General features: G+C 72.4%; 101 protein-coding genes (1 of these 101 cut by a window edge). 35 read left to right on the top strand and 66 right to left on the bottom strand.

Annotated features, from left to right (window positions below; translation table 11 throughout):
• A protein-coding gene (locus AC07CM_RS28620) for a peptidoglycan-binding protein (RefSeq protein WP_478879322.1) crosses the window boundary here: on the bottom strand, positions 1-919 show its 5' portion. It extends 662 nt beyond the left edge of the window; 919 of the gene's 1,581 nt are visible here — the first part of the coding sequence; it begins with the start codon at positions 917-919; its stop codon lies beyond the left edge, outside the window.
• Positions 920-932: 13 nt separating this feature from the next.
• Complete coding sequence (locus tag AC07CM_RS28615; RefSeq protein ID WP_478879321.1) at positions 933-1,343, bottom strand: hypothetical protein; 411 nt, start codon at positions 1,341-1,343, stop codon at positions 933-935.
• 129 nt (positions 1,344-1,472) lie between these two features.
• Between AC07CM_RS28615 and AC07CM_RS28610 the strand changes: the two genes are divergently transcribed.
• Positions 1,473-1,868 (top strand): nitroreductase family deazaflavin-dependent oxidoreductase, encoded by a 396-nt coding sequence (locus tag AC07CM_RS28610; protein WP_478879320.1) that lies wholly within the window; start codon positions 1,473-1,475, stop codon positions 1,866-1,868.
• A 9-nt stretch (positions 1,869-1,877) separates the two neighbouring features.
• On the opposite strand, the gene AC07CM_RS28605 is transcribed toward AC07CM_RS28610, so the two are convergent.
• The 6 genes from AC07CM_RS28605 to AC07CM_RS28580 form a co-directional block, all read right to left on the bottom strand.
• Complete coding sequence (locus AC07CM_RS28605) at positions 1,878-3,329, bottom strand: aldehyde dehydrogenase family protein (protein ID WP_478879319.1); 1,452 nt, start codon at positions 3,327-3,329, stop codon at positions 1,878-1,880.
• Complete coding sequence (locus AC07CM_RS28600) at positions 3,326-5,056, bottom strand: N-acyl-D-amino-acid deacylase family protein (RefSeq protein WP_478879318.1); 1,731 nt, start codon at positions 5,054-5,056, stop codon at positions 3,326-3,328. The genes AC07CM_RS28605 and AC07CM_RS28600 overlap by 4 nt, the downstream gene beginning before the upstream one ends.
• A gap of 13 nt (positions 5,057-5,069) precedes the next feature.
• The gene (locus AC07CM_RS28595; protein WP_478879317.1) at positions 5,070-6,188 is read right to left on the bottom strand and encodes an LLM class flavin-dependent oxidoreductase; all 1,119 of its coding nucleotides are present in this window, start codon (positions 6,186-6,188) and stop codon (positions 5,070-5,072) included.
• A gap of 99 nt (positions 6,189-6,287) precedes the next feature.
• Entirely contained in the window at positions 6,288-7,058 is a 771-nt protein-coding gene (locus AC07CM_RS28590; protein WP_478879316.1) for an SDR family NAD(P)-dependent oxidoreductase, read from the bottom strand.
• Positions 7,059-7,067: 9 nt separating this feature from the next.
• Positions 7,068-7,991 (bottom strand): TIGR03619 family F420-dependent LLM class oxidoreductase, encoded by a 924-nt coding sequence (locus AC07CM_RS28585; protein ID WP_478879315.1) that lies wholly within the window; start codon positions 7,989-7,991, stop codon positions 7,068-7,070.
• Positions 7,988-9,220: an amidohydrolase family protein gene (locus tag AC07CM_RS28580; protein ID WP_478879314.1), complete on the bottom strand. Its 1,233-nt coding sequence runs from the start codon at positions 9,218-9,220 to the stop codon at positions 7,988-7,990. Before AC07CM_RS28580 ends, AC07CM_RS28585 begins: the two co-directional genes overlap by 4 nt.
• A gap of 196 nt (positions 9,221-9,416) precedes the next feature.
• On the opposite strand from AC07CM_RS28580, the gene afsR reads away from it, so the two are divergent.
• Together afsR and afsS are read left to right on the top strand one after the other, a co-directional pair.
• Positions 9,417-12,386: an SARP-family global regulator AfsR gene (afsR, locus tag AC07CM_RS28575; RefSeq protein ID WP_478879313.1), complete on the top strand. Its 2,970-nt coding sequence runs from the start codon at positions 9,417-9,419 to the stop codon at positions 12,384-12,386.
• 202 nt (positions 12,387-12,588) lie between these two features.
• Positions 12,589-12,777 carry a regulatory protein AfsS gene (gene afsS / locus AC07CM_RS28570; protein ID WP_478879312.1) on the top strand — a complete coding sequence of 63 codons (189 nt, stop codon included), beginning with the start codon at positions 12,589-12,591 and terminating at the stop codon, positions 12,775-12,777.
• An 85-nt stretch (positions 12,778-12,862) separates the two neighbouring features.
• On the opposite strand, the gene AC07CM_RS28565 is transcribed toward afsS, so the two are convergent.
• A complete protein-coding gene (locus tag AC07CM_RS28565) occupies positions 12,863-14,458 on the bottom strand; it encodes a FadD3 family acyl-CoA ligase (protein ID WP_478879311.1) in 1,596 nt (531 codons plus the stop codon).
• A gap of 84 nt (positions 14,459-14,542) precedes the next feature.
• On the opposite strand from AC07CM_RS28565, the gene AC07CM_RS28560 reads away from it, so the two are divergent.
• From AC07CM_RS28560 to AC07CM_RS28550, 3 genes are read left to right on the top strand one after another with little or no spacing between them, the layout of a single operon-like run.
• On the top strand, positions 14,543-15,697 hold the full coding sequence (locus tag AC07CM_RS28560) for a lipid-transfer protein (protein WP_478879310.1): 1,155 nt from the start codon (positions 14,543-14,545) through the stop codon (positions 15,695-15,697).
• 7 nt (positions 15,698-15,704) lie between these two features.
• On the top strand, positions 15,705-16,112 hold the full coding sequence (locus AC07CM_RS28555; protein ID WP_478879309.1) for a Zn-ribbon domain-containing OB-fold protein: 408 nt from the start codon (positions 15,705-15,707) through the stop codon (positions 16,110-16,112).
• Positions 16,109-16,888, top strand: coding sequence for an enoyl-CoA hydratase/isomerase family protein (locus AC07CM_RS28550; protein ID WP_478879308.1), 780 nt, complete (start codon positions 16,109-16,111; stop codon positions 16,886-16,888). Before AC07CM_RS28555 ends, AC07CM_RS28550 begins: the two co-directional genes overlap by 4 nt.
• Positions 16,889-16,893: 5 nt before the next feature.
• Here the strand turns inward: AC07CM_RS28550 and AC07CM_RS28545 are convergent, their stop codons facing one another.
• The 3 genes from AC07CM_RS28545 to kbpA all read right to left on the bottom strand — a co-directional run bounded on the left by AC07CM_RS28545 (position 16,894) and on the right by kbpA (position 20,820).
• A complete protein-coding gene (locus AC07CM_RS28545) occupies positions 16,894-17,430 on the bottom strand; it encodes a hypothetical protein (RefSeq protein ID WP_478879307.1) in 537 nt (178 codons plus the stop codon).
• 134 nt (positions 17,431-17,564) lie between these two features.
• Complete coding sequence (locus AC07CM_RS28540; RefSeq protein WP_478879306.1) at positions 17,565-19,895, bottom strand: outer membrane protein assembly factor BamB family protein; 2,331 nt, start codon at positions 19,893-19,895, stop codon at positions 17,565-17,567.
• Between the two features lie 202 nt (positions 19,896-20,097).
• On the bottom strand, positions 20,098-20,820 hold the full coding sequence (kbpA, locus tag AC07CM_RS28535) for an AfsK-binding protein KbpA (RefSeq protein ID WP_478879305.1): 723 nt from the start codon (positions 20,818-20,820) through the stop codon (positions 20,098-20,100).
• 122 nt (positions 20,821-20,942) lie between these two features.
• Between kbpA and AC07CM_RS28530 the strand changes: the two genes are divergently transcribed.
• Positions 20,943-21,590: a TetR family transcriptional regulator gene (locus AC07CM_RS28530; protein ID WP_478879304.1), complete on the top strand. Its 648-nt coding sequence runs from the start codon at positions 20,943-20,945 to the stop codon at positions 21,588-21,590.
• Positions 21,591-21,661: 71 nt separating this feature from the next.
• On the opposite strand, the gene AC07CM_RS28525 is transcribed toward AC07CM_RS28530, so the two are convergent.
• On the bottom strand, positions 21,662-22,117 hold the full coding sequence (locus AC07CM_RS28525) for an Lrp/AsnC family transcriptional regulator (protein WP_478879303.1): 456 nt from the start codon (positions 22,115-22,117) through the stop codon (positions 21,662-21,664).
• Between the two features lie 82 nt (positions 22,118-22,199).
• Here AC07CM_RS28525 and AC07CM_RS28520 point away from each other — a divergent pair, with 82 nt between their 5' ends.
• A complete protein-coding gene (locus tag AC07CM_RS28520) occupies positions 22,200-22,820 on the top strand; it encodes a LysE family translocator (protein ID WP_478879302.1) in 621 nt (206 codons plus the stop codon).
• A gap of 141 nt (positions 22,821-22,961) precedes the next feature.
• On the opposite strand, the gene AC07CM_RS28515 is transcribed toward AC07CM_RS28520, so the two are convergent.
• Together AC07CM_RS28515 and AC07CM_RS28510 are read right to left on the bottom strand one after the other, a co-directional pair.
• Positions 22,962-23,438, bottom strand: coding sequence for a nitroreductase family deazaflavin-dependent oxidoreductase (locus AC07CM_RS28515; RefSeq protein ID WP_478879301.1), 477 nt, complete (start codon positions 23,436-23,438; stop codon positions 22,962-22,964).
• On the bottom strand, positions 23,438-24,622 hold the full coding sequence (locus AC07CM_RS28510) for an acyl-CoA dehydrogenase family protein (RefSeq protein ID WP_478879300.1): 1,185 nt from the start codon (positions 24,620-24,622) through the stop codon (positions 23,438-23,440). The genes AC07CM_RS28515 and AC07CM_RS28510 overlap by 1 nt, the downstream gene beginning before the upstream one ends.
• Positions 24,623-24,740: 118 nt before the next feature.
• On the opposite strand from AC07CM_RS28510, the gene AC07CM_RS28505 reads away from it, so the two are divergent.
• Together AC07CM_RS28505 and AC07CM_RS28500 are read left to right on the top strand one after the other, a co-directional pair.
• Positions 24,741-25,913: a thiolase C-terminal domain-containing protein gene (locus tag AC07CM_RS28505; protein WP_478879299.1), complete on the top strand. Its 1,173-nt coding sequence runs from the start codon at positions 24,741-24,743 to the stop codon at positions 25,911-25,913.
• A 72-nt stretch (positions 25,914-25,985) separates the two neighbouring features.
• Complete coding sequence (locus AC07CM_RS28500) at positions 25,986-26,654, top strand: pyridoxine/pyridoxamine 5'-phosphate oxidase (protein WP_478879298.1); 669 nt, start codon at positions 25,986-25,988, stop codon at positions 26,652-26,654.
• Positions 26,655-26,664: 10 nt separating this feature from the next.
• On the opposite strand, the gene AC07CM_RS28495 is transcribed toward AC07CM_RS28500, so the two are convergent.
• The 3 genes from AC07CM_RS28495 to AC07CM_RS28485 are packed head-to-tail and all read right to left on the bottom strand — an operon-like array spanning position 26,665 to position 28,389.
• The gene (locus AC07CM_RS28495; RefSeq protein WP_478879297.1) at positions 26,665-27,528 is read right to left on the bottom strand and encodes a GNAT family N-acetyltransferase; all 864 of its coding nucleotides are present in this window, start codon (positions 27,526-27,528) and stop codon (positions 26,665-26,667) included.
• A 16-nt stretch (positions 27,529-27,544) separates the two neighbouring features.
• Positions 27,545-27,940, bottom strand: a complete 396-nt coding sequence (locus tag AC07CM_RS28490) for a Zn-ribbon domain-containing OB-fold protein (RefSeq protein ID WP_478879296.1) — start codon at positions 27,938-27,940, stop codon at positions 27,545-27,547.
• Positions 27,937-28,389 carry a DoxX family membrane protein gene (locus AC07CM_RS28485; protein ID WP_478879295.1) on the bottom strand — a complete coding sequence of 151 codons (453 nt, stop codon included), beginning with the start codon at positions 28,387-28,389 and terminating at the stop codon, positions 27,937-27,939. Before AC07CM_RS28485 ends, AC07CM_RS28490 begins: the two co-directional genes overlap by 4 nt.
• 215 nt (positions 28,390-28,604) lie before the next feature.
• On the opposite strand from AC07CM_RS28485, the gene AC07CM_RS28480 reads away from it, so the two are divergent.
• The 4 genes from AC07CM_RS28480 (at position 28,605) to AC07CM_RS28465 (ending at position 34,697) form a co-directional block, all read left to right on the top strand.
• Complete coding sequence (locus AC07CM_RS28480) at positions 28,605-30,188, top strand: subtype B tannase (RefSeq protein ID WP_478879391.1); 1,584 nt, start codon at positions 28,605-28,607, stop codon at positions 30,186-30,188.
• Between the two features lie 206 nt (positions 30,189-30,394).
• The gene (locus tag AC07CM_RS28475; RefSeq protein ID WP_478879294.1) at positions 30,395-31,579 is read left to right on the top strand and encodes a flavin-containing monooxygenase; all 1,185 of its coding nucleotides are present in this window, start codon (positions 30,395-30,397) and stop codon (positions 31,577-31,579) included.
• 95 nt (positions 31,580-31,674) lie between these two features.
• A complete protein-coding gene (locus tag AC07CM_RS28470; RefSeq protein ID WP_478879293.1) occupies positions 31,675-33,912 on the top strand; it encodes an acetate--CoA ligase family protein in 2,238 nt (745 codons plus the stop codon).
• Complete coding sequence (locus AC07CM_RS28465; protein WP_478879292.1) at positions 33,909-34,697, top strand: enoyl-CoA hydratase/isomerase family protein; 789 nt, start codon at positions 33,909-33,911, stop codon at positions 34,695-34,697. The genes AC07CM_RS28470 and AC07CM_RS28465 overlap by 4 nt, the downstream gene beginning before the upstream one ends.
• 3 nt (positions 34,698-34,700) lie before the next feature.
• Here AC07CM_RS28465 and AC07CM_RS28460 read toward each other — a convergent pair whose 3' ends face one another.
• The gene (locus AC07CM_RS28460) at positions 34,701-35,627 is read right to left on the bottom strand and encodes a hypothetical protein (RefSeq protein WP_478879291.1); all 927 of its coding nucleotides are present in this window, start codon (positions 35,625-35,627) and stop codon (positions 34,701-34,703) included.
• An 80-nt stretch (positions 35,628-35,707) separates the two neighbouring features.
• Between AC07CM_RS28460 and AC07CM_RS28455 the strand changes: the two genes are divergently transcribed.
• Positions 35,708-36,319 (top strand): flavin reductase family protein, encoded by a 612-nt coding sequence (locus AC07CM_RS28455; RefSeq protein ID WP_478879290.1) that lies wholly within the window; start codon positions 35,708-35,710, stop codon positions 36,317-36,319.
• Between the two features lie 18 nt (positions 36,320-36,337).
• Here AC07CM_RS28455 and AC07CM_RS28450 read toward each other — a convergent pair whose 3' ends face one another.
• Positions 36,338-37,642, bottom strand: coding sequence for an MFS transporter (locus tag AC07CM_RS28450; RefSeq protein WP_478879289.1), 1,305 nt, complete (start codon positions 37,640-37,642; stop codon positions 36,338-36,340).
• Positions 37,643-37,713: 71 nt separating this feature from the next.
• Between AC07CM_RS28450 and AC07CM_RS28445 the strand changes: the two genes are divergently transcribed.
• Positions 37,714-38,718, top strand: a complete 1,005-nt coding sequence (locus tag AC07CM_RS28445) for a GlxA family transcriptional regulator (RefSeq protein WP_478879288.1) — start codon at positions 37,714-37,716, stop codon at positions 38,716-38,718.
• Here AC07CM_RS28445 and AC07CM_RS28440 read toward each other — a convergent pair.
• From AC07CM_RS28440 to AC07CM_RS28430, 3 genes are all read right to left on the bottom strand, one after another.
• A complete protein-coding gene (locus AC07CM_RS28440; RefSeq protein ID WP_478879287.1) occupies positions 38,708-39,757 on the bottom strand; it encodes a Zn-dependent alcohol dehydrogenase in 1,050 nt (349 codons plus the stop codon). The two genes, AC07CM_RS28445 and AC07CM_RS28440, sit on opposite strands and share 11 nt — an antisense overlap.
• Entirely contained in the window at positions 39,757-40,905 is a 1,149-nt protein-coding gene (locus tag AC07CM_RS28435) for an acyl-CoA dehydrogenase family protein (RefSeq protein ID WP_478879286.1), read from the bottom strand. Before AC07CM_RS28435 ends, AC07CM_RS28440 begins: the two co-directional genes overlap by 1 nt.
• A 136-nt stretch (positions 40,906-41,041) precedes the next feature.
• Complete coding sequence (locus AC07CM_RS28430; RefSeq protein ID WP_478879285.1) at positions 41,042-41,953, bottom strand: SDR family NAD(P)-dependent oxidoreductase; 912 nt, start codon at positions 41,951-41,953, stop codon at positions 41,042-41,044.
• An 86-nt stretch (positions 41,954-42,039) separates the two neighbouring features.
• Between AC07CM_RS28430 and AC07CM_RS28425 the strand changes: the two genes are divergently transcribed.
• Positions 42,040-42,975: a cyclase family protein gene (locus tag AC07CM_RS28425; RefSeq protein ID WP_478879284.1), complete on the top strand. Its 936-nt coding sequence runs from the start codon at positions 42,040-42,042 to the stop codon at positions 42,973-42,975.
• A 234-nt stretch (positions 42,976-43,209) separates the two neighbouring features.
• Here AC07CM_RS28425 and AC07CM_RS28420 read toward each other — a convergent pair whose 3' ends face one another.
• The 5 genes from AC07CM_RS28420 to AC07CM_RS28400 all read right to left on the bottom strand — a co-directional run bounded on the left by AC07CM_RS28420 (position 43,210) and on the right by AC07CM_RS28400 (position 47,450).
• On the bottom strand, positions 43,210-43,683 hold the full coding sequence (locus AC07CM_RS28420) for an ATP-binding protein (protein ID WP_478879390.1): 474 nt from the start codon (positions 43,681-43,683) through the stop codon (positions 43,210-43,212).
• An 18-nt stretch (positions 43,684-43,701) separates the two neighbouring features.
• Positions 43,702-43,839: a hypothetical protein gene (locus tag AC07CM_RS28415; protein ID WP_478879283.1), complete on the bottom strand. Its 138-nt coding sequence runs from the start codon at positions 43,837-43,839 to the stop codon at positions 43,702-43,704.
• 397 nt (positions 43,840-44,236) lie between these two features.
• Positions 44,237-45,121: an acyl-CoA dehydrogenase family protein gene (locus tag AC07CM_RS28410; RefSeq protein ID WP_478879282.1), complete on the bottom strand. Its 885-nt coding sequence runs from the start codon at positions 45,119-45,121 to the stop codon at positions 44,237-44,239.
• Between the two features lie 2 nt (positions 45,122-45,123).
• A complete protein-coding gene (locus tag AC07CM_RS28405; protein WP_478879281.1) occupies positions 45,124-46,257 on the bottom strand; it encodes an acyl-CoA dehydrogenase family protein in 1,134 nt (377 codons plus the stop codon).
• Positions 46,257-47,450 (bottom strand): amidohydrolase family protein, encoded by a 1,194-nt coding sequence (locus tag AC07CM_RS28400; protein ID WP_478879280.1) that lies wholly within the window; start codon positions 47,448-47,450, stop codon positions 46,257-46,259. Before AC07CM_RS28400 ends, AC07CM_RS28405 begins: the two co-directional genes overlap by 1 nt.
• A gap of 140 nt (positions 47,451-47,590) precedes the next feature.
• Between AC07CM_RS28400 and AC07CM_RS28395 the strand changes: the two genes are divergently transcribed.
• Entirely contained in the window at positions 47,591-49,099 is a 1,509-nt protein-coding gene (locus AC07CM_RS28395; protein WP_478879389.1) for a class I adenylate-forming enzyme family protein, read from the top strand.
• Positions 49,100-49,101: 2 nt separating this feature from the next.
• Here the strand turns inward: AC07CM_RS28395 and AC07CM_RS28390 are convergent, their stop codons facing one another.
• The 3 genes from AC07CM_RS28390 to AC07CM_RS28380 form a co-directional block, all read right to left on the bottom strand.
• A complete protein-coding gene (locus AC07CM_RS28390; protein WP_478879279.1) occupies positions 49,102-49,575 on the bottom strand; it encodes a hypothetical protein in 474 nt (157 codons plus the stop codon).
• Between the two features lie 97 nt (positions 49,576-49,672).
• Entirely contained in the window at positions 49,673-50,185 is a 513-nt protein-coding gene (locus tag AC07CM_RS28385) for an EF-hand domain-containing protein (RefSeq protein WP_478879278.1), read from the bottom strand.
• 146 nt (positions 50,186-50,331) lie between these two features.
• Entirely contained in the window at positions 50,332-50,712 is a 381-nt protein-coding gene (locus AC07CM_RS28380; protein ID WP_478879277.1) for an STAS domain-containing protein, read from the bottom strand.
• A 333-nt stretch (positions 50,713-51,045) separates the two neighbouring features.
• Here AC07CM_RS28380 and AC07CM_RS28375 point away from each other — a divergent pair, with 333 nt between their 5' ends.
• A complete protein-coding gene (locus AC07CM_RS28375; protein WP_478879276.1) occupies positions 51,046-51,627 on the top strand; it encodes an RNA polymerase sigma factor in 582 nt (193 codons plus the stop codon).
• The gene (locus AC07CM_RS28370) at positions 51,624-53,000 is read left to right on the top strand and encodes an MDMPI N domain containing protein (protein WP_478879275.1); all 1,377 of its coding nucleotides are present in this window, start codon (positions 51,624-51,626) and stop codon (positions 52,998-53,000) included. The genes AC07CM_RS28375 and AC07CM_RS28370 overlap by 4 nt, the downstream gene beginning before the upstream one ends.
• A 22-nt stretch (positions 53,001-53,022) precedes the next feature.
• Here AC07CM_RS28370 and AC07CM_RS28365 read toward each other — a convergent pair whose 3' ends face one another.
• The 3 genes from AC07CM_RS28365 to AC07CM_RS28355 form a co-directional block, all read right to left on the bottom strand.
• Positions 53,023-53,802 (bottom strand): SDR family NAD(P)-dependent oxidoreductase, encoded by a 780-nt coding sequence (locus AC07CM_RS28365; RefSeq protein ID WP_478879274.1) that lies wholly within the window; start codon positions 53,800-53,802, stop codon positions 53,023-53,025.
• Positions 53,803-53,873: 71 nt separating this feature from the next.
• Positions 53,874-54,752, bottom strand: a complete 879-nt coding sequence (gene purU, locus AC07CM_RS28360; protein ID WP_478879273.1) for a formyltetrahydrofolate deformylase — start codon at positions 54,750-54,752, stop codon at positions 53,874-53,876.
• A 94-nt stretch (positions 54,753-54,846) separates the two neighbouring features.
• The gene (locus AC07CM_RS28355; RefSeq protein WP_478879272.1) at positions 54,847-55,347 is read right to left on the bottom strand and encodes an SCO4402 family protein; all 501 of its coding nucleotides are present in this window, start codon (positions 55,345-55,347) and stop codon (positions 54,847-54,849) included.
• A gap of 117 nt (positions 55,348-55,464) precedes the next feature.
• On the opposite strand from AC07CM_RS28355, the gene AC07CM_RS28350 reads away from it, so the two are divergent.
• Positions 55,465-56,793, top strand: a complete 1,329-nt coding sequence (locus AC07CM_RS28350; RefSeq protein WP_478879271.1) for an ABC transporter substrate-binding protein — start codon at positions 55,465-55,467, stop codon at positions 56,791-56,793.
• Positions 56,794-56,836: 43 nt separating this feature from the next.
• On the opposite strand, the gene AC07CM_RS28345 is transcribed toward AC07CM_RS28350, so the two are convergent.
• Positions 56,837-58,519, bottom strand: coding sequence for a hypothetical protein (locus tag AC07CM_RS28345; protein ID WP_478879270.1), 1,683 nt, complete (start codon positions 58,517-58,519; stop codon positions 56,837-56,839).
• A 201-nt stretch (positions 58,520-58,720) separates the two neighbouring features.
• Positions 58,721-60,106: a transcriptional regulator gene (locus AC07CM_RS28340; protein WP_478879269.1), complete on the bottom strand. Its 1,386-nt coding sequence runs from the start codon at positions 60,104-60,106 to the stop codon at positions 58,721-58,723.
• A 275-nt stretch (positions 60,107-60,381) separates the two neighbouring features.
• Between AC07CM_RS28340 and AC07CM_RS28335 the strand changes: the two genes are divergently transcribed.
• The 3 genes from AC07CM_RS28335 to AC07CM_RS28325 are packed head-to-tail and all read left to right on the top strand — an operon-like array spanning position 60,382 to position 63,454.
• Complete coding sequence (locus AC07CM_RS28335) at positions 60,382-61,035, top strand: bifunctional DNA primase/polymerase (protein WP_478879268.1); 654 nt, start codon at positions 60,382-60,384, stop codon at positions 61,033-61,035.
• A 56-nt stretch (positions 61,036-61,091) separates the two neighbouring features.
• A complete protein-coding gene (locus tag AC07CM_RS28330; protein ID WP_478879267.1) occupies positions 61,092-61,868 on the top strand; it encodes an ABC transporter ATP-binding protein in 777 nt (258 codons plus the stop codon).
• On the top strand, positions 61,865-63,454 hold the full coding sequence (locus AC07CM_RS28325; protein WP_478879266.1) for a transporter: 1,590 nt from the start codon (positions 61,865-61,867) through the stop codon (positions 63,452-63,454). The genes AC07CM_RS28330 and AC07CM_RS28325 overlap by 4 nt, the downstream gene beginning before the upstream one ends.
• Before the next feature lie 49 nt (positions 63,455-63,503).
• Here AC07CM_RS28325 and AC07CM_RS28320 read toward each other — a convergent pair whose 3' ends face one another.
• Both AC07CM_RS28320 and AC07CM_RS28315 read right to left on the bottom strand, forming a co-directional pair.
• Positions 63,504-64,364, bottom strand: coding sequence for an alpha/beta fold hydrolase (locus AC07CM_RS28320; protein ID WP_478879265.1), 861 nt, complete (start codon positions 64,362-64,364; stop codon positions 63,504-63,506).
• Between the two features lie 308 nt (positions 64,365-64,672).
• A complete protein-coding gene (locus AC07CM_RS28315) occupies positions 64,673-65,365 on the bottom strand; it encodes an iron-dependent transcriptional repressor DtxR (protein WP_067120881.1) in 693 nt (230 codons plus the stop codon).
• Positions 65,366-65,598: 233 nt separating this feature from the next.
• On the opposite strand from AC07CM_RS28315, the gene AC07CM_RS28310 reads away from it, so the two are divergent.
• Positions 65,599-66,354, top strand: coding sequence for an SIS domain-containing protein (locus tag AC07CM_RS28310; protein ID WP_478879264.1), 756 nt, complete (start codon positions 65,599-65,601; stop codon positions 66,352-66,354).
• Positions 66,355-66,388: 34 nt separating this feature from the next.
• Here AC07CM_RS28310 and AC07CM_RS28305 read toward each other — a convergent pair whose 3' ends face one another.
• The 3 genes from AC07CM_RS28305 to pdxH all read right to left on the bottom strand — a co-directional run bounded on the left by AC07CM_RS28305 (position 66,389) and on the right by pdxH (position 69,602).
• Positions 66,389-67,843, bottom strand: a complete 1,455-nt coding sequence (locus AC07CM_RS28305; protein WP_478879263.1) for a PAS domain-containing protein — start codon at positions 67,841-67,843, stop codon at positions 66,389-66,391.
• A 113-nt stretch (positions 67,844-67,956) separates the two neighbouring features.
• On the bottom strand, positions 67,957-68,418 hold the full coding sequence (locus AC07CM_RS28300) for a GNAT family N-acetyltransferase (protein ID WP_478879262.1): 462 nt from the start codon (positions 68,416-68,418) through the stop codon (positions 67,957-67,959).
• A gap of 497 nt (positions 68,419-68,915) precedes the next feature.
• Positions 68,916-69,602, bottom strand: a complete 687-nt coding sequence (gene pdxH, locus AC07CM_RS28295; protein ID WP_478879261.1) for a pyridoxamine 5'-phosphate oxidase — start codon at positions 69,600-69,602, stop codon at positions 68,916-68,918.
• A 167-nt stretch (positions 69,603-69,769) separates the two neighbouring features.
• Here pdxH and AC07CM_RS28290 point away from each other — a divergent pair, with 167 nt between their 5' ends.
• Positions 69,770-70,870 carry a citrate synthase 2 gene (locus AC07CM_RS28290; protein ID WP_478879260.1) on the top strand — a complete coding sequence of 367 codons (1,101 nt, stop codon included), beginning with the start codon at positions 69,770-69,772 and terminating at the stop codon, positions 70,868-70,870.
• A gap of 124 nt (positions 70,871-70,994) precedes the next feature.
• On the opposite strand, the gene AC07CM_RS28285 is transcribed toward AC07CM_RS28290, so the two are convergent.
• From AC07CM_RS28285 to AC07CM_RS28245, 9 genes are all read right to left on the bottom strand, one after another.
• On the bottom strand, positions 70,995-72,026 hold the full coding sequence (locus AC07CM_RS28285) for an isopenicillin N synthase family dioxygenase (RefSeq protein ID WP_478879259.1): 1,032 nt from the start codon (positions 72,024-72,026) through the stop codon (positions 70,995-70,997).
• A 206-nt stretch (positions 72,027-72,232) separates the two neighbouring features.
• Positions 72,233-72,838: a TetR/AcrR family transcriptional regulator gene (locus tag AC07CM_RS28280; RefSeq protein ID WP_478879258.1), complete on the bottom strand. Its 606-nt coding sequence runs from the start codon at positions 72,836-72,838 to the stop codon at positions 72,233-72,235.
• On the bottom strand, positions 72,826-73,563 hold the full coding sequence (locus AC07CM_RS28275) for an enoyl-CoA hydratase family protein (protein WP_478879257.1): 738 nt from the start codon (positions 73,561-73,563) through the stop codon (positions 72,826-72,828). Before AC07CM_RS28275 ends, AC07CM_RS28280 begins: the two co-directional genes overlap by 13 nt.
• Positions 73,560-75,128, bottom strand: a complete 1,569-nt coding sequence (locus tag AC07CM_RS28270; protein WP_478879256.1) for a 4-coumarate--CoA ligase family protein — start codon at positions 75,126-75,128, stop codon at positions 73,560-73,562. Before AC07CM_RS28270 ends, AC07CM_RS28275 begins: the two co-directional genes overlap by 4 nt.
• Before the next feature lie 111 nt (positions 75,129-75,239).
• Positions 75,240-76,400, bottom strand: coding sequence for an acyl-CoA dehydrogenase family protein (locus AC07CM_RS28265; protein ID WP_478879255.1), 1,161 nt, complete (start codon positions 76,398-76,400; stop codon positions 75,240-75,242).
• A gap of 7 nt (positions 76,401-76,407) precedes the next feature.
• The gene (locus AC07CM_RS28260; RefSeq protein ID WP_478879254.1) at positions 76,408-78,258 is read right to left on the bottom strand and encodes an acetyl/propionyl/methylcrotonyl-CoA carboxylase subunit alpha; all 1,851 of its coding nucleotides are present in this window, start codon (positions 78,256-78,258) and stop codon (positions 76,408-76,410) included.
• Between the two features lie 8 nt (positions 78,259-78,266).
• A complete protein-coding gene (locus tag AC07CM_RS28255; protein WP_478879253.1) occupies positions 78,267-79,865 on the bottom strand; it encodes an acyl-CoA carboxylase subunit beta in 1,599 nt (532 codons plus the stop codon).
• Positions 79,862-81,538 (bottom strand): acyclic terpene utilization AtuA family protein, encoded by a 1,677-nt coding sequence (locus AC07CM_RS28250; protein WP_478879252.1) that lies wholly within the window; start codon positions 81,536-81,538, stop codon positions 79,862-79,864. Before AC07CM_RS28250 ends, AC07CM_RS28255 begins: the two co-directional genes overlap by 4 nt.
• A complete protein-coding gene (locus AC07CM_RS28245) occupies positions 81,535-82,329 on the bottom strand; it encodes a TIGR03084 family metal-binding protein (protein ID WP_478879251.1) in 795 nt (264 codons plus the stop codon). The genes AC07CM_RS28250 and AC07CM_RS28245 overlap by 4 nt, the downstream gene beginning before the upstream one ends.
• A 156-nt stretch (positions 82,330-82,485) precedes the next feature.
• Here AC07CM_RS28245 and AC07CM_RS28240 point away from each other — a divergent pair, with 156 nt between their 5' ends.
• A complete protein-coding gene (locus tag AC07CM_RS28240) occupies positions 82,486-83,256 on the top strand; it encodes an SDR family oxidoreductase (RefSeq protein ID WP_478879250.1) in 771 nt (256 codons plus the stop codon).
• Between the two features lie 403 nt (positions 83,257-83,659).
• On the opposite strand, the gene AC07CM_RS28235 is transcribed toward AC07CM_RS28240, so the two are convergent.
• The 6 genes from AC07CM_RS28235 to AC07CM_RS28210 form a co-directional block, all read right to left on the bottom strand.
• Positions 83,660-84,622 (bottom strand): EamA family transporter, encoded by a 963-nt coding sequence (locus AC07CM_RS28235; RefSeq protein ID WP_478879249.1) that lies wholly within the window; start codon positions 84,620-84,622, stop codon positions 83,660-83,662.
• A gap of 79 nt (positions 84,623-84,701) precedes the next feature.
• A complete protein-coding gene (locus tag AC07CM_RS28230; RefSeq protein WP_478879248.1) occupies positions 84,702-86,684 on the bottom strand; it encodes an ABC transporter ATP-binding protein in 1,983 nt (660 codons plus the stop codon).
• 98 nt (positions 86,685-86,782) lie between these two features.
• Entirely contained in the window at positions 86,783-86,914 is a 132-nt protein-coding gene (locus AC07CM_RS28225) for a hypothetical protein (RefSeq protein WP_478879247.1), read from the bottom strand.
• A 199-nt stretch (positions 86,915-87,113) separates the two neighbouring features.
• Positions 87,114-88,235: a lipid II:glycine glycyltransferase FemX gene (locus AC07CM_RS28220; RefSeq protein WP_478879246.1), complete on the bottom strand. Its 1,122-nt coding sequence runs from the start codon at positions 88,233-88,235 to the stop codon at positions 87,114-87,116.
• A 44-nt stretch (positions 88,236-88,279) separates the two neighbouring features.
• A complete protein-coding gene (locus tag AC07CM_RS28215; RefSeq protein WP_478879245.1) occupies positions 88,280-89,041 on the bottom strand; it encodes a metallophosphoesterase family protein in 762 nt (253 codons plus the stop codon).
• A complete protein-coding gene (locus AC07CM_RS28210) occupies positions 89,038-91,857 on the bottom strand; it encodes an FAD-binding and (Fe-S)-binding domain-containing protein (RefSeq protein ID WP_478879244.1) in 2,820 nt (939 codons plus the stop codon). Before AC07CM_RS28210 ends, AC07CM_RS28215 begins: the two co-directional genes overlap by 4 nt.
• A gap of 157 nt (positions 91,858-92,014) precedes the next feature.
• Between AC07CM_RS28210 and serC the strand changes: the two genes are divergently transcribed.
• Positions 92,015-93,133, top strand: coding sequence for a phosphoserine transaminase (gene serC / locus AC07CM_RS28205; protein WP_478879243.1), 1,119 nt, complete (start codon positions 92,015-92,017; stop codon positions 93,131-93,133).
• Between the two features lie 49 nt (positions 93,134-93,182).
• On the opposite strand, the gene AC07CM_RS28200 is transcribed toward serC, so the two are convergent.
• Positions 93,183-94,163, bottom strand: a complete 981-nt coding sequence (locus tag AC07CM_RS28200; RefSeq protein ID WP_478879242.1) for a TolB-like translocation protein — start codon at positions 94,161-94,163, stop codon at positions 93,183-93,185.
• Between the two features lie 113 nt (positions 94,164-94,276).
• On the opposite strand from AC07CM_RS28200, the gene AC07CM_RS28195 reads away from it, so the two are divergent.
• From AC07CM_RS28195 to AC07CM_RS28185, 3 genes are all read left to right on the top strand, one after another.
• Positions 94,277-94,960, top strand: coding sequence for a GDSL-type esterase/lipase family protein (locus AC07CM_RS28195; RefSeq protein ID WP_478879241.1), 684 nt, complete (start codon positions 94,277-94,279; stop codon positions 94,958-94,960).
• Between the two features lie 88 nt (positions 94,961-95,048).
• Positions 95,049-95,642, top strand: a complete 594-nt coding sequence (locus AC07CM_RS28190; RefSeq protein ID WP_478879240.1) for a Uma2 family endonuclease — start codon at positions 95,049-95,051, stop codon at positions 95,640-95,642.
• A 50-nt stretch (positions 95,643-95,692) separates the two neighbouring features.
• Positions 95,693-96,682: an aldo/keto reductase gene (locus AC07CM_RS28185; protein ID WP_478879239.1), complete on the top strand. Its 990-nt coding sequence runs from the start codon at positions 95,693-95,695 to the stop codon at positions 96,680-96,682.
• A 166-nt stretch (positions 96,683-96,848) separates the two neighbouring features.
• Here AC07CM_RS28185 and thpR read toward each other — a convergent pair whose 3' ends face one another.
• Entirely contained in the window at positions 96,849-97,421 is a 573-nt protein-coding gene (thpR, locus tag AC07CM_RS28180; protein ID WP_478879238.1) for an RNA 2',3'-cyclic phosphodiesterase, read from the bottom strand.
• Between the two features lie 121 nt (positions 97,422-97,542).
• Here thpR and AC07CM_RS28175 point away from each other — a divergent pair, with 121 nt between their 5' ends.
• Positions 97,543-98,070 carry a GNAT family N-acetyltransferase gene (locus AC07CM_RS28175; protein WP_478879237.1) on the top strand — a complete coding sequence of 176 codons (528 nt, stop codon included), beginning with the start codon at positions 97,543-97,545 and terminating at the stop codon, positions 98,068-98,070.
• A gap of 19 nt (positions 98,071-98,089) precedes the next feature.
• On the opposite strand, the gene AC07CM_RS28170 is transcribed toward AC07CM_RS28175, so the two are convergent.
• Entirely contained in the window at positions 98,090-99,361 is a 1,272-nt protein-coding gene (locus tag AC07CM_RS28170; protein ID WP_478879236.1) for an MFS transporter, read from the bottom strand.
• A gap of 101 nt (positions 99,362-99,462) precedes the next feature.
• A complete protein-coding gene (locus AC07CM_RS28165) occupies positions 99,463-99,900 on the bottom strand; it encodes a MarR family winged helix-turn-helix transcriptional regulator (RefSeq protein WP_478879235.1) in 438 nt (145 codons plus the stop codon).
• Positions 99,901-100,053: 153 nt separating this feature from the next.
• Between AC07CM_RS28165 and AC07CM_RS28160 the strand changes: the two genes are divergently transcribed.
• Positions 100,054-100,236, top strand: coding sequence for a ribbon-helix-helix protein, CopG family (locus AC07CM_RS28160; RefSeq protein ID WP_153543330.1), 183 nt, complete (start codon positions 100,054-100,056; stop codon positions 100,234-100,236).
• Positions 100,237-100,246: 10 nt separating this feature from the next.
• Here AC07CM_RS28160 and AC07CM_RS28155 read toward each other — a convergent pair whose 3' ends face one another.
• Positions 100,247-101,698, bottom strand: a complete 1,452-nt coding sequence (locus tag AC07CM_RS28155) for an NCS2 family permease (protein ID WP_478879234.1) — start codon at positions 101,696-101,698, stop codon at positions 100,247-100,249.
• A gap of 201 nt (positions 101,699-101,899) precedes the next feature.
• Between AC07CM_RS28155 and AC07CM_RS28150 the strand changes: the two genes are divergently transcribed.
• Entirely contained in the window at positions 101,900-102,169 is a 270-nt protein-coding gene (locus tag AC07CM_RS28150) for a DUF2530 domain-containing protein (RefSeq protein ID WP_478879233.1), read from the top strand.
• Between the two features lie 107 nt (positions 102,170-102,276).
• A complete protein-coding gene (locus tag AC07CM_RS28145; RefSeq protein ID WP_478879232.1) occupies positions 102,277-104,673 on the top strand; it encodes an HAD-IC family P-type ATPase in 2,397 nt (798 codons plus the stop codon).
• 269 nt (positions 104,674-104,942) lie between these two features.
• Here the strand turns inward: AC07CM_RS28145 and AC07CM_RS28140 are convergent, their stop codons facing one another.
• The 5 genes from AC07CM_RS28140 to AC07CM_RS28120 form a co-directional block, all read right to left on the bottom strand.
• Complete coding sequence (locus AC07CM_RS28140; protein ID WP_478879231.1) at positions 104,943-105,725, bottom strand: hypothetical protein; 783 nt, start codon at positions 105,723-105,725, stop codon at positions 104,943-104,945.
• 217 nt (positions 105,726-105,942) lie between these two features.
• Positions 105,943-106,800, bottom strand: coding sequence for a hypothetical protein (locus AC07CM_RS28135; protein WP_478879230.1), 858 nt, complete (start codon positions 106,798-106,800; stop codon positions 105,943-105,945).
• Positions 106,801-107,064: 264 nt separating this feature from the next.
• Positions 107,065-107,997: a hypothetical protein gene (locus AC07CM_RS28130; protein WP_478879229.1), complete on the bottom strand. Its 933-nt coding sequence runs from the start codon at positions 107,995-107,997 to the stop codon at positions 107,065-107,067.
• Positions 107,998-108,222: 225 nt separating this feature from the next.
• A complete protein-coding gene (locus tag AC07CM_RS28125) occupies positions 108,223-111,351 on the bottom strand; it encodes a sacsin N-terminal ATP-binding-like domain-containing protein (RefSeq protein ID WP_478879228.1) in 3,129 nt (1,042 codons plus the stop codon).
• A 135-nt stretch (positions 111,352-111,486) separates the two neighbouring features.
• Entirely contained in the window at positions 111,487-112,413 is a 927-nt protein-coding gene (locus AC07CM_RS28120; protein ID WP_478879227.1) for a DUF3027 domain-containing protein, read from the bottom strand.
• Positions 112,414-112,980 lie beyond the last annotated feature (567 nt).

Below are 112,980 nucleotides of genomic sequence, written 5' to 3'. Positions count from 1 at the left end.
GGTGCTCCCGAAGCCACACCTCGTCCTTGCCGTGGATCTTGCCGTCGAACGTCTCGACCTCGTCGACGGAGTAGCCGGCGGCGAGGGCCTTCATCAGGTACGCCTTCTCCTGCGGCGTCGAGGCGCCGGCCAGGAGCTCGTCCAGCCGGGTCCGGTCGGCGGGCGAGAGCTTCCGCATGGCGCGGCCGGAGCGTTCGAGGTCGTTGGCGGTGAGGATCTCGTTCAGCTCGGGATCGCCACCCACGTTGCTGGTGTCGGCGAGCGCCAGCCGGTCCGCCGCGGTCAGCCCCTTGGTGTCCAGCTTTCCGGCGCGCGCCTCCGAGGCCCACTTGTTGAGGTCCCGGGCCGCGGCGCGGGCGGCGTCGTCCGCCTTGACGGCGGCCTTGTGCCGCAGGTCGACGCCCGCGGAGGCGAGGGAGCGGGCTTTCAGCCGGGCGCTCTCCTCGTCGTCGTCCTCGTACCAGTCGTCGAAGAAGCCGTCCTTGCCGCCGAGCATCGTCCGCGCCTGCTGCAGCTTGGCCCGGCCGCCGCCGTCCTGCGTCTGCGCCTCCTTGACCGAGTCGGCGAGCGTCAGCAGCGCCTTGCCGCCGCCCTCGAACGCGTCGGCCATCGCCTGCGCGTCCCGGCCGGAGGCGGCCACGACGTTGGCGGCGAGGACGCTCGTCTCGCCGACCCACACCTCCGGCAGGCCCTTGCGGGCCACCTTGTCGACGCGCTCACGCAGGCGGGTGGCGTCGTCGGCCTGGCCGCGATAGGTCTTGGCCAGTGATTCCAGCGTCGCGTGGTCGCCCATCGGCGCGGAGACGGCGAGTGCGTCGTCGATCGCGTCGATCAGGTCGTTCTTGCTGTCGGCCGAGGAGATGCGCTTGCTCAGGCCGTCGAGCCGCTTGCGGCGGTCGGTGGTGTCCTCCGTCGTCATCGCGTGCGGCCCCTCAGTAGTCGGCCAGCGCCGACTGGCGGGTGGCGTAGGCGGGCATGGTGCTGACGTCGCCGCCACCGGCGGGCGTGGGCATGGTGGTCACATAGGTGTCACCGGCGGGCACGCTGCGGACGCCGGTGTCGACCAGGCCGTCGCTTCCGTCGTACGCCCCCTTGGAGAGGCGCACCTTGTCCGCCAGCTCGTGCAGCGCCGACTCCAGCGTCGTGGCCTCCGCCTCCCAGGCGGCGGCGTACGCGTTGAACGCTGCGGCCGAGTCCGGGCCGCCCAGCGCGTCTTCCGTGTAGCAGAGACCGGGTTCGACCGCCTTGCGTATCTTCCCGGTGTCGTCGCCCGCGCCGTCCAGTTCCTTCGCCTGACCGGTCATGCCGGACTTGACCCGGTAGCCGTCCGAAGACGTGCCCATCCCGCTCCCCCGTTTGCGATTGATCACGATCGCGGGGGAGGCTAACACGCGCCGATCACAACCCCGTTCACGCAGCACCCGCCCCGCACGGGGTCGTCCCTGCGCGGGGGAGAGCAGGAGGAACCCCCCATGCCACGGAACACCGACCTCAAGCACCGGATCGTGACCCGCTTCCAGCGCCATCTCGCCAATCCGCTGAACCGGCGCCTGCCGTTCCAGACCGTCCTGGAGACCACCGGCCGCAGGTCCGGCCTGCCCCGGCCGACACCGGTGGGCGGGCGCCGGGTCGGCGACTCCTTCTGGATCGTCTCGGAGTTCGGGTTCAGGTCCCAGTACGTCCGCAACATCCAGGCCGACCCGCACGTCCGCATCCGCATCGGCGGCCGCTGGCACCACGGCACCGCCCACCTCCTCCCGGAGGACGACGCCGTGGCCCGGCTGCGCGGCCTGCCCCGCTTCAACAGCGCGGCGGTACGGGCGTTCGGCACCGACCTGCTGACGGTGCGGGTGGACCTCACGGACTGAGCACGCCGCTCACCCGGGCCACACGATCGCCTGCACCTCGCTGTACGCGTGCAGGGCGTAGGAGCCGACGTCCCGGCCCACCCCGCTCTTCTTGAAGCCCCCGAACGGCGCCTCCATGTTGCGGCCGACGGTGTTGATCCCGACCCCGCCGGCCCGCAACCGCCTGGCCACCCGGAAGGCGCGGGCCACATCACCCGACCAGACGTAGTCGATCAGGCCGTAGTCGGAGTCGTTGGCGAGGGCGACCCCTTCGTCCTCCTCATCGAAGGGGATCACCACCACCACCGGCCCGAAGATCTCCTCCCGGGCCACCCGCATGTCATTGGCGCAGTCGGCGAGGAGCGCCGGGGCGACATAGAAACCCCGCTCCAGGGCCGGGCGTTCACCGCCCACGACCACCGTCGCACCTTCCTTGCGGCCGAGTTCGACGTACGACTCCACGCGCGCCCGGTGTTCGGCGGAGATGAGCGGGCCCACGACCGTGTCCGGCTCCCTCGGGTCCCCCACCTTCAACCGGCCTGCATATGAGGCCAGTTGCCCGACCAGCCGGTCGTACACACCCCGCTGGGCCAGCACCCGGGTCGGCGCCGTGCAGATCTGTCCGCTGTAGAAGGAGAACGTCGTACCGATGCCGGCGACGGCCGACCCGAGATCGGCATCGTCGAAGACGACCGCCGCGCCCTTCCCGCCCAGCTCCATCAACTGACGTCTCATGTCCCGCCCGCACACCTCGGCGATGCGCCGGCCGACGGCCGTGGATCCGGTGAAGCTCACCATGTCGACGTCGTCCGACTCCACCGCCGCCTCGCCCACGGCCACGTCGCGCCCCGAAACGACGTTCACCACGCCCGGCGGTACGCCGGCCGCCTCCAGGGCCTCGGCCATCCGGTAGACGGAGAGCGGGTCCTGCGGGGCGGGCTTGACCACCACCGTGTTGCCCATGGCGAGGGCCGGGGCGACCTTGCCGGCGGGGTTGGCCCACGGGTTGTTGTACGAGGTGATGCAGGTGACGACCCCGACGGGCTGCCGTACCGCCAGCGCGCCCATCACTCCCGCCCTGCCCATCGGACCGGCCTCGCTGATCTGCGGGGCGACGGCCCACTCGGCGGGCTCGACCGTCACGTACCGGCGGAACCGGGCGGCGGCCACCCCGACCTGCATCGCGCGGGCCGTCCCGGTGGTCGCCCCGGTCTCGGCGCGGGCGAGGTCGGCGTACGGCTCCAGGGAGCCCCGGATGATCTCGGCCGCCCTCGCGAGCACGGCCGCCCGCTCCTCCGGCTTCGTCCGCGACCACGCCCCGAACGCCTGCCGGGCCGCCGCGCAGGCCGCCCGCACCTGCTCCGGCGAGGCCTCCGGCGCCCAGCCCACGGTCTCCTCGGTGGCCGGGTCGGTCACCGGATAGTGCCCGCCGTCCGGCTCGGCCCACTCACCGCCGACGAACAGCCGCTGCCCCTCGCTCACCTGGTGCTCACCGTCCCGGTGTCCCGCCCGGACCGCAGCACCCTGCCCGGTACGGCCCCGCTCACCACGTCGTCCCGGATCGCCTCGACCCCGTTGACCCACACGGCCCGCACCCCGAGCGCCCTGGAGTCCAGCCTCGGACTGTCACCCGGCAGGTCGTGCACCAGGCTGGCCTGACCCGCGTCGATCCGCTCCGGGTCGAACAGGACCAGATCCGCATGCCAGCCCTCCCGCACCCGGCCCCGCTCGCGCAGCCCGAAAAGCCGCGCCGGGTCGTCGGTCAGCATCCGCACCGCCTGCTCGAGACCGACCAGCTTCCGCCCGCGCAGACAGTCCCCGAGGAACCGGGTGGTGTACGGCGCCCCGCACATGCGGTCCAGGTGGGCGCCCGCGTCCGAGCCGCCGAGCAGCACGTCCTCGTGCTGCCAGGTCTCGGCGCGCAGGGCCCAGGAGGCCGGGTCGTTGTCGGTGGGCATCGGCCACAGGACCGTGCGCAGCTCGTCGTTGGCACAGATCTCGACCAGGCAGCCGAAGGGGTCCTGACCGCGCTCGGCCGCGATGTCCCGCACCACCCGCCCGGTCAGTCCCCGGTTGGCCTCGCTGTAGGTGTCCCCGACGACGTACCGCCCGAAGTCGGCGAGCCGCCGGAAGACGCCCGCCTCCTTGGACTCGGCCCGCCGCAGCATCTCCGCCCGGACCTCGGGGTCCCGCAGCCTGGCGATCCGCTCGGGGACCGGGAGCCCGAGGACGGGCCCCCACCCCGGGATGAGGTTAAGGGCGCAGAAGGTGCCCAGGGACATGTTCATCGGGGTGAGGATCGGCATGGTGAGGGCCACCACCCGGCCGCCCGCCTTCCGGGCCCGCTCGCTCGCGCTCAGCTGCCGGGGCACGCGCTCCGGAACGGCCGCGTCGATGGTGAGGACGTTCCAGTTCAGGGGCCGTCCGGCGACCGCGCTCAGCTCCACGAGCAGATCGATCTCGGCGTCGCTGAACTGGTCGAGGCACCCGGCGACGATCGCCTCGAGCTGAGTGCCCTCGTGCTCGCCGACGGCCCGGGCGAGCGCCAGCAGTTCCTCGGGCCCCGCGTGCCGGGAGGCCACCGGCCGCCCGTCGCCGTCGGAGTGCGTACCGGACTGGGTGGTGGACAGCCCCCAGGCACCGGCGTCCATGGCCTCGTGCAGCAGGCCGACCATCCGGCCCAGCTGCTCCTCGCTCGGCTGCCCGCCGACGGCCTCCGGCCCCATCACGTACCGCCGCAGCGCACAGTGCCCCACCATGAAGCCCGCGTTGACGGCGATCCGCCCTTCCAGCGCGTCCAGGTACTCGCCGAAGGAGTGCCAGCTCCACGGCGCGCCCTCCTCCAGCGCCACCAGGGACATGCCCTCCACCTTGGACATCATCCGCCGGGTGTAGTCGGCGTCCTCGGGGCGGCCGGGATCGAGGGGCGCGAGGGTGAAGCCGCAGTTGCCGGCGGCGACGGTGGTCACCCCGTGGTTGAGGGACGGGGTGGCGTACGGGTCCCAGAAGAGCTGGGCGTCGTAGTGGGTGTGGGGGTCGACGAAGCCCGGGGCGAGGACGAGGCCGTGCGCGTCCTCGCTGGTCCGGGCCCGCTCGGTGATCCGGCCGAGGCCGGCGATACGGCCGTCCCGTATGCCGACGTCGGCGGTGCGGGCGGGAGCACCCGTGCCGTCGACGACGGTGGCCCTCTTGATCAGGTGGTCCAGCATGCCGGGAGCCCCCTCATACCGCCTGGCGGAACCGCGTCGTCCGATGCACCGGATCGGTGTCGATCTTCGGGATCACGTGCTCCCCGATCAGCCGGATCGTCCGCAGTGTCTGCTCCTTCGGCACCCCCACCGGCAGCCCGAAGCTCAGCTGGTCGGCGCCCGCCTGCTCCCACCGTTTGCACTGCCGCAGCACCTCGTCCGGGTCGCCGCAGATCAGCAACTCCTCCTCTATCAGCAGCTCCACGAACTCCGGCGTGTACTGCGGCAGGGTCTCCGGCCACACCGGGAAGCCCTCGGGACGGGGGAACGTGTCGTGGTAGCGGAACACCAGGGACGGCAGGTAGTGCAGCCCCCCGTTGACGGCGGTCTCGATGGCCTCGGCGTGCGTGGGGGCGCAGATCGCGGTGGTCGTCACCATCACGTTGTCGTTCACGAAGTCCCCGACGGGCTCCGCGTTCACGACCGCCGTCTTGTACTGCTCCAGCACCCACTCCATGTCGGAGACCTTCTGGATGCTGAAGCCGAGCACCCCGAGCCCCTTCCTCGCGGCCATGGCGTACGAGGGGGGCGACCCGGCGGCGTACCACATCGCCGGGTGCGACTTCCCGTACGGCTTCGGGAGCACCTTGCGCGGCGGCAGCTGCCAGTGCTTGCCCTGGAAGCCCTCGTACTCGTCCTGGAGCCACATCTTCGGGAACTCGGCGATGGTCTCCTCCCAGATCTCCTTCGTGTGGTTCATGTCGGTGATCCCGGGGAGGAAGCCGAGGATCTCGTGGCTGCCGGCGCCCCGGCCGCTGCCGAACTCGAAGCGGCCCTCGCTGAGGTGGTCCAGCATCGCGACCTTCTCGGCGACCTTCACCGGGTGGTTGACCTGGGCGAGCGGGTTGAAGATCCCGGATCCCAGGTGGATCCGCCCGGTCGCGTGGGCGAGGTAGCCGAGGAAGACGTCGTTGGCGGAGAGGTGCGAGTACTCCTCCAGGAAGTGGTGTTCGGAGGCCCAGGCGTACTTGAAGCCGGACTTGTCCGCCTGGATGACGTACTCGGTCTCCTCCATCAGCGCCTTGTGCTCGGCCAGCGGGTCGGTCTCGGCGCGCTTGCCCACGTATCCCTGTACAAAGAGCCCGAATTCCACGGCGGTTCACCGTCCCCAGTGTTTCTGACACTCCGTCAGATGTCGTTTGTCGGCCGACTGTCGCACCGGCCGCCGTGACCGTCAATAGCTGACGACAAGTCAGATGATGCTGACGCCCGCCAGCCATCCGCCGTCGATCACGAACGGCTGCCCGGTGATGTACGAGGAGTCGTCCGAGGTGAGGAACAGGGCCAGCCGGGCCACCTCCTCCGGCTGCCCGACCCGGCCGAGCGGCACGAGCTTGCGGTACAGCTCGTCCAGGGCCCGGCTCATCTCCTCCGGGTCCGCGTCCGGGTCCAGCCGGGCCGGGTTGGACATCGCCGTGTCGATGGCGCCGGGGCAGATGGCGTTCACCCGGATCCGCCTGCTCGCCAGCTCCAGCGCGGCCACCCGGGTCAGCCCGAGCACGGCGTGTTTGGTCGCCGCGTACGTGCCCACGGCCGCCATCCCGGTGAGCGCGGTGTAGGAGGCGGTGTTGACGATCGTGCCCCCGTCCGTCAGCTCCGGCGCCACGGTCTTCATGCCCAGGAAGCAGCCGACCTGGTTGACCTGCACGACCCGCATGAACTCGTCCAGCGGGGTGTCCACCAGCGCGTTGAAGCGCAGGATGCCCGCGTTGTTGACCAGCCCGTCGATCCGCCCGTACGCCTGCTTGACGGCCCGGACGGTGTCCCGCCAGCCCTCTTCCGTGCCGACGTCCAGGTGGACGTAGAGGGCCCCTATCTCCTTGGCGAGCGCCTCTCCCCGGTCGTCCAGCACGTCGGCGACGACCACCCGCGCCCCCTCCTCCCGGAAGAGCCGCGCCTCCTGCTCACCCTGTCCGCGCGCCGCACCGGTGACGATGACGACCCGCCCGTCCAGCTTGCCCATGTCCACTCCTCAGTCCAGCCGGGGCGCGACCTCCGCCCCGAACGCGGCCACCTGGTCGATCAGTTCGCCGCGGCTCCGGCTGCGGAACCGCACCTGGATCTGGTGCACGCCCATCGCGCGGTACGCCCGCAGCGACTCGGCGATCTCCTCCGGCGCCCCGGTGAGGGTGCGCCGCCCCACGTCCCAGCCGGCCGCCCCGACGTACAGGGGCTCGGTGATGGCGCCGACGGTGAAGGGACCCTCGATCCCCCGCTCCTCCCTGAGGCGCCGCAGGCGGGCGATCTGCCCGGGCAGCCGCTCGCGCGGATCCCCCTGCGGCAGCCATCCGTCACCCTTCAGCGCGGCCCGGCGCACGGCGGCGGGCGAGGAGCCGCCGACCCAGAGGGGGATGTGCGGCTGGGCGGGCCGGGGCCGCTGTCCCAGGCCGGCGAAGTCGTACAGCTTGCCGTGGTGTTCGGGGAACTCCTCGGGTCCGAGGGCGGCCCGCAGCGCGTCCATCACCTCGTCGAGCACGGCACCGCGCCGCTCGAAGTCCACCCCCAGGACCTCGAACTCCTCCCGGACGTGGCCCGCTCCCACCCCGAGGATCAGCCGCCCCCCGCAGAGGTGGTCGAGCGTGGCGTACTGCTTGGCACTGAGCAGGGGGTGCCGGAGGCCCACGACGGCCACGTGGCTGAGCAGCCGGACGCGCTCGGTCACGGCGGCGAGATGGGCGAGGGTGGCGACGGGGTCGTACCAGACCGTGCTCATCGCCGGGGCCAGCCGGCGCGGGACGGCCACGTGGTCGCAGCAGGCGAGGTAGTCGAACCCGGCCCGGTCCACGGCCCGCGCGATCTCGACCAGGTCGGCGGGCCCGGCGGAGGCCTCCCAGCCCTCCGTGTAGAGGGTGCTCTGCGACTGGACGGGCAGCTGGATGCCGTAGGCGAGGCTCACCGGGATCCCTGCCAGAGCCCGTCCTCCGTCAGCCCCAGCAGTTCGACGGCGTTCCCCCGGACGATCCGCTCGACCACGTCCGCCGGCAGGTGCCCCATCTGGGCCTCGCCGACCTCACGGGACTTGGGCCAGGTGGAGTCGGAGTGCGGGTAGTCGGTCTCGTAGAGCACGTTGCCGACCCCGATGGCGTCCAGGTTCCTGAGCCCGAAGGCGTCGTCGAAGAAGCAGCCGTGGACATGCCCGGCGAACAGCTCCGACGGCGGCCGGTGGACCTTGTCGGCGACCCCGCCCCACCCCCTGTTCTCCTCCCACACGACGTCCGCGCGCTCGAGGATGTACGGGATCCACCCGATCTGCCCCTCGGCGTACATGATCCTGAGGTTCGGGAAGCGCTCGAACTTGCCGCTCATCAGCCAGTCGACCATCGAGAAACAGCAGTTGGCGAAGGTGATGGTGGAGCCGACGGCGGGAGGGGCGTCCGCCGAGGTGGAGGGCATCCGGCTGCTGGAGCCGATGTGCATGGCGACGACCGTGCCGGTCTCGTCGCAGGCCGCGAGGAACGGGTCCCAGTAGTCGGTGTGGACGGACGGCAGGCCCAGGTGCGGGGGTATCTCGGAGAAGGCGACGGCCCGGACCCCGCGCTCGGCGTTCCGCCGCACCTCCTGGGCGGCCAGTTCGGCGTCCCAGAGGGGGATGAGGGTGAGCGGGACGAGCCGGCCCCGCGCCTCGGGCCCGCACCACTCCTCCACCATCCAGTCGTTGTAGGCGCGGACGCAGAGCAGGGCCAGCTCCCTGTCCCGGGCCTCGGTGAACGTCTGGCCGCAGAAGCGGGGGAAGGTGGGGAAACAGAGGGCGGACTGGACGTGGTTGACGTCCATGTCGGCAAGCCGCTGCGGGACGTCGTACGAGCCTGCCCGCATCTGCCCGTAGGTGATCACCTCGAGCTTGATCTCGTCCCGGTCGTAGCCGACGGCGGTGTCCAGCCGGGTGAGGGGCCGGTGCAGGTCCTCGTAGACCCACCAGTCGCCGAGCGGCCCGTCGTCGCCCGGGGAGCCCATGACGGGCTTGAACCGCCCGCCCAGGAAGGTCATTTCCTTCAGCGGTGCGCGCACGATCCGTGGCCCGGTGTCCAGGTACTTCTTCGGGAGCCGGTCCTGCCAGACGTGCGCGGGCTCCACCGTGTGGTCGTCGACGGAGATGATCCGGGGGAAGGCGCTCTGCGTGTCCATGGCGCTCACGGTAGCGCCGATCTGACGGGCCGTCAGCTAGTGCTGTCGGCCTACCGCGTGCGAAGACCGTGTGAGCACCTTGTGAACCCGAGTGCCCCGGTCTGTGATCGGCGTCTCCCACGGCTGACGCAACCGCCCCGAACAAGGCAAACTGACGGGGTTGTTCGTGATGGACAGGCCCTAGGGGGACGAACGCATGGACGGTGGGCCGCGAGTACCTGAGCAGCGGCGTTCCGGCTCCGCGGCCAGTGGTGTCGCGGAGCCGGCGGCGTTGCGCTTCAGCGTGCTCGGTCCGGTGCGGGCCTGGCGCGGCGAGGAATCGCTGAACACCGGCTCTCCGCAGCAGCGCGCCCTGCTGGCCGCCCTGCTGCTGCGCGAGGGCCGTACGGCGACGGCGGCGGAGCTGATCGACGCGCTCTGGGGCACCGAGTCGCCGTCCCAGGCGCTGGCGGCGCTGCGGACGTACGCGTCCCGGCTGCGCAAGATCCTGGACCCCGGGGTCCTGGTGAGCGAGTCCGGCGGCTACGCGGTGCGCTCGCCGGCCGAGGGCGCGCTGGACCTCGCGGTGGCGCAGGACCTCGCGGCGGAGGCGGAGAAGGCACGCGGCGCGGGGGACCTGGGACAGGCGCGTGAGGTGCTGAACCGCGCCCTGGCGCTGTGGGACGGCGAGCCCCTGGCGGGCGTGCCCGGCCCCTACGCCGACGCCCAGCGGGTACGCCTGGAGGAGTGGCGCCTGCAGCTGCTGGAGTCCCGCCTGGACATGGACCTGGAACAGGGCTGCCACGCCGAGGCGGTCTCGGAACTGACCGCGCTGACGGCGGCCCATCCGCTGCGCGAGCGGCTGCGCGAGCTGCTGATGCTGGCGCTGTACCGCAGCGGCCGCCAGGCGGAGGCCCTCGCCGTGTACGCGGACACCCGGCGCCTGCTCGCGGAGGAACTGGGGGTGGACCCGCGGCCTGGCCTGCGGGAGCTGCAGCAGCGGATCCTGCAGGCGGACCCGGCGCTCGCGGAGCCGTCCGCTCCGGCGGCCGAGCCCACGGTGGTCCCCGTCCGGCCGGCGCAGTTGCCCGCTTCGGTGCCGGACTTCACGGGGCGTTCCGCCTTCGTCTCCGAGCTGAGCGACGTGCTGGCGTCGGCTTTCGAGGCGGAGGGCCGGGTGATGGCGGTCTCGGCGCTGGCCGGGATCGGCGGCGTCGGCAAGACGACGCTGGCGGTCCATGTCGCCCACCGGGCGCGGCCGGCGTTCCCCGACGGACAGCTGTACGTGGACCTGCAGGGCGCCGGACCGCGCCCGGCGGAACCGGAGACGGTCCTCGGCTCCTTCCTGCGCGCCCTGGGCACGGCGGACTCGGCGATCCCGGACTCCCTCGAGGAGCGCGCGGCCCTGTACCGCTCGGTGCTGGACGGCCGCCGGGTGCTGGTGCTGCTGGACAACGCCAAGGACGCGGCGCAGGTACGGCCCCTGCTGCCCGGGACCGAGGGCTGCGCGGCCCTCGTCACCTCCCGGGTGCGGATGGTGGACCTGGCCGGGGCCCATCTGGTGGACCTGGACGTGATGTCACCGGACGAGGCGCTCGCCCTCTTCACGAAGATCGTGGGCGAGGAGCGGGTGGCGGCGGAGCGGGAGGCGGCGCTGGACGTGGTCGCCGCGTGCGGTTTCCTGCCCCTGGCGATCCGCATCGCGGCATCCCGTCTGGCGGCCCGGCGCACCTGGACGGTCTCCGTACTGGCCGCCAAGCTGGCGGACGAACGCCGGCGGCTGGACGAGCTCCAGGCGGGCGACCTGGCGGTCAAGGCCACCTTCGAGCTGGGCTACGGCCAACTGGAACCGGCCCAGGCCCGCGCCTTCCGCCTCCTCGGCCTGGCCGACGGCCCGGACATGTCCCTGGCAGCCGCCTCAGCCGTCCTCGACCTCCCCCCGGAGGACACGGAGGACCTGCTGGAGTCCCTGGTCGACACGTCCCTGCTGGAGTCGGCGGCGCCGGGCCGGTACCGGTTCCACGACCTGGTCCGGCTCTACGCGCGTGCATGCGCGGAGAGGGACGAACAGCCGCCCAGCGAACGGGCGGCCGCGATGTCGCGGTTGCTGGACTTCTATCTGGCCACCGCGGCGGGGGTCTACGCGATCGAGCGGCCGGGGGACCGGACGGTCGCCCATCTGGAGGAGAGCCGATACAGGGCACAGGAGTTCCCGGACGCCTCCAAGGCCCTGGACTGGCTGCATGCCGAGGCCGAACCGCTCCTGGCCTGCGTCCAGCAGTCGCTCGGATCCGCCACGCTGCGGCGCGCAGTCGACCTCCTCCTGGCCGCCATCGATCTCGCGGAGTCCGGCGCGGGTTCGCGCCGCTACGAGACGACCGCGATCGCGGCCCGAGGCGCCGCCGCCGCACAAGGGGACGCACACGCCGAGATCCGCGCGCGCATCACGCTGGCACAGGTTCTCAGCCAGGCCGGCCGCTTCGACGAGGCAGAACAGGAGGCCAAGTACGCCGATGCGCTCAACGAGACCGCCGGCGACCCCTGGACGGGAAGCACCGCTCCGAACCAGCTGGGCATCATCGCCATTTGCACGGCCCGATATGCCGACGCCGAGGGCTACTTCCTTCGCGCCATCGACGCTTTCCGAGCCGACGAGAACAAGCCGGGCGAGGCCAGTGCGGTCTGCAACCTCTCGCGCACCCTCGCATCGATGGGCCGAAGCGCTCAAGCCGTTGAACTCGTGCAGCGAGGCATCGAGATCTACGACGAGCTGGGCCTGTCCGTACGTCTGGCGAACGCCAGGTACGCCTCGGGGATCGTCCTCACCCAGGCGGGCCGGGTTGAAGGGGCCCTGGCTCAGCTCCACCAGGCCCTGCAGATCTTCACAGAGAGCCGCCAGCGACTCTGGGAAGGGACTACCCGGTTCCGTATCGCACAGGTCCACCTGGTGGCAGGCCGCCCGGCGCAGGCCGCCCAGCACGCCGAGCAGGCCCTCGCGATCGGCTGCATCGGCGGCGAGTGGATGAGGGCCAACGTGCTGACCGTGCTGGGCAAGGCGCTGGAGTCGCTCGGCCAGGCGGACCGAGCCCGTGCGTGCTGGCACGACGCCCTGTCGATCTATGAGGAGGCAGGTTCGTCCGAGGCCGCCGAAGTACGCGGTCTGCTCTCCCCGATCACCACCGTCTGACCCCGCACAGGGGCGTTCATCGAACGTTTATGGGCTGCTGCCACTCTCAATTGCGGATTCGTCGCGTCGGGGGGCAGGCGGATCGCTCGGGCCTCGCGACTAACCTGAGGCCTTCTGGAACGCCCGTTCGGCGACCCTCGGGGGAGTTACCGAACGGGCGCTTCCGACCGAATGCACCATCTACCTCTTGGGGGTACGCACCATGAGCGAGAACAAGAAGGACGCGGAGATCAAGAAGCTGGACCAGCACGCGCCCGTCCCGCCTGCTCTGGACCCGGAGATCACCACCCTGGACCAGCACGCCCCGGTCCCGCCTGCCCTGGACACGGAGATCACCACCCTCGACCAGCACGCCCCCGTCCCGCCCGCCCTGGACCTGAACGGCAAGTGAGCCACCACCCCGGCGGGGGATTTCGGCCGCGGCGGCGCGGAGGGGGAGCCGTCGCGGCCGAGGTGTGTTCGGGGGCGGAGACCGGTCAGGTGCCCCGCAGCTCCCCCTTCACCACCTTGCCGCTCGCGTTGCGGGGCAGGTCGGCCACGAACTCCACTGTTCTCGGGACCTTGTAGTTGGCCATCTCGCGGCGGGACCAGGCGATCAGGTCGTCCGAGGTCAGCACCGAGCCCGGCCGGCGGACGACGTACGCCTTGGCCACCTCGCCCAGGCGGGAGTCCGGTACGCCGATCACCGCCACGTCGGCCACGTCCGGGTGGGCGCCGAGGAGTTGCTCTATCTCCGCCGGGTAGGCGTTGAAGCCGCCGACGATGAACATGTCCTTCAGGCGGTCCGTGATGCGCAGGTTGCCGGAGGTGTCCAGGACGCCGACGTCCCCGGTGCGCAGCCACCCGTCAGCCGACACCACCTCCCCCGTCGCCGCCGGATCCTCGTAGTAGCCCCGCATGACGTTGAAGCCGCGGACCAGTACCTCCCCCGGCGTGCCCGGCGGCACCGGCGCGCCCTTCGCGTCGGCCACCTTCACCTCCGTGCCGGGGATCGCCCGGCCGGACGTGGCGGCGATGACCGCGGGGTCGTCGCCGCGGCGGCACATCGTGACGATGCCGCTCGCCTCGGAGAGGCCGTACGCCGTGAGGACCGTGCCGACGCCGAGTTCTCCCCGCAGCCGTTCCACCAGTTGCAGCGGCACGACCGCCGCGCCCGTCACCACCAGGCGCAGGGCCGACAGGTCGTGGGCGTCGCGGGCCGGATGGTCCAGCAGGGACTGGTGGAGGGTGGGCGGGCCCGGCAGGACCGAGACCCGTTCCGCCGCTATGTTCGCCAGCGCCGTCTCCACGTTGAACACCGGCTGCGGGATCATCGTCGCCCCCCGCATCAGGCAGGCGATCACTCCGGCCTTGTAGCCGAAGGTGTGGAAGAACGGGTTGACGATCAGATACCGGTCCGTGGTGCGCAGGCCCGCCAGGTCCGCCCAGATGTCGTACGCCGTCAGCGTCTGCGCGTGCGTGATCATCGCGCCCTTGGGGCGGCCCGTCGTGCCCGAGGTGAAGATGACGTCGGAGAGGGAGTCGCCCGACAACCCGGCTGCGCGGGCATGGACTTCGGGGGCACCTACGGCCTCGCCCGCGGCCAGGAAGTCCTTCCAGGTCCGGAAGTCCGCGGGCGCGTCGTCCGAGAGGACCACCACCTGCTCCAGCGCCGGCAGGCCGGGCAGGGGCCGGCCGGTGCCGGCGTCGGCGGCGCCCGCCGCACGTCTCAGCGACGCCACGTACGAGGTGCCCAGGAACGTGCCGGTCACGAACAGCAGCCGGGCCCCGCTGCGGCGCAGCACGTCCGCCGCCTCCACGCCCTTGAAGCGCGTGTTCAGCGGCACGAGCACCGCACCCGCCGACACCGCGCCCAGCGCCGCGACGATCCAGTCCAGGGAGTTGGGGGCCCAGACCGCCACCCGGTCGCCCACCCGCACCCCGCTCGCCAGACAGGCGGCGGCCGCCCGCTCCACCCGGGAGCCCAGTTCCGCGTACGTGATCCTGGTGCGCCCCTCGACCACCGCCTCGGTGTCCGCGTACCGCTCGGCCGACCATCGCACCAGACCCGGGATGGTGTCCCAGTCACTCATAGCAGCCCCCTGCACCGTAGCTGACTGTCCGTCAGATTAGCTGTAACCTGACGGGCTGTCAGCACGGGAAGGGGAGGGTGCACCATGGCAGGACCGGGTCTGAAGGACGCCACCGCCATCGTCGGCATCGGGCAGACCGCTTTCGCCAGACATCTCCCGGAGGACGAGAGGACCCTCGCCTGCCGGGCCGTTCTCGCCGCTCTCGACGACGCCGGTATCGCGCCCGGCGAGGTCGACGCGCTCGCCTCCTACACCATGGAGGAGACCGACGAGGTGGAACTGGCGAAGGCCGTCGGGTTCGGCGACCTCAGCTTCTTCAGCAAGGTCGGGTACGGGGGCGGCGGGTCCTGTGCCACCGTCGCGCACCTGGCCGCCGCCATCGCCGCCGGGCAGGCCACCGTCGGGGTGGCGTGGCGGTCGCGCAAGCGGGGCAGCGGGCCCCGGCCGTGGACCAGCACCGCCGTCCAGTTGCCCACCCCGGCCCAGTGGACCCGGCCCTTCGGGCTGCTGCGGCCCGCCGACGAGATCGCGATGCTGGCGCGGCGGTACATGCACGAGTACGGCGCGACCCGGGACCACCTGTTCAACGTCGCCCTCGCCTGCCGCAACCGGGCGAACATGAACCCCGCCGCCGTGATGTACGAACGGCCGCTCACGCGCGAGATGTACATGACCTCCCGCTGGATCAGCGATCCGCTCTGCCTCTTCGACAACTGTCTGGAGACCGACGGGGCCCTCGCCTGCGTGGTGGTCTCGAAGGAACGGGCCCGGGACTGCGCCAGAAAGCCCGTCTACGTCCACTCCGCCGCCCAGGGGCTGCCCGCCCAGCACCACGGCATGGTCAACTACTGGAACGACGACCCCCTCACCGGTCCGGCCTGGACCGCCGCCCGGCATCTGTGGAAGCACGCCGACTTCACGCCCGACGACGTGGACGTGGCGCAGATCTACGACGCGTTCACGGCCCTCATACCCCTCTCCCTGGAGGGGTACGGCTTCTGCGGGCGGGGAGAGGGCGGCGCCTTCACCGAGCAGGGCGCCCTGGAGATCGGGGGGCGGCTGCCCCTCAACACCGGTGGCGGCGGGCTCTCCGAGGCCTATGTGCACGGCTTCAACCTCATCAACGAAGGGGTGAAGCAGCTGCGCGGCACCAGTACCGCGCAGGTTCCCGGGGCCGCCACCTGTCTGGTGACGGCAGGGGAAGGCGTTCCCACCTCCGCCCTACTGCTGAGGAGTTGAGCCACTCGTGCTGACCCCCGTCACCGACACCGACGGCGCCCCCTTCTGGGAGTACGCGGCCCGCGGCGAGCTGCGGGTCCAGGCCTGCGCCGACTGCGGCGAGCCGCGCTTCCCGCCCCGGCCCTGCTGCCCGCACTGCCAGTCCTTCGCGAGCGAGTGGCGGCCGGTCTCGGGGCGCGGGCGCGTGTGGTCGTACGTCGTGCCGCACCCGCCGTTGCTGCCCGACTACGCGGAGCTGGCTCCGTACAACGTGGTCGTCGTGGAGCTGGAAGAAGCGCCCCGGATACGGCTGGTCGGGAATCTGGTCGCCCGCGCCGGGGCGCCGCTCGGCTCCCTCGATCCCGGGCGGATCAGGATCGGCGCCCGGGTCCAGGTGGTCTTCTCCGACGGACTTCCGCAGTGGGTGCTCGCGTGAACACCGTGCGCCTCGACGTGGACAAGGACACCGGCGTCGCCGTCGTCACCCTGGACCGGCAGCACAGGCTCAACGCCGCCGACCTCGACATGGTTCACGAACTGGGCTCGGTCTGGCGTGAGTTGCGGTTCGACGACTCGGTACGGGCCGTCGTGCTCACCGGGGCCGGGGAGCGTGCCTTCTGCACCGGGATCGACCGGGACGTCGTGGTGCCGCAGCCGTCGTCGCCGTACATGCAGGACGATCCGCTGCTGACGATCGGGCCCAAGGCGAACGACCTGTGGAAGCCGGTCGTCGCCGCTGTGCGCGGAATGGCCTGCGGGGGCGCCTTCTACCTGCTCGGGGAGAGCGAGTTCGTCGTCGCCGACGCGACGGCCGAGTTCTTCGATCCGCACACGACGTACGGCATGGTCAGCGCCTACGAGTCCATGCTGATGGCCGCGCGGATGCCGTACGGGGAGGTGGCCCGGATGATGCTCATGGGCACCGCCGAACGGATCTCGGCCCGGCGGGCCCACGAGATCGGACTCGTCACCGAAGTCACCGAGGAGGGCGGGGCGTTGGCGGCCGCCCTGCACTGTGCGGCCGTCATCGCCGGACGTCCGCCGGAGGGCGTCCAGGGGACCGTACGGGCGCTGTGGGCGGCCGGGGAGGCGGCGCGCGCGCAGGCGTTCGCGCAGGCGCCGCATCTCATCGCACTCGGGAATCTGCCGGCCGAACGGCAGGCGGAGCTGTTCGCCGGACGCCGGAGCGGCGGTGGGTTCCGGGTGCGCTGAGGGACTCAGCGCGCGGGGTAGGCGTCCGGCCGGGCCTCGCAGTGGTCGAGGGAGTCGATGTCGTGGCCCTCACCGAACCGCACCTCGACCGATCGCCTGCCCTTGGCGGGCACCAGGACGTCAGCGCTGCCGAAGGAGATCGTGATGTCGTCGGCACCGACGAAGTCGACCCGCGCCGTGAACGTGCCCTTGCGGTCGGTCGGGTTGGTGACCTCGACCGTCGCATAGGGCTTCTTTTCGGTGGCACAGCTCACCAGCTTCACGGTGCCGTACCCCGGCGTCCCGTTGCCGCTCGCGGCGGAGGACGAGGTCGGGGTGGTCCGGTGCGTGGGCCGGCGGTTGTACGAGCCACCGCCGGTGCCGCCGCTCGTTCCGCTGCTGCCGTAGCTGTCGTGATCCTGGTGGGAGCTGCTGCACCCGCCTCCGCCGCCGCTCCCGTGGCGGCTGTGGTGGCGTCCGGTCGAGAAGCCGGTCAGGCCGAGCACCACGAAGGTCAGTACGGCCGTGAACTTGAGCGCGCGCGTCCGTGTTTGCATGTGCATGCCAGCACCTTATCGGCAGGGCGCATCACGTGGCGGCCGTCCGGCACCGGAGGTAGCGTCAGCCCTGGGACGGCCGCCGTCCGAAGCCCTTCCGTGCAACCGGTGCGACGGCCGTCACGCACCGCGCGCCGCGCTCAGGCCGTCCGCGCCGTGCCCGTCCCCTTCTCCGCGTCCAGCGCGTACACGCAGCGGTCCTTGCTGCACGCGTACACCACCCCGTCCCTGACGACCGGCGAGCCGGTGATCTCGCCGCCGGTGGCGAGCTTCCAGCGCAGCCGGCCGTCGTCGGCCTTGAGGGTGTAGAGGAGGTGGTCGGTGGAGCCGAAGTGGATGCGGCCCTCGGCGACCACGGGGGTTCCCACGACGTCGCCGCCGGCCTGGAAGCGCCACTTGGGGGTGCCGGTGACCGCGTCCAGGGTGTACAGCCCCTTGCCGCTGCCGACGTGCACGTGCCCGGCGGCCACCAGGACCGGTTCGACGGAGGAGCGGGCCTCGGTGGCGATGCGCCAGCGGTCGCGGCCGTCGGTGGCGTCCAGGGCGTAGACCGTGCCGAGGTAGTCGGCCAGGTAGATGCCGCCTCCGGTGACGGCGGGGCCGGGCGCGAAGGCGGGCGGGCACAGGAACACCGCCGGGGCCTCGAAGTGCCAGCGCACCATGCCGCTCGCCACGTCGATCGCGAGGACACGGGTGCCGGCGGAGACGTAGACGTAGCCGTCGGGCGCCGGGGTGATGCGGACCGGGACGCCGCCGCAGGAGGCCGCGTCGCCGATGGGGTACGACCAGCGCTCCTCGCCGGTGCGGGCGTCCAGGGCGCGCAGGCGGGCGTCCTGCCAGACGTAGACCGTGCCGTCGTGGACGGCGGGGCCGGACTCGGGGGACTCGAAGTCGGTCTGGCAGCCGCTGATCTCCCACAGCTTCTGGCCGCCCGAGGCCTCCCAGGCCTGGACGCCGCCGCCCCGGGTGCCGGTGACGACCGTGCCGTGGTCGGCCTGCAGGGAGTACACCCAGGCGTCCGTGGACAGCCGCCACAGGTCGCCGCCCTCGCGGGCGTCCAGGGCGAACAGGGTGGGGCCGTCGGAGGCGTGGATGCGGCCGTCGGCGACCGCCATGGACCAGGCCACGTCCCGGGTCTTGAAGCGGCGGCGGCCGGTTGCCACGTCCAGGGCGTGCACCTCGAAGGAGGTGACGTAGACCAGGTCGCCGTCCACGGACGGCGTGCCCCAGACGTCGTTGGACATGCGGAAACGCCACGGGCGCCAGCCGCTCGCCGTCTCCGGGGGCAGCTGCGGCACGGGCGGTACGGCGGGGTCGGCGCCGTTGACGCCGGGCCGGGGGCGGGACCAGCTGGCGACCAGGCCGGCCTCGGGCGGGGGCGCCTTCACGGCGGCGGCGCGGGCGTCGGCGACCCGGGGGCCGGGGCCGATGGGCACCTGGCCGCCGGCCAGGCGGACCGGGCCGGTGTCGGGGGCGCCGACGGGCACCTGCGGGTCGTACGGGGGCGGCGGGGGCACGGCGGCCCGGCCGCCGCTGCGCGGGCCGGTGGGCGCCGGGGAGGGCTTGGCGGCCGGGCGGCCGCCACGGCGGGCCTCGATGAGACCGACCGCCTTCTCCGGCAGCCAGGCGGAGGCGGTGCCGCTGTCGTCGGAGCCGGAGCCGAACAGGTGCGGGGCGAGCTGGGCCTGGAGGTCGGCGGGGTTGGGCCGCCCGGTGGCCTCCATCTGCATGCAGGACTCGATCAGCGGGCGCAGCTCGTCCGGGAGGCCGGTGAGGTCCGGGCCCTCGCGGAGCAGCATGAAGACGGTCTCGACGGGGTTGGCGCCGTGGAAGGGCGGGTGTCCGGTGGCGGCGAAGACCAGCATCGAACCGAGCGAGAAGACGTCGCTGGCGCCGGTGACGCTGCGGGAGTCCTTGGCCTGCTCGGGGGACATGTAGGCGGGGGTGCCGACGGCGACGTTCGTCATCGTCAAACGGGTGTTCGAGACACCGGAGGCGATACCGAAGTCGATCACCCGGGGGCCGTCCTCGACCACCAGGACGTTGGAGGGTTTGAGGTCGCGGTGGACCAGGCCCGCCCCGTGGATGGACTGCAGGGCCTCCGCCACGCCCGCGGCCAGCCAGCGCACCGCCTGGGCCGGCAGCGGCCCGCACTCGTTCACTATCTCCTCGAGGGAGGGCGCGGGGACGTAGGCCGTGGCCAGCCAGGGCACGGCCGCGCGCGGATCGGCGTCGACCACGGCCGCCGTGTAGAAGCCGGAGACCGCGCGGGCCGCCTCCACCTCGCGGGTGAAGCGGACGCGGAAGAGCTGGTCCTCGGCCAGCTCGGTGCGGACCGTCTTGATCGCCACGCGCCGGCCGGACGCCGAGCGTGCCAGATAGACCAGCCCCATGCCGCCGGCCCCCAGCCGGCCCAGCACCTCGAACGGCCCGATCCGCCGCGGATCGTGCTGTGTCAGCTGATCCACCACTTGCCTGCCACCTCCCCGTACGAGCCGCGCCACCCACTTATGTACGCGACCGAAGTGCAGCGTCTCACCACCGCACCGCCATGGCGGCACGCACCCCGATTCTTCCTGGCCGGGCGGCTGGTTGCGAACCCGGTGACGAATCGGGGTGTCTCATGCCCAATACGGTCATTTCATCACCGCGGTGCTGCGCATCACGGCCGCGTCACCGCTGCAGTACCGCGAACGACGCCCCCTGATTGTCGGTGACGACGGCCACTCGCCCGTACGACGTCTCGAAGGCCGGCACCTGGACCCGGCCGCCGAGCCGCTGCACGGCCCCGACGGCGTCGTCCAGGTCCGTGACCCGGAAGTGGGTGACGAAGTGCGGCGGCATCTCGGCCGGGAAGACCTCGGAGACGTCCGCGCGGCCGAAGTCGGGCTCGACGTCGGAGCCGAACAGGGCGTCGTGGAAGAGATCGCCGTAGAAGGCGTTCGCGGCGTCGGTGTCCCGGGTGTACAGCTCGGCCCAGACGAACGTGTTCGGCTCGTGGCGCCGCCCGAAGCCGGGATGGGTGCCGGGCTGCCACAGCCCGAAGACCGCGCCGTCGGGGTCCGTGGCCAGGGCGGCGACGCCTAGCTCGCCCACCGGGAACGGCGCCATGACCACCTGCCCGCCGGCCGCGACGATCCGCCTGCCGAGGGCCCCCGCGTCCGAGGTGGCGAAGGAGACCGTCCAGACCGTGGGCATCCGGCCGTCGGTCTTGGGTGCCAGCGAGGCGACGCGGTCGCCGTTCAGCAGGGCCCACGCCGAGGAGCCGTACGCCTCCTCGAAGGTCCACCCGAAGAGCTCACCGTAGAACCGCTTGCCCGCCTCGACGTCGGGAAGCTCGGCGTCCACCCAGCAGGGGACGCCCTCTGCGTACACCGATGCCCTGTTTTCGGCCATGTCGTCAAAGTAACCGTGCCGCGCGCACCCCGCAGACCAGCCACACCACCCCGAATACACCCGTGCACCCCATTTGCAGTCGGCCGAATCGCGCTCTCATCACCCCTCGGTAAGCTGACGGCATGACAGGACAAGTGCGTACCGTCGACGGCCGCGTGGCCGGCCGACGTGGGCAGGCGACCCGGCAGAAGCTGCTCGACTGCCTCAGCGAGATGCTCAGCTCCTCCCCCTACCGGGATGTCAAGGTCATCGATGTCGCCCGGAAGGCGGGCACTTCGCCCGCGACCTTCTACCAGTACTTCCCGGACGTCGAGGGCGCCGTCCTGGAGATCGCCGAGCAAATGGCCGCCGAGGGCGCCGGTTTGACCGAGCTGCTCGAAGGTCGCGCCTGGACCGGCAAGGCGGGGTGGCAGACCGCGCAGGAACTCGTGGACGGCTTCCTGGAGTTCTGGCGGAAGAACGACGCGATCCTGCGCGTGGTGGACCTCGGTGCCGCCGAGGGGGACAAACGGTTCTACAAGATCCGCATGAAGATCCTGAACTCGGTGAACAACTCGCTCGCGGAGTCCATCACCGAACTGCAGTCCAAGGGCAGGGTCGACAAGGACGTGAACCCGGCGGCGGTCGCCGGCTCGCTCGTCGCGATGCTCGCGGCGGTGGCCTCGCACCAGAAGGGCTTCTCGTCCTGGGGCGTCAAGCAGGCCGAACTCAAGCCGAACCTGGCGCTGTTGGTCCACCTGGGCGTGACGGGCAAGAAGCCGACCAAGTAGCCCAGACCCTTTTTCCGGTACCAAGTCCTGTCTGGCAGGCGGTGGTTCACCACGGTGAGCCACCGCCTGCTTCACTGTGCGGGCAGCGCCCGGTCCCGCACCACGTGCTTCATCACCAGCGTCGAGGTCAGCCGCTGCACCCCGGGCAGGGTCGCGAGCGCCTCGTCGTACAGCCGCTGGAAGGCGGCGAGGTCGGCGGTGGCCACCCGCAGCAGGTAGTCGGGCTCGCCGAACAGCCGCTGGGCGTCCAGGACGTGCTCCAGCTCGCTGACCGCCCGCTCGAACTCGGCGACCGTGTCCCGGTCCTCCTGCCGCATGGAGACGAAGACCAGTGCCTCGAAGTTCAGCCCGAGCGCGGCCGCGTCCACGACCGCCCGGTAACCCTGGATGGCGCCGGAGCGCTCGAGCTCACGCAGCCGCCGGTGACAGGGCGAGACACTCAGGCGCACCCGGGCGGCCAGTTCGGTCACGGTCAGCCGCCCGTCCTGCTGCAGCTCGGCAAGGATTTTCCGATCCACGTCGTCCATGAAGTAGATATTTGCTCAGAACCCGCGATCATGGGCAAACTTCAGCAACACTTTCGGGCCATTCACGCCTAATGTCCCCTGTATGGACTCGGGACTGCTCTTCTCCTTCCTCGCTGTGGATCTGCTGCTGGTGTGCGTGCCGGGCGCGGACTGGGCGTACGTCATCGCCACCGCCCTGCGCGGCCGCCAGGTGCCGCGCGCGGTGGCGGGCCTGGTCTGCGGGTACGCCCTGCACACCGTGCTGGCGACGGCGGGCCTTGCGGTCCTGGTGGCGGGCTCGCCCCGGCTGCTGACGGCCCTGACGGTGGCGGGCGCCGGCTATCTGCTGTACCTGGGCTGGGGGGTGCTGCGCCGCCCGGCCGTGCCGGGGGCGGCGGACGAGGCGCCGGGCGGCGACGGCCGCCTCTTCCTGCGGGGTGCCACCATCAGCGGGCTGAACCCGAAGGGGCTGCTGCTCTACCTCTCCGTGCTGCCGCAGTTCCTCACCCTGCGTGGCGCCCACCTGCCCGTGTCCGTGCAGACGGGCGCCCTCGGCGTGCTCCACATGGCGTGCTGCGCGGCCGTCTACCTCACCGTGGGCCTCCTGGCCCGCGCCCTGCTGGCGGCCCGCCCGGCGGCGGCCCGCGCGGTCACCCGCACCTCGGGCGCGGCGATGCTCGGTATCGGCGCGTTCCTGCTGGTGGAGCGGTTGTCGACGCTTTAGCTCCAGCGGGGCCGAAGGGGTCGTGCGTCCGCCGGCCCGCAGGTCGTCCGCGGCGTCGCTGTGGCGGGCGCGCAGTTCCCCGCGCTCCTGGAGAGCGCCGCGCCCACGGCCGGAACCCCGGCCCGTCTTCCCGTGCGCGGGCTACCGGCGGGTGAGGCGGAAGATCCTGATCTCCCGCGTCACCCGCGCCTGGTACGTGGCGTACGGGGGCCAGAACGCCAGGAGTGCCTTCCAGGCGGCGGCCCGCTCCTCCCCCTCGAGCAGCCTGGCCGTGACGGTGATGTCCCGGCCCTTCCAGCTGATCGAGGCCTCCGGACGGGCGAGCAGGTTGTGCGTCCAGGCGGGGTGGCCGGTCCGGCCGAAGTTGGAGCCGACGAGGATCCAGCTCCGCCCGTCCCCCTCCGGCATGCAGGCGAGCGGGGTGCGGCGGGGCAGCCCGCTGCGGGCCCCGGTGGAGGTGAGGATCACCCCGGGCAGCAGCTGGGCACTGAGCAGCACCCGGCCCCGGGTGAGCCGGTGCACGGCCCGGTCGAGGGCCGGAACCACATGCGGGGCGACCTTCGCGAAGGCCCGGGTGGAGGACACCCGCTGCACGAATCGCAGGCCGACGCCGGCCATCAGACCGCCACCTCCCCGCAGGCGAACAGTCCGGCCTCCTCGGCGGCCCGCTCCCGCAGCCGGTGCACCGGCCCGAAGAGCAGCTCGTCACCGGCCGCACGCTTGAAGTACAGGTGGGCCTCGTGCTCCCAGGTGAACCCGATCCCGCCGTGCAGCTGGATCGCCTCCCCGGCCGCGCACCGCAACGCCTCGAGCGCCTGTGCGAGCGCGAGCCGGCCCACCTTGGGCCCCTGGGCGGCCGCCCAGGCCGCGTAGTGGGCGGCCGAGCGTGCGGCCTGCACCGCCACGTACACGTCCGCGAGCCGGTGCTTGACCGCCTGGAAGGACCCGACGGGCCGGCCGAACTGCTCCCGCTGCCCGACGTACTCCACGGTCCGCTCCAGCGCCCGGCCGGCGGCACCCACCGCCTCGGCGGCCAGTACGGCGGCGGCGGTGTCACCGAGGTCCGACAGGGCGGGGAGCACGTCCCGGTCGGCGGTGCCCAGCAACTCGGCGGGCACGTCCCGCAGCTGCACGAGCCCCTGTGGCCGGGTGGCGTCGAGCGCGGTCCGCCGGGTCCGTACGACCCCCTCGGCGTCCCCGGCGACCAGGAACAGCAGGATCCGGGACCGCACGAACCCGCCGGTGTGCGCGGCGACGACGAGCAGCCCCGCGCTGTGCCCGTCCAGCACCTGGTCGACCTGCCCGTACAGCCGCCACCCATCCGTGCCGTGCCGGGTCTGCACCCCGCCGGCCCGGCCCCCGCCGGCCCACTCCCCGCCGTTGCCGCCGGTCAGGGCGAGGGCGGTGGCGAGGGCGGGCCCCGGGACGGCGAGGGCGGCGGTGCGGGCGCCGGCGGCGAGCGGGGGCAGCAGCTCGGTGCGCTGCGCCTCCGTGCCGAGGGCGAGGATCAGCGGGGCCGCGAGGACGGAGGTGGCCAGCAGCGGGGAGGGCGCGAGGACGCGCCCGGTCTCCTCGCAGGCGAGGGCGAGTTCGGTGACGCGGCAGCCGACACCCCCGTGGGCCTCGGGGAGGGCGAGGCCGGGCAGGCCGAGCCGGTCGGCGAGGGCGGACCACAGGGCCGGGTCGTAGCCGGCCGGACTGTCGACGGCGGCCCGCAGCTCCTCGGCGCCACAGCGTTTGTGCAGCAGCTCGCGCAGGGTGCGGCGGATTCCGTCCTGCTCGGCGGTGAGACGCGTGTCCATGGCTGATCCGATCCCTCCGACCTGATCTGACGGTGCGTCATATTAGGCCCGGCCGGGAGGGAATCCCAGAGGCGCGACACCTGCCACGGGCGGACGTATCTGATGTACCGTCAGATTCATGGAGTCCGGGAAGAGGAAGGTCGCCGTGGCCGGGGTGGCCCTCTCCGACTGCGGCCGCGTGGACGACGCGACCCCGTACGCCCTGCACGCCCAGGCGGCCCGCCGCGCCCTGGCGGACGCGGGCCTGGACCGCGCCGTCGTGGACGGCTTCGCCTCGGCGGGCCTCGGCACGCTGGCCCCGGTGGAGGTGGCCGAGTACCTGGGCCTGCGCCCGACCTGGGTGGACTCCACCTCCGTCGGGGGCTCGACCTGGGAGGTCATGGCGGCGCACGCGGCGGACGCGATAGCGGCGGGCCACGCGAACGCCGTCCTGCTGGTCTACGGCTCCACGGCGCGCGCGGACATCAGGGCGGGCCGCAGGACGGGCGATCTGTCCTTCGGCGCGCGCGGCCCGCTCCAGTTCGAGGTCCCGTACGGCCACACCCTGATCGCCAAGTACGCGATGGCGGCCCGCCGGCACATGATCGAACACGGGACGACGATCGAGCAGCTCGCCGAGGTGGCGGTCCAGGCCAGGGCCAACGCGGCCCTGAATCCGGAGGCGATGTTCCGCGAGCCGATCACGGTCGACGACGTCCTGGCCGGACCGGTGATCGCCGACCCGTTCACCAAGCTGCACTGCTGCATCCGCTCGGACGGCGGAGCGGCGGTGCTGCTGGTGGCCGAGGAGTACGCACGGGACTGCCGTGCGCGACCGGTGTGGATCCTCGGCACCGGGGAGCACGTCTCCCACGCGGCGATGTCCGAGTGGCCCGACTTCACGGTCTCCCCGGCGGCGGTGAGCGGCAGACTCGCCTTCGAGCGGGCCGGGGTTCGCCCGGCCGACATCGACTTCGCGGAGATCTACGACGCCTTCACCTACATGACCCTGGTGACCCTGGAGGACCTGGGCTTCTGCGGGAAGGGCGAGGGCGGGGCGTTCGTGGAGAAGGGCCGGCTGCTGGTGCGGGGCGGGGAGCTGCCGGTGAACACGGACGGGGGTGGCCTGTCGGCTCAACATCCCGGGATGCGGGGGCTGTTCCTGCTGGTGGAGGCGGTACGGCAGCTGCGTGGCGAGGGCGGTGACCGCCAAGTGCGCGACTCCGGCGGCCGGTTGCCGCGTCTGGGCGTCGCCTCGGGGACGGGCGGCTGGTTCTGCTCCTCGGGGACGGTGGTCCTGGGCCGGGACTGAGGGGGTCCGGGCCCGACTCGGGCGCGCGCCGTCCGGGCGGCCGGTGCGCCGCCCGGGGGCGATACTCGCCCCATGGCACAAAAGGATCTCCACGACATGCTCCGGTCGCTGCGGGTGTGGGCACCCGGAGTGACGGAGCTACGGCCCTTCGACCCGGACAAGGCCCCTCCGACACCGCTTCACCTCTTCACGAGCTGGTTCGCGGAGGCGGTGGAGGCGGGCCAGCCGGAGCCGCACACGATGTCGCTGGCGACGGCCGACGAGGACGGCAGGCCGGACGTGCGGATCGTGATGATGCACGGGGCCGACGCGGACGGCTGGTCCTTCGCGAGCCACGCCACGAGCCGCAAGGGCCGGGCGCTGAGCGCCCGCCCCTACGCGGCCCTCGCCTTCTACTGGCCGGTGCTGGGCCGGCAGGTGCGGGTGCGGGGCTCGGTCGCGTCGGCGCCCTCCCAGGAGAGCCAGGCCGACCTGCACGCACGCTCGACGGGGGCGCTGGCGGCGGCGCTCACCGGACGGCAGAGCGAGGAGCTGTCCTCGGTGGAGGAGCTGCGCCAGGCATCGCAGGCCGCCTGGGAGCGGGCCCGGCAGAACCCGGCGGAGCCCTCCGAGACCTGGACCCTGTACCGGCTGCGGCCGGAGACGGTGGAGTTCTTCCAGGGGGACCCCGACCGCCGGCACGTACGGCTGGAGTACCGGCGCACCGAGTTCGGCTGGAGCAGGGGCCTGCTGTGGCCGTGACGCCCGCCGCTCAGCCCCCGAACCCCCACACCGCGAAGTCCGCCAGGCCCCGGTAACCGATCCGCTGGTACAGCCCGTTGCTCGTCGGGTTCGCGAGGTCGGTGAACAGGAGCACCTCGTCCGCCCCGGCCTCCAGCGCCAACCGGCTCACCCGGGTGGTCACCGCGCCCGCGTATCCGCGGCCGCGGAGGTGGGCCGGGGTGTACACCGGGGCCACCCGGACCTGGCCGGCGATCCGCGGAGTCACGCCGGCCATGGAGACGGGAGTGCCGTCCGGTGCCTGCCAGAGGGTGATGCCGCCGTACGCGATGCGGGCGTCGGCCCACTCGGCCGGGTCCTGGCCGGCGCGCAGCCCGGCGGCCTCGGCGAACTCGAGCTTCCAGCGCATCACCAGTTCCCGGTCCCCGGGCCCGGCGACCCGTGCGCCGCCAGGCGGCGGTGGTTCCGGCTCGCGCAACTCGCCCAGCCGGTAGAGCCGTTGCCGCTCCAGGAGCATGCCTGGTGTCCCGGTGAGCCGTTGCCAGGCCGCCGCGAAGGCCGCCGCGGAGTCCCGTTCGGCGGAGATGCCGGGAACCGCACGGCCGAGGCCGGACAGGCCGGACGCCAGGGCCTCGGCGTCCTGGCCGGTGAGGGGCGTGACGTTCACCGGGTGCGGTGGCGTGTGGAAGAGCGCCGCCCGTACCTCGCCCCGGTGGTCCCCGAGCCATCCGAACACCGGCGCGTCCGCGCCGTACACGTGCGGGCCGCGCGTCCGCAGCGCGTCCGTCACGGTCAGCGGCACCGTGTGCAGGGCCGGCCTGGAGCGCAGGAAGCCGCCGGCGCGGGTGAGGAACTCGTCCAGGTCTTCGGTCAGTTGCCAGATGTCCGGGCGCATCCCTCCATGATCCCGGTCAACCGCACGGCGCGAACACCGGTTTTCCGTCCCGGAACGCCAGCCGCAGGGCCATGCCGGCCACCGCCTCGTCCCCCGCGCACTCCACCAGCTGCGTCATCATCCGCGGCCCCTCCGCCAGGTCCACCACCGCCGCCACGTACGGGGTGCGGTCGCCGAAGGGCGGGAGGTCGTTGCGGTGGACGGTGGACCACGTGTAGAGGGTCGCCCGGCCGCTCGCCTCCTCCCAGTCCACCTCTTCGCTCCAGCAGAACGGGCAGAACTCGCGTGGGTAGTGGTGGGCCCGGCCGCAGTCCCCGCAGCGGCGAACCAGCAGGCGGCCCGCGGCGGCCGCCTCCCAGTAGGGGCGGGTGAAGCCGTCGGGCTCGGGGACGTCGAAGCGGGCCGTGCTCATCCGAACCACCCCAGCGCCGCGTCCAGCGACCACGTCTGCCACGCCATCCCGAAGAAGCCGACCAGCGAGATCAGCGCCATCATCGAGTTCTGGCCCTGTTCCGCCCAGTCGTGGACCATGAGGACGAAGTAGAGGACGTTCAGGGCCAGGCCGCCCAGCAGGGCCACCGGGGTCAGGAAACCCAGGATCAGGCCCAGCCCGAGGGCGAGTTCGGCGTACGCCACGATGTACGCCATCAGCCTCGGCCTCGGTTTCACCACCGTCTCGAAGCCCGCCCGCACCGGGGCCCAGCGGTGCTTGGCCGCCACGTCCGCCGCCCAGGCGATGCCCGCCCCGCGCTCGAACCAGGCCTTCTTGTCCTTGTGCCGCCAGCTCTCCAGCCACCACAGGCCGAGCCCCATGCGCAGCACCGCGAGCCACTCCGCGCCGTCGAGCCAGATCGCGTCCATGGATCTGACGGTACGTCAGATCATGTGGAAAGCCGAGGGGTCTGCGGTCGATCGGCTGTGCGTTCACCGCGGCACTGTGGGCGCCCTGTGAATCACGGGCAGATTGTTGACGATTTTGTTGGCGCCGACCTACGTTCGCGGACGCAGGGCCAGGAGCCGGCGAGACGAGAGGCAGCAGGGTGAAGCACAGGGCAGTGAAGCGCAGGACGGTCGTCATGGGCATCGGCGCCACCGCCGGTGTCGCGGCAGTGGGCGGCATCGGCCTGAGCGCGCAGGCGTCGAGCGGCCCGTCGTCCGGGGCGTCCTCGGACTCGCTCCTCTTCGACCCGGACGGGTACACCGAGCTCACGACCACCGTCACGGACACCGACGGCGACGACCACGCGGTGACCTACCACTTCTGGAAGGCGATCACCTATGTCGCCGACCCGGTCGACGAGACGTACCAGAGCCTGAACGTCAGCGTCCCGGTGAAGATCGACGGCACGGCCGTGGACGCCTCGGACGCGCCGATCCTGTTCGCGAACTCCGTCGGCGGCTACATGCCCTCCTCGGTGGCCGACGCGACCGGGATCGGCGGCGGGGGCACGGGCGGCGGAATGCCGGGCGGCGCGCCCTCGGCGAGTGCCGCCGCCGGCGCCTCGGCCCCGGGTGCCAACGGCAACACCAACGGCACCGGCGGCGCGCTGAGCACCAACCAGCTCCTCGCCCTGGCGGCCGGGTACGTCGTCGTGGAGCCGGGGGCCCGGGGCCGTACCCTCAAGAGCGCCGACGGCGAGCACTACGGCGTCGCGCCCGCCGCGATCGTCGACCTGAAGGCCGCCGTACGGTACGTCAGGTTCAACAGGGGCCGCATCCCCGGCGACGTCGACCGGATCGTCTCGGCCGGCACCAGCGCGGGCGGCGCGCTGTCCGCGCTCCTCGGCGCCTCCGGTGACAGCCCGCTCTACGAGAAGTACCTGACGGAGCTGGGCGCCGCCGACGCGTCCGACGCGATCTTCGCCACCGGCGCCTGGTGCCCGATCACCGACCTGGAGCACGCCGACGGTGCCTACGAGTGGAACTGGGGCACCAACGCCACCCAGTCCACCGGGAAGGCCGTGGACCGGACCCTCTCCAAGGAGCTGCGGTCCCGGTTCGCCGAGTACCAGGCCTCGCTGCGCCTGAAGGGCCTGAACGGCTTCGGACCGCTCACCGCCCGCAACTACGACGCGTACCTGGTCGGGCAGTACCTGGAGCCGTCCGCGACCGCCCACCTCGGAGCCCTGTCGGACGCCGACCGCGCCACCTACCTGGCGGCCAACACCTTCATCAGCTGGAAGGGCGGGAAGGCCGCCTTCTCCTGGGCCGACTTCCTCGCCCACGTCGGCGCCCGCAAGAAGACCGCCCCGGCCTTCGACGCCTTCGACCTGTCGACCGGCGAGAACAACGAGTTCGGCGAGGGGACGACCGCGGCCCGGCACTTCACGGCCTACGGTCTGGCGAACGACACCACCGGGCTCACCGCCAAGCGCCTGGACAGCGACATCCCCGAGCTGCTGCGGCTGATGAACCCGATGTACCACCTGGCCGAGAAGGCCAACCCGAACCGCACGAAGCACTGGTGGATCCGCCTCGGCACCAAGGACTCGGACACCTCGCTGACCGTGTCCGCCAACCTCGCGGCGGCCGCCCACGGTCTCGGCGACGACGTGAACCACCTCTACTACTGGGACCAGGGCCACGGAGCCAACACCGACCCCGGCGACTTCATCGACTGGATCGCCAAGGTCTCCGGCCACAAGGGCGGGAAGAGGTAGCACCACCCCTCCCCGAACCGCGGTGCCCGTCTCCCGTCATGCTCCGGACGCCGCTCCCACCGCGCCGCCGAGCCCATGCGCACCTGGGCCCGGCGGCGCGGATCTTCACCGCGCGCACTCCTTTCCCGTACACCCGTGATCAATCCGCAACCAATTCCGGTCTTGACCGAGACCCATCAACGGGGTGCGTGATTACGCTCCCGCTCATGGCCGTCTCCCGCCCCTCCCCCGCGCCCCTCTCCCCGACCCCCGCCGACCGCCCCGTCTACGTGATAGGCGCGGGCCCCGGCGGACTGGCCGCCGCGTACGCACTGCGGGCGCGGGGCATACGGGCGGTGGTCCTGGAGAAGGCCGACCGGGTGGGCGCCTCCTGGCGCCGGCACTACGACCGCCTCCACCTGCACACCACCCGGCGGCTGTCCGCCCTGCCCGGCCTCGCGATGCCCCGCCGGTTCGGACGCTGGGTGTCCCGGGACGACGTGGTGCGCTACCTCGAGAAGTACACCGAGCACCACGAGCTGGAGATCGTCACCGGTGTGGAGGTGTTCCGCGTCGAGCGGGCCGCGGACGGCGCGGGCTGGCTGCTGCACGCCTCCGGCGGCCGGGAGCTGACCGGCAGCGCGGTGGTCGTGGCCACCGGCTACAACCACACCCCGCGCGTGCCCGAGTGGCCGGGCCTGGACGGCTTCGGCGGGGAGTTCACCCACGCCGGCCGCTACCGGAACGCCGAGCCCTACGCGGGCCGGGACGTGCTCGTCGTCGGCGTCGGCAACACCGGCGCCGAGATCGCCGTCGACCTGGTCGAGGGCGGGGCCGCCCGGGTGCGGCTGGCGGTGCGCACCGCCCCGCACATCGTGCGCCGCTCGACCGCCGGATGGGCCGCCCAGTACACCGGCGTGCTGGTACGGCGGCTGCCGGTGGGGCTCGTCGACCGGCTCGCCCGGCCGCTGGCGAGGATCAGCACGCCGGACCTGTCCGCCCACGGGCTGCCGCGCCCGGACACCGGGCTGTACAGCAGGGTGCGGGAAGGGGCCATCCCGGTTCAGGACGTCGGTCTCATCGACGCCGTGCGCAAGGGGAAGGTGGAGGTCGTGGCCGCCGTCGAGGGGTTCGAGGACGGGAAGGTGGTCCTCGCCGACGGCAACCGGATCCAGCCGGACGCGGTGATAGCCGCCACGGGATACGTCCGGGCGCTGGACGGGCTGGTCGGACACCTGGGGGTGCTGGACGGGCGCGGGAGGCCCGTGGTGCACGGGGCGCGCACTCCGGCGGAGGCGCCCGGCCTGTACTTCACCGGGTTCACCAATCCCATCAGCGGGATGTTCCGGGAAATGGCGATCGACGCGGAGAAGATCGCCAAGGCCGTGGCCGGGAGACCGGCACGGCCGTAGCAACTTCGCCGCTCCCGGACCATTCCTGACGCTGTGTCAGTTCAGTAATCTGACAGAGCGTCAGTTATGGCTGTCACACAGGAGCGGGCGGAACGATGCTTGGATCAACCCACGGCACCCTCACCACCGACTCCCGCCGGGCCCGGGTCATCGCCTGCGGTGAGCAGCGGCCCGGACCCGCCGTCCACGGCCGGGCGGACGATCTGGACGGCGGGGCCGACCTCGATGTCGGCGGGCGGCCGCTGTACGCGGACGTTCCCGACCTGACCCGGTTCTTCAGGCCCGAGTCGGTCGCCGTGATCGGCGCGTCGGACGCCGAGGGGCGGCCGAACACCGGGATCACCCGGCAACTGCTGGGCTGGGCCGAGCGGGTCGGGGCCCGGGTGCATCCGGTGCATCCGACCCGGCCGTCCGTGTTCGGCCTGCCCTGCTCCGCCTCCGTCGCCGAGCTGCCCGAACAGGTCGACCTGGCGGTGCTGCTGGTGGCCGACCCGCTACCGGTGATCGAGGAACTCGCCGAGGCGAAGGTGAAGTTCGCCGTCGCCTTCGCCTCCGGCTTCGCGGAGACCGGCGAGGCGGGGGCCGAGGCGCAGGAGCGGCTCGCGGACGCCGTACGGCGCTCGGGGCTGCGGCTGCTCGGGCCGAACACCAACCTGAACGCCTTCGAGCGGTTCCGGGAGGACCTGGACGGGCCCGCGATCGCGCTCATCACCCAGTCGGGACACCAGGGCCGGCCCGTCTTCGCCCTGCAGGAACTGGGCATCCGGCTCTCCCACTGGGCGCCGACCGGCAACGAGGCCGACCTGGAGACCGCCGACTTCATCTCCTGGTTCGCCGAGCGGCCCGAGGTCGGCGCCATCGCCGCCTACGTCGAGGGGCTGAAGGACGGCCGCGCCTTCCTGCTGGCCGCCGACCGCGCCGCCCGCCGCGGGGTGCCGGTGGTCGCGGTGAAGGTGGGCCGCACGGAGGCGGGAGCCCGTACGGCCGCCTCGCACACCGGCAAGCTCACCGGCGCCGACGACGTGGTGGACGCCGCCATGCGGCAGTACGGCGTGATCCGCGTCGACGGCCTCGACGAACTGCAGGACACCGCGGCCCTGCTGGCGCGGGCGCGGTCCCCGCGGGCCGAAGGGGTCGTCGTCTGCTCCATCTCCGGCGGCACGGGCGCGCACGTCGCCGACCTGGCCGCCGGGCTCGGGCTGCGGCTGCCGACGCTGTCGCGGGACCGGCAGGCCGAGCTGCACCAGTGGATCCCGGAGTACCTGAGCGTGGCCAACCCGGTGGACAACGGCGGGCATCCCGTGGGCGACTGGCGCGGCCGGAAGATCATCGACGCGATCCTCGCCGACCCGGCGGTGGGCGTGCTGATCTGCCCGGTCACCGGCCCCTTCCCGCCGCTCAGCGACCGCCTCGTACGCGATCTGGTCGAGGCCGCCGAGGAGACGGACAAGCTGGTGTGCGTGGTGTGGGGGTCGCCGGTCGGCACCGAGCCCGCGTACCGCGAGGTGCTGCTCGGCTCCTCCCGCGTGGCCACCTTCCGGACCGTGGGCAACTGCCTCACCGCCGTGCGCGCCTGGCTCGACCACCACCGCTTCGTGAGCGGCTACCGCTCCCCCTTCGACGAGGCCCCGCGCACCCCCTCCCCCTCCTTCCGCAAGGCCGAGGCCCTGATGCGGCCCGGGCAGCAGCTCAGCGAGCACGCGGCCAAGCAGCTGCTGCGCGCCTACGGCATCCGGGTGCCGCGCGAGCAGCTGGTGACCAGCGCGGCCGCTGCCGTCCGCGCGGCGGGGCAGGTCGGCTACCCGGTGGTGATGAAGGCGTCCGGCGCCCGGATCGCCCACAAGACGGAGCTGGGCCTGGTGAAGATCGGCCTGACCTCGGCCAGCCAGGTCCGGGACGCCTACCGCGAGCTGACCGACATCGCCCGCTACGAGGGTGTCCCGCTGGACGGCGTCCTGGTGTGCCAGATGGTCGAGCAGGGCGTGGAGATGGTCGTCGGGGTGACGCACGACGAGCTGTTCGGGCCGACCGTGACGGTGGGTCTCGGCGGGGTGCTGGTGGAGGTGCTGCGCGACGCCGCCGTGCGGGTGCCGCCGTTCGGCGAGGAGCAGGCCCGGGACATGCTCGCCGAACTGCGCGGACGGGCCCTGCTGGACGGGGTCCGGGGACGGCCGCCCGCCGACCTCGACGCGCTGGTGGAGGTCGTCCTGCGGGTGCAGCGCATGGCGCTCGAACTCGGCGAGCAGGTCGCCGAGCTGGACATCAACCCGCTGCTGGTGCTGCCCCGCGGACAGGGCGCGGTGGCGCTGGACGCGCTGGTGGTGTGCCGATGAGCGGGTCGGTGCGGCACGAGGTCCGCGACCAGGTCTCGTACGTCACCCTCGACCGGCCCGAGGCGCTCAACGCCCTCGCCCCGGCGCACCGGGACCGGCTGATCGAGCTGCTGGGGCAGGCGGCGCAGGACCCGGAGGTACGGGCCGTCGTCCTGACCGGGACCGGGCGCGGGTTCTGCGCGGGCGCGGACCTGCGCGGCGGCCCGGGCGGCGGGGAACGCGTCCCGGGGGACGTCGCCCGCACCGTCCGGCTCGGCGCCCAGCGGTTGATCGCCGCCGTGCTGGACTGCGAGAAGCCGGTGATCGCCGCCGTGAACGGCACGGCGGCCGGGCTCGGCGCGCATCTCGCGCTCGCCTGCGACCTGGTGCTGGCCGCCGAGTCGGCGCGGTTCATCGAGGTGTTCGTCCGGCGCGGACTCGTACCGGACGGCGGCGGCGCCTATCTGCTGCCCCGGCTGGTCGGCCCGCAGCGGGCCAAGGAGCTGATGTTCTTCGGCGACGCGGTCACGGCGGCGGACGCGGAACGGCTGGGGCTGGTCAACCGGGTGGTACCGGACGACGAGTTGGAGAAGACGGCGCGCGAGTGGGCGACACGGCTGGCGGCCGGTCCGACCCGGGCGCTGGCGCTGACCAAGCAGCTGGTGAACGCCTCGCTGGACGGTGACCGCTGTGCCGCCTTCGCAGCGGAGGCGGCCGCGCAGGAGATCAACATGACGACCGAGGACGCCCGGGAGGGGCTGCGGTCGTTCGTGGAGCGCAGCGGGGCGCGGTTCCGGGGGCGGTGAGGGTCAGGTCCCGGACCGCTCGAGGATCCGCAGCGAGCCGCCGTCCGGGTCGCCGAAGAGCACGAACAGCTCGGGAGCGTCCTGGCTGCCGCCGACCGCCCAGTGGGTGTCCTCGCCGCAGTCGCCGTCGAGCCTGAGCAGGACGCCGGGGCGCCCGGTGTTCTCCGAGTCGTCGTCGGGCTCCCAGGTGCCGGATCCCCCGCACACGACGTAGTCGCGGAAGTGGTCGTCGCCGAACGGGGGCTCGGCGGGCAGCCTGACGGCCTCGGCGCTGCCGTCGGGGCGCAGCCGCAGCCGGGCCCCGCTCGAACCGTGCCAGACCCCGGCCAGCTGGGCGCGGGTCAGCTTCGGGGGCTCGTACGTCGGGATCAGACCGGTCTCGGTGGCGGCCGCCCCGCCGCCGAAGGCCAGCACGAAGAGGACGACCGAGCCGAGCGCGGCCCGCCACCACGCGCCTGCCGGACGCCAGCCCCGCCTGCGGGCCAGGCCGACCCACAGGGTGGGCAGGAGCCCGAGGGCGGCCAGGGCGGGGACCGTGGTGCCGAGTGGCCATCCGAGGAGCACGCCGGTCAGCAGGCCCCAGAAGAGGGCGGGGGCGACCGGGGCCACCACGTGCCAGGCCCATCCCGGGCCGGGCAGCCGCCGGGCCGCGATCCGCGCGAGCACCACCGAGGGCAGGGTCAGCGCGAACGCCGACAGCATGCCGAGGATCGGCAGCACCAGCGGCGCGAAGAGGAGGAGGCACAGCGCGCCGAGGGCTCCGCCCAGCCCGGCCCCGTAGTCGTCCTGGGCGGTGGCCTCGTAGATCCACCACAGCAGTCCGGCCGCCGGCAGCTGGGCACCCCCGAGGGACGCCGCCGCACTCAGATCGTCGCGTTCCCAGGTCAGCCCGGCGCCCCGCAGCCTTCCACCCGTCTTCTCCCACCCCATGGGCGCAGCCTAGGCAGCGCCTTTCCGGGACTCGCCACCACCTTCCCATCTGACGGGCCGTCAGCTTCAATGGAGGGGTGATGGGACACGCAGGGGCGGCGGCCGCCGCCGTCCGATACCTCGGGTCGGCTCCCGCGCCGGGCCCCGTGGAGGCGCTGCCGCGCCCGGAGTTGCGGTGCGTACGGGCGGACGAGCGGGCACCGGTGGACCCGGCGGTGTTCCGGCGGGTGCTCGGCAACTTCGCGACCGGGGTGACGGTGATCACCGCGCCGGCGGCCGAGGGCGAGGACGCGCCCGCCGGCTTCGCCTGCCAGTCCTTCTCCTCCCTCTCCCTCGACCCGCCCCTGGTCTGCTTCCTGGTGGGCCGCACGTCGGCCACCTGGCCGCGCATCGCCCGCGCGGGCGTCTTCTGCGTCAACGTGCTGAGCGCCGGGCAGGGCGGGCTGTGCCGGGCCTTCGCGGTCAGCGGCGCGGACAAGTTCGCGGGGGTGGCGTACGACCCCGCGCCCGTCTCCGGGTCCCCGCGGCTCGCCGGCGCCGTCGCCTGGGTCGACTGCGCGGTCCACGCCGTGCACACCGGGGGCGACCACCTCGTCGTCGTGGGACGGGTGGACGCCCTCGGCGCCGCGGCGGAGGGCGATCCGCTGGTCTTCCACCGGGGGCGGTTCGCCCGGCTCGGGGACAGCGTCTGAGGCCCGCCGGGGCGGGACTCAGGACAGGGCGAGCGCCGGGACCGCCGGGCGCCGCCTGATCACCAGGGCCATCAGGGCCGCCGCCGCGCACAGGGTGCCGGAGGCGTACCAGACCATGTCGTAGGTGCCGAAGACGTCGCGGGCGACACCGCCGAGGTAGGCGACGAGGGCCGCGCCGACCTGGTGGGAGGCGAGCACCCAGCCGAAGACGATGGCGCTGTCATCGCCGTAGTACTCCCGGCACAGGGCCAGGGTGGGCGGGACGGTGGCGACCCAGTCGAGGCCGTAGAAGACGATGAAGAAGACCATCGGCGGGTGGACCGACGGGCCCAGCAGCATCGGCAGGAAGAGCAGCGAAATGCCGCGCAGGGCGTAGTACACGGCGAGCAGGCGGCGCGGTTCGAAGCGGTCGGTGAACCAGCCGGAGGCGATCGTGCCGACCACGTCGAACACGCCGATGACCGCGAGCAGCGAGGCCGCCGCCGTGACGGGCATGCCGTGGTCGTGGGCCGCGGGCACGAAGTGGGTCTGGACCAGACCGTTGGTCGAGGCCCCGCAGATCGCGAAGGTGCCGGCGAGCAGCCAGAACGGGCCGGTGCGCACGGCGGAGCCGAGGACCGTGAGGGTGCGGCGGGCCGCACCGGTGACCGGCGCCGGCTTCGGTACGAACTCCTGCGCGCCGTACGGCCTCAGACCGACGTCGGCCGGGTGGTCGCGCAGCAGGATCCACACGAACGGGACGACGGCGAGCGCTGCGAGGGCGACCGTCACGGCGGCCGGACGCCAGTCGTACGCCTCGACCATCCAGGACAGCAGCGGCAGGAAGATCAGCTGGCCGGAGGCGGAGGCGGCGGTGAGGATGCCGCTGACCAGCCCGCGCCGCTCGGTGAACCAGCGGTTGGTGACCGTCGCGGCGAAGGCGAGGGCCATCGACCCCGAGCCGAGGCCGACCAGCAGACCCCAGCACAGCAGCAGCTGCCAGGCCGCCGTCATCCACACGGTCAGTCCGGAACCGAGGGCGATCACCGTGAGCGCGACGGCGACCACCCGGCGGATGCCGAAGCGGTCCATCAGCGCGGCGGCGAAGGGCGCGGTGAGCCCGTAGAGCGCGAGGTTGACGGAGACGGCCGCGCCGATCGTGCCGCGCGACCAGCCGAACTCCTGGTGCAGCGGGTCGATGAGCAGACCGGGCAGGGAACGGAAGGCGGCCGCGCCGATGATCGTGACGAAGGTGACGGCGGCGACGAACCAGGCCCGGTGCACTCGGCGGCGCCGGGCGGACGGTGCCTGGACGGGAGCTGCGGATTCGGTTGTCTGAGTCACGTCATAGAGCGTCCTGTCCGCCGACTCGCACAGCGAGTGGCCCGAGGGACAGTGTTCGCTAGGATCGGGCCATGACTGTCGGCCAGGGTTTCCGTCCGCACCGGATCGCCGTCCTCGCGCTGGACGGCCTGCTCCCCTTCGAGCTGGGCATCCCGCACCGTATCTTCGGCCGCCCCCGGGACGCCGCGGGCCGGCCCCTGTACGAGGTCGTGACCTGCTCGGTCCGGCCACCGGGCCCGGTCGAGACGGACGCCGACTTCGACGTGCACGTCCCCAATGGCCCGGAGGCCCTGGAGACGGCCGACACGGTGATCGTCCCGGCGTCGTACGAACTGGGCCCGGTGTACGAGGAGGGCGTGCTCACCGACGAGCTGTCCGCCGCGCTCGCCCGCATCCGCCCGGGCACCCGCCTCGCCTCCATCTGCACCGGCGTGTACGTCCTCGCCGCCGCCGGAGTCCTCGACGGCCGCCCGGCGACGACCCACTGGGCGGACGCCGACCGCTTCCAGCGGCTGTTCCCGCGGATCAAGGTGGACGCGGACGTGCTGTTCATCGACGACGGCGACGTGCTGACCTCGGCCGGGGTGGCCGCCGGGATCGACCTGTGCCTGCACATGGTCCGCCGCGACCACGGCACGGCCGTCGCCAACGACGTGGCCCGCCGCACGGTCGTCCCGCCGCACCGCGACGGCGGCCAGGCCCAGTACATCCACCGCCCCGTCCCCGACCCCCAGGTCGCCACGACCACCGCGGCCCGCGCCTGGGCCCTCGGCCGCCTGCACGAGCCGATCCAGCTGCGGGACATGGCCGAGCAGGAGGCGATGTCGGTGCGCACCTTCACCCGCCGCTTCCGCGAGGAGGTCGGCATCAGCCCCGGCCAGTGGCTCACCCAGCAGCGCGTCGAACGCGCCCGCCACCTCCTGGAGTCCACCGGCCTCTCGGTCGACCAGGTGGCCCGTGACGCCGGTTTCGGCACGGCCCAGTCGATGCGCCAGCACCTGCAGCAGGCCCTAGGCGTGACGCCCACGGCATACCGGCGCACGTTCCGGACCGGGGCCGCGGCGCTCAGAAGGTGAGCACCGCCCGCGCCACCCGTCCCGCCTCCGCGTCCGCCCGGGCCTTCTCGAAGTCCTCCACCGGGTAGGTCGCCGTCACCAACTCGTCCAGCAGCAGCCGGCCCTGGCGGTACAGCTCGGCGTAGAGGGGGATGTCCCGCTGGGGACGGGAGGAGCCGTAGCGGCAGCCGAGGATCGCCTTGTCCAGGAACATGGACGAGACGACGAACGACGCCTCGGCCGCCGCCGGGGGCATGCCCAGCAGGACGGCCTGGCCGTGGCGGTCGAGGAGGTCGACCGCCTGGCGGACCAGCTCCACCCGGCCGACGCACTCGAAGACGTGGTCGGCGCCCGTCGGCAGGATGTCCCGTACGTTCTCCGCGGAGGTCAGGAACTCGGTCGCGCCGAACTGCCGGGCCACCGCCTCCTTCGCCGGGTTCGCGTCCACCGCGACGATCCTGAGCGCGCCGGCGAGTCGCGCGCCCTGCAGCACGTTCAGGCCGATCCCGCCCGTGCCGATGACGACCACGCTGTCCCCGCGGTCCACCCCGGCCCGGTTGAGGACCGCGCCGACGCCGGTCAGTACCCCGCAGCCGATCAGCGCGGCCGACGGCAGCGGGACGTCCTTCGGGATCCGCACCGCCTGCACGGCCCTGACGACGGTGCGTTCCGCGAAGGCCGAGTTGCAGGCGAACTGGTGGACCGTCCGGTCCCCGCGGGTGAAGGGCCTGCCGGGGCGGCCGATCGCCTGGCGGCACATCGTCGGGCGGCCCCGGTCGCACTCCGGGCAGGTGCCGCAGTTGGCGAGCGTGGACAGGGCCACGTGGTCGCCGGGTGCGACATGGGAGACGCCCGCGCCGACCGCCTCCACCACTCCGGCGCCCTCGTGGCCCAGCACCACCGGGACCGGGAAGGGGATGGTGCCGTCCACCACCGACAGGTCGCTGTGGCACAGGCCGGCCGCCGAGATCGCCACCAGCACCTCGCCGGGCCCCGGGCCCCGTACCGCCAGGTCGTCCACCACCTGGACCTGTTTGCCGTCGAACACCACACCACGCATCACACGACCCCCTTCGGCTCTCTCGGCAGACCGAGCACCCGCTCGGCGATGATCGTGCGCTGGACCTGGTCCGAGCCGCCGTAGACGGTGTCGGCCCGGGAGAAGAGGAACAGGTGCTGGTCGGCGTCGAGTTCGTACGGCGCCGAAGGCGACCAGTCCGCCGGGCCGGCACCCGCCTCCGCGCCCCGGACCCGGACCGCCAGTTCCCCGAGCCGCTGATGCCAGTTCGCCCACAGCAGTTTGGCCACGCTGGGCGCGCCCGGGTCACCGGAGCCGCCGAGGGTGCGCAGGGCGTTCCAGCGCATGGTGCGCAGCTCGGCCCACTGACGCACGAGCAGGGCGCGTACGACCGGGTCCTCGACGGCGCCGGTGCGTACGGCCGTCCGGACGACGTGCGCCAGCTCCTCGGCGAAGCCGATCTGTTGCGCCAGGGTCGACACCCCACGCTCGAAGCCCAGCAGGCTCATCGCCACCCGCCACCCCTGCCCCTCTCCGCCGACGACGTGCTCCACGCGTGCGCGTGCCCCGTCGAAGAAGACCTCGTTGAAGTCGCTCGTGCCGGTCATCTGGCGGATGGGCCGTACCTCGATGCGGCCGGGCTGGTCCATGGGGACGAGCAGGAAGCCGAGGCCGTGGTGGCGGCGGGAGCCGGGCTCGGTCCGGGCCAGGACGAAGCACCAGTCGGCCTCGTGGGCCAGCGAGGTCCAGATCTTCTGGCCGGTGATCCGGTAGTACGGCCCCTCGCGCACCGCCGACGTGCGTATGCCGGCCAGGTCGGAGCCGGCGCCCGGTTCGCTGTAGCCCTGGCACCAGAGTTCCTCGCCGGCCGCCACGGGCGGCAGGAAGCGCGCCTTCTGCTCGTCGGTGCCGTGGGCGATGAGGGTCGGGGCGAGGAGGTTCTCGCCGATGTGCCCGGAGCGCGGGGGCGCGGGCGACCTGGCGTACTCCTCGGCCCAGGCGACCTGCTGGGTGAGGGTGGCGGTGCGGTTGCCGTACCCGGCCTCGGGCCAGCCGAGACCTATCCAGCCGGCCCCGCCGAGGGTCCTTTCCCAGGCCCGGCGATCCGTGCCGGCAGCGGCGTGCGCCCCCAGCCAGGCCCGGGCCTCGGCCCGGAACCCCTCGTCCTCTGCGGTGAACCCGAAGTCCATAGGGCCTCCCTTGTCGTCGCCGGTCGGCCTGCGCGCCTCCGAGGGGCGCGGGGCCGTGTCAACATGCGGCTCCGCCGCGTGGGCGCGACCAGCCCGAGACCACTCGCAGCGGCCGCGGCCGAATGCCCCCGAGCTCTCAGGCGTTCGGCCGAGAACCGTCCCGCGCCGCCCTCTCCATCGCCTCCAGCCGCGACAGCATCGGCATCGGATCCACCCCCACCGATCCCGGCAGAAACTCCGCGATCGCCTCCGGCGTCCAACCGCCGGAGGCATACGCGGCGCGGAGTTCCCTCGGCTGCGCCCACACCGCGATCTTCGGCCCGGCGATCGTGTACACCTGCCCGGTGACGCCCTGCTCCTTCGCGGGGTCGGAGAGCAGGTAGACCACCAGCGCGGCGACGTCCTCCGGTTCCCCGATCTCCGTCAGCTCGGTCGGCACGTTCGCCGACATCCGCGTCCGGGCCACGGGGGCGACCGCGTTGGCCGTGACGCCGTACTTGTGCAGCCCCAGGGCCGCGCTGCGGACGAGTGAGATGATCCCGCCCTTCGCGGCGCTGTAGTTGGCCTGCGAGACCGATCCCTGGTGGTTGCCGCTGGTGAAACCGACGAGGGTGCCGGACCGCTGCCTCCGCATGACGGCCGAGGCGGCCCGGAAGACGGTGAAGGTGCCCTTGAGGTGGGTGGCGACCACCGGGTCCCACTCCTCCTCGGACATGTTGAACAGCATGCGTTCGCGCAGGATCCCGGCCACGCAGACGACCCCGTCGAGGCGGCCGTAGGCGGACAGGGCCGCATCGACGACCCGCTGCCCGCCCGCCATGGTGGAGATGTCGTCGGCGACCGCGACCGCCTCGCCGCCCGCCGCCTCGATCTCCTTGACGACCGATTCGGCGATCTCGCTGGTCGGCGAGGTGCCGTCGGTGGACACCCCGTAGTCGTTGACGACGACCCTCGCCCCCTCGGCCGCCGCCGCGAGGGCGACCGCGCGCCCGATGCCCCTCCCGGCGCCCGTCACGGCGATCACCTTGCCTGCCAAGAAGTTCCCCACGCCCGGCCCCTTCCCGCGATATCTGACGGACCGTTAGATTTTATGGCGCGTCAGATGGGCGGACACAAGCCCCGGGGAGGGACCGGATGTCACTGCCGACGCTTCATCCTGCTTTTCACGACATCGCCAAGCGCGTGAACAACTGGGGCCGCTGGGGGGCGGACGACGAGATCGGGACGCTCAACCTGATCACCGACGAAGTGGTGCGGGGGGCAGCGGCCTGCGTGCGCTCCGGGCGCCGGGTCCCGCTCGCGCTGCCGCTGCGGCAGGACGGGGTGCAGACGGGCATGATCCCGGGGCGGGTCAATCCGCTGCACGCGATGGTGCAGATCAACCAGGAGCTGTTCGGGCCCGGCACGGTGGCGTGCAGCGACGACGCGGTCACCATGGGGCTGCAGGCGGGCACCCACTGGGACGCGCTCACCCATGTCTCGCACTCCGGGAAGCTCTACAACGGCCGCCCGGCGCACACGGTCACCGCCCACGGCGGAGCGGAGTTCAGCGGCATCGACAAGGCCCGGCACGTGGTCTCGCGCGGGGTGCTGCTGGACGTGGCACGCGCGCGTGGCGTGGACCGGCTGGCGGGCGGGCACGCGGTCACACCGGAGGACCTGGCGGCGGCCGAGGAGTTCGGCGGGGTGCGGGTGCGGGCCGGGGACGTCGTGCTGGTGCGGACCGGGCAGGTGCAGGTGTACCTGGCCGGGGACAGGCACGGGTACGGCTATCCGTCCCCGGGTCTTTCGGTGCGCTGCCCGGAGTGGTTCCACGCGCGGGACGTGGCCGCGGTCGCGAACGACACCCTCACGTTCGAGGTGTTCCCGCCCGAGATCGAGGATCTGTGGCTGCCCGTGCACGCGCTGGACCTGGTGGAGATGGGGATGCTGCAGGGCCAGAACTGGAATCTCGAAGAGTTGTCCACAGCCTGTGGAGAAGAGGAACGGTACGCGTTCCTGCTGTCCGCGATGCCCGAGCCGTTCGTCGGCGCGACGGGGACACCGGTGGCACCGGTCGTCGTCCTGTGAAGTCCGGTCGGCGGCGCGCCCCCTGGTTCGACTTCGCGCCGCCATCCGTGCGACCCACGCTCGACAAGGACCGCCGTCACGCAAGCCCTCGCCGTCCCCTCACGGCGAATCGTTGTCCACAAGCGTGTTCAAACGGCCACAGCCCGTCAACACCGGTACGGCGATTTGTTGCCTAAGTCCGTTTTGCAAGGGCCGCGCACGGGTGCACTCCCGGCGCACCGCCGCGCCGGGCGCCTACACCGCCTCGAACGCGAGGTCCTCGTACGCGGACAGCCCGCCCCCGTACGCCACCGCTGCGCCCTCCCGGGGCTGCGTGCAGCGGTCCAACTCGCACCAGATGCTCTTGCCGGCGTCCTCGGCGCTCCAGCCCCAGCGGTCGGCGAGGCAGTCGACGAGCGCAAGGCCCCGGCCGCCGGTGGCGTCACTGCCCACGCAGCGCGGGACGGGCGCCCGGGAGCTGGTGTCGGCCACCTCCAGCCGCACCGTCGCCGAGGCGGCCGGCCCGGTCGCCGTACCCGGCAGGAAGAGTCGCAGCACCGCCGGACGGCCGGTGTGCACCACGGCATTGGTCACCAGCTCGGAGACGAGCAGGACCAGGGTCTCGGCCAACGGCTCGTCGGCCCCTATCCCGAGCCCGGCGAGACGCGAGCGGGCCCACCGCCTGGCCCGTCCCACCTCCGCGGGGTCGGGCCGGATCTCCAGCTGCACTTGAAGCACCTGCACCGCTCACACCATCCGAACCGGCGGACCAATGACCCCACGCCAGGCGAACGTCGCGGCGGAAGCCGCGACGAGCATCACGACGAGGGCCACGATCGTAGCCATTTTCTGCATGGCCAGGACAACGGCCAGAGCAAGGGTCACGGAACGTGATTCCCTTACGAGACAGCATGGTTGACGTACAGTCACCCCAACAAGCGCTTCGGGCATATTCCAGCGCGAAGGAGTACGCGTGCGGCATACTGTGCGACGCGTGTGCCGGGGAGTCGAACAGGCGGGGACAAAAGCCCTTACCGCCCTGCCAGCAGCGGCGCGCACCGCGCGGTCCGGGGACGCCCCAGGGGCACCACCGGCACGGCTCGTGCTCGCAGCCACTCGCATCCCACACAAGGTACCGGAGGGGGCAGCCGACTCCGGGCCGTGACGAGTCACGCGAAGGACACAACCCGGTATCAACGCTCCGTGATTCCGGTACGCCACGATCCGCGACATCTTGGGCCATCGATTTACCGGCCGTCCGGCCCGGCGCGGTGCCGTGCGGTCAGGCCACCAGATCGGCGGCGAGCACGTCCGCACTCTCCGTGCCCCCGCCGCCCCGCCGGGCCCGCGTCCAGGCCCGTTTGAGATGCAGATGAACCTCGGCCTCCCAGGTGAAACCCATGCCGCCGTGCACCTGGAGGCAGTCGCGGGCCCCGCGCACGGCGGCCTCGTCGGCGAGCAGCCGGGCGGCGGCGATGTCGGCGAGGTCGGCGGTCACGGCGGCCGCGTAGACGGCGGCACGGGCCGTCTCGGCCCTCACCAGCATGTCGGCGCACAGGTGTTTGACCGCCTGGAAGGCCCCGATCGGCTGCCCGAACTGTTCACGCGCCCGGGCGTGTTGCACGGCCAGCTCGCACGCGCGCGTGGCCGTGCCGAGCTGCTCGGCGGCGGTGAGCAGCACGGCCTCGGGATCCGGTGCGCCGGTGCCGGAACCACCGGGGGCGCCGGGGAGGCGGTGCAGGGGGGTCAGCGGGTCCACCGAGCGCAGCGCCACGGCCCCGGAGGCGTCCCCCCGTACGACGTCCGCCGCGTCCAGCCACTCCACCAGGAGACCGTCCACACCTGCCACCACGCTCTCCCCGGTGGCCGCCCCGGGTACGGTCCCGGCGGCGAGGTGGGTGGCCAGCACGGGTCCCGGCAGCAGCGCGCGGCCGGTCTCCTCGAAGACCAGCACCGCCTCCGGCAGACCGAGGCCGACCCCGCCCCGCGCCTCCGGCAGCCGCAGCGCGAACAGGCCCGCCGCGCCCAGTTCCCGCCACAGGTCCCGGTCCAGGTGACCGGGCCGTGCCACGGCCGCGCGCAGCGCGTCCGCGCCGAACCTGCGCTCCAGCAGCCCCCGCACGCCGCCCCGCAACGCCCGCTGCTCCTCGGTGAGTCGGAAGCGCACGGTCAGCGTCCCTTCGGCAGGCCGAGGATGCGCTCGGCGACGATGTTGCGCTGGATCTGCGAGGTGCCGGCGGCGATGGTGTACGACAGCGAGGAGAGCCGGTCGAGGACCCAGGGCCGGTCCAGATCGAGACAGTCGGGGCCGAGCACCTCGGCGGCGGTGTCGTACAGCTCCTGACGGGCGTGCGAGTACCTCAGCTTGAAGACCGAGCCGCCGACGCCCGGCACCCCGCCGCTCGCCTCCGCCTCGCTGACGTTCCACTGGGTCAGCCGCCACAGCGCCCGGAACTCGGCGTTCAGCAGGCCGAGCCGCCGGCGCAGCACCGGATCGTCCCAGCGGCCGTTCTCCCGTGCGGCGCGGGCGAGTTCGCCCAGCACCCGGCGGCAGGCGACGACGTCGCCGACGAAGGCCGTGCCGCGTTCGAAGGACAGCGTCACCATGGTCACGCGCCAGCCGTCGTTCTCCGCCCCGACCCGGTTGGCGGCCGGCACCCTGACCTCGTCCAGGAACACCTCCGCGAACTCGGCGGAACCGGCGAGCGTGCGCAGCGGCCGTACGGTGATGCCGTCGGCGTCCATGGGCATGGCCAGCCAGGTGATGCCCCGGTGCCGGGGCGCCTCGGGGTCGGTGCGGACCAGCAGTTCGCACCAGTCGGCGACCTCGGCGTGCGAGGTCCAGATCTTGGACCCGCTCACCACGTAGTCGTCACCGTCCCGCCACGCGCGCGTGCGCAGTGCGGCGAGATCGGATCCGGCGTCCGGTTCGCTGAACCCCTGGCACCACACCTCGTCCCCGCGCAGGATCGGCGGCAGCCAGCGGGCCCGCTGTTCCGGCGTGCCCTCCGCGGCGACGGTGGGCCCCGCGTGCAGCAGCCCGACGAAGTTCGCGCCCACATAGGGCGCGCCCGCCCGCTCGGTCTCCTCCAGGAAGATGAGCCGCGTGGTCGGGGAGGCGTCCCAGTGGACGTCGGCGTACCCGGCGTCGTACAGCGTCCGCTGCCAGCCGAGGTCGTGGGCGCGGCGGCCGGGCCAGTCGTCCGGGGACGGCTGGGCGGTCAGGGTGGGCAGGACCTTGGCGAGCCACTCCCGCAGCCGGGCCCGGAACTCCTCCTCCTCGGGCGTGTAGGAGAGGTCCATCACTCGTCGAGGTCCAGGCCGAGCATGCGGATGGCGTTGCCCCGCATCAGCTTGTAGACGGTCTCGTCGTCCAGGCCCTTCACATGGTCGAGGGCGACCTGCTTGGTGTGCGGGAAGGTCGAGTCGACGTGCGGGTAGTCGGTCTCGAAGGTGGCGTTGTCGCGGCCGACGACGTCCAGGGACGCCACCCCGTGCTTGTCGCGGAAGAAGCAGCAGAAGATCTGCCGGTAGTAGTACGTCGACGGCGGCTCCGGGATCAGGTCGCGCACCCCGCCCCAGGCGCGGTGCTCCTCCCACACGTCGTCGGCGCGCTCCAGGGCGTACGGGATCCAGCCCATCTGGCCCTCGGAGTAGGCGAGTTTGAGCGCCGGAAACTTCACCAGCACCCCGCTGAACAGGTAGTCCATCATCGAGGCCATCGCGTTGTTGAAGCTGAGCGAGGCCTGGACGGCGGGCGGTGCGTCCGGGGAGGCGGCGGGCATCTGCGAGCTGCTGCCGATGTGCATGTTGACGACGGTCCCGGTCTCCTGGCACACCGCGAAGAAGGGGTCCCAGTAGCCGGAGTGGATGGACGGCAGCCCGAGATGGGTGGGGATCTCGGAGAAGGTGACCGCCCGCACCCCGCGTGCCGCGTTCCGCCGGATCTCGGCGACGGCCAGTTCCACGTCCCACAGCGGGATCAGGCACAGCGGGATCAGCCGCCCCCCGCTGTCCCCGCACCACTCCTCCACCATCCAGTCGTTGTAGGCCCGCACGCAGGCGAGGGCGACCTCCTTGTCGTGCGCCTCGGCGAAGGTCTGCCCGCAGAAGCGCGGGAAGGTCGGGAAGCAGAGGCTGGCCTCGACGTGGTTGAGGTCCATGTCGGCGAGCCGGGCCTTCGGATCCCAGCAACCGCGCCGCATCTGCTCCCGGGTGATCCCCTCCAGGGTCATCTCGTCCCGGTCGAAGCCGACGGCGGCGATGTTGCGCTTGTACGGGAACTTCAGGTCCTCGTAGATCCACCAGTCGGTCGGCTGGCCTTCCGGGTCCATGGTGATCTGGTACTTCCCACCGACGTACGCCAGCTCCCCGATCCCGGCGGTCAGCGGCTTGGGCCCCCGGTCCCGGTACTTCGCCGGCAGCCAGGTCTCGAAGAGGTGGGCGGGCTCGATCACATGGTCGTCGACGCTGATGACGCGGGGCAGTTCGGTCATGGGTCCCCCACCTAGTTATCTGATGGACCGTCAGATGTGCCGTTTCCCGCAGGTTAGCCCCGCGCCTCTGGACCGACAAGGCGCACGGCCCTACGCTCTGCCCCTGATCTGACGTACCGTCAGCCATGCAGGGGGTCGAAGTGAACGACGCCGCACACGCCCTGAGCGCCTCGCGCACCCTGTGGGAACTGGTGGACCGCCGGGCCCGGCTCACCCCCGACCGGCCCGTCCTGCTCCAGGACGACCGGCGGCTGACCTTCGGCGAGCTGCGCGACGGGGCCGAGCGGGTCGCGGCCGGCCTGTACGGAATGGGCGTACGCCCCGGCACGGTGGTCGCCTGGCAGCTGCCCACCCGCATCGAGACCGCCCTGCTGTCCTTCGCGCTGGCACGGCTGGGCGCCGTGCAGTCCCCGGTCATCCCCTTCTACCGGGACCGCGAGGTCGGCTTCGCGCTGCGCGAGTCCAGGGCCGAGTTCTTCGCCGTACCCGGTGTCTGGCGCGGCCACGACCACACGGAGATGGCCCGGCGGCTCGGCGCGAAGGGCGTCTTCGAGGCGTACGACGACCTGCCCGACGGCGATCCGTCCGTCCTGCCCGCCCCGCCCGCCGACGGCACCTCGGTCCGCTGGATCTACTGGACGTCGGGGACGACCTCCGACCCCAAGGGCGTGCTGCACACCGACCGCTCCCTGATCGCGGGCGGCTCCTGCCTCGCCCACGCGCTGCGTCTCACGCCCGACGACGTGGGCTCGATGGCGTTCCCCTACGCCCACATAGCCGGGCCGGACTACACGGTGATGCTCCTGCTGTACGGCTTCCCCGCGGTGATGTTCGAGCAGTTCGCACTGCCGGACGCGCTGGAGGGGTACCGGCGGCACGGGGTGACGGTGGCCGGGGGGTCCACGGCCTTCTACTCCATGTTCCTGGCCGAGCAGCGCAAACGGCCGGGAGTGAAGGTGATCCCCTCGCTGCGGCTGCTCGCCGGCGGCGGAGCCCCGAAGCCTCCGGAGGTCTACCACGCCGTCGTTCGCGAGATGGGCGTGCAGCTCACCCACGGGTACGGCATGACCGAGGTGCCGATGATCACCATGGGCGATCCGCGGGACACGGCCGGGAACCTCGCGACGACCGAGGGGCGGCCGCCGGAGGGGATGGAGATACGGATCGTGGAGGGGGAGGTTCGGTTGCGCGGCGAGGCCGTCTGCCGGGGCTATCTGGACCCCGGCCAGACGGCCGCGGCCTTCGACGCGGAGGGCTTCCTGCGCACCGGCGACCTCGGGCACCTGACCGGCTCCGGGCATCTCGTGCTCACCGGACGGCTCAAGGACGTGATCATCCGCAAGGGCGAGAACATCTCGGCCAAGGAGATCGAGGACCTGCTCGCGGCGCATCCGGCGGTGGCGGACGCGGCGGTGATCGGGCTGCCGGACGCCGATCGCGGGGAACTGGTGTGCGCGGTGGTCGAACGGCGGCCGGACTCGGAGGGACCGACGCTGACGGAGGTCGTCTCGTATCTGCGGGCGGCGGGACTGTCCGTCCACAAGCTGCCGGAGCGGCTGGAGGTGGTCGACGCGCTGCCGCGGAACGAGACCCTGCGCAAGGTGCTCAAGTACAAACTGCGGGAGCGGTTCTCGGAGCCGCTCCCCTAGGCTCACTCCAAGTGGTCACGCACGGTGTCGAGGAACACGTTGCGGTTGGGGCGTATGCACGCCCAGACCCTCTCGTCCTGTGGGTCTCCCGGATCCTCGGGGCCGTTCCTGATCACGTTCTGCACATCGTGGGCGAGGCGGTGCGCCGCCGTGTTGACCTCGGACCCGCACAGCATGTGGATGGTCTTCTGCGTCACCCACATCCTGTCGACGACCTGCCTCGCCCGCGCCTCCCACTGCTCGTCGGTCTGGCTGTGGTGATACCGGTCCACGGCGACCCGCTCGGCCTCCTGCACCGCGGACAGGAAGTCGACGAGGTGGGTGACGCGTTCCTTGCGGCGCTCCTCGGCGCGGTCACGCACACTCCGGCGCACGTCGGCCCGCTCGGAGGCACGCCCCAGCCAGTACTGGGCCATCGAAGACACGAACCCGCCGAGTACGACGCCGAAGTACGGCGCGAACGTTGTCCACGTCACGCCTCACTGTGGCATCGGCGCGGTGGATGTCACCGCACTTTCGGATATTTCAGACGGAGCACCGTCTCCTGCTGTAAGCGCGTCCGGGCCGCGTGCGTCACTCGGGCACGGTGAAGTAGCGCGCGAACGCCGGGATGATCTCCGTCTCGCCGATCGTGCCGTCGCCGTCCGTGTCGAGCGCGGCGGCGGTCGCACGGGCGATGTCCTCCGGCACGTGGAAGACCCGCAGGACCCGGGCGGTGTCGGCGACGGTGGCCCGTCCGTCCGCGTCCTGGTCGGCCACGGCCAGGGCCGCGTGCAGGAAGGGGCGCGCGATCTCGGCGAAGCGGTCGGGGTTGTCGCGCAGGCGCTTGACCGCGCCGGTGACGAACTCCTCGCGGGTGATGCGCTGGTCGCCGTCCCGGTCCGCGATGCCCGCCATGCCCTGCCAGAAGGCCTCCGCGCCGGCGTACAGCGCCTGGCCACGGTCGGAGCGGGCGGGTACGGCGAACTCGGCGAGCAGGGCCTTGGCCGCGGCGCTGAAGTCCTCGCGGTCGATGTAGCCGTTGCCGTCCTGGTCGAAGGTGGCGAACCGGGCGGCGATCCTGCGCTCGTACTCGGTGCTGACCATGTCTGTTCGGGCCGCCTTACGTTGACGTGGGGGTCGACTGGCAGGGAGCGTACGTCCTGGGCGGCGGCAAGGTGGCGGGAAAGCGGTGGTTGTGCCAAGACCGGGGGAATTTCGCGACAACCCTGTGTCGACGGGCGGGGCGGCGCTCAGGCCGAGAGGGGGCCCGCCTCGTCGGTGACGGCGGACTCGACGTCGGCGCGGACGTCGAACAGGCGGCGCACGCCGAGCGCGCCGAGCACCCGGTTGACGTGCGAGCCGTCGTCCGCGCCCCGGTCCGGCAGGATCAGCCGCAGCCGGCCCTGGCAGGAGCGGATCAGCCGGCGTGCGGCTATCAGCACGCCGACGCCGCTGGAGTCGCAGAAGAAGACCTCGGAGAGGTCGAGGATCAGACTGTGGTGGCCCTCGGCGACCACGTCGTGCACGCGTTGGCGCAGCACCGGGGAGGTCATCAGGTCCAGTTCCCCGGACACCTGGAGCACGGCCCACTCGTCCTGTTCGACGCCGGTCACCCTGAATGTCACGGCCACGCCCCTCCGCTCGCCGGATCTCCCGGAACCGCCCGGAAACGGAAGCAGTTCCTACGTTTCTTTCCGCGCGGCTGCCCAGCGGCCGTTCCCTGAAACGTCGAGCAGCAAACCGTGGGCGATCGGCAAGGGTCTTGTTTCAGTCACTACCGATCCGGTTCGATCGGAGATGGACACACATCGAGTGAAGGATGTGTGAAGAGGGCACTATCACCTGCGACGCCGCCGGGGGCGCATGTTGACACAAAGGGGCGTGCGCTGTCGGTCGTGCCGACTACATTCGAGGTGACGATGCAGAGAGGCTGGACGGGCCGGACAGGGCCGAGGGGAGGCAACATGGCGCACAAGGACGTACCGCCGCGCTGGGACCGCAAGATGCAGCAGCGGCTCGCGCGCGGTGAGGCGGCCGCCCTGGGCGAGCTGTACGACCGGTTCGCCTCGCTCGTGCACAACCTCGCCCACCGCGTCCTCGGCGACGAACGGGCGGCCGACGGCGTCACCCGGGAGGTGTTCGCCCACGTCTGGGAACACCCCGACACCTACGACCCCAAGCAGGGCCCGCTGCGCTCCTGGGTCGCCGCGGTGACCCACCGGCTGGCCGTGCAGCGGCTGCGCGCCACCGAGACCGCCGCGCTCCCCCGGGGCGAGAGCGGCTCCGCGGAGGAACTGGAGAGCCTGGAGAGCAAGGTGCGCCGCGCCTCGGTCGCCGCCCGCGCCGACTACATCGTCCACTCCATGCCCGCCCCGCTGCGCGCCGCCCTGGAACTGGCCTACTTCCAGCGCCGCGACTACCGCCAGACCGCCGTCGACCTCGGCGTCACCGAGGACGAGGCCCGCCGTCGGCTCCGCCTCGGGCTCCAGTTGCTGTCCACCGCCCATGACGCCGGCACACCGCCGGGATACGGGGGTGCGGCGTGAGCGGAACGGAAGGGTTCGGGGCGCACGACGGCCGCGACGAGGACGGAGCGCGCGGCGGCTTCGCGGGCACACCCGGGTCGGGCTCGGGGGCCGGTGGTGTCCCGCCGGGCGCCGGTGGTCCCCGACCCGACCGGTCGCCGCCCCGGATACCGTTTCCCCGCGCCTCCGTCGAGGACGGCGGACGGCCGTTGCCCGACCTCGCCGACCTGGGGGATCTCGCACCCGTGCCGCTCGACCTGTCGCACGACGTCCTGAGGTCGCTCCTCGGCGCCTGGGCCCTGGCCGCCTGTTCGGCGCCCGAGACCGCGGCCGTCGAGGATCACCTGGGCGGCTGCGGCACCTGCGCGGAGGAGGCGCTGCGGCTGCGCGAGGCGGTCGGTCTGCTGCACCAGCCCGAGAGCCTCGACCTGGACCCCGCTCTGCGCACCCGCGTCCTGGAGAGCTGCCTCGACCGCAGGCCGCCGCGCATCCCGGTGCCCGGGTGGGCGGCTCCGTACGACGCCGAGACCGCGCGACTGGACGCGCTGCTGCAGGACTTCGGGGACGCCGAATGGCACGCGCCCGTGCGGCTGCGGTGGTTCGAGGCCGACGCGGCGACGAGCCGCCGTACCACCGTGGCCGGGGTGATCGCGCATCTGCTGTCAGTGGACGGGCTGGTCGCGGTGGCGCTCGGTCTGGAGGATCCGCTGGCGCGGCTCGTCGAGGAGGCCGCCCAGGGTGAGCCGGGTGAGCGGCGGGTGACGGGACCGGCCGAGCGGACCGAGGCGTTCTGGCGGACGTCCCACTTCCCTCCGACGCGTTCCGTGCGCGGGCCGTGGCGGGAGCAGAGCCACAGCCTGGTCCGGACGGTGTCCTTCACGGGCGGCACCGCGGGCGGGCTCGCGGTTCCGTACGGCGACTTCGAACTGCCGCTGCACGACACACTGCTGGACCGCGCCTTCGAGTGCTGGGTGCACGCGGAGGACATCGCGGAGGCGGTGGACTACCCCTACGAACCGCCCGCGCCGCGTCACCTGCACAGGATGATCGACCTCGCCGCACGGATGCTGCCCGTCGCGCTGGCCGAGCGGCGCCGGGCGGGGCTGTCCGCGCCGGGGCGGACCCCGCATCTCGTGCCCGCGGGGACACCGGGGCGCAGCCTGCGGCTGGAGATCGAGGGTGCGGCCGGCGGTGAGTGGCTGATCCCGCTGGACTCGCCGGCCACGGCCGGCTCCGCCGACTTCGAGGTGGCCCATGTCGCCCTGGACGGCGTGGAGTTCTGCCGCCTCGCCGCGGGCCACGTCCCGCCGGAGGAGGCCGCGGCGGGACAGGTGGGCGACCGGGAGGCCATCAGGGACGTGCTGTTCGCCGCGGCGGGGCTGAGCCGGATGTGAGCCCGGGGCCCACGGCCGCGGCTCAGTGGACGGAGAACCCGCCGTCCACGAAGAGCGACTGGCCGGTGACATAGGCGGAGGCCGGCCCGGCGAGGAACACCGCCGCGCCCGCGAAGTCCTCGGCCAGCCCGTTGCGTCCGACCAACGTGCGCTCGGCGAGCGCCGCCACCTTCTCGGCGTCGGACGCCAGCCGCGCGTTGAGCGGTGTCATCACGAAGCCCGGCACCAGGGTGTTGCAGGTGACGCCGTACGGCGACCAGGCCTCGGCCTGGGAGCGGGCCAGCGACTCCAGGGCGCCCTTGGATACGCCGTAGGCGCCGCTCTGCACGAAGGCGCGGTGCGCCTGCTGGGAGGTGACGTGGATGATCCGGCCGTAGCCGCGCTCGGCCATGCCGGGCCCGAACCGCTGCCCCAGCAGGAAGGGCGCCTCCAGGTTCAGGGCCATGGTGGCGTCCCACACGTCCTCGCCCAGGTCGCTCATCGGCGGCCGCAGGTTGACCCCGGCGCAGTTGACGAGGATGTCCGGCTCCCCGAACACCCCGGCCGCCTCCTCGGCCGCCGCGCGCACGCCCTCACGGGTGCTCAGGTCGGCGCTGACCCAGGCCGCCCGGCAGCCGCGGGCGGCCAGCTCGTCCACCGTGGCGGCCAGCTGCTCCTCCTTGCGCGCCACGACCACCACGCTCGCCCCGGCACGTGCCAGCGCCCCGGAAACGGCCCGCCCGATGCCGGAACTCCCACCGGTCACCACGGCGACCCGGCCGTCCAGCGAGAACAGTTCCGAGAGATAAGCCTGAGAGGTCATGGCCGAAGCCTAGGGTCCTGCTCGGAGGGGACAGCAGGCCCCCGGGGACGGCGGGCCTCCGGCAACCGGCCTCAGGCGAAGACCACCGTGCGGCGGCCGTTGAGCAGGATCCGTCGTTCCGCGTGCCACTTGACCGCGCGCGCCAGCGCCTGGCACTCCACGTCCCGCCCGATCGCGACCAGTTGGTCCGGGGTCACGCCGTGCCCCACCCGCTCGACCTCCTGCTCGATGATCGGGCCCTCGTCGAGGTCGGCGGTGACGTAGTGGGCCGTGGCGCCGATCAGCTTGACGCCCCGCGCGTGCGCCTGGTGGTACGGCTTGGCGCCCTTGAAGCTCGGCAGGAACGAGTGGTGGATGTTGATGATCCGGCCGCTGAGCTGCTTGCACAGGTCGTCCGAGAGGACCTGCATGTAGCGGGCGAGGACGACCAGCTCGACCTTCTCCTCGCGCACGATCTCCAGCACTCGTGCCTCGGCCTCTGCCTTGGTCTCCTTCGTCACCGGAATGTGGTGGAAGGGGATGTTGTACGAGCCCACCAGCTCTTCGAAGTCCGTGTGGTTCGACACCACGGCAGCGATCTCGACCGGCAGCGCGCCGATCCGCGCCCGGAACAGCAGGTCGTTCAGGCAGTGGCCGAACTTGCTGACCATCAGGACGATGCGCATCTTCTCGTCGGCCCGGTTGATCTGCCAGTCCATGTGGAAGGTGTCACCGATCGCCGTGAAACTCGCCCGCAACTTGTCCACGGTCACCGGCGCCTCCGCCGAGAAGTGGACGCGCATGAAGAACAGACCCGTGTCGTGGTCGCCGAACTGCTGGCTGTCCTCGATGTTGCAGCCGGTCATGAACAGGTAGCTCGACACGGCGTGCACGATGCCCTGCTTGTCCGGGCAGGCGAGGGTGAGGACGTACTGGTCCGCCGGGGCGGCGGGCGCGGACTGCTCGTTCATGCACTACAGAATCCCATACCCGCCGTCCGCCGTGGGGCGTCGTCCCGCAGGACGGGACGCCCGCCGGGCGATCGTCCCGCGGCCCCGCCGCGGGCTAAGCGGACCTGGTCATGATCCGCAGGACTTCCAGGCTGCGCGGGGGCGCGTCGGGGTCGTCGCCGTCACTCGCCGCGAGGCGCAGGTGCGCGTCCCGGGCCGCCCGTACCGCCTCCGGCCACGCGTGGTGGTCGAGGTAGGCGGCGACCGGCGCGTCCGGGCCGACCTGGTGCATGATCCGCAGCACCCGCAGGACGGCCGTGTCGACGAGCGCCGCCTCCTGCGAGTCCCGGAATATCGTGCCGACGTACTTCTCCGCGGACCAGTTGTCCAGCCAGGTGTCCTCCACCAGCCGGTAGACGGCGTCGGTGACGTCGCCGTACCCGTCCACGCCTGCCAGCCAGACGTCCCGCTGGAACACCGGATCGGAGAGCATGTGCAGCGCGGAGCGCACATTGCTGCGCCAGCGCCACCACGGCATGTCGTTCAGTGGCATGCCGCCCATGGTGGAGGAGCGACGGCCGCGACGGGAAGAGTTCTCCGAACCTTGCACGGTCATCGATCGTACGTTCCCCGCCACACTGATCACACCAGCCCCTGCAATTCACCTGGGTGTCACCTTTCGTTGACCGAGGGTCACTCCTCGGTTCGCGGTGTGAGGGAATCGTGCGTGTCCATGACCGGCAGGCGACGCTTCCGCAGCACCTTCCCCCTTTCCTTCTCCCGGCCCGTCAGAGCCACCGCCCTGTCCGCGGGCGCCCTGGCCGCGTGTGCGTCGCTCACCGCCGGATGCGGGGCCATCCCCGGTGCCACGGGGGGCTCCGGGGGTGGCCCGATCAAGGTCATGACCTGGGCGCCCCAGAACACCGACGCCACCAACAAGCCCGGCATGCCCGCGATGGCCCGCGCCTACGGCAAGTGGATCAACGCCCACGGCGGCATCAACGGCCGCAAGCTCGAGGTCCTGACCTGCAACGACCACAACGACAGCGTGGGCGCTGCCAGGTGCGCCCGCCGGGCGGCGGCCGAGGGCGTGGTCGCCGTCGTCGGCTCCTACAGCCAGTTCGGCGACTCCTACCTCGCCCCGCTGGAGAGCGCCGGCATCCCCTACATCGGCGGCTACGGGGTCACCAACGAGGAGTTCACCGGCTCCATGTCGTACCCGGTCAACGGCGGTCAGCCCGCCCTGCTGGCCGGCCTCGGCAAGGCGCTGGCCACCTCCTGCGGCCCCATCTCCCTGGTCCGCCCCGACAGCATCGCCGGCGACCAGCTGCCCGCCCTGCTCGACTCGGGCCTGAAGGCGGGCGGGCACGCGGCGGCCGAGGACCAGCTCGCCGCCGAGAACGCCACCGAGTACGCCGGCCAGGCCGATCAGGCGCTGCGCTCCGCCACCCGGGACGTGCTGAAGAAGGGCTGCGTGGTCCCCGCGCTGGGGGACCGCACCGACACCTTCATGGACTCCTTCCGGCGGGCCCGCGAGGGCTTCCCGAAGGTGCGCACGGCGACCGTGCTGGGCAGCGTCGACCAGAGCCTGATCAACGCGACGGGCGGGGCGTCGGGTCCGTACGAGGGCGCGTACATGACCAGCTGGTACCCCCCGGCTTCCGACTCGCGGTGGGACCAGATGAAGAAGGTGATCAACGAGGAGGCCTTCGGCGACAACCGCATCGACCCCGCGGACGCCGGAGTGCAGACCACCTGGATCGCCTACATCGTGCTGAAGGCCGCACTGGAGAAGATCGGGGGCGGCGAGGTGAGCGCCGACGGCGTGCGGCACACCCTCGACGACGACCTGAAGGTGTCCACCGGCGGCCTCACCCCGGCCCTGCACTGGCCCTACGAGGGCAAGCTCGCCGGGCTCGGCCTCCCGCGGCTCGTCAACGCCGACGTGACCCTCCAGGTGGTCGAGGGCGGCCGGCTGGTCGCGGCGAAGAAGACCGCGGGCGTGGGCATCGACGGGATCACCGACATGACGAGCACGCTGGAGAACGCGGACCTGGACTGACGGCCTCGATCCGGCCGGTCCGGTCCCCCGGCGCCCGCCGACCTCACAGCTGGGTCGGCTGGCGCTGGGTGAGGCCGTACTTCTTCGCGATGGTGTTCCACAGCGCCGCCGCCTTCACCTTCTGTGCGCTGGCGGTGGTGCTCTCCCGGTTGCCGGCCTGGGTCTGGGCGGTGCCGCGGGCCTGGCCCTTGTGGCAGCCCTTCTTGCCGCCGCCCACCTGGTCGGCCCAGGCCGCGTAGTGGTTGTCGGCGGCCGCGGACGCCTGCCAGGCCCGGGTGAGAGCGGCGGTCAGCTCGGCGTTGCCGGGCAGCTTGTCGACGGACAGCTTGCCCAGCCGGGTGACCAGACCGGCGCGCTGCTTGGCCGCGTCGCGCAGGTCGGAGGCGGACTGGCCGAGGTTCCTGCACTGCCTGACGTTGCCCACCGACTGGATCACCGTGGCCCGGCTGCTGCCGCTGTCCGCGAGCAGTTTGTCCAGTTCGACCGCCTGCTGCCGGGCGGGGTCAGGGGCGGCCGAGGTGGCGTCCTGGGTGGCCGGGGCCGAGGCGGCGACGGTCTTCTCCCCGCCCTTGTCCCCGCCACCGCCGCTGAGCAGCGCGCCGGCGCCGACGCCGAGGACCACGATCCCGACGCCCACGGCGGCGATCAGCGGCACCCGCGAGCCGCTGCGGCCTCCCCGGCGCCCACCGTCGTCGTCCACGGGCGGGCCGTACGACGGCTGCTGCGCCGGACCCGGATAGCCGCCCGGCGACTGCACGCGCGGCATCTGCTGGGTGGCACCGGCCGGGCTCTCGCCCCCGGCCGGACCGCCGCGGAAGAGGTTGTCGAACTCGGCGGGCGGCTGCCGGTCGCCGCCCTGGGCCTGCGCGGCGTACGGCGGTATGTACTGCGTGGCCTGCGCGTCGGGGTGGGCGGCCGGCGCGGCCGGCTGCTGCGCGCGCCCCAGGTACCGCGTCTCCTCGCCCGCGGTCTCGGGCGGCAGCGACCCCGGTGCCACCGGCGGGATGTACTGCGTGGCGCCCTCGGCGGCGGGGACCGCCTGGACCGGGGGCAGGTACTGGGTCGCGCCCTCGTCCGCCGGGGAGGCCGGGACCGGCGGGATGTACTGCGTCGCGCCGTCGGCCGCCGGGGGCAGGGAGGCGCCCTGCGCCGGGTACGCGTCCGGCAACGCGGGGGGCAGGGAGGCGCCCTGCGCCGGGTACGCGTCCGGCAACGCGGGGGGCAGGGAGGCGCCCTGCGCCGGGTACGCGTCCGGCAACGCCGCGGGCTGGGACGCACCCTGCGCCGGGTACTGCTGCTGCGGCTGCTGGTAGGCGCCAGGGGCGCCGTAGGCGGGCTGCTGGGCGCCGCCGTCCTGCGGCTGCCGGTCGCCGCCGTACGGGGAGCCGTAGGCGCCGCCCTGGTCGCCGTGGCCGTAGGCCTGACCGCCGTACGACGGGGCCGGTGCGCCCTCCGGGGGGAGCGGGCCGGGGCCGTTGCCGGCGGGCTGCTGCTGCTCCGGGGCGCCCCACTGCTGGGCGGGCGCCGGGGGCCAGCCCTGGTCCTGCTGCGGCTGCTGCCCGCCCGGGCCCCACGCGCCGCCCCAGGCCTGACCGCCGGCCGGCGCCGCCACGGCGGGGGTGCCGGTCATGCCGGGCAGCAGCGGCTCGCCTCCGTCGGAGGGCAGCACGATGCCTTCGTGCGCGGGTCGCGCCGAGGGCTCCTCGCCCTGTCCACTCTGCGTCACCGGGACTCCTACGAATGGGGGACCTTCGGAATCGTCGGCTCACGCTACCGGGTCCCCCGAGCCGGGTGCCACGCAGCTCAGGACGCGATCTTCTTCCCTGTGACAGCGGTAACAAAACCGCCCCGCGGCACGCTGTTCATGGCACCCGTCGTACGTCGGCGCCCCGTTTCCCGTGCGTTCACGCAACCGCGGGGGCGGTGTTCAGGCGGCCTGCTGGACGTCGAGACGGGCCCCGAACTCCCGGACGACCGCTTCGTCCCGGAAGGGTTCGAGGCGCTGCTGGAGGTCCTCCAGGTACTCGGCGCCCCGGTTGGAGCGGAGCGTCTCCAGCAGTTCCACCGCCTTCGTCCCGGTGTTGCAGGCCTGCTCGATCTCGCGCTGCTGCACCTGGGCCGTGGCGAGCAGCACATAGCCGATGGCGCGGCGCCGGGCCCGGGAGGCGGGATGCCCGGCCAGCGACTGCTCGGCGTACCGGGCCGCCGCCTCGGGCTGCCCCAGGTCGCGATGGCAGTGCGCCAGCTCGTCGGCCAGATAGGCCTCGTCGAAGTGGGCGATCCACACCGGGTCGTCCCCTGAGGCCGCGTCCGCCTGTTCCATCGCCGAGATCGCCCGCCCGGAGGCGGCCTGTGCCGCGCGGACGTCACCGAGCAGAGCGTGCCCGCGGGCCTCGGCCGCGTGGAACATCGCCTCCGCGCGCGGGGTCACACGGTCACGCGCCCCCTCCTGCGCCGCCCGCGCCAACTGGGAGATCTCGCGCGGGTTCCCGAGCTGTGCGGCGAGGTGGCTCATGGAGGCGGCGAGGACGTAACCGCCGTAACCGCGGTCACCGGCGGCCTGGGCGAGGCGCAGGGACTGGATGTAGTACCGCTGGGCCAGGCCCGGTTGCCCGGTGTCCACCGCCATGTACCCGGCCAGCTCGGTCAACCGGGCGACCGTCGCGAAGAGTTCGCGCCCGACCGCCTCCCGGTACGACCCCGCCAGCAGCCCGGAGACGACGCTGTTGAGGTAGTGCACGACGACCGGGCGCACATGCCCGCTGCCGTACTGGTGGTCGAGGTCCACCAGCGCCTGGGTCATGGACCGTACGGCGGCCACGTCGGACTGGCCCACGCGCGGGCCCGCCTGCCGGGCCACCTGGGCGTCCGGCACCGAGATCAGCCAGTCACGGCTGGGCTCGACCAGCGCGGAGGCGGCGACGGACGAGCCGGACAGGAAGTCCCGCCGGCCCACGTCGCTGCGCCAGAGCTCGCAGACCTGCTCGATGGCCCCCAGTACCGTCGGCGAGAACTGGAGACCGACCCCCGAGGCGAGGTTCTTGCCGTTGGCCATGCCGATCTCGTCGATCGTGACCGTACGGCCGAGCTTGCGCCCGAGCGCCTCGGCGATGATCGCCGGGGCCCGGCCCCGCGGCTGCTGGCCGCGCAGCCAGCGGGCCACGGACGTCTTGTCGTAGCGCAGGTCGAGACCGTGCTCGGCGCCGCACATGTTGACCCGCCGGGCGAGCCCGGCGTTCGAGCACCCCGCTTCCTGGATGAGTGCCTGCAGCCGTTCGTTCGGCTGCCTCGCCACGAGAGGCCTTGCGGCCATGTGCTACCCCCTGCGAACCCCTGGAGCGTGAAGATCCGGCCGGAAGGTTCCGGTCATGAAGATCACTGCCCAGCTGACATACCGTCAATGCGTGACATGTGCGGTTTGCCGGGGTAAAGGCAGATGCCATCCCCATTCCTGGCTACCCAGTCAGGCCCCGCTTCCCACCGCGCGCCCCCGCCTGTGCACCCGTGCGCCCCAGCCGCGGAACCGATGCTCCTCCCCCGCGCACGTTGCGGCCGTAACTCCAGGTGAATGCGGGAGTTGAGTGGAGCGTGGAAGAGACGATCGTGGGCCCCGGAGCCGCTCATATTCCGAAGCAGCGCGGGGAATCGCTGCTGGACACCGCCGTGCGCTATGCCGAGGAGCGCCACTGGGACGTGTTTCCGGGCACCTGGCTCGAAGCCGTCGACGGGGTGCAGCGCTGCTCCTGCGGCGATGTCTCCTGTCCCGCGCCGGGTGCGCATCCCGCGCGCCCCGACTGGGCGACGCAGGCGACCGGCAGCGCGACCGTCGCGCGCCGCATGTGGCAGAGGCACCCGACGGCGTCGGTCCTGCTGCCGACGGGGCGGACGTTCGACGCGCTGTCCGTCCCCGAGAGCGCCGGTTTTCTGGCGCTGGCCCGGATGGAGCGGATGGAGTCGACCCTGGGGCCGGTGACTCTGACTCCGGACCGGCGCATGCACTTCTTCGTGCTGCCGGGGGCTTGCGCGAAGGTCCCCGAGCTGGTGCGGAAGTTGGGGTGGTCGTTGTCCTCGCTGGATCTGACGCCGTTGGGGGAGGGCGCCTACGTGGCCGCTCCGCCGACCCGGTTCGGGTCCCGGGGGGCCGTGCAGTGGGCCTGCCGGCCGACTCCGGCGAACCGATGGCTGCCGGACGCCGAGGAGTTGATCTCGCCGCTCGCCTACGCGTGCGGCAGGGACAGGTAGCGTGCGCGGTTCCCCGCGCCTCTTTCGGCCGGCCGCACCCGCGTAGGGTTCGGTCCATGACCGAGGCCGCAGTGCGTGTACGGGGACTCTGGAAGCAGTTCGGGCAGCACGTCGCCGTGGGCGGGATCGATCTCGACCTGCCCGCCGGCAAGTTCATCGGGCTGGTCGGGCCGAACGGGGCCGGGAAGACCACCACACTGTCCATGGTGACCGGGCTGCTGCGGCCCGATCAGGGGTCCGTCGAGGTCGTCGGGCATGACGTGTGGCGCGATCCGGTGGCCGTCAAGGCGCGGATCGGGGTGCTGCCCGAGGGCCTGCGGTTGTTCGAACGGCTCTCGGGGCGGGAGCTGCTGGCCTACTCGGGGCGGTTGCGGGGGCTGCCCGGCGCCGAGGTCGACAAGCGGGCCACGCAACTGCTGGACGTGCTCGACCTGGCCGGAGCACAGCACAAGCTCGTCGTCGACTACTCGACCGGCATGCGCAAGAAGATCGGGCTCGCGGCCGCTCTCCTGCACAATCCCGAGGTGCTCTTCCTGGACGAGCCGTTCGAGGGCGTCGACCCGGTGTCCGCGCAGACGATCCGGGGAGTGCTGGAGCGGTACACCGCCTCGGGTGCCACCGTCGTCTTCTCCTCCCACGTCATGGAGCTGGTCGAGTCGCTGTGCGACTGGGTGGCGGTGCTGGCGGCGGGTCGCATCCGGGCCACCGGGACGCTGGCCGAGGTGCGCGGGGAGCACCCCACGCTCCAGGCGGCCTTCCTGGAGCTGGTGGGGGCGCGCGGCCGGGACGCCGGGTCCGATCTGGACTGGCTGGGCGGCGGGGCGACCCGATGACGAGCCCGACCTCCACCGTCGTGCGGCTGAAGCTGTCGCTGCTGCGCAACGGGCTCAGGCAGTCGGCGGGCCGGCGGGCCGCGTTCGTCGCCTCGGCGGTCGTCGCGCTGCTGTTCGGGCTGCTGCAGCTGCTGGGTCTGCTCGCGCTGCGCGGACACGCCCACGCGGACACCGTCGCCGTGCCGGGCACGGCCGTGCTGGCGCTGGGCTGGGCGGTGATGCCGCTGTTCTTCCCGAGCGGTGACGAGACGCTGGACCCGACCCGCCTGGTGATGCTGCCGCTGCGGCCCCGGCCACTGGTCCGGGCCCTGCTGGCGGCCTCGCTGGTCGGCATCGGCCCCCTGTTCACCCTGCTCGTGCTGGCGGGCTGCGCCCTGTCGGTGGCGCACGGCACGGCGGGCTACGCCGTCGCCGTCGCCGCCGTCGTCCTCGCGCTGCTGGTCTGCGTGGCGCTCGCGCGGGCCGTCGCCACCGCCAACGTACGCCTGCTGACCAGCAGGAAGGGCCGCGATCTCGCCGTGCTCAGCGGGCTGGTGATCGCGATCGGCGCACAGCTCGTCAACTTCGGCGCGCAGCGGCTGGGTTCGTCGGGACTCGGGCAGCTGCAGCCGGTCGCGGACGTGCTGTCCTGGGTGCCGCCCGCGTCGGCGGTCGCGGCGGTGCGATCGGCGGGCGAGGGCTCGTACGACGTCGCGTCCTGCCAACTCCTGGTCACCGTCGCCGGGTTGGCACTGCTGATCGCCGTCTGGGCGCGGAGCCTGAACCGGCTGATGACCTCGCCGGACGGCTCCACCCTGCAGGCTCTCGACGCCGGGACCCGGGACCGCGCCTCCTCGGGCGGCCCCGCGCGACTGCTGCCGGGCGGACGCACGGGCACGGTCATGGAGCGCACCCTGCGCTACATCTGGCGCGACCCCAAGACCAAGGCCGCATGGGTGACCTCGCTGGCCATCGGGCTGATCGTGCCGGTGTTCAACGCGGTGCAGGGCACCGGGTCGATCTACTTCGCGTGCTTCGCCGCCGGCATGCTCGGCATCCAGATGTACAACCAGTTCGGGCAGGACACCTCCGCCTTCTGGATGGTGGCCCTGACCATCTCCTCGGCCCGGGACGCGTACGCGGAGCTGCGCGGGCGGGCGCTGGCCCTGCTGGTGATCACCCTGCCGTACGCCACGCTCGTGACCGTCCTGACGACGGCCCTGCTCGACGACTGGCCCCGGCTCCCGGAGGTCCTCGGGCTGTCCCTCGCGCTGCTCGGGGCGATGCTGGCCACCGGCGCCTGGACCTCGGCCCGCTTCCCGTACTCCATCCCCCAGGAGGGCCACAAGAACGTGGCCCCGGGGCAGGCAGGCCTCGCGTGGATCTCCATCTTCGGCGGCATGGTCGGTGCGGCCCTGCTGTGCTCCCCCGTCATCGCCCTCACGATCTGGCTGAACGTGAGCGCGGGAGGGGACGCGTGGAGCTGGGTGCTGCTGCCGGTGGGTGCGGGGTACGGCGCCGGCCTCACGCTGCTGGGCCTGCGCATGGCGGCCCCCCGAACGGCGTCCCGCCTGCCGGAGATCCTGACGGCGGTCAGCAAGGGCTGACGCCGGCTCTTCGGCACCGGGTCCGGACGAGCAGGCACTCGACCCGCACTCAACCCGCCGGAACAGCCTCGAGAAACGGCTCGAGAGCCGACCGCCAGGCCAGGGGCTGGTCATAGTGGACGAGGTGCCCGGCGTCGGCGACCTCCGCGTACTCCCCACGAGGAAGAACCCGCACCATCTCCTGTGCCTCGGCCCGCCCCAGCTCCCCGTCGAGCCCGCGCACGACGAGCGCGGGGCAGCGGACCTGGGCCAGCTCCTCCCAGTGGGCGTCGTAGACCCAGCTCTCCCGGGTCCGGAGCATCTGCTCCGGCTCGAAGACGGGGCGCCAGCCGTCGGCGGACTCCTGCATGACCTCGGCGTAGAACGCGCCGCGCGCCGGATTCGGCCGCTCCACCCACGGATCGTCCTCGCCGAACCACTTGCGGACATCGGCGAGGGTGGCGAAGGGAACGGGCCAGGAGCTGAACCACTCGGCCCACTCGCGCTGCGACGCCGCGCCGAGCGCGGAGGCCCGCATGTCGCAGATGACCAGGCCGCGCACCAGGTCGGGGCGCCTCGCGGCGAGCTGCCAGGCGGTGAGCGCGCCCATGGCGTGACCGATGAGGACGGCGGGGCCGAGTCCGAGCTGTTCGAGGGCCGCCTCGGCGTCCTCGACGTAGGCCTCGCGGGTGTAGGCGGCCTGTGGGGGCTTGTCGCTCCGGCCATGGCCGCGCTGGTCGAGCGCGACGGCGCGGTGGCGCTCGGCGAGCCAGCGGGCGGTGGACGCCCAGTGCGAGGCGCGGCCCATCAGGCCGTGGAGTAACAGCACGCCCGGAGCGCCCGGCTCCGCCCCCGGTTTGGGCGGGTCGGCGAACTCCCAGGCGGCCAGGCGTACCCCGCCCGCTCCCGTCACGTCGATACGCCGTGCCATCGGCCTGGTACCCCCCAGCTCCGCCTGCCTCGTACCGGTGTACTGCCGTTCTCGCCGTCGTACTGCCGTCGTCCTGCCACCGCAGACTATCGAATGCCTATTCGAAAATACTGCCTCTGCGGACAACACCCCTCATTCGAGTGACACCCCTCAAGGAATGATCGCCGCCCCCCAGGGGATCTTTCTGGCGGGAGGCGGACCGCTCGGGGAAAAACGGTCCGAGGGGATGACCCTGAGAGCTCGGGGCTCCGGGTCAGCACAGGGGAGGACAGGCCCCGGCGCCACACGGCGCCGGGGCCCTCTCACACTCAGCGCTTGGCGACGAACACGTGCGAGGCGACGTCCGCCTCCAGCTCGGCCGCCTCGCCACCGCTGCCCACCAGCACCCCGCCGGCCGACTCCGTCACGCTCACCACCGAACCGGGCTGCACACCCGCGCGCCGCAGCGTGTACATCAGCTGGGCGTCCGTCTGGATCGGCTCGCCGATACGCCGGACGACGACCGTCTTGCCGTCGCTGCCCGGATCCAGGTCGGCCAGCGACACCATGCCCTCGTCCAGGAACGGGTCCGCCCCGTCCTTCTCGCCCAGCTCCTCCAGACCCGGGATCGGGTTGCCGTACGGCGACTCCGTCGGATGGCGCAGCAGCTCCAGGACCCTGCGCTCCACGGCCTCGCTCATCACGTGCTCCCAGCGACACGCCTCCGCGTGCACCTGCTCCCACTCCAGACCGATCACGTCGACCAGCAGACACTCCGCGAGGCGGTGCTTGCGCATCACCCGCGTGGCCAGCCGGCGGCCCTCGTCGGTCAGCTCCAGGTGCCGGTCACTGGCCACGGAGACCAGGCCGTCGCGCTCCATGCGCGCCACCGTCTGGCTCACCGTCGGCCCGCTCTGGTCCAGCCGCTCCGCGATGCGGGCGCGCATGGGGACGACGCCTTCCTCTTCGAGCTCGAGGATGGTGCGGAGATACATCTCCGTGGTGTCGATCAGTCCGGACATACGTGCCCCTCGATTACCTCTGCCGGAAGCCCGGCGCGTGCGCTGGCCCTGAACTCAATTCTGCCGGATCCCACTGACAAGCGTGCGGTACCCGGAAAACGGGAGAGGGTGGCGGCCCCGGCGGCGCCCGCCGCCCCGCCGGTCCCGTGGCCGGGAACAACCGGCCGTATTGACACCGCATTGGTCCAGACCGCAGGGTGATCCGCGACACAGACGCTGCGAAGGGGCACCGCATGAGCGACGGCACGCCTGCCGACCTGTTCTTCGACGCCGCCATCGGCCTGCTGCAACAGGTCCGGGAGGAGGAGGCCGAGGCCATCACCGCGGCCGCCGCCCTGCTCGCCGACACCGTCACCGCCGGCGGCCGCCTGTTCGCCTTCGGCGCCGGACACTCCTCGCTCGCCGCCCAGGACGTCGTCTACCGCGCCGGCGGACTCGCCCTGATGAACCTGCTCACCGTCCCCGGGGTCGTCGGCGTCGACGTCAACCCGGCCACCCTCGGCTCCGCCCTGGAACGCGTGGACGGACTCGCGAGCGCCGTCCTGGGCACCTCCCCGCTCCGCACCGGCGACGCCCTCGTGATCATCTCCCTGTCCGGCCGCAACGCCCTGCCCGTCGAGATGGCCCAGGGCGCCCGCGCCCTCGGCGTGAAGGTCATCGGCGTGACATCGGTCGCCTACGCCTCGCAGACCATCTCCCGGCACAGCTCGGGCACCTTCCTGAAGGACCACTGCGACATCGTCCTGGACTCGAAGATCGCCGTCGGCGACGCGGAACTCACCCTCGACACCATCCCCGCGCCCTTCGCCCCCGCCTCCACCGTCGTCACCAGCGCCCTGATGCAGGCCGTCATGGCCACCACGGCCGCCACCCTGGCCGACCGCGGCATCGAGCCCCCGCTGCTTCGCTCCGGCAACGTCGACGGCGGCCACGACTGGAACCGCAGAGTCATGACCGAGTACGGAGACCGGATCTTCTACCGGCACTGAGTCCCACCGAGGCGGCGTGCCCTACTCCCCCGCCCTACTCTCCCGGCTTCGGCCGCTCCCGCACCGCCTCCGCCAGATCCAGCGCGGCCGCGATCCGCAGGGCCACGTCCTCCGCGTAGGCCGCGTCCGAACGCTCGAAGCGGCTGCGGCCGGACCCCCGCAGAAAGGTGACCACCCCCAGCGTCCGGCCCCGGCTGCGCAGCACCGCGCACAGGGCGTGCACCACGTCGCCCGGCCACTGCCGCGCCAGCGCCCACTCACGCGCCCGCTCCGCCGGCACCGAACCCGCGTCCGCGCGCACCGACCCGGCCCGCTCGACACAGCTCAGCGCCGGATGCCCCTCCTCGTACCGCACCGGCAGCCCGGCCGCGCCCGTGAGCAGACTGGGCCCCGGAGTCCCGGCCGGCGTGGCGGCGAGCCGCACCAGCCGCACCGGAACCGAATCGTCGCCCTCGGCGCGCGGAGCCCCCGCCACCCGGTCGAGCAACGCGTGGTCGGCGAATCCGGCGAGAGCGAAGTCCAGGTGCACGACGGCCGCCTCCGCCGGGTCCTCGCACTCGGCGGCGGCACGGGACGCGCGGTGCAGCTGATTGGTACGGAAGCGCAGCAGGGCCGCCTCCTGCTCACCCTGCTTGGCCTCCGTCACGTCCTGGAACAGCCAGCCCACCCCGAGCGGCACCGGCTCCTCGGCGAGCGGCGACGCCAGCCGCAGAAACCCACTGCGCCAGCAACGCCGCTTCTCGCCCTCCGGCGCGCGCACGGCCACCCACATCTCGGCGGGCGCGGGCGGCGCACCCTCCGCCAGAACATGCGTCAGCGCGCTCTCCAGCTCCTCCACGCCCTGCGCGAGCAACTCCCCGAGCGGCCGCCCGAGCGCCGACGTACGCCCGATGCCCAGAGCCCGCGCCGCGTGCGCGTTGACGACGGCCGGCCGCAGATCGGCGTCGACCAGGACGACGCCCCAGGACGCGTCCTCGAACAGCGCCTCGCTGAGCGCGATGGACCGCTCGAGATCGATCTGCGCATGCACCTCGCTGAACGCGCAGTACACACCCGCCGGCTTCCCGTCGGGCCCGCGGACGGCCGCGGACTGGGTCCGCACCAGAACCCGGCCGCCGTCCTTCGTGACGAGGGCGAACTCGTGCACCTGCCGACCGGGCGCGTGCATGGCCGACATCAGACGGGCCTGCACCTCCTCGGCGTCGGCGCTGCGCACCGCCCACCCCGCGAACCCGTGCCGCCCCACCGCCTCGGCCGCGGTCCAGCCCAGGATGCGCTCGGCCTCACGGTTCCAGTGCGTCACCACCCCGTCCGCATCGAAGGCGCACAGGGCCGCGTCCATGCCGTCCAGCAGCGCGGCGAGCAGGTCGGAGCCGCCGGACTCCTCGGAAGTCGGACCGTCCGGATCGCCGGAGCCGTGGGGCCCACCGCGCTCGGGCTCGTCCGGCCCCAGCTCGTCGGTGGTCCCACTCCGCCGGGAAGCACTCACCTGGACCCCCTGGAGGCTGCGTCCGCGCACGCACGGCGCTCGGTTCGCTCACTGGCCTTCATTCAACTCGAACGTGATGCAGCCCACATCCTGTTCCCGCAAGATTGCGAGAATCAATGCCCGGCGCCGGGGTCCCGCTCCAGACGCAGATCGACCCACTCGTCGCTCTCGCCGTCCAGCACATACCGGTCGATCTCCACGAACCCGCACCGCTCGGCGAACCGCAGCCCGTCCTCGTTCACCGCCAGCACACACGTCTCGACGGCCTTCGCCCCCAGCACGCGCGCGTGAGCGAGCCCCTTCTCGTACAGCGCCGTACCGAAACCACGCCGACGGAACTCGGGCAGCACGCGCGCGATGACGGTCGCGACACCGTCGTCCCCGGCCGGCGGCCGAACCGTGGAACACCCGACGAGCTCGTCACCGAGATAGGCGTTCTCCAGCCGATACCGCCCGACCCGCTCCCGCGCGTCGTCCGGGGACATGGCGGCGGGCGGCACGATCACGTTGTGGACGTGGCGCCATTGGTCGAGCGTGAGGTCGCTGTCGACGGCTTCGATACGAAGATCAGTCACGCGATCAGCGAATCGCCCAGCCCCTCGGGCGTCAACCTGATTCCCCAGCCGTGAAGGGCCCTCGAACGCCGGCCGCGCCAGAGGCCAGCACGGCCTCACCGCCCCGGTCGGCCGGATCAACGTCTCTCACCGGAATCTGTGGCTGCTCCAGCGGTGCGACGGATACGGCTGCAGCGTCCGGCTGGAACCCGCTCGGTCGGGGCAGGCAAAAAACAGTTGAGCCCGCCCCGGCGAATGCTTAGGCTGCCAAGCAAGCAGAAGGGAGGTGATCGGGTAAATGAGTGAAACCCGGACGCGCGAGGTGGCTGCGGGCTAGCGGCTCGCCACCACACGATGTGCGGTGCCGGACCAGCGTGTGCGACAAACACGCAGCCGGCCGAATCCAACGCAGTCACCCGACCCGCGAGCTCGCCGGTACGTCCGGCCGGCTCCTCCGCCGATCAGGCGTAGGAACCGAGCTCGCGGGTCGTCTGCGTTCAGGGGGCGGTCCAGGAGGCTCAGGGGCTGAGCCGTTCCACCTGCCAGGAGCCGTCCGGCCGGGCCACGTACCGCAGCCGGTCGTGCAGTCGGTTCTCCCGGCCCTGCCAGAACTCGACCGTCTCGGGCGCGACCCGGAAGCCACCCCAGTGCGGCGGCACCGGGATCTCTTCGCCCTCGGGATAGCGCTCGCCCAGCTCCTCGTAGGCCGTGTCCAGCTCGTCGCGGGACGCGATCACCGAGGACTGGGCGCTCGCCCAGGCGCCCAGCCGGGAGCCGTGCGGGCGGGTGCGGAAGTAGGCGGCCGTCTCGTCGCGGCCGGTGCGCCGGGCGACGCCGGTGACGATGACCTGGCGGGCGATCGCGTGCCAGGGGAAGAGGAGGGCGACGTACGGGTTCTCCGCCAGCTCGCGGGCCTTGCGGGAGCCGTAGTTGGTGTAGAAGACGAAGCCCTCGGTGTCGTACTGCTTCATCAGGACCGTGCGGGAGCTGGGGCGGCCGGTCGCGTCGGCCGTGGAGACGACCATCGCGTTGGGCTCGTAGAGCGTGCCGTGCAGGGCCGCCCGTGCGGCGTCCTCGAACCAGCCGGCGAACTGGTCCATCGGGTGCGCGGGCAGATCCTTCTCGTCCAGACCCGCGGCCCGGTACTGCTTGCGCATGGCGGCGGGGTCCACGAGGGGGTCGAGGCTGGGGTCGCGGTCGGTCACGCGGTCATCCTGCCGTATCGAACGAGCGTGGCACTCAGTGTCGTGTGGTCTCCCCATCTATGGCACTCGGGGTTATCGTGCTGGTTCCCCCCGCGGTTTGGGTGACCACCGGCTGATAGGGGCATCACCGGGGTGACCGCCGCCGAACCTTCACGAGGAGCCGCCTGATGTCCGATTTCGTACCCGGGCTCGAAGGAGTCGTCGCGTTCGAGACGGAGATCGCCGAACCCGACAAGGAGGGCGGCGCCCTGCGCTACCGCGGCGTCGACATCGAGGACCTCGTCGGACACGTCTCCTTCGGGAACGTGTGGGGACTGCTGGTCGACGGCGCCTTCAACCCAGGACTGCCGCCCGCCGAGCCGTTCCCGATCCCGGTGCACTCCGGTGACATCCGTGTGGACGTACAGTCCGCGCTCGCCATGCTCGCCCCGGTGTGGGGCCTGAAACCCCTCCTGGACATCGACGCGGCCCAGGCCCGCGAGGACCTGGCCCGCGCCGCCGTCATGGCACTGTCGTACGTCGCCCAGTCCGCGCGCGGCCAGGGTCTGCCGATGGTCCCCCAGCGCGAGATCGACAAGGCCGGCTCGGTGGTCGAGCGGTTCATGATCCGCTGGCGGGGTGAGCCGGACCCGAAGCACGTCGCGGCCGTGGACGCCTACTGGACCTCGGCCGCCGAGCACGGCATGAACGCGTCGACCTTCACCGCGCGGGTGATCGCCTCCACCGGGGCGGACGTCGCCGCCGCGCTGTCGGGTGCGGTGGGCGCCATGTCCGGGCCGCTGCACGGCGGTGCGCCCTCCCGTGTCCTCGGCATGATCGAGGAGATCGAGCGGACCGGAGACGCCGGGGCCTACGTCAAGCGGGCCCTGGACCGCGGAGAGCGGCTCATGGGCTTCGGGCACCGGGTGTACCGGGCCGAGGACCCCCGTGCGCGCGTGCTGCGCCGTACCGCCCGCGAACTGGGCGCCCCCCGGTTCGAGATCGCGGAGGCGCTGGAGAAGGCGGCGCTGGAGGAGCTGCACAACCGGCGCCCGGACCGGGTGCTGGCCACCAACGTGGAGTTCTGGGCGGCGATCATGCTGGACTTCGCCGAGGTCCCGGCCCACATGTTCACGTCGATGTTCACCTGCGCGCGGACCGCAGGGTGGTCGGCGCACATCCTTGAGCAGAAGCGGACGGGGCGGCTGGTCCGGCCCTCCGCGCACTATGTGGGGCCCGGCCCGCGGAGCCCGCGTGACATCGAGGGATACGCGGACATCGCCCACTGAGGGGTCGGGTGAGGAGCGCGGGCGCGTACGGCGGCCCGGTGGCCGGTCACGTGCCCGCGCGGCGGAGCCGCATGTCGGTACGGGCCCGCGCCCGTGACAGAGGGCGCCTTTCGCGCCCTGTCTCTCATGCCGCCGTCAGCAGGTCCGCGTGGTGCTTCTCCGCCACCAGCGGATGCGCCCTCAGCTTGCCCTTCAGTTCGTTGTAGCCGTACTCGGCGTACAGGGGGTTCGCCGGGTCGGTGGTGACGCCGGGGGCCGTCCGGGCGTACGGGAAGGGCAGGGGCTCGACCCGGGCGTCCAGGCGGGGGTTGTAGAAGAACGGGACCGAGAAGCGTTCCGTCGCTCCGGGCGGGCTGACCACGCGGTGGTTGGTGGCGATCAGGTAGCCGTTGGTCGCCACCTCCAGGAGTTCGCCGAGGTTGACGACGAAGGCGCCGTCCAGCGGGGGCACGTCGTGGAAGAGGCCGTCCTCGCGCTGGACCTGGAGGCCGCCGACGGTGTCCTGCAGGAGCAGGGTGAGGAAGCCGTAGTCCTTGTGGGCGCCGACGCCCTGGTCGGTGCCGTCGCCCGCGCTGCCGGGGTAGCGGACGAGCTTGAGGTGCGGGTGGGCGTGGTCGCCGAAGACCGGGTCGTAGAAGTCGGCGGGGGCGCCGATGGCGGTGAGGAGTTCGTGCAGCAGGCGCTGGGCGACCGCGCTGAGCTTGTCGATCCAGGCCAGGGCGGCGGTGCGCAGTTCGGGGAGGACGGCCGGCCACTGGTTGGGGCCTTGCAGCCACCAGTAGGGCGGTTCCCCGGGGCCGGGGACGTGGGCGGGGCGTTCGGCGCCTATGTCGAGCTGGTCGCGCCAGTCGCGGGCACCGCGGGTGCGCTCGTCGCCGGTGCGGGTGTAGCCGCGGAAGTGCGGGGAGTTGACGTTGTCGAGGGCGAGCCGGTCGGCCTCGGGGAGGTCGAAGAAGGCCCGCATGGCGGTGAGCAGCGCGTCGGTCTCGGCCGGGGTCACGCCGTGTCCGACCAGCTGGAAGAAGCCGACGTCGTGCGCGGCGCTGTGCAGCTGGGCGTGGAGCAGGGCCCGGGCCTGGGGGCCGCGGTCGGCGGCCGACAGGTCGATGATCGGGAGCTGGTCGTACGACGGGGTCGTCGCGGTGTGCGTCGTCATGTATGCGTCCACAGGGTGTGTGGGCCACGGGCAGGCCGCCGAGGGTAGGGCGGCGCCCAGGATGCCGTAAGAAAGGGAGAAAAAGGGGCTGAATTCAGGCCGAAAGGCGACAGCCCATGCTCGTGACGCGCACGTAGTCCACGTGGCGGCGTCGAACGAGCATCGGAAGCATGGGCCAAGGGTAACGCGCCCCTGTGGTGGCTCCCTCAGCCCAGCGCTTCCTCCAGCAGCACGGCCCACTGGGCCACCACCCGCTCGCGGCGGGCGGTGTCGTCGGTGAGCAGGTTGGCGAGGCCCAGGCCGCGGGCCATGTCGAGCAGGCCCTGGACGGTCTCGCGGGCGCCGGGGCGGGACTCGTCGGCGCCGAGCAACTCGACGGCGATGCGGTGCGTCTCACGGCCGACGCGGGCCTCCAGCTCGGTCACGCGCGGGCGGAGCTGCTCCTCGTCGCAGGCGGCCACCCACAGGTGCAGGGCGGCACGGAAGAGGGGGCCGGTGTAGAGGTCGACGAGGGCGAAGACGACGGCGCGGCGGTCGGCGGCGCCGTCCGGGAACAGGTCGCGCAGAGCGGTGGAGCGTTCTTCGGCGACGTACTCGACGGCCGCCGTGAAGAGGTCCTCGCGGGTCGGGAAGTGGTGCTGGGCGGCGCCCCGGGAGACTCCGGCGCGTTCGGCGACGACGGTGACCGTGGAGCCCGCCCAGCCGTGTTCGGCCAGGCAGGCCACGGCGGCCTCCAGGAGTCGCTGCCGGGTGGCGCGGCTGCGGTCCTGCTTGGGTACGCGGTCGCGTTCCGCCGTACTCACACCACCCATGCCGCATCCCGTCTTTCCAGGAAGGCCGTCATCCCCTCCCGGGCCTGGGCGGAGGCGAACAGCCGGGCCGAGAGAGCGGTCAGCTGTGCCGCGTCCCGGTCGAACGTCTCCAGCACCCTAGCCGTGAGCAGCTGTTTCGTCTCGGCCAGGGCCTGGGGGGCGGATCGGCGCAGGCCGTCGAGGACCGGTGCGAGGGCTTCGTCCACGTCGTCGGCGGTGACGGTGAGCAGGCCCGCGTCCACGGCTTCGGCGGGGGTGAAGCGTTCGCCGGTGAGGTAGTAGCGGGCCAGCGCGCGGGGGTCGGCGCGCGGGAGCAGGGGCAGGGAGATCACCGCGGGGGCGACTCCGATGCGGACCTCGGTGAAGGCGAAGGTGGCGTCGGGGCCGGCGGCGGTGATGTCGCAGGCGGCCAGGAGGCCAAGTCCGCCCGCGCGGACGTGTCCGGTGACGCGGGCGACCACGGGTTTGGGCAGTTCGACGATCTGCCGGAGCAGGCCCACCAGGGCGTCGGGGTCGGGCGGGTCGCGCAGGTCGGCTCCGGCGCAGAAGGTGGTGCCGGTGTGGGTGAGGACGACGGCGCGTACGTCCGGGTCCTTGCCGCAGTCGGTCAGGGCGTCGGCGAGTTCGCCGACGAGCGCGGCGGACAGGGCGTTGCGGGTGGCGGTGGAGTCGAGGCTGAGGGTTTCGACGGCACGCGTGCGCGTGCGTCCGACGAGTGCGGTCATGTGTGCTCCCTGAGCTGCCGGCGGAGGATCTTGCCCGAGGCCGCGCGGGGCACGTCCTCGATGAAGGTGATCCGGCGGACGCGTTTGTAGGGGGCGACGCGTTCGGCGACGTACATCATGACCTCGTTCTCACCGAGGCCGTCGGCGGTGGGCTGGCGGACGACGAAGGCGTGCGGGACCTCGTTGCCGTTCTCGTCGTAGGCGCCGATGACGGCCGCGTCGGCGATGCCGGGGTGGGTGAGCAGCAGTGCCTCCAGTTCGGCGGGGGCCACCTGGAAGCCCTTGTACTTGATGAGTTCCTTCACGCGGTCGACGACGAAGAGCCAGCCGTCCTCGTCGACGTGGCCGACGTCCCCGGTGTGCAGCCAGCCGTCGGTGTCGATCATGTCGGCGGTGGCGTCGGGGCGGCCGAGGTACCCCTTCATCACCTGGGGGCCGCGGATCAGGATCTCGCCGGGCTCGCCGGTGCCCAGGTCCTTGCCGGGGTCGTCGAGGGAGACGATGCGCATCTCGGTGCCGGCGATGAGTCTGCCGACGGTGCCGGCGGGCGCGTGGTGCAGGGCGTCGAGCGGGACGACGTGGGTGCCGGGTGACAGCTCCGTCATGCCGTAGGCCTGGCCGATCGGGGGCAGGCCGAGGCGTTCGGCGCAGGCGGCGGCGAGTTCGGCGGCCAGGGGGGCGGCGGCGCTGATGACGTACTTCAGGGAGGAGAGGTCGTAGCGGGCGACCGCCGGGTGTTTGGCGAGGGCGAGGACGATCGGCGGGGCGACGTACAGGCCGGTGATGCGGTGGTTCTCGATGGCGGCGAGGAAGGTCTCGAGGTCGAAGCGCGGCAGGACGACGATCGTGGCGCCCTTGCGCAGCGGGGCGTTCATCAGGGCGGTCAGGCCGTAGATGTGGAAGAACGGCAGCACGGCGAGGATGCGGTCACCGGGGCCGGCCGGTACGGCGGGCTCCAACTGGGCGAGGTTGGTGGCGATCTGCCGGTGGGTGAGCATCACGCCCTTGGGGACGCCGGTGGTGCCGGAGGAGTACGGCAGTGCGGCGACGTCCTCGGCCGGGTCGAAGCGGATCTGCGGTTCGGGTGCGGTGGTGGCGAGCATGTCGATGAGGGAGCGGTGCCCGGGAGCGCCGTCGCACACGAATATCTCCCCCACTCCGCCCGCGAGTTCGGCGGCCCGGCGGGCGGACTCCAGCAGGGGGGAGGCGGTGATGATCCAGCGGGCCGCGCTGTCGCGGAGCTGCTTGGCGAACTCGTCGGGGGTGGCGAGCGGGTGCACGGTGGTGACGGAGGCACCCGCGCGCGTGGCGGCGTAGAAGGCGGTGGGGAAGGCGATCGTGTTGGGGCTGTGCAGGGCGAGGACGTCGCCCTTGCGGACCCCGGCGTCTGCGAGCGCGGCCGCGAGGCGCCGGTGGAACCGGTCCACCTGCTCGTACGTGAGGGTGGTCCCGTCCGTGCCGTCGATCAGGGCGGGCTGGTCGCCGAAGCCGGCGGCACGGCCCAGAACGGCCTCGTGGATGGGGAGTTCTACGGGCGGGACGTCTGCGTACGCGCTGCGGAACACGGTTCCTCCAAGCGGCTGCGGCGGCCTAGGGCCTCTCTTCTCCTTCGGATCTCGCCGGGGTCGCGCACAAAGTGCCCTCACCCCGAGCCGGCCAGATCCGAAAGAAAGGCCCTAGTAGGACTTGGGCAGTCCCAGGGTCTGGTGGGAAACGTAGTTGAGAATCATCTCCCGGCTCACCGGAGCAATACGAGCCACGCGTGCCGCCGTTATCAACGAGGCGAGGCCGAATTCGCGCGTGAGGCCGTTGCCGCCGAGGGTGTGCACGGCCTGGTCGACGGCCCTCACGCAGGCCTCCCCGGCCGCGTACTTGGCCATGTTGGCGGCCTCGCCCGCGCCGATGTCGTCGCCGGCGTCGTAGAGATGGGCCGCCTTCTGCATCATCAGCCGGGCCAGTTCCAGGTCGATGTGGGCCTGCGCCAGGGGGTGCGCGATCGCCTGGTGGGCGCCGATCGGGGCCTTCCAGACGGTTCGGTCGCGGGCGTACTCGATCGCCTTGGACAGCGCGTAGCGGCCCATGCCGATCGCGAAGGCGGCCGTCATGATGCGCTCGGGGTTGAGCCCGGCGAACAGCTGCAGCAGGCCGGCGTCCTCGTCGCCGACGAGCGCGTCGGCGGGGAGCCGTACGTCGTCCAGGACCAGCTCGAACTGCTTCTCGGCGGCGTTGAGTTCCATGTCGATGGGGTGCCGCCGGAACCCCTCGGCGTCGCGCGGGACGATGAAGAGGCAGGGCTTGAGGGTGCCGGTGCGGGCGTCCTCGGTCCGGCCGACGATGAGGGTGGCGTCCGCCTGGTCGACGCCCGAGACGAACACCTTGCGGCCGGTGAGGAGCCAGTCGGCGCCGTCCTTGCGGGCCGTGGTGGTGATGCGGTGCGAGTTGGAGCCGGCGTCGGGTTCGGTGATGCCGAAGGCCATGGTCCGGGTTCCGTCGGCGATGCCGGGAAGCCATGTGCGCTTCTGTTCCTCCGTGCCGAAGCGGGCGATCACGGTGCCGCAGATGGCCGGTGAGACGACCAGCATGAGGAGGGGGGAGCCCGCGGCGCCCAGCTCCTCCAGGACGATGGAGAGTTCACCGACTCCGCCGCCTCCGCCGCCGTACTCCTCCGGGAGGTTGACGCCGAGGTAGCCGAGCTTGCCCGCCTCGGCCCACAGTTCGGTGGGATGGCGTCCCTCGGCGACGGTGCGGACGAGGTAGTCGCGGCCGTAGCGCTTGCCCAGGGCGGCCACCGCGGCTCGCAGGGCCTTGTGCTCTTCGGACTCGATGAGGGTGGTCATGGGACTCCTAGGAGAGGGATTCCTGCACGACGGCCAGCAGCGTCCCCGGCTCGACCTGCTGTCCGGGGCCGACGTGCAAGGCGCTGAGCGTTCCGGTGACCGGTGACGAGATCTGGTGCTGCATCTTCATCGCCTCCAGCCAGATCAGGGGCCGGCCCGCCTGCACGGGGGTGCCCTCGGTCAGCCCCTCGGCGACGCGGACGACCGTGCCCGGCATCGGGGCCAGCAGGGAGCCGGGGACGAGCTGGGCCGCCGGGTCGGGGAAGCGGGGCAGGGCGGTGAGGACGGCGGCGTTGACGTACACCCGGTCGTCGCCGTACCGGGAGACCGCGAACCTGCGCTGTACGCCGTCCACTTCGAGGACGACCAGTCGCGCGTCGGCGTGCACGACCCGGACGCCGTCGGCGGCGAGGCCCTTCCGGGTGTGCCGGTAGTGGACCTCGTGCTCCTCCCCCGCCAGCTCGTACCGCTTGACCTGCGGCTGCGAGGGCACGTTGCGCCAGCCGCCGAAGCGGGAGCGGCCGTGGGCGTCGGCGAGCGCGGCGGCCAGGGGAGCGTACGGGTCGGGGGCCGGGGCGGTCAGTCCGGCGAGGTGACGGTCGTAGAAGCCGGTGTTCATGCGGACCGACGTGAACTCCTCGTGCCGCAGTGAGCCCAGCAGCAGGTCCCTGTTGGTGACCGGGCCGTGGATCTCGGCACGTTCCAGTGCGCCCGCGAGTCTGCGGACGGCCTCCGCGCGCGTGGGGGCGTGGGCGACGACCTTGGCGAGCATCGGGTCGTAGTGGACGCCGATCTCGTCGCCGTCGGTGTAGCCGGTGTCCAGGCGGACGCCGGCCGGTACGGCGAGGTGGTGCAGGGTGCCGGCCTGCGGGGCCCAGTCGCGGGCGGGGTCCTCGGCGTACAGACGGGCCTCGATCGCGTGACCCCGCGCGCGGGGCGGGTCGCAGGGCAGAGCGTGGCCCTCGGCGACCCGGATCTGTTCCGCCACCAGGTCGAGGCCGAACACGGCCTCGGTGACGGGGTGTTCGACCTGGAGCCGGGTGTTCATCTCCAGGAAGTGCGCGCGGCCGTCGGCGACCAGGAACTCGACCGTGCCGGCGCCGACGTAGGAGACGGACCGCGCGGCGCGTACGGCCAGCGTGTACAGCTCCTCGGTGAGCGCGGCCGGCAGGCCCGGCGCCGGGGCCTCCTCGACCACCTTCTGGTGGCGGCGCTGCAGGGAGCAGTCGCGGGTGCCGAGGGGCCAGACCGTGCCGTGGGTGTCGGCGAGGATCTGCACCTCGACGTGGCGGCCGTGCTCGATGTACGGCTCGACGAAGACCTCGCCGTCGCCGAAGGCGCTCGCGGCCTCGGCGCTCGCGCCCTCGAGCGCGGCCTTCAGTTCCTCCGGGCGGCGCACGATCCGCATGCCGCGCCCGCCGCCGCCGGCCGCCGCCTTCACCAGCACCGGCAGGTCGGCCTCGGTGACCTCGCCCAGGGGCGCGATCCCCATCAGTTCCTTGGCGCGTGTCTTGGACGCCATCGCCTCGATGGCCGCCGGGGGCGGTCCGATCCAGACCAGGCCGGCGTCGAGGACGGCACGGGCGAACTCGGGGTTCTCGGACAGGAAGCCGTACCCGGGGTGGACGGCGTCCGCGCCGGCGGCCAGCGCCGCCTTCACGATCAGGTCGCCGCGCAGGTACGTCTCCGCCGGTGTGGCCCCCGGCAGCCGTACCGCCGTGTCGGCCACGCGCGCGTGGAGCGCGTCGGAGTCGGCGTCCGAGTGCACGGCGACCGTCCGGATTCCCAACTCACCACAGGTGCGGAAGATCCGGCAGGCGATCTCGCCCCGGTTGGCGACGAGGAGTGTCGAAATCACTTGGTCCCTCACATCCGGAAGACGCCGAAGCCGCCGCGCGCGCCCTCGTAGGGGGCGGTGTGGATCGCGGACAGGCACAGACCGAGGACGGTGCGGGTGTCGCGCGGGTCGATGACACCGTCGTCGTACAGCCGCCCGGACAGGAACATCGGCAGCGACTCGGACTCGATCTGCTGCTCCACCATCGCGCGCAGCGCCGCGTCCGCGTCCTCGTCGTACGGCTGCCCCTTCGCCGCCGCCGACTGCCGGGCGACTATCGACAGCACGCCCGCGAGCTGCTGTGGGCCCATGACGGCCGACTTGGCGCTCGGCCAGGCGAACAGGAAGCGGGGGTCGTAGGCGCGGCCGCACATGCCGTAGTGCCCGGCGCCGTACGACGCCCCCATGAGCACGGACAGGTGCGGGACCCGGCTGTTGCTGACCGCGTTGATCATCATCGCGCCGTGCTTGATGATCCCGCCCTGCTCGTAGTCCCTGCCGACCATGTAGCCGGTGGTGTTGTGCAGGAAGAGCAGCGGGATGTCGCGCTGGTTGGCGAGCTGGATGAACTGGGCGGCCTTCTGCGACTCCTCGCTGAACAGGACGCCTTGGGCGTTGGCCAGGATGCCGACCGGGTAGCCGTGCAGGGCTGCCCAGCCGGTGGCCAGGCTCGTCCCGTACAGCGGCTTGAACTCGTCGAAGTCGGAGGCGTCGACCAGGCGGGCGATGACCTCGCGCGGGTCGAAGGGGGTCTTCAGGTCGCCGGGGACGACACCGAGCAGTTCCCCCGGGTCGTACCTGGGTGGCGCCGCCGGGCCGGGATCGCCGTACGCCTTGCGGTGGTTGAGGCGGGCGACCACGCGGCGGGCCTGGCGCAGCGCGTCCTGCTCGTCCACGGCGAAGTAGTCGGCGAGGCCCGACACGCGCGCGTGCATCTCCGCGCCGCCCAGGGACTCGTCGTCGCTCTCCTCGCCGGTGGCCATCTTCACCAGCGGCGGCCCGCCGAGGAACACCTTCGCCCGCTCCTTGACCATGATCACGTGGTCGGACATGCCGGGGACGTAGGCGCCGCCGGCGGTGGAGTTGCCGAACACGACGGCCACCGTCGGGATGCCGGCGGCGGAGAGCCTGGTGAGGTCGCGGAAGATCGCCCCGCCCGGGATGAAGATCTCCTTCTGCGAGGGCAGGTCGGCGCCGCCGGACTCCACCAGGCTGATGCAGGGCAGCCGGTTGGCGAGCGCGATGTCGTTGGCGCGCAGGGCCTTCTTCAGGCTCCAGGGGTTGCTGGCGCCGCCGCGCACGGTCGGGTCGTTTGCGGTGATCAGGCACTCCACGCCCTCGACCACGCCGATGCCGGTGACCAGGGAGGCGCCCACGGTGTGGTCGCTGCCCCAGGCGGCCAGCGGGGACAGCTCCAGGAAGGGCGTGTCCGGGTCGAGGAGCAGCTCGATGCGCTCCCGGGCGAGCAGCTTGCCGCGTTTGCGGTGGCGGGCGATGTACTTGTCGCCGCCGCCCGCGAGCGCCTTGGCGTGCTCGGTCTCCAGGTCGGCGAGCTTGGCGAGCATGGCCTCGCGGGCCGCCTGGTGCTCGGCGCTCATGGGGTCCAGGGAGGTGCTGAGAACCGTCACAGGAGGGTCTCCGGGATGTCCAGGTGGCGGGAGCGCAGCCATTCGCCGAGGGCCTTGGCCTGCGGGTCGAAGCGGTGCTGGGCGGCGACGCCCGCGCCGAGGATGCCTTCGACGACGAAGTTGAGGGCACGCAGGTGCGGGAGCGGGTGCCGGGTGACGGGAAGGCCGTCGCTCTCGGGGATCAGCCGCCGGAAGCGGTCCTCGGTCAGCTCGTGGGCGAGCCATCGCCAGGCCTCGTCCGACCGTGCCCACACCCCGACGTTGGCGTTGCCGCCCTTGTCGCCGCTGCGGGCTCCGGCGACCAGCCCGAGGGGGGCGCGCCGGGTCGGGCCGGGTGGCAGGGGTGCGGGCAGCGGCGGCTGCGGTACGGCGTCCAGGGCGCGTGTCTCCTGGGGCGGTGGCACAGGGACACGGCGTCCGTCGTGGAGGACGGCCCTGTGGTCGACGGCACCATGGAGTACGTACACATCGTCGAAGACCCCATACGGGGCGCCCTTTCCGGGTGGGGCCAGCACATGGAAGCCCGGGTAACTGGCCAGCGCCAGCTCCACGGCGGCCCCGCTCAGCGCCCGCCCGACGACCCGCTGGTCCGGGTCCCGCACGACGAGCCGCAGCAGGGCGCTCGCCGTCTCCTCGGTGTCCGCGTCGGACCGGTCGGTGCGGACCAGGTCCCACCGCACCTCGGCGGGCGGTGACTTGGCGAGCGCGTCGGACAGCTGCGCCCGGACCAGATCCGCCTTGGCCTCGATGTCGAGCCCGGTGAGGACGAAGACGACCTCGTTGCGGAAGCCGCCCAGCCGGTTGAGCCCGACCTTGAGCGTCGGCGGTGGCGCCTCTCCGCGCACGCCCTCGATCCGCACCCGGTCCGGCCCGTCCTGGCTCAGCCGTACGGTGTCGAGCCGGGCGGTGACATCGGGCCCCGCGTACCGGCCGCCGGCGGTCTCGTACAGCAGCTGGGCGGTGACCGTGCCGACGTCGACGAAGCCGCCGGTGCCGGGGTGCTTGGTGATGACGCTGGTGCCGTCGGCGTGGACCTCGGCGAGCGGGAAGCCGGGACGGCGTACGTCGCCCTCCCGGAAGAACGCGTAGTTGCCGCCGGTGGCCTGGGTCCCGCACTCCAGGACGTGCCCGGCGACGACGGCGCCGGCGAGGCGGTCGTGGTCCCCCGGCTCCCAGCCGAAGTGGGCGGCGGCGGGCCCGGTGACGAGGGCCGCGTCGGTGACCCGGCCGGTGATCACGACGTCGGCGCCGGCCCGCAGGCACTCGGCGATGCCGAAGCCGCCGAGGTAGGCGTGGGCGGCGAGGGCGCCGGGGTGCGCGGAGGTGAGATCGTCGCCCTCGACGTGGGCGACTCTGACCGGGATGCCGAGCCGGTCGGCCAACTCCCTCACGACGTCCGCGAGTCCCGCCGGATTGAGGCCGCCCGCGTTGGTGACGATGCGCACCCCGCGCTCGTGGGCGAGACCGAGGCAGTCCTCCAGCTGGCGCAGGAAGGTGCGGGCGTAGCCGGCGGCCGGGTCCTTCAGGCGGTCGCGGCCGAGGATGAGCATGGTGAGTTCGGCGAGGTAGTCGCCGGTGAGGACGTCGACCTCGCCGCCGTTGAGCATCTCGCGCAGGGCGTCGAGGCGGTCGCCGTAGAAACCGGAGAAGTTGCCGATGCGCAACGGGTTCACTCGGCGCCCTCCTTGGGCGGCCGGCCGGTACCGGGCGGGCCCGCGAAGGCCTGGGCGATGTCGAGCCAGCGGTCGGCGTCCGGGCCCTCGGCGTGGACGGCGAGGTCGGCGCGGTGGGCGCGCTGGGTGACCAGGAGGCAGAAGTCGAGGGCGGACGCGGTGACCCGCTGCCGGGCGTCCTCGGGGCCGTAGGCCCACACCGCGCCCGAGGGAGCGCGGACTTCGACCCTGAACTCCTCGTCCGGCACCGGCAGCCCCCGTGCCCCGAAGGCGAAGTCGCGGGCGCGCACCCCGATGCGGACCACATGGCGGAGCCGGTCGGTGGGTGGGCGTTCCACACCCAGGGCGTCCGCGACGTCCTGGCCGTGGGCCCAGGTCTCCATCAGGCGCCCGGTGGCCATGGAGGCGGTGGACATGGGCGGCCCGAACCAGGGGAAGCGGGCCCCTCGGGGTGCCGCCCGCAGCGCGCGGTCCAGCGCGGCCCGCCCCTCCCGCCACCGGGACATCAGCTCGGCGGGCGCGAGGCGGGCGCCCTCCTCGGCGGCGTCGTCCACGAAGGAGTCGGGGGACTTCAGGGCCGTCTCGACGACCTCGCCGAAGCCGGCCCCGTCGGTCACGGCGAGCAGCGCGGCCCGGTCCGTCCAGTGCAGATGGGCGATCTGGTGGGCGATGCTCCAGCGTGGCGCGGGCGTCGAAAGCCCCCATCGCTCCTCGGGCAACTCGGCCACCAGGCGGTCGAGTTCTTCGCTTTCCTCACGCAGGTCGTCAAAGACGGGCGTCGGCTCGGACATGGGGGGAGCATGGCAGCGGGCCCAAAAACAATCAAGCATGCTTGCATGAATTTGGGCCGGGAAAATTTCCCCCGCCGAGCCGTCACATCTCCCCGCCGGCGTCCGTCAGACCGGTGACGACACAGAGCGAGGGAAACCGAAGAGGGAGCAGTGACCATGAGCTCGACCAGGAAGATCGCGGTGGCCGGGGCGACCGGGCGGCTCGGACGGCATGTGGTGGACGTGCTGACGGAGCGCGGGCACGAGGTGGTGCCGATGTCCCGGACGACCGGAGTCGACATCGTGACCGGTGAGGGGCTGGCGGGTGCTCTGGAGGGCGTGGACGTGGTGATCGACGCGGCGAGCACGCCCTCGCCGGACCAGCGGGTGGCGACGGACTTCTTCACGGCGGCGGCCCGGAACCTGCACGAGGCCGGGGAGAAGGCCGGGGTCGCGCGGATGGTCGTCGTGTCGATCATCGGCATCGACGGCTCGGTCGCGGGTTACAACGCGGCCAAGCTGGAGCACGAGCGGGCCGTGCTGGCGGGGCCGGTGCCGGTGCGGGTGCTGCGGGCGGCGCAGTTCCACGAGTTCGTGGAGCAGCTGACGCAGTGGGGGCGGCAGGGCGACACGGTGTACGTGCCGAAGATGCGCACGCAGCTGGTGGCGGCGCGGGCCGTCGCGGAGGCGCTCGTGGACCTTGCCGAGGCCGCGGAGGCGCCGGGCGGGCAGCAGCCGTTCCCCGAGGTGGCCGGTCCACGCGAGGAGAGCCTGGAGGAGGCGGCCCGGCTGCTGCTGGCCCGGCGGGAGCCGGCGGTGCGGGTGGTGGCGGTGAGCGACCCGGACAACCCCGAGCGGGAGCTCTTCGAGAACGGCGGGCTGCTGCCGGGGGCGGGAGCACGGCTGGCGGGTCCGACGTTCGAGGAGTGGGTGACGTCCTCGGTCTGAACCGTCCGTCTTCGACTCCGGCCCGGACCGGGGCCGCAGGCACCTCGACCCGGACCGGGGCCGCAGGCACCTCGACCCGGACCGGGGCCGCAGGCACCTCGGCTCGGACCGGGGCCGCAGGCACCTCGACCCGGACCGGGGCCGCAGGCACCTCCCGCCGGACCGGGGCTGCAGGCACCTAGGCTCGGAGCCGGGCCGTCGCCGCTACGGCTCGGTCCCGAGCCGCCGATGTCCCGGCCGTCGACACCTCGAGCCGGGTCCGGACCAACGGCGCCTCGGCTCGGGTTCGGGTCGCTGAGACTTCGGCTCAGGGCCGGGCCACCGGGCTTCGGCTCAGGTCACCGGCGGGGTGTGCCGGACCTTCCGGGGCCGGTGCGCTGTCTCGCGTGTCCGGTTGTCCGGGTCACTGCCCCTCGGCCGGCAGTGGGAGTTTCGTCCGGCCCACCTGGGTGCGCACCGCGCCGATGCTCGCCGCGATGACCAGGGCGATGGCGGCGGCCTCCGTGACGGACAGGGACTGGCCGAGGATGAGGAAGCCCGCCGTGGCCGCGATGGCCGGTTCCAGGCTCATGAGGATGGCGAAGGTGGAGGCGGGCAGGCGGCGCAGGGCCAGGAGTTCCAGGGTGTAGGGCAGCACCGAGGAGAGCAGGGCCACCGCCGAGCCGAGGGCCACGGTGGTGGGGTCGAGCAGGCGGGTGCCCGCCTCGGCGATGCCCAGAGGCAGGAAGAGAAGGGCCGCGACCGCCATGGCGAGGGCGAGTCCGTCCGCCTGCGGGAAGCGGCGGCCGGTGCGGGCACTGAAGACTATGTAGGCCGCCCACATGGCGCCGGCACCCAGGGCGAAGGCCACACCGGTGGGATCGAGGTCGCCGAAGCCTCCGCCGCCCAGCAGGAAGACGCCCGCGAGGGCGAGGCAGGCCCACACCGCGTTGATCGCGCGACGGGAGGCGAGGACGGACAGTGTCAGCGGGCCGAGGACCTCGAGAGTGACGGCGGGGCCCAGCGGGATGCGGGCGACCGCCTCGTAGAAGAGGCCGTTCATCGCGCCCATGGTGACGCCGAAGACGACCACGGTGCCCCAGTCGGTGCGGGAGTGGCCGCGCAGCCGGGGACGGCAGACCAGCAGCAGGACCACGGCCGCCGCGAGGAGCCGCAGGGTGACGACGCCGAGCGCGCCGGCCCTCGGCATCAGGGTCACCGCGAGGGCCCCGCCGAACTGGACCGAGATCCCGCCGGCCAGCACCAGCCCGACGGGCCCGAGCGAGCCGAAGGGACGGCGCCCTCCGGCGGTCGTGACCTGGGGCGGCGTGGTGGTGCTGGAGGTGGCGGTCACGGGCGGTCCTGTTGCTTGATCGACTTCGTCCATCGCGATGTACTGTCCAGTCCAGGGTAATGGACTTCGACAGGTGCGTGAACCCTTTAAGCAACTGTCCCGCATGCTGGGATCAGATGCCCGGCCAGGCACCCTCGTCACGGAAGAGAGGACGGCCGTCGGGCAGGGACGAGAGCACGTCCCCACAGGCCTCATGCGCGGGCCGGGACCAGTGCTCGCCCACGGTCGGGTACGCCCCGTACCCGGGCCCGTAGGGGTGGGCGTAGGCCTGCGGATGCGCCTCCTCCAGCAGCGGCAGCCGCAGTTCGCCGGTGTCCAACGCGGCGTTGTTCTGCGAGCGGTGCAGCCGTGCGTAGGCGCCGCCCCGCGCGAGCAGTTCCCCGTGCCGGCCCGTCTCGACGATCCGGCCCCGGTCCACGACGAGGACGCGGTCGGCGTCGGGGGCGAGGTTCAGATCGTGGGTGATCATGATCGTCGTACGGCCCGCCATCAGCCGGCGCAGCGGCTTGACCACGCGGCGGGCCGCCATGGCGTCCAGGCCGGTGGTCGGCTCGTCCAGGACCAGGACCGGCGCGTCGCGCAGGATGGCGCGGGCGATGGCCAGGCGCTGGAGCTGGCCGCCGGACAGCCGGGCCGAGTTGGGGTCCACCCGGGTGCCGTAGCCGTCGGGGAGCCGGACGATGAAGTCGTGCGCGTCGGCCGCCCGCGCCGCCTCCTCGATGGCCCGGTCGCTGGCGCCGGGCCGGCCGCAGGCGATGTTGGCCCGGACCGTGTCGCGCAGCACCAGGGTCTCCTGCGGGAGCAGGGTGACGTACTCGCGCAGCCGGGCCAGCGGGAAGTCGCGCAGGGGAGTGCCGTCCAGCAGGACCGAGCCGGTGTCCGGGTCGTAGAAGCGGAGCAGGAGCTTGGAGACCGTGGACTTTCCGGCGCCGCTCGGCCCGGTGACGACGACCAGCTCACCGGGGCTGACGGTGAAGGACAGGTCTTCGAGGGTGGTCCGGTCGGCGCCCGGGTAGCGGAAGGAGACGTCCCGGACCTCGACCGTGCCGTCCGGGCGGCCGGGCTCGGCGGCCCGCCGGGGGTCGGTGACCGACGGCCGGGCGTCCAGGATCTCGATCAGCCGCTCGGCGCCCGCCGCGGCCGCGGTGACCGTGAGCCCGAGCTGGGCCAGGCCCCGCACGGGCGGGTAGAGGTAGCCGAGAAAGGCGGCGAAGGCGAGGAGCCGGCCGAGCGTCATCCGGCCGGTGGAGATCTCCCAGGCGCCGATGCCGATCACGGCGAGCACACAGACCGTCTCGATGACCTGGACGAGCTGCTCGTAGGCCTCGTTCAGCCGGGCCGAGCGGACCGAGGCGCGGAACCAGGCGTTCGCCTCCTCGCGCAGGCGCCTGCGCTCGGCGTCCCGGCGGTCGTAGGCCTGGGTGAGCACGATGTTGCCGAGGGACTCCTCGACGACGGAGGTGATCGCGCCGTCGGCGACCCGGCCCTCGCGGGAGACGTCCTTGATGGAGCCGGAGAAGCGGCGGGCGGCCAGCCAGAACAGGGGCGCGAGGACGAAGGTGGCGGCGGCCAGGTCCCAGCGCAGCCAGAACGCGGCGGCCGCGTAGAAGAGGGCGGAGAAGGCCGCCGAGGCGGCGCCCACCAGACCGGACACGACCATCGTCTCGATCGCCTCGACGTCACCGGTCAGACGGGAGAGCAGATCGCCCTGGCGGTGGCGCTGGAAGAAGTGCGGGGGCAGCCGCTGCACATGGTCGAAGACGTGCTCGCGCAGCCGCATCACGAAGCGCTCGGTCGCCCACGCGGCAAGGGAGTTGCCCGCGTACGCGACCAGGGCGCCGAGCACGGCGACGCCCAGCCACCGCACGGCCGGACTCCAGAACGCGCCGAGCGAGCCCTGCCGCAGGGCGTGGTCGGTCAGGTCGCCGAAGAGCAGGATGGCCTCGGTCTCGGCGAGCGCGGCGAGCACCGTGCACACCCAGACGAGGAACAGCCATTTTCTGAGCCCCTTCGTCAGCGGCCAGAAACGACGGAACGCTGCCCGGGCGGGAATGGTCGGGGTCTCGTACTCGAATTCATCACTCTCGCCGGTCACCGCATTCCCCTCCTGATCACTTTCCCTGACCGCCTTCCCGAATGAAAAGGAAAAGGGGTCGACGGTGCACCGTCGACCCCTTTCGGCTCAGCGTAGGATCAGCGGTCCTGGCCGGGCAGCGGCTTGGGCAGCGGCTTGTGCGCGTGCTTCTTCGGCTTCGGCTTCGGCGGCGGCGGGAGCTGCTTCGACTTGGGCTTGGGGGGCAGCGGGGCAAGCTTCTTGAAGCTCATTCCGACTCCTGGTGTTCGAAGTTCTGTGTCTTGTGAATTCCGCGTCCGGAACCCGATGTCGAAGAACCTACACGCCGCCCCTGCGACCGAAAGGTAAAAATTGCAAAGGGGCGCTGTGAGTACCTTGGAGAATCCTGAGGGCACGCCCCGAACCTGAGAGTTCTCTTATGAACCTGAGAGCCGGCTTGTGAATCCGGGGTCAGCGCCGGGTCAGGTAGAGGTCGAGTGCCTTGTGCAGCAGCCGGTTGAGGGGGAAGTCCCACTCCCCGAGGTACTCCACGGCCTCGCCGCCCGCGCCCACCTTGAAGCGCAGCAGTCCGAGCAGGTGGTCGGACTGCTCCAGGGTGTCGGTGATGCCCCGGAAGTCGTAGACGTCGGCGCCGAGTTCGTGGGCGTCGGCCATCATCCGCCACTGCACGGCGTTGCTGGGCTGGACCTCGCGCCTGCGGCTGGTCGAGGCGCCGTAGGAGTACCAGACGTGGCCGCCGACGATCAGCATGGTGGCCGCGGCGAGCACCTCCCCGTCGTGGTGGGCGAGATACAGACGCATCCGGTCGGGGTCCTCGGCGGTGAGCGCCGTCCACATCCGCTGGAAGTAGGGCAGTGGGCGCGGGATGAACCGGTCGCGCTCGGCGGTCTCCGTGTAGAGGCCGTAGAAGACCGGCAGATCCTCGTAGCCCCCGCGCACGACCTTCACGCCCGCCTTCTCGGCCTTCTTGATGTTGCGCCGCCACTGCTGGTTGAGCCCGCCCCGGATGTCCTCCAACGGCCGTCCGGCGAACGGCACCTGGCAGACGTACCGGGGCTGCCCGGCGGCGAAGCCGTCCTCTCCGCCCGGCTCGGCCTGCCGCCAGCCCAGGCGGCGCAGCCGGTCCGCCAGCGCTCCGGCGCGCGGCTCGTACGACGTCGCCTCCGCGTCCCGCAGCCGGTGCGCGTCCGGGTCGGCGATCGCGGCCTTGACCGCCTCGGGACTCCACCGCCGTACGACGACGGGCGGCCCCATCTTCACCGAGAAGGCACCGCGCCCCTTCAGGTGTCTCAGCATCGGATCCAGCCAGCGCTCCAACTCGGGCGCGTACCAGTCGATGACGGGCCCCTCCGGCAGATAGGCCAGATACCTCCGCAGCCTGGGCAGCGGCCGCAACAGCACCAGTCCCACCCCGACGAGCGTGCCCCCGCTGTCGAACCAGCCGAGGCTCTCCGCCTGCCAGTCGGGCTTCACGTCCCCCCAGGACGGCAGCTGCATGTGGCTGACCGAGGGCAGGGAGGCCACGAAGGCCAGATGCTCGGCGCGCGTGATGGTGCGGAGGGTGAGGGTCATGCGCGGAACTCCTTCGGGATCGCTGGTCTCGTCACCCTACGGAGTCACCCCCTGCCGTCCCTGGGTCCGAACAGCGCCAGCGCCTCCGTGTCCGTCGCCCGGGCGTACAGGAAATGGTCGGCCCACTCGGCGATCTCCGGGTAGGCGCACCCGGCGGTGATCCGGTCGATCGCCGCCGGTATGTCGTACGACGTCACGCGCAGGTCGGCGCCGGGCCCGAGGAGGCACCAGTGGGCGCCGGGGCGGCCGTACGGCATGCCGACGCTGCCGGGGTTGACCACCAGCCGGCCGTGGGCCAGGCGGACGTACGGCATATGGGTGTGCCCGCAGACGACCGTCCCGGTGCCTGGGTCGAGGCCGGCGAGGACCTCAGCCCAGCGCTCGGGGCGGGAGTCGACGAGGACCACCTCCTCGTCGTCGCGCGGTGTGGCGTGGCAGAACAGGACCTGGCCGAGACCTCGGACACGGAGCGTGAGCGTTCTCGGCAGCGCGGCGAGGAAGTCCACCTGCCGCTCGCTGAGCGCCCGCGCGGCGAACGGGCCGATCGGGTCCGGAATCTCCGCCCGCTCGCCCCGCCGGTACTCGACCAGCTCCCGGTCCGCGTTCCCGCCGACCCACAGCACCCTCTCGCCCTGGGCGCGCAGCAGCTCGAGCACCTCGGCCGGCTGCGGGCCCGCGGTGATGTCCCCGGTGAGGACGATCCGGTCGGCGGCGGCCACCTCGGGCTCCGCGAGGACCGCCTCCAGCGCGGGCAGCACGCCGTGGATGTCGGAGAGGACCGCCAACCTGCGGTACTCCTCGCTCACTTAGCATCCCCCGTCGCGCGCTCCAGCCCCTCGGCCAGCACCTCGGCCAGATGCCGGCCGCGCACCCCGGCCAGCTGCTCCAGCTGGGTGCGGCAGGAGAAGCCGTCCGCCAGGATCACCGCCTCCTCGGCCGCCGCGCGTACCGACGGCAGCAGCTGTTCCTCGGCGCAGCTCTTCGACACCTCGAAGTGACCCTTCTCGAAGCCGAAGTTGCCCGCCAGGCCGCAGCAGCCGCCGCTCAGCTCACCGGTCAGGCCGGCGGACGCGCGCAGTGCGCGGTCGGCGGTGTCGCCGAGGACGGCGTGCTGGTGGCAGTGGGTCTGGCCGGCGACCGGGCGGTCCAGGGCGGGCGGGGTCCAGTCGGGGGCGTGCCGGTGCAGCGCCTCGGCGAAGGTGAGGACCGCCGAGGCCAGCCGGGCCGCGCGCGGGTCGTCGTGCAGAAGTTCCGGGAGGTCGCCGCGGAGGGCCGCCGCACAGCTCGGCTCCAGAACGACGACCGGGGTGCCGCGGCGCAGCACCGGCTCCATCAGGTCCAGGGTGCGCCGCAGCACCGCGCGGGCCCGGTCGAGCCGGCCGGTGGAGACGTAGGTCAGGCCGCAGCAGACGCCACCCCCGAGGGGCCGGGAGGGTGGCAGCACCACCCTGAGCCCGGCGGCCTCCAGGACCCGCACGGCCGCCTGTCCGACCGATGGCGAGAGGTGCTCGGTGAAGGTGTCGGGCCACAGGACGACCAGGTCGCCCGCAGCGCGCCGCCTGCGCCGCCGCCACCAGCGGCTGAAGGGCACTCCGGCGACCCTCGGGATCTGCCGCTCGGCCGCGATCCCTCCCAGCCGTTTGCCGAACCGCGCCAACGGCCGTACCGAGGCGAGCGCGTTGACCAGTGGGGCGGTGCGTGTCCGGGCCACCAGGCGCAGCCAGAGCGGCAGTCCTCCCATGGAGTAGTGGGCGGCGGGGCGGAGCCGGCCCTCGTAGTGGTGGTGCAGGAACTCGGCCTTGTAGGTGGCCATGTCGACGCCGACCGGGCAGTCCGAGCGGCACCCCTTGCAGGACAGGCACAGGTCGAGCGCGTCCCGGACCTCGGTGGAGCGCCAGCCGTCCGTGACCAGCTCGCCCGCGAGCATCTCGTGCAGCAGCCGGGCCCGTCCGCGCGTGGAGTGCTCCTCCTCGCCGGTCGCCCGGAAGGAGGGACACATCACGGCGGGTCCGGCCGCCGTGGCCGTACGGCACTTGGCGACGCCCACGCAGCGGCGGACGGCCGCGCCGAAGTCGCCGCCGTCGGCCGGGTAGCCGAAGGCCACGTCCACCGGGCGCCCGGGCAGGACGGAGAAGCGGAGGTTGGCGTCCAGCGGGGCCGGGCGGACCAGCATGCCGGGGTTGAGCAGGTCGTCGGGGTCCCAGATCCCCTTGGCCCGCTCGAAGAGGCGCACGGTCTCCTCGCCGTACATCCGCGGCAGCAGCTCCGCGCGGGCCTGGCCGTCCCCGTGCTCCCCCGACAGCGAGCCGCCGTGGGCGACGACCAGGTCGGCCAGTTCCTCGGAGAAGCGCCGGAAGCGGCCGACGCCCGCCTCGGTGAGCAGGTCGAAGTCGATGCGGACATGGATGCAGCCGTCGCCGAAGTGGCCGTACGGAGTGCCGCGCAGGCCGTGGGCGGCGAGCAGGGCGCGGAAGTCCCGCAGGTAGGCGCCGAGCCGGGCGGGCGGCACCGCGCAGTCCTCCCAGCCCGGCCAGGCCTCGCTGCCGTCGGGCATCCGCGTCGCCGTACCGCTCGCGTCCTCCCGGATCCGCCACAGGACGCGCTGGGCCGCCGGGTCCGTGACGACGAGGGAGTCGACGACGTCGGCCGCGCGGACGATCGCCTCCGCACCCGCGCGTGCCTCGGCCGGCGAGTCACCGCCGGTCTCCACGAACAGCCAGGCCCCGCCCTTCGGCAGCCCCGCGGGCGAGCGCACCAGGTCGGCCGCCATGCCCTCCACGGTCAGTGGCCCGAACGGCAGCAGTCCCGCGGCGGCCTCGGCGGCCGCGCTCTCGTCGCCGTACGCCAGCACCGCGAGGGCACGCGCACGGGGTGCCTCCACCAGCCGCACCACCGCCTCGGTCAGGATGCCGAGGGTGCCCTCGGAGCCGCAGAAGGAGCGGGCGACGTCGGCTCCCTTCTCGGGCAGCAGGGCGTCCAGCGCGTACCCGGAGATACGTCGGGGCAGTTCGGGGAAGCCGGTGCGCAGGCGGGCCAGATCCCCTTCCACCAGGGTACGCAGCCCCTCCGGGGCGCCGGCCCAGTCCGGGCCGAGCCGCAGCCGCTGCCCGCGCGCGGTGACGACCGACAGCTCCCGGACGCTGTCCGCGGTGGTGCCCCAGGCGACCGAGTGGGAGCCGCACGAGTTGTTGCCGATCATTCCGCCGAGCGTGCACCGGCCGTGGGTGGACGGGTCGGGGCCGAAGCGCAGACCGTGCGGGGCGGCGGCCTCCTGCAGACGGTCGAGGACGAGCCCCGGTTGGACGACGGCCGTACGGGTGCTCGGATCCAGCTCCAGCAGGCCGTTGAGGTGCCGGGTGAAGTCCAGCACCACCCCGGTGCCGGTCGCCTGGCCCGCGATCGACGTGCCTCCGCCGCGCGCCACCACCGGCACTCCGCGGGCGCGGCACACCTCCAGCACCGCCGCCACGTCGTCGGCGTCCCGCGGGGCCACCACGCCCGCCGGGACCCGCCGGTAGTTGGACGCGTCCATGGTCACCAGCGCCCGGGCGGTGACATCGAAGCCGACCTCACCCCGGACGACCCCACGCAGTTCCGACTCGAGGCCCACGAGATCCGTCATGTGTCCCAGGATGCACACGACCACGCACGGTGACGATCAGTTGTCCACAGCCACCCCATATTCGTCGTACAACCTCACAAGTCCATGGGTCGATGATCTTGTCTCATCGGACGGACACGGTTCCGTCCCGTTTCGCCTAGCGGATACCCTCCGACTCGTGGCCGACATCCAGATTCCCGCTGACATCAAGCCCGCCGACGGACGATTCGGCGCGGGCCCCTCCAAGGTGCGCACCGAGGCGCTCGACGCGCTCGCCGCGACCGGAAGCTCCCTGCTCGGCACCTCCCACCGCCAGGCCCCGGTCAAGAACCTGGTGGGCCAGGTCCGCGAAGGCATCAGCTCCCTGTTCTCCCTGCCCGAGGGCTACGAGGTCGTCCTCGGCAACGGCGGGTCCACCGCCTTCTGGGACATCGCCACCCACGGACTGATCGAGAACAAGTCCCAGCACCTCAGCTTCGGCGAGTTCTCCTCCAAGTTCGCCAAGGCCGCCAAGCTCGCTCCCTGGCTGGCCGAGCCCACCGTCATCGCCACCGACCCCGGCACCCACCCCGAGGCGCGGGCGGAGGCGGGCGTCGACGTCTACGCCTTCACCCACAACGAGACCTCCACCGGTGTCGCCATGCCGATCAAGCGCGTGGCCGGCGCCGACGAGGGCGCGCTCGTCCTCGTGGACGCCACCTCCGGCGCGGGCGGCCTCCCGGTCGACGTCGCCGAGACGGACGTCTACTACTTCGCCCCGCAGAAGTCGTTCGCCTCGGACGGCGGCCTGTGGATCGGCGTCTTCTCCCCGGCCGCCATCGAGCGCGCCGAGCGCATCCACGCGAGCGGCCGTCACGTCCCGGAGTTCTTCTCGCTCCCCACCGCGATCGACAACTCCCGCAAGAACCAGACGTACAACACCCCTGCCCTCGCCACCCTCTTCCTGCTCAACCAGCAGCTCGAGTGGCTCAACGGCCAGGGCGGCCTCGCCTGGTCCACGGCCCGCACCAAGGACTCCTCGACCCGCCTGTACAGCTGGGCGGAGGAGTCCAAGTACGCGACCCCGTTCGTCTCGGAGCCGGCAAAGCGCTCGCAGGTCATCGGCACGATCGACTTCTCCGACGAGATCGACGCGGCGGCCGTCGCCAAGGTGCTGCGCGCCAACGGCATCGTGGACACCGAGCCGTACCGCAAGCTCGGCCGCAACCAGCTCCGCATCGCGATGTTCCCGGCGATCGACCCGGCGGACGTCGAGGCGCTGACGAAGTGCGTCGACCACGTGATCGAGAAGCTCTGACCTCTCGACGACGAGCATGAGGGCGCCCGGTGCCGCACCGGGCGCCCTCTCAGTTCCCGCGCCGCAGCCGCCGCAGTCCGAAGAGGGCGGCCGCGGCGACCGCGACGACGACGGCACCGATCTTGACGCTTCCGCCGCCGACACCGCCGTCGCCACCGGAGGCGGAACTGCCGCCACCGGCAGGTGGCTTGCTCGTCGCGCCCGCCGGCGCGTCCTGCGCCAGCACCGAACTGTCGGCGCCCTCGCTGCCGTACATCAGCTTGGTCCCGTCGGGAGAGTACGAGACCGACTCGCCCTGCCCCTGCAGGGGCACGTCGAGCCGCCCCTGCCGCTTGATCCTGCCGCCGTTCCAGTCGTAGGAGATCCCGCCGAAGTAGCCCCGCACGGCGAGCTGTCGGCCGTTCGGCGAGAGGGCGGCGTCGGTGGCCCAGAGGTCGACGGTGGCGACCGGCTTGAAGATGTTCGCACCGGAGGCGGAGAGGGTCGCGGGCCCCTCGTACAGATGCCCGCCGTCCTCCTTCTTGTCGATGATGTACACGCGCCCGGTCCTGGGATGCACGATCAGCGACTCGGCGTCCCGTGCCCCGTCGGAGTACTTCACGACGTACTGAGTGGCCCTGACCGTCTGGTCCTTCAGCACCTTCGGCTCGGGCAGCCGGTAGATCCACACGTAGGGCCACTTGCCGCCGAGGTTGTCGCCGATGTCGCCGACGTAGATCTGGTGGTCCGGCCCGATGGAGATGGCCTCCACGTCACGCGGGGAGCCGACACCGCGCAGGGTCACCGTGGCGACGGTCCGCCCCGTCCGGCTGTCCACCGCGTAGATGTACGGCCCGTCGTCGCTGTCGTTGTGCGTCCAGTAGATGCCGGGGTGCAGTTGGGAGGCGGCCAGGCCGCTGGACTCGGTGATCCGTGGGTCCTTGATGGTGAACCCTTCGTCACCGGGACCGCCCCCGTCGGCGGCGGAGGCTGGCAGCGAGCAGACACCCACGAGCAGGACCCCGGCGAGCAGGGCGAACGGTCGACGCATGCACCAAGCCTGCCATTTCCACCGGGGGTTTACGGGGCGTGTTCCGCCAGGGGCTCCCGAGGCGTGGTGGGCCTCACACTCCGCCCGCCCCCGTGATCGTCCATCATGAGCGGATGCTCAGGTTCATGCCCGTAGGCGACTCCATGACGATCGGGAGCGTCGGCGAGCACACGTGGCGTTACCGACTGTGGCAGCACCTGCGCACGTCGTACGACGGTCCCATCACCTTCGTCGGCCCGCGCGAGACCCTGTACGACAAACAGGCCGACGCCCCGACCTCCCTGGACTACGCCGAGCCCCGCTTCCCCCGGGCCCACCTGGCCGGCTGGGGCGAGGGCTGGCTGCACATGGCCCCGCTGATCGGCGAGGCGGTACGGAAGAGCCGGCCGGACGTCCTGCTCGTCTCCCTCGGGCTGATCGACCTTGGCTTCTACACGAACGCGGAGCAGACGGCGGAGAACGTGCGGGCCTTCGTCGCGCAGGCGCGGGCGGCGGCCCCGCACATCCGGATGGTGCTGCTGCCGGTGATCCCGAACATCCGGGCCGAACTGGACGAGCCGTTCGCCGCCCAGGTCGAGCGGTTCAACGTCCTGCTGGCGAAGACGGTGGCCGACCTGGACGAGCCCCGGTCCCCGATCCTGCTGGCCTCGCCGCCGGAGTCGTACGACATCCACGCCGACACGTACGACGGGACGCATCCCAACGCGAGCGGCGAGCACCGGATCGCGGAGGCGTTCGGCGGGGCGATGCGGGAGGCGTGGGGGGTCGGACAGGCGTACGTGGCCGGAACGGGTTGACCGAGTTCCGGCGTCTCCTGGTCACGGTGCGTATCGTTGAAGTGCGCGGCTGCGCCTGTCCGTGGGTCAGCCGGGGAGGAGCGCCACAATGACCGTCCTGGAAGACAGGATCGAGATGGCCGACGCCGACGCCAACACCAAGCGTTTGGACGAGTGGTTCGAACGCCTTGAGCGGATGCCCGTCCCCGAAGGATTCAGGGTCGAGATCGTCGGGGGCAACGTCCATATGACGCCGCAGCGGAACACGCACTGGCAGATCATCCGCCGGATCCTGTGGGCCCTCGAGGACAGGTTCGGGAGGGAGGTCACTGCGTTCACGGACGTCCGCATCGACTTCCCGGGCCACGAGAACGGCTTCTGCCCGGACGTCGCCATGCTCAGCGACGAGGCGAAGGCAGACGACGAAGGCCACTGGCGGTACCAGGACGTGAGGTTCGTCGCCGAGGTGATCTCCGCAGGTACGGCCGCCAACGACTACGGCCCGAAGAAGACCGCCTATGCGACGGCCGAGGTCCCCGTCTACGTCATCGCCGATCCCTACCAAGGGCGGTGCTACGCCTACACACACCCCAAGGACGGCGACTACTCCACGAGGACGTGGGTGGACTTCGGCACCGACATCGACCTCACCGGCACCGTGGTCGACCTCGTCCTCAGGACCGACGACTACCCCCGCGACTAGCCCCCGAGTCGCTTGCCTAGAGCGCACTCCAAGCCGTTGGCTAGGACACCATGAAGTACACGCAGCTAGGACGCACGGGACTCAAGGTCAGCCGACTCGTCCTCGGCACCATGAACTTCGGCCCGCAGACCGACGAAGCCGACAGTCACGCGATCATGGACGCGGCGCTGGACGCGGGCATCAACTTCTTCGACACCGCCAACGTGTACGGCTGGGGCGAGAACAAGGGGCGGACCGAGTCCATCATCGGGAACTGGTTCGCCAAGGGCGGGCGGCGCGACAAGGTGGTGCTGGCCACCAAGGTGTACGGCAACATGGCCGCCGACGGCGAGGCCTGGCCCAACCACGACAAGCTGTCCGCGCTCAACATCCGGCGGGCCGTGGACGCGAGCCTGAAGCGCCTGCAGACCGACCACATCGACGTCTACCAGTTCCACCACATCGACCGGAACACGCCTTTCGAGGAGATCTGGCAGGCGATCGACGTCCTCGTCCAGCAGGGCAAGATCCTCTACGTCGGCTCCTCCAACTTCCCCGGCTACAAGATCGCCCAGGCCAACGAGGTCGCCGCCCGCCGCCACGGCACCATCGGACTCGTCAGCGAGCAGTGCCTGTACAACCTCGCCGAGCGGCGCGCCGAGATGGAGGTCATCCCGGCCGCGCAGGACTACGGCCTCGGGGTCATCCCCTGGTCGCCGCTGCACGGCGGTCTGCTCGGCGGAGTGATCAAGAAGGAGGTGCAGGGCGGGCGCCGGGCCTCCGGCCGGGCCGCCGACACCCTCGCCGACCCCACCGCCCGCGCGCAGATCCAGTCCTACGAGGACCTGCTCGACAAGCACGGTGTGGAGCCCGGTGAGGCCGCCCTGGCCTGGCTGCTCACCCGGCCCGGCGTGACCGGCCCGATCGTCGGACCGCGCACCGCCGAGCAGCTGGAGTCGGCTCTCAGGGCCGTGGACCTGGAGTTGTCGGAGGGACTGCTGACCGGCCTCGACGAGATCTTCCCGGGCCCGGGGCCGTCCCCTGAGGCCTTCGCCTGGTAGCACCGCGGCATCGCCGAAGGGCACGGGGAACCGCGCGGCACGGCGCGGTTCCCCGCGCTCGGCCAGGCGGCTATCTGACCGCCGCCGACAGCGCGACCACCACGAACATCAGCACAAGCACACCGGCCATGATCCGGTTCCGGGTTTTCGGGTCCACGCATCGAGCCTAACCGGCCCCGCCGAGAGCCCAGCGGGCGACCGCCTCGTACCGGGGCTGTTCCCCGGGCACCCCGGACGTGGGCAGGTTGCTGCGCACCAGGGCCAGCTCGGCCACGGTCCAGGTGCGGCCGGCGAAGTCGCGCAGGCTGTCGACGTACGGCCGTACGTCCACCGCGTCCCGGCTCCGCGCCACCGTCAGGTGGGCCTTGTACCTCCGGTGCTCCCCCATCGGCACCCCGGCCTTCCGCGCCGCCGCCTCCGCCCGGTCGGCGAGCAGCCGCAGGGACTCCACGTCACCGGAGGCGCCCGCCCAGAGGGCCCTGCCGTGCCCGAACTGCCCGCCACCGGAGAGGGCCAGGGGGAACGGTGCGGTGCGCCGGGCCGCGCGCTCCAGCCGGTCCGAGAGGTCCGGTACGAGTTCGTCGCCGACCTCACCGTAGAAGGCGAGCGTGAAGTGCCAACCGGGGCGGCCGGTCCAGCGCAGCCCGTCGGCCCCGGGCAGCCTGCGCAACAGGGCTACTTCGGCGGCGAGTTCGTCCGTCACGTCCTCCGGGGGCAGCACGGCCGCGAAGAGTCTCATGGCGTCACCCTTCCAGGGAACGGATCACGGGGCCAGCCGCCCGCCCGGCGGCGGTACGGCGGCGTCCGGGAGATCGCCGAAGCCGCTGACCCGGCGTCCCGGTGAGGGGATGATCGAGAGCATGGAGAACAACGGGAAGATCAGGATCAGGGCGGGCCGGCCGGACGACATACCCGTGATCCTCGGCATGCTCGACAGCGCCGTGGCATGGCTGGTCGCACAGGGCCGGACCCGGCAGTGGGGCACCGAGCCCTGGTCGGGGGACCCCCGGGCGGTGGCGCTGGTCGAGCGGTACGTCACCGAGGGCACGCCCTGGATCGCCGAGGTGGACGGCACCCCGGCCGCCACCCTCACCCTCACCGACGCCCCCGCCCCCTATCTGGAGCCGGCCGACGAGCCCGAGCGGTACATCCACCTGCTCACCTCCCACCGGCGCTTCAAGGGCCAGGGGGCCGGTGCCGCCCTGCTCGCGCACGCGGCCGCGGAGACCCGCCGGGCCGGGATCTCCCTGCTGCGCGTGGACTGCTACGCGGGCGACGACGGCAAGCTGGTCGCCTACTACGAGCGCCACGGCTTCATCCGCACCGAGTCCTTCCTGCACGGCGAGGACGAGTGGCCGGGGCAGGTGCTGGCCCGCAGGGTCCTGTAGGACCCCACGGGCCGGACGCTCAGGCGGCGGTGGCCAGCTGCTCCCGCTCGCGCTGGACGAACCGCACCTGCGGGTGGCCGTGGTGCCAGCCCACCGACAGGCGCAGGCCGCCGATGCGGGCGAGGACCAGGCCGATGCCGGCGGCCGCCGCGGCGGAGATGATGCCGCCGAGGGCGAAGCCGACGCGGGCGCCGTAGGTGTCGGTGATCCAGCCGACGGCCGGCGCGCCGAGCGGCGTACCGCCCATGAACACCATCATGAACAGGGCCATCACCCGGCCGCGCATGGCCGGGTCGGTGGCCATCTGCACGGCGGTGTTCGCGGTGACGTTGACCGTGAGGCCGAATATCCCGATCGGGACCATGAGCAGCGCGAACAGCCAGTACGACGGCACCAGCGCGGCCACGGTCTCCAGCGCGCCGAAGGCCAGCGCGGCGGCGATCAGCACGCGCAGGCGGGCCGTGCCGCGGCGGGCCGCGAGCAGTGCCCCGCCGAGGGAGCCGACGGCCATCAGCGTGTTGAAGAGGCTGTAGGCGCCGGCACCGGCGTGGAAGACGTCGTCGGCGTAGGCCGACAGCCACACCGGGAAGTTGAATCCGAAGGTGCCGATGAAGCCGACGAGGACGATCGGCCAGATGAGTTCCGGGCGGCCGGCGACGTAGCGCAGGCCCTCCCGCAGCTGGCCCTTGCCACGCGGGGCGCGATCGACCACGTGCAGCTCACGGCCGCGCATCAGCAGCAGGCCGGCGAGGGGGGCGACGAAGGACACGCCGTTGAAGAGGAACGCCCAGCCCGTGCCCACGCCGGTGATCATGAGGCCGGCGACGGCGGGTCCGACCAGCCGGGCGGACTGGAAGTTCGCGGAGTTCAGGCTCACCGCGTTCTGCAGCTGCTCGGGGCCGACCATCTCGGAGACGAAGGACTGCCGGGCCGGGTTGTCGACCACCGTGGCGAGGCCGACGGCGAAGGCGGCGACGTAGACGTGCCAGACCTGGACGTGGCCCGAGAGGGTCAGGAAGGCGAGCGCGAGTCCCGTGAGGGCCATGGACGACTGGGTGACCAGGAGGGTGGGCCGCTTGGGGAGGCGGTCGACCAGGACGCCGCCGTAGAGGCCGAACAGCAGCATCGGCAGGAACTGCAGGGCCGTCGTGATGCCGACGGCCGCGGAGGAGCCGGTGAGGCTGAGCACGAGCCAGTCCTGGGCGATGCGCTGCATCCAGGTGCCGGTGTTGGAGACGACCTGGCCGATGAAGAAGAGGCGGTAGTTCCTGATCCTCAGCGAGCCGAACATCGAGGTCCTGCGGGAAACAGGGGTAGTAGTGGCGGTCGGTGCGGGGGCGGAAGGTGTTCCGGATCCCGTACTCAAAAGTGTTCGCCTCCTCCGGTGACTGCTTACAGGTGTGCGAGCTTCTCCAGCACGGGGGCGGCGGCGCGCAGTTTGGCCCACTCGTCCTCGTCGAGGCCGTCGACGAGGCCGGCCAGGAACGCGTTGCGCTTGCGGCGGCTCTCCTCGAGCATCGCCTCGGCCTGTTCGGTCCTGGTGACGACCTTCTGGCGCCGGTCCTCGGGGTGCGGCTCCAGACGGACCAGTCCCTTGGCCTCGAGCAGCGCGACGATGCGGGTCATCGACGGCGGCTGGACGTGCTCCTTGCGGGCCAGCTCGCCCGGAGTGGCCCGGCCGCAGTTGGACAGGGTGCCGAGCACCGACATCTCGGTGGGGCTCAGCGACTCGTCGACCCGCTGGTGCTTGAGCCGACGGGAGAGCCGCATCACTGCGGAGCGGAGGGAGTTCACGGCGGCAGCGTCGTCGCCATGGGTGAGGTCCGGCATGTTCTTTAGCGTAACTCATTACTCTCGCTAAAGACCACCGCGACACGCCTGAATGCCCGTGATGCCCGCCACTGAACCCTCTGATCACCCGAACGAGTGAGACGGCTGCGGAAAGTGACGCGTGGGACGGCCGGATGTGGCGACCCTCGTCCCATGGGGACCACCGTGCTCAGCCTGCGGATCGACGGGGAGCTGCTCGAGAGGCTCCGGCACCACGCGGCGAAAAGGGGAATGAGCGTGCAGGACTATGTGGTCCGCACGCTCATTCGGGACGACTTCGACGAGCGGTTCCAGGCCGCCGTCGAGGAGACGGAGAGGTTCTACGGCGTCACCTGACGCCCGGGCATCAGGTGAGGCCCAGGGCCGGCATCAGGTAGTAGAACGCGAAGACCGCCGAGACGACGTACATCGGAACCGGGATCTCCCGGGCCCGCCCGGCCGCGAGGCGCAGCACCACGAAGCTGATGAAGCCCATGCCGATGCCGTTCGTGATCGAGTACGTGAACGGCATCATCAGCATGGTCACGAAGGCCGGGATGGCGATGGTGTAGTCCGCCCAGTCGATCTCCTTGACGGAGTTCGACAGGATCAGGAAGCCCACGGCGATCAGGGCCGGGGTGGCCGCCTGGGACGGGACCATGGTGGCGATCGGGGTGAGGAAGAGGGCCACCGCGAAGAGACCGCCCGTGACGACGTTCGCGAAGCCGGTGCGCGCGCCCTCGCCGACACCGGCCGTGGACTCCACGAACGCGGTGGTGGCCGAGGAGGAGCTGGCGCCGCCCGCCGCGACCGCGACGCCGTCGACGAAGAGGACCTTGTTGATGCCCGGCATGTAGCCCTCGGCGTCGGTCAGCTTGGCCTCGTCGCTGATGCCCATGATCGTGCCCATGGCGTCGAAGAAGCACGACAGCAGGACCGTGAAGACGAAGAGGACGCCGGTCAGCAGGCCGACCTTGGAGAAGCCGCCGAAGAGGCTGAACTGACCGATCAGGCCGAAGTCGGGGGTGGACACCGGGTTGCCGGGCCACTTCGGGACCGTCAGGCCCCAGTTCGGGACCGTGGCGACCGAGTTGATGATCAGCGCGAGGACGGTCATCCCGACGATGGAGATCAGGATCGCGCCCGGCACCTTGCGGACGATGAGGGCGAAGGTGAGCAGCGCGCCCAGGATGAAGATCAGCACCGGCCAGCCGTTGAGGTGACCGTTGCTGCCGAGCTGGAGCGGGACGGTGGTCTGGGCGGCGTCCGGGATACGGGTGACGAAACCGGAATCGACCAGGCCGATCAGCATGATGAACAGGCCGATACCGATCGAGATCGCCTTGCGCAGCCCGAACGGCACCGCGTTCATCACGCGCTCGCGCAGGCCCGTGGCGACCAGCAGCATGACCACGAAACCGGCCAGCACGACCATGCCCATGGCGTCCGGCCAGGACATGCGGGGTGCGAGCTGGAGCGCGACGACCGAGTTCACGCCGAGACCGGCGGCGAGCGCGATCGGCACGTTGCCGATGACACCCATCAGCAGGGTGGTGAACGCGGCCGTCAGGGCGGTCGCCGTGACCAGCTGGCCGTTGTTCAGGTGGTGCCCGTACATGTCCTTCGCGCTGCCGAGAATGATCGGGTTCAGCACGATGATGTACGCCATCGCGAAGAAGGTGGCGAGACCGCCGCGGATCTCACGGCCGACGGTGCTGCCGCGCTCGGAGATCTTGAAGTAGCGGTCGAGAGCGCCGTAGGCGGGCGCGCCACCCGGCTTCTCGGGGGTGGGGACCTTGGCAGGTGCCGAGGTGGACATGCGGGACCTCATCACCGACGGGGTTCCCCCGAGTCCCGTTGGAGTTTCATACGATCAGAAGTGGTCAAAGACAAACGGTTTCAGTATGAACGTATGAGTGTTAGATCGCCATCTCCGCGCGTAGACCCCGGACGGGAAAGGCCTGCGGTCCGCCCAGGACGGCCTGCCGGTCCACCCGGAACGCCTCGTAAGCTGTGCCCCATGACGAAGTGGACCCCCAAGCACGAAGCGCCGGAGCCCCTGGAGGGCCCCGTGGTCGCCACCATCACCGGCGGCACGATCGTATGGTTCGTCCTCTTCCTGGTCCAGCTGCCGTTCTACGGCTGGTTCAACGACCACGGCCACGCCTGGTGGCTCTGGACCTGCCTGGCCGGAGGCGGGCTGGGACTGATCGGCGTCTGGTACGTCCGCAAGCGGGACGCGGCGATCAAGCGCGACGCGGCCCTGAAGGCCGCCGCCGCGGCGGAGTAGCCGGCGGCCGGACTCTCCTCCCGGCGCACGACCCCTCCTCCTCCCCGAGTCGGAACTTCTGCCCACTCGGCAGGTGAAGCCGCAAAACCGCACGTACCGTCGAATGCATGACCCACATCGACGCGGGCGCCGAACTCGACCCCGTGCACCCGGTGGCCCTGCCCGCGAGTCGGTCGGACGGGCTGACCGGCGCCCAGGTCGCGGAGCGCATCGCGCGCGGACAGGTCAACGACGTGCCGGTGCGGAGCAGCCGCTCCCTGGGCGAGATCGTCCGGGCGAACGTCTTCACCCGGTTCAACGCGATCATCGGTGTGCTGTGGCTGGTCACCCTGTTCGTCGCCCCGATCCAGGACAGCCTCTTCGGCTTCGTGATCATCGCCAACACCGGCATCGGCATCGTCCAGGAGTGGCGGGCCAAACAGACCCTGGACTCCCTCGCGGTGATCGGCGAGTCCCGGCCGACCGTCCGGCGCGAGGGGACCGCCGTCGAGGTGGCCACCAACGAGATCGTCCTCGACGACCTTCTGGAGATAGGCCCCGGCGACAAGATCGTCGTGGACGGCGTGTGCGCGGAGGCCGACGGGCTGGAGATCGACGAGTCGCTGCTCACCGGTGAGGCCGACCCCGTCGTCAAACGCCCCGGCGACCAGGTGATGTCCGGCAGTTTCGTGGTCGCGGGCGGCGGCGCCTTCACGGCGACCGAGGTGGGCCGCGAGGCCTACGCCGCCCGGCTCGCCGAGGAGGCCTCCCGCTTCACCCTCGTCCACTCCGAGCTGCGCACCGGCATCTCCACGATCCTCAAGTACGTGACCTGGATGATGATCCCGGCCGCGATCGGCCTGGTCCTCACCCAGCTTGTGGTGAAGAGCAACGACCTGAAGGACGCGATCGCCCGGACGATCGGCGGAATCGTCCCGATGGTCCCCGAGGGGCTGGTGCTCCTCACCTCCGTGGCCTTCGCCATCGGGGTCATCCGGCTGGGCCGGAAACAGTGCCTGGTGCAGGAGCTGCCCGCCATCGAGGGCCTGGCCCGGGTGGACACCGTCTGCCTGGACAAGACCGGCACGCTGACCGAGGGCGGCATGGACGTGACCGGCCTCAGGCCGCTGGACGGGGCCGACGAGACCTATGTGCGCAGAGTGCTGGGCGCCCTCGGGGAGTCCGATCCGCGTCCCAACGCCTCCCTCCAGGCGATCATCGACGCCTACCCGGACAGCGAGGAGTGGCGCTGCGTCGAGTCGCTCCCCTTCTCCTCCGCCCGCAAGTACAGCGGCGCCGCCTTCAGCGAGGGCGACGGCGAGGCCAGCACCTGGCTGCTGGGCGCCCCCGACGTGCTGCTCGCCCCCGACGCCCCCGCCCTGGCCGAAACCGAGCGCCTCAACGAGCAGGGCCTCCGGGTCCTGCTGCTCGCCCGTGCCACCCGGGACCTGGACGACCCCGAGCCGGCCAGGGGAGCCCGTCCCACCGCCCTCGTCGTCCTCGAACAGCGGCTGCGGCCCGAAGCCGCCGACACCCTCCGCTACTTCGCGGAGCAGAACGTCCACGCCAAGGTGATCTCCGGCGACAACGCGGTCTCCGTCGGCGCGGTCGCCGCGAAGCTGGGGCTGTCCGGTACGACGGTGGACGCGCGCCGGCTGCCCCCCGAGCGCAAGGACATGGCCGACGCGCTGGACGAGGGCACCGTCTTCGGCCGGGTCACCCCGCAGCAGAAGCGGGACATGGTGGGCGCGCTGCAGTCGAGCGGGCACACGGTCGCGATGACCGGCGACGGCGTGAACGACGTCCTCGCCCTGAAGGACGCGGACATCGGCGTCTCGATGGGCTCGGGTTCGGAGGCGACCCGCGCGGTCGCGCAGATCGTCCTGCTGAACAACAGCTTCGCCACGCTGCCCTCGGTGGTCGCCGAGGGCCGCCGGGTCATCGGCAACATCACGCGGGTGGCCACGCTGTTCCTGGTCAAGACGGTGTACTCGGTGCTGCTCGCGCTGCTGGTGGTGTGCTGGCAGGTCGAGTACCCCTTCCTGCCCCGGCACCTGACCCTGCTCTCCACCCTCACGATCGGAGTCCCGGCCTTCTTCCTGGCCCTGGCCCCGAACCGGGAACGGGCCCGGCCCCACTTCGTCCGCAGGGTGATGCGCTACGCGATCCCGGGCGGGGTGGTGGCCGGAACGGCGACCTTCGTGACGTACCTGCTGGCCCGCCATCACTACACCGGCCCGGGCTCCCTGGACGCGGAGACCAGCGCGGCGACCCTGACCCTGTTCCTGGTCTCCATGTGGGTCCTGGCGATCATCGCCCGCCCCTACACCTGGTGGCGCGTCGTCCTGGTGGCGTCGATGGGGGCGGCGTTCCTCCTCGTCCTCGTGGTGCCGGCCCTGCAGAGCTTCTTCGCGCTGAAGCTGGTGGGCATGGCCATGCCGTGGACGGCGGTGGGAGTGGCGGTGGTGGCGTCGGCCGCCCTGGAGTTCCTGTGGAAGTGGGTCGACCGCCGCTTCCCCGCGTGAGCGTCGGACTGTGGGCCACATGGACTCGCGGGGCGCGAGTCCGCCCTGACTTCTTCGACCTGCCGTCCTGGCCGACGCCCACAGCACAGGGCGGGTGTGCTGGAGCGGGCGGGCGGACGGATCGCCGTACGGCCGGAGGACACGGCGGCCCCCGATGAGGCGCGGGCGGCTCCGGCCCGGACCATGGCGCGCCAGGAGCACCACGGCCGCCTCGTGGCCGGGGGCCGCCTCGCTGGGCGGCCCCCGGGCTCACGTGGAGCGGGAAATGACTACTGCACGTCGACGTAGTCGCCCGTGGCGCTCACGGACGACGTGGTGGAGGTGCCCGCGAAGCTGTAGCGGTAGTAGCCGTCGGAGGCGGCCGTGACCGTGGTCTTCAGGGCGCCCGTGGCGGACGACGTGATGGTCTTGACGGTGGTGTAGGTGGTGGTGCCCGCCTTGCGGAACTGGAGCTTCACCGACTGGCCGCCGAAGCCGGCGTACTTGCCGGACTCCCAGTTGGCCCGGGTCAGCGTGCCGGTGACGGTCAGGGTCCCGCCCTTCTTGACCGGCTCCGGGGTGGCGTTGGCGGTGAGCTTGGCGGCGCGGCGGACCGGGATGGTGCCCAGGTCGTTCTGCCAGGTGGCGGCGTAGGTCTTCTTGTCGACGGCGAGAGCGCCCGTCTTCCAGGTGCCTGCGTCGGAGTTGTACAGCTCGGCGGCCGGGAGGGTGATCGTCGCCGAGCAGTTCGCGGTGGTGGAGTTCACCGTGGTGCAGGTGCCCGGGTCGTCGCTGATGACCTGCGTGTCGGCGTCCTTCGCCGAGGTGCCGCGGTAGAGCACCGGGCCGGTGTCGACGTTGGCGAGGGAGACGGTGGAGGGGTGGGTCACGGTATAGGTCGCCTTGACCTTGGCCGTGGAGGTCGCGCCGAGGGTGATGGCCTTGCCGCCGTTCACCTTCAGGTTGGAGAAGGTGACGTCCGGTCCCGCGGTGGCCGCGTGCGCGGCCGGGACGGCGAAGGCGGAGAGGGCGAGGGCGCCGGAGACGGCGGCCACGGTGGCACGTATGCGCATGTGCGTTCCCCTGGAGGGATAAGTGATCGTGGAGTCGGTCGACTCAGGCGATCAGATCCGTGAGGGGTGTGACCGGTTGTACGGCAGGAGCGCTTCTCGGTCAGATTTTGGCCTTGCGTTGCCAGTCCATGGCGCAAGTGAGAAGAAACGTTCCGGCCCCGGAGGCGGCATGCGCCTCCGGGGCCGTGACGGTACTGCCTACCGCTTACCGCGCGTCTTACTGGACGTCGACGAAGTCACCCGTGGCGTTCACCGCCGGGGTCGTCGTGGTGCCCCCGAAGGCGAAGCGGAAGTAGCCGTCGGCCGACGCGGTGGTCGTGGTCTTCAGGTTGCCCGTGGAGTCCGACGTGATGGTCTTCAGCGTGGTGTAGGTGCTGGAGTCCTTCTTGCGGAACTGCAGCTTCACCGACTGCTTGGTGTAGCCGTGGTACTGGTGGTCCTCCCAGTTGGCACGGGACAGCTTGCCCGTGACCGTGATGGTCTTGCCCTTCTTCACCGGCTCCGGCGAGGCGTTGACCGTCAGCTTGGAGTAGCGCTGGACCAGGGTGGTGCCGAGGTCGTCCGTCTCGGAGCCGTCGCCGGTGCTGTACTGGACCGCCAGCGCGCCCGCCTTCCAGGTGCCGGCGTCCACGTTGAGCAGCTCGTCGTCGGCCGGGTAGACGTCGATGAGGCCCTTGCAGCTGGCGGTCGTCGTCGAGGTGGCGGTGCAGTCGGCCGGGGCGTCGCCGAACAGGATGCCGCCCGTGGACGGCTTGTAGATGAACGGACCGTTGTCGAAGTCGTCGGAGCCGAGCACGTAGTTGGCGTCGTGGGTCATCGTGTAGGTGACCGTGGCGGTGACGTGGTTGGTCGTGCCGACCTTGATCGCCGAGGCGATCTTGAGGTTCGAGAACGTGACGCCCAGGTCCGCGGGCTCGTCGGCGGAGCTGAAGGCGCTCTTGCCGGCGTGCGAGAGGACCCTCGCGGCCGCCGCCTTGTAGGACGGGGCGGAGTCGGCGGCCTGCGCGGCCGGCACGACGAGAGCGGTGAGGGCCAGGGCGCCGGTGACGGCGGCCACGGTGGCACGTATACGCATGCGCTCCCCTGAGTGGAGAAAGGGGCCCCGGCGGCGGTCGTCCCGCACGGTTCGTCGTCGCCGCGGGGCCCAAGTGATCGTGAGTCTGTTGACTCGAGTGATCAGATCCACGAGGGGCGTGACCGGTTGTACGGCGGCGACGACATCCGGTCAGATTTTACCTTCGCGTTACCAACTCGTCGCGCAGGCGAGGGGGAGCGTTCCGGCCCCCGGAGGCGGCAGGCGCTTCCGGGGCCGGCACGGTACTGCCTACTTCACGACCGCTCAGCGCACGCCGACGTAGTCACCCGTGGCGGTGACCGGCGCGCTGTACGAGGCACCCGCGAAGTAGTAGCGGAAGTAGCCGGAGGTGGACGCCGTGACCGTGGTCTTCAGATTGCCCGCCGAGTCCGACGTGACCGTCTTCACCGTGCTGTAGGTGCTGGAATCCTTCTTGCGGAACTGCAGCTGCACGCTCTGGCCGGCGTAGCCGTGGTACTTGTGGTCGCTCCAGTTGGCCAGGGTCAGCTTGCCCGTGACGGTGATGGCCCTGCCCTTCACCGCGGGCTCCGGCGTGCCGTCGGCCGTGGCCTTGGTCAGGCGCTTGAGGCTGGTCGTGGCCACCGCGTCCTGGTCGACGTAACCGACCTTGCTCCAGTCGATGTTGTCGGACTCCGGGTCCTGGTCGTTCCAGTCGATCGCGTACCCGATGGCCGTCCACTTGGTCGCGTCGGGGTTGGTCAGCTCAGTGCCGGCGTAGACGTCGATGGTGCCCTTGCAGCTGTCCTGGGTCGCGGAGACCACCGTGCAGGTCGGCCAGTCGTCGCCGAAGAGGACGTTGGCCGGGTCGTCGTACGAGCCACGGTAGATCTCGACGTCCATCATGAAGTCGGGCGCGTTGACGTCGATGTCCTCGGCGTGCGTGACGGTGTAGGTCACGGGGACCGTGGTGTGGGTGGTGGTGCCCGCGTTGATCGACTTGCCATTGTTGATCTTGACGTCGGAGAAGGAGAGGTCCAGCGCGTAGGGCTCGCCGGTGTCGGCGGCGGAGGACGTGCTGAACGCGGACCTGCCCGCGGCGTGGTGCGCGGCCCGCGCGGCCTTCACGAGGTCGTCGCGGTCGAACGTGGTTCCGTTGCCGGCGTGTGCGGCCGGCACGGCGAAGGCGGAGAGAGCCAGGGCGCCGGAGACGGCGGCCACGGTGGCGCGAATGCGCATGCGTTCCCCTGTGGAGAGTGGGGTCTCGGGCGGATGCTCGCTGCTGCGCGCCCGCTCCGAGGCCCACATGATCGTGGAGTCGGTTGACTCGGATGATCAGATCCACGGCGCCTGGGGACCGTTGTATGAAAATTGAAGTGTTTGCGTGCGCGTCACTTGGGTGACGGGTGGGCCAACGGCCCCGGTACGGAAGGTGTTTCCGCCCGGGACCGTCGCGCCGCCGGCTCAGTCGAACCAGCGGTCGCGCGCCAGCTCCTCCGTCCGGGACGGGTCCTCCAGCAGGGCCGCCACCTCGAAACGGCGTGGCCACTGGCCGGCCGCCCAGGCGAGGCCCGCGGCGACGCCCTCCAGGGTGGCCGCGTGCAGGACGCCGTCGTCGGTGAGCCGCCAGTCGATCTCGACGCCGTCCACGACCAGTTCCTCGTGCTCGACATGGGTGCCGGGCGTGCGCGGGCCGAGCAGCACCCGCACCGACTCCGGTACGTCGTGCTCGGTCCCCTCGGAGTGGACCTCGCCGGTGACGGACTCGCTCAGCCGCCGCACCTGGAACAGCTCCGCCAGCTCGGCGGCCCGGGACGGCCGGACGGGCAGCAGCGGCACTCCCGAGGTGAACGGCAGCAGGTCGGGCGAGTCGACCACCACCGCGTCGGCCGCGTCCACCACGGTCACCCGGCCGTCGGCCACGGCCCGCAACTCGTCCGGCAGGGTCACCTGCTCGGGGTCCAGCTCGGCCAGCGCGCCGTACAGACCGTGCAGTTGGGCCGGGCTCACCGGGCGTTCGGGGTCGGCGAGGCGGTCCAGCAGTTCGGCCGCGCCGCCGGGCTCGTCCAGCAGGGCGGCCACCGAGGTCCGCACGCCCAGCGCGCGCAGCACCTGCTCGTCGTCGAAGCCCGTGGCGTCGGCCTCGTCGTACAGGCCGCGCAGCAGCGGATCCCCGCCGGCCGCGAGCAGACCGGCGGGCCGGCGCCCATCGAGGACGGGATGCCCGCGCAGCCACCACGCCGTGTACGGCCGTACGACCTCGTGGGTGCCGTCGGGCAGCAGGATCCGCACCGGCTGGGTGAGCGCGTCCCGCAGCGGCGGCTGGGCCAGCAGGGTGAGCGCCTCGGGCCAGTGGTCGTCGTCCACCAGGTCGAGATCGCGCACGGCGACCAGTTCGGTGGCCACCGGCGGCACCGGGCTGTCGGGGAAGCGGTCGAGGATGTCCTCGCACCACACGTCCACGGCGTCGAGCAGGCCCGCGTCGTCCGGCTCGGCGAAGTCGCCTTCCCGGGGCTCCAGTTCGTCCGGGTCGAGGACGACGTCCGTGGCGCGCACGAGCGCGAAGTTCGCGAGCACCCCGCAGGCGGCCAGCGGCTGTTCTCCCCACCTCTCGGCCAACTCCGCATCCACGGCGGCCAGTTCGTCCTCGCGGATGACACGGGCGAAGGAGCTGCCGGGAAAGACCAGCTCACCGGCCGGGGCGAGTTCCCCGTCCTCGTCGGGCAGCGCGAGGGCACCCAGCCACGGCTCGTCACCGGGCTCGAGTCCGGCATCGCGCACCAGGGCCAGGACGGTGTCGGCCAGTTCCTCGGCGCCGGGGGCGTCCTCCTCCCACAGCGCCCCGCCCTCGTCGTCCAGCGAGGCCGCCACGGCGGCCCGCACCTGCGGAGTGGTCAGCACCGCACGCGGGGTCGCCGGCAGCGCGCCCAGCTTCTCCAGGAGCGGGTGCACGGCGTCCTCGTGGGCGACCTTGAGCCCGAGCCGGCCGAGCACCTCGGCGTCGATCCGGGCGGCGTCCGGAGCGGGCAGCAGGACCTGCCGGGGGCCGATGGTGGTGCGCCGGTCCGCGAGTGGCACCGGAAGCCCGGAGAGCCGGTCGGGGTCGACGCCGGCGAGGCTGTCGTAGAGCCGCCACCACCACTCGGGGGCCTTCTCCAGACCGGCCAGCCGGTCGACGGCGTCGGCGAGCGGGAGCCGGGCCACACCGAGGGTGCGCAGCTCCACACGGCGTTCCAGCCCGGCGGGCAGCAGGGTGGGCAGCACCTCCGCGAGGACCCGTACGGTGTCCGCGCCCGCGCCCTCCACCACTTCGGCGTCCCTCGGGCGCAGCGCCTCCGGGAGGTCGTCGTCGCCCTTGGAGTCGACGGCCGGGGGCAGGAACGCGGTGCGCGGCAGCCGCTCCAGGACGGCCTGCCGCAGCGCGCCGTCCAGCTCTCCCTTGCCCAGCGGTCCGGGTACGAGGTCGATCACGCCCTCGGTCACCGGGCGCCACTCGGCGAGCAGTTCGGTGTAGACGGCCGCCGCGCGCTGCACCAGGAAGTCGGTCAGTGGGCCGGGCGCCGCGTGCCGGCGGGTGGTGTCCAGCGGGAAGGACGCGATGAGCAGCGCGGGGACGCCCAGGGGCTCGTCGCTGGGGGTGGGGGCGTGCACGACGGGCGTGGTGCGCGGCCGTACCGGGCGGCCGTCGGCGTCCGCCGGTACGGCCCAGGTCACCGACCAGTGGGGGCGCAGGCGCTCCTCCACCGGCCGGTCGGTGAGCAGCTCCGGGGTGAGCGGGCCGTGTGCGGAGAGAGTGCGCCAGCGAGTGGTGCCGTCCCGCGAGTCCTCCACCACGGTGACGGCGCCCTCGGTACGGCGGCGCAGGGTGCGCGGGGCTTCGCCGTTGACCTCGACGACCACTTCCTCCAGGCCGGGCAGGGCGAGGAGCAGGGCGTCGTCGATGCCGTCGAGGAGGCGCTCGGCGAGGTCGGTGGCGGCGGTGTCGCGCAGCGGCAGGATGACGGCGGTGTCGTACGGCTCCGGGGCGGAGCCCTCGGCGGCGAAGGGGAGCCGGAGGAGCGGCACGTGCCCGTCGCGGCGCCGGATCTCGTCGCCGAGCCCGGGGCTGTGCCGGGCGATGCCGGCGGCCTCTTCCCGCGCCTCGGCCAGGGACCAGCGGACCCCGCCGTGCCGGCCGACGATCGCGGGCTCGTCCGTGACGGCGAGTACGGCGGCGAAACCGACGCCGAACCGGCCGACGGCGCCGTGGGTGTCCTGGGCTTCGCGCTTGGCGGAGGCACGCAGGGTGGACAGCGACTCGACACCGGCCGCGTCCAGCGGGGCGCCGGTGTTCGCCGCGACCAGCACGCCGTCGCGGAGGGTGAGGCGCAGCCGGCCCGGGGTCCGGGTCCGTGCGGCGGCGTCGGCGGCGTTCTGGGCCAGCTCGACCACGAGCCGGTCCCGGTAGCCGCCGAGGACCAGGTCCTCCTCGGCGTTGGCGTCCTCACGGAACCGGGCGGGGCTGGTGGCCCAGGCGTCGAGGACACCGCGGCGCAGACGGGCGGTGCCGAAGGGGTCGGCGCCCTCGGCCGCCGGCCGCACGTACTTGCTCACGTTCACTCTCCTCGTCGACGTGAGGACGAAGGTACAGCGAGTGCGGCGAGGAGACCGAAGGCACAGGTCAGGGCCGGAGAGGTGGTTCCGCACCGGTGGCGGGGCCGCGGGCGGTCCCCGCGGTGCCGGCGCGGTCTACGAGTGGCCGAGTTCCGCCGTCTCGTCGTCCCCGGTCTCCGGTACCGAGCCCGAGTCGCGGGCCGGACGGAGCGGGAAGGGGTCCACCCGGGTCTCGTCGATCACCGGTGCGGCCGGCTGGGGCGGCTTCGGCATGACCGCCGCCTCCGAGTGGCCGCCGCAGCCGTACGCCAGGGAGACCACGCGGCCGTCGGCCGGGGCGAACTCGTTCGCGCAGACGCCGAAGGCCTGGCCGAGGGAGCCGCCGATGGGGGACAGGAAACCGCAGCTCATACAGGTTGCCGGGGCCGCCTGGGCCATCGGGGTCTTGGGGCCGAACGACTCCTCCCAGCGGTCCGCAGCGACGTGCAGGCCGTAGCGGGAGAGGACCCGGGCGCGGCGCATGCCGAGTTCCTCGGCCACCGCGGCGATCGAGCCCCGGGTCGGCGTCGTCGGCTGGGTGGCGGGGGTGCCCGCGGTGACCTCGGCGTCCTCCGCCTCCGCGAGCTCCTCCAGCTCCTCGGACACGATCGAGTTCGGCGCGGGCCGCTCCTCGCCCGTGTAGCCGGGCTCCAGGCGCAGGTCCTCCTGGTCGGTGGGGAGCAGATCGCCGGGGCCGAGGTCGCCGGGGCGCAGGCGCTCGCTCCACGGGACCCACTCGGGGGCCAGGAGGGCGTCGGGGCCGGGGAGCAGGACCACCTCGTCCAGCGTCACGATCTTCGCGCGGGAGGCGCGGGCCACGGTCGCCGCCCAGCGCCAGCCGCGGTAGCCCGGCTCCTTGCACTCGAAGAAGTGCGTGACAACACGGTCGCCCTCCGACACCAGGCCGACGTGCTCACCGACCACGCCGGGGGCGGCGGCCTCCTCGGCGGCGGCACGGGCTAGGTCGACGGCCTCGGCGCACAGGCGGTCGGGGGTGCGGCTTCGCGTTGTCGCTGCGCTCACAGGTATCGCTTCTCTCCTACGCCGTCTCACGAGTGCGGATGCCTCCGGCGGTGAAGCGGACGGAGCGGACCTGTGGGCCGCATCGACGTCCGCGTCCGATCGCGCTCGGGCGCACCTCTGCCATCCATTCTGCGTTATGGCTGAGATACGCACGCTACCCCGTCGCCGGTGGTCGGGGACAGTCCGCCGCGTTTCCCACCCACCCACCGTCTCACTCGGCAGGACGCCGACCCCCGCCATCCGGCACGGCGAGCTGCGAAGTACCGGGCCCCGGGGCGGGGGCGGTGGGGTGAGAAGTTCCGGGGGCGGGGGCGGGTCGGTCCGCTGAGAAGGAGCAGGGCGGAGGGTCGGCCGCGATGTGCCGTGCCGAGGGGGCGAGACGGTCGGCCGAGAAGTTCCGGGGCCGAGGATGAGGCGGTCGATTGAGAAGTTCCGGGGGCGGGGGCGGGTCGGTCCGCTGAGAAAGAGCGGGGCGGAGGGTCGGCCGCGATGTGCCGTGCCGAGGGGGCGAGACGGTCGGCCGAGAAGTTCCGGGGCCGAGGATGAGGCGGTCGATTGAGAAGTTCC

This window comes from Streptomyces sp. NPDC044061, assembly GCF_056434305.1.
The sequence above is the reverse complement of the archived record's forward strand: the minus strand, read 5'-3'. Positions and strand labels throughout refer to the sequence as shown.

Coding starts and splice junctions, on each gene's coding strand:
- AC07CM_RS28500 (WP_478879298.1), top strand. CDS start 25,986: ATGGCACAAAAGGATCTCCACGACATGCTCCGGTCGCTGCGGGTGTGG.
- AC07CM_RS28545 (WP_478879307.1), bottom strand. CDS start 17,430: ATGCACATGCAAACACGGACGCGCGCGCTCAAGTTCACGGCCGTACTG.
- AC07CM_RS28135 (WP_478879230.1), bottom strand. CDS start 106,800: ATGCGTATACGTGCCACCGTGGCCGCCGTCACCGGCGCCCTGGCCCTC.
- AC07CM_RS28340 (WP_478879269.1), bottom strand. CDS start 60,106: ATGGCCGCAAGGCCTCTCGTGGCGAGGCAGCCGAACGAACGGCTGCAG.
- AC07CM_RS28510 (WP_478879300.1), bottom strand. CDS start 24,622: ATGGACACGCGTCTCACCGCCGAGCAGGACGGAATCCGCCGCACCCTG.
- AC07CM_RS28320 (WP_478879265.1), bottom strand. CDS start 64,364: ATGGCACGGCGTATCGACGTGACGGGAGCGGGCGGGGTACGCCTGGCC.
- AC07CM_RS28285 (WP_478879259.1), bottom strand. CDS start 72,026: ATGACGACGCACACCGCGACGACCCCGTCGTACGACCAGCTCCCGATC.
- AC07CM_RS28590 (WP_478879316.1), bottom strand. CDS start 7,058: ATGGGCAAGCTGGACGGGCGGGTCGTCATCGTCACCGGTGCGGCGCGC.
- afsR (WP_478879313.1), top strand. CDS start 9,417: ATGGACGGTGGGCCGCGAGTACCTGAGCAGCGGCGTTCCGGCTCCGCG.
- AC07CM_RS28565 (WP_478879311.1), bottom strand. CDS start 14,458: ATGAGTGACTGGGACACCATCCCGGGTCTGGTGCGATGGTCGGCCGAG.
- AC07CM_RS28475 (WP_478879294.1), top strand. CDS start 30,395: ATGGCCGTCTCCCGCCCCTCCCCCGCGCCCCTCTCCCCGACCCCCGCC.
- AC07CM_RS28365 (WP_478879274.1), bottom strand. CDS start 53,802: ATGACCTCTCAGGCTTATCTCTCGGAACTGTTCTCGCTGGACGGCCGG.
- AC07CM_RS28455 (WP_478879290.1), top strand. CDS start 35,708: ATGGGACACGCAGGGGCGGCGGCCGCCGCCGTCCGATACCTCGGGTCG.
- AC07CM_RS28155 (WP_478879234.1), bottom strand. CDS start 101,698: ATGTCCACCTCGGCACCTGCCAAGGTCCCCACCCCCGAGAAGCCGGGT.
- AC07CM_RS28235 (WP_478879249.1), bottom strand. CDS start 84,622: ATGGACGAAGTCGATCAAGCAACAGGACCGCCCGTGACCGCCACCTCC.
- AC07CM_RS28490 (WP_478879296.1), bottom strand. CDS start 27,940: ATGAGCACGGCCCGCTTCGACGTCCCCGAGCCCGACGGCTTCACCCGC.
- AC07CM_RS28460 (WP_478879291.1), bottom strand. CDS start 35,627: ATGGGGTGGGAGAAGACGGGTGGAAGGCTGCGGGGCGCCGGGCTGACC.
- AC07CM_RS28505 (WP_478879299.1), top strand. CDS start 24,741: ATGGAGTCCGGGAAGAGGAAGGTCGCCGTGGCCGGGGTGGCCCTCTCC.
- AC07CM_RS28210 (WP_478879244.1), bottom strand. CDS start 91,857: ATGACGGATCTCGTGGGCCTCGAGTCGGAACTGCGTGGGGTCGTCCGG.
- AC07CM_RS28185 (WP_478879239.1), top strand. CDS start 95,693: ATGAAGTACACGCAGCTAGGACGCACGGGACTCAAGGTCAGCCGACTC.
- AC07CM_RS28315 (WP_067120881.1), bottom strand. CDS start 65,365: ATGTCCGGACTGATCGACACCACGGAGATGTATCTCCGCACCATCCTC.
- AC07CM_RS28290 (WP_478879260.1), top strand. CDS start 69,770: ATGTCCGATTTCGTACCCGGGCTCGAAGGAGTCGTCGCGTTCGAGACG.
- AC07CM_RS28220 (WP_478879246.1), bottom strand. CDS start 88,235: ATGACCCTCACCCTCCGCACCATCACGCGCGCCGAGCATCTGGCCTTC.
- AC07CM_RS28310 (WP_478879264.1), top strand. CDS start 65,599: ATGAGCGACGGCACGCCTGCCGACCTGTTCTTCGACGCCGCCATCGGC.
- AC07CM_RS28580 (WP_478879314.1), bottom strand. CDS start 9,220: ATGGACACGCAGAGCGCCTTCCCCCGGATCATCTCCGTCGACGACCAC.
- AC07CM_RS28280 (WP_478879258.1), bottom strand. CDS start 72,838: ATGGGTGGTGTGAGTACGGCGGAACGCGACCGCGTACCCAAGCAGGAC.
- afsS (WP_478879312.1), top strand. CDS start 12,589: ATGAGCGAGAACAAGAAGGACGCGGAGATCAAGAAGCTGGACCAGCAC.
- AC07CM_RS28525 (WP_478879303.1), bottom strand. CDS start 22,117: ATGGACGACGTGGATCGGAAAATCCTTGCCGAGCTGCAGCAGGACGGG.
- AC07CM_RS28375 (WP_478879276.1), top strand. CDS start 51,046: ATGGCGCACAAGGACGTACCGCCGCGCTGGGACCGCAAGATGCAGCAG.
- AC07CM_RS28405 (WP_478879281.1), bottom strand. CDS start 46,257: ATGGACCTCTCCTACACGCCCGAGGAGGAGGAGTTCCGGGCCCGGCTG.
- AC07CM_RS28195 (WP_478879241.1), top strand. CDS start 94,277: ATGCTCAGGTTCATGCCCGTAGGCGACTCCATGACGATCGGGAGCGTC.
- AC07CM_RS28190 (WP_478879240.1), top strand. CDS start 95,049: ATGACCGTCCTGGAAGACAGGATCGAGATGGCCGACGCCGACGCCAAC.
- AC07CM_RS28385 (WP_478879278.1), bottom strand. CDS start 50,185: ATGGTCAGCACCGAGTACGAGCGCAGGATCGCCGCCCGGTTCGCCACC.
- AC07CM_RS28170 (WP_478879236.1), bottom strand. CDS start 99,361: ATGTTCGGCTCGCTGAGGATCAGGAACTACCGCCTCTTCTTCATCGGC.
- AC07CM_RS28140 (WP_478879231.1), bottom strand. CDS start 105,725: ATGCGCATACGTGCCACCGTGGCCGCCGTCTCCGGCGCCCTCGCCCTC.
- AC07CM_RS28245 (WP_478879251.1), bottom strand. CDS start 82,329: ATGTCCGAGCCGACGCCCGTCTTTGACGACCTGCGTGAGGAAAGCGAA.
- AC07CM_RS28200 (WP_478879242.1), bottom strand. CDS start 94,163: ATGCGTCGACCGTTCGCCCTGCTCGCCGGGGTCCTGCTCGTGGGTGTC.
- thpR (WP_478879238.1), bottom strand. CDS start 97,421: ATGAGACTCTTCGCGGCCGTGCTGCCCCCGGAGGACGTGACGGACGAA.
- AC07CM_RS28495 (WP_478879297.1), bottom strand. CDS start 27,528: ATGCGCCCGGACATCTGGCAACTGACCGAAGACCTGGACGAGTTCCTC.
- AC07CM_RS28470 (WP_478879293.1), top strand. CDS start 31,675: ATGCTTGGATCAACCCACGGCACCCTCACCACCGACTCCCGCCGGGCC.
- AC07CM_RS28145 (WP_478879232.1), top strand. CDS start 102,277: ATGACCCACATCGACGCGGGCGCCGAACTCGACCCCGTGCACCCGGTG.
- AC07CM_RS28275 (WP_478879257.1), bottom strand. CDS start 73,563: ATGACCGCACTCGTCGGACGCACGCGCACGCGTGCCGTCGAAACCCTC.
- AC07CM_RS28325 (WP_478879266.1), top strand. CDS start 61,865: ATGACGAGCCCGACCTCCACCGTCGTGCGGCTGAAGCTGTCGCTGCTG.
- AC07CM_RS28425 (WP_478879284.1), top strand. CDS start 42,040: ATGTCACTGCCGACGCTTCATCCTGCTTTTCACGACATCGCCAAGCGC.
- AC07CM_RS28150 (WP_478879233.1), top strand. CDS start 101,900: ATGACGAAGTGGACCCCCAAGCACGAAGCGCCGGAGCCCCTGGAGGGC.
- AC07CM_RS28600 (WP_478879318.1), bottom strand. CDS start 5,056: ATGCTGGACCACCTGATCAAGAGGGCCACCGTCGTCGACGGCACGGGT.
- AC07CM_RS28350 (WP_478879271.1), top strand. CDS start 55,465: ATGACCGGCAGGCGACGCTTCCGCAGCACCTTCCCCCTTTCCTTCTCC.
- AC07CM_RS28330 (WP_478879267.1), top strand. CDS start 61,092: ATGACCGAGGCCGCAGTGCGTGTACGGGGACTCTGGAAGCAGTTCGGG.
- AC07CM_RS28465 (WP_478879292.1), top strand. CDS start 33,909: ATGAGCGGGTCGGTGCGGCACGAGGTCCGCGACCAGGTCTCGTACGTC.
- AC07CM_RS28160 (WP_153543330.1), top strand. CDS start 100,054: ATGGGGACCACCGTGCTCAGCCTGCGGATCGACGGGGAGCTGCTCGAG.
- AC07CM_RS28355 (WP_478879272.1), bottom strand. CDS start 55,347: ATGACCGTGCAAGGTTCGGAGAACTCTTCCCGTCGCGGCCGTCGCTCC.
- AC07CM_RS28520 (WP_478879302.1), top strand. CDS start 22,200: ATGGACTCGGGACTGCTCTTCTCCTTCCTCGCTGTGGATCTGCTGCTG.
- AC07CM_RS28435 (WP_478879286.1), bottom strand. CDS start 40,905: ATGGACTTCGGGTTCACCGCAGAGGACGAGGGGTTCCGGGCCGAGGCC.
- AC07CM_RS28615 (WP_478879321.1), bottom strand. CDS start 1,343: ATGGGCACGTCTTCGGACGGCTACCGGGTCAAGTCCGGCATGACCGGT.
- AC07CM_RS28440 (WP_478879287.1), bottom strand. CDS start 39,757: ATGCGTGGTGTGGTGTTCGACGGCAAACAGGTCCAGGTGGTGGACGAC.
- AC07CM_RS28240 (WP_478879250.1), top strand. CDS start 82,486: ATGAGCTCGACCAGGAAGATCGCGGTGGCCGGGGCGACCGGGCGGCTC.
- AC07CM_RS28165 (WP_478879235.1), bottom strand. CDS start 99,900: ATGCCGGACCTCACCCATGGCGACGACGCTGCCGCCGTGAACTCCCTC.
- AC07CM_RS28515 (WP_478879301.1), bottom strand. CDS start 23,438: ATGGCCGGCGTCGGCCTGCGATTCGTGCAGCGGGTGTCCTCCACCCGG.
- AC07CM_RS28225 (WP_478879247.1), bottom strand. CDS start 86,914: ATGAGCTTCAAGAAGCTTGCCCCGCTGCCCCCCAAGCCCAAGTCGAAG.
- AC07CM_RS28485 (WP_478879295.1), bottom strand. CDS start 28,389: ATGGACGCGATCTGGCTCGACGGCGCGGAGTGGCTCGCGGTGCTGCGC.
- kbpA (WP_478879305.1), bottom strand. CDS start 20,820: ATGGCCGAAAACAGGGCATCGGTGTACGCAGAGGGCGTCCCCTGCTGG.
- AC07CM_RS28400 (WP_478879280.1), bottom strand. CDS start 47,450: ATGACCGAACTGCCCCGCGTCATCAGCGTCGACGACCATGTGATCGAG.
- AC07CM_RS28530 (WP_478879304.1), top strand. CDS start 20,943: ATGACAGGACAAGTGCGTACCGTCGACGGCCGCGTGGCCGGCCGACGT.
- AC07CM_RS28560 (WP_478879310.1), top strand. CDS start 14,543: ATGGCAGGACCGGGTCTGAAGGACGCCACCGCCATCGTCGGCATCGGG.
- AC07CM_RS28480 (WP_478879391.1), top strand. CDS start 28,605: ATGGGCATCGGCGCCACCGCCGGTGTCGCGGCAGTGGGCGGCATCGGC.
- AC07CM_RS28445 (WP_478879288.1), top strand. CDS start 37,714: ATGACTGTCGGCCAGGGTTTCCGTCCGCACCGGATCGCCGTCCTCGCG.
- AC07CM_RS28175 (WP_478879237.1), top strand. CDS start 97,543: ATGGAGAACAACGGGAAGATCAGGATCAGGGCGGGCCGGCCGGACGAC.
- AC07CM_RS28130 (WP_478879229.1), bottom strand. CDS start 107,997: ATGCGCATTCGCGCCACCGTGGCCGCCGTCTCCGGCGCCCTGGCTCTC.
- AC07CM_RS28610 (WP_478879320.1), top strand. CDS start 1,473: ATGCCACGGAACACCGACCTCAAGCACCGGATCGTGACCCGCTTCCAG.
- purU (WP_478879273.1), bottom strand. CDS start 54,752: ATGAACGAGCAGTCCGCGCCCGCCGCCCCGGCGGACCAGTACGTCCTC.
- AC07CM_RS28265 (WP_478879255.1), bottom strand. CDS start 76,400: ATGACCACCCTCATCGAGTCCGAAGAGCACAAGGCCCTGCGAGCCGCG.